At 35.6% G+C, this 115343-nt stretch carries 110 protein-coding genes, 10 pseudogenes and 2 riboswitches (1 of these 122 only partly in view); of the genes and pseudogenes, 80 read left to right on the top strand and 40 right to left on the bottom strand.

Features of this window, described 5'->3' with window-relative positions:
* Positions 1-434: the 3' portion of a DnaD domain-containing protein gene (locus DET63_RS10435; RefSeq protein WP_113936666.1), read on the top strand. Its footprint begins 427 nt before the window's first position; only the last 434 of its 861 coding nucleotides appear in the window; its start codon lies beyond the left edge, outside the window; the stop codon is at positions 432-434.
* A complete protein-coding gene (gene dnaB / locus DET63_RS10430; RefSeq protein ID WP_113936665.1) occupies positions 431-1717 on the top strand; it encodes a replicative DNA helicase in 1287 nt (428 codons plus the stop codon). Before DET63_RS10435 ends, dnaB begins: the two co-directional genes overlap by 4 nt.
* A gap of 527 nt (positions 1718-2244) precedes the next feature.
* On the opposite strand, the gene DET63_RS10425 is transcribed toward dnaB, so the two are convergent.
* Complete coding sequence (locus tag DET63_RS10425; RefSeq protein WP_113936664.1) at positions 2245-3030, bottom strand: TrmB family transcriptional regulator; 786 nt, start codon at positions 3028-3030, stop codon at positions 2245-2247.
* Between the two features lie 262 nt (positions 3031-3292).
* On the opposite strand from DET63_RS10425, the gene DET63_RS10420 reads away from it, so the two are divergent.
* Positions 3293-4060 carry a TSUP family transporter gene (locus tag DET63_RS10420; protein ID WP_113936663.1) on the top strand — a complete coding sequence of 256 codons (768 nt, stop codon included), beginning with the start codon at positions 3293-3295 and terminating at the stop codon, positions 4058-4060.
* 231 nt (positions 4061-4291) lie between these two features.
* Here the strand turns inward: DET63_RS10420 and DET63_RS10415 are convergent, their stop codons facing one another.
* Positions 4292-5179, bottom strand: a complete 888-nt coding sequence (locus DET63_RS10415) for a DMT family transporter (RefSeq protein ID WP_113936662.1) — start codon at positions 5177-5179, stop codon at positions 4292-4294.
* Between the two features lie 406 nt (positions 5180-5585).
* Between DET63_RS10415 and DET63_RS10410 the strand changes: the two genes are divergently transcribed.
* A complete protein-coding gene (locus DET63_RS10410; RefSeq protein ID WP_113936778.1) occupies positions 5586-6131 on the top strand; it encodes a hypothetical protein in 546 nt (181 codons plus the stop codon).
* Between the two features lie 2 nt (positions 6132-6133).
* Entirely contained in the window at positions 6134-6793 is a 660-nt protein-coding gene (locus DET63_RS10405) for a PspA/IM30 family protein (RefSeq protein WP_113936661.1), read from the top strand.
* A 454-nt stretch (positions 6794-7247) separates the two neighbouring features.
* On the opposite strand, the gene DET63_RS10400 is transcribed toward DET63_RS10405, so the two are convergent.
* A complete protein-coding gene (locus DET63_RS10400) occupies positions 7248-7823 on the bottom strand; it encodes a TetR/AcrR family transcriptional regulator (RefSeq protein WP_113936660.1) in 576 nt (191 codons plus the stop codon).
* Between the two features lie 142 nt (positions 7824-7965).
* Here DET63_RS10400 and DET63_RS10395 point away from each other — a divergent pair, with 142 nt between their 5' ends.
* Positions 7966-9441, top strand: a complete 1476-nt coding sequence (locus tag DET63_RS10395) for an MDR family MFS transporter (protein WP_113936659.1) — start codon at positions 7966-7968, stop codon at positions 9439-9441.
* A 42-nt stretch (positions 9442-9483) separates the two neighbouring features.
* Here the strand turns inward: DET63_RS10395 and DET63_RS10390 are convergent, their stop codons facing one another.
* From DET63_RS10390 to DET63_RS10375, 4 genes are all read right to left on the bottom strand, one after another.
* Positions 9484-10011 carry a permease gene (locus tag DET63_RS10390; RefSeq protein ID WP_113936658.1) on the bottom strand — a complete coding sequence of 176 codons (528 nt, stop codon included), beginning with the start codon at positions 10009-10011 and terminating at the stop codon, positions 9484-9486.
* A complete protein-coding gene (locus tag DET63_RS10385) occupies positions 10008-10490 on the bottom strand; it encodes a hypothetical protein (protein WP_113936657.1) in 483 nt (160 codons plus the stop codon). Before DET63_RS10385 ends, DET63_RS10390 begins: the two co-directional genes overlap by 4 nt.
* Positions 10483-10824, bottom strand: coding sequence for a PadR family transcriptional regulator (locus DET63_RS10380; RefSeq protein ID WP_113936656.1), 342 nt, complete (start codon positions 10822-10824; stop codon positions 10483-10485). Before DET63_RS10380 ends, DET63_RS10385 begins: the two co-directional genes overlap by 8 nt.
* A gap of 289 nt (positions 10825-11113) precedes the next feature.
* On the bottom strand, positions 11114-11260 hold the full coding sequence (locus DET63_RS10375; protein ID WP_000540380.1) for a YjcZ family sporulation protein: 147 nt from the start codon (positions 11258-11260) through the stop codon (positions 11114-11116).
* 199 nt (positions 11261-11459) lie between these two features.
* Between DET63_RS10375 and DET63_RS10370 the strand changes: the two genes are divergently transcribed.
* Entirely contained in the window at positions 11460-11696 is a 237-nt protein-coding gene (locus tag DET63_RS10370) for a preprotein translocase (RefSeq protein WP_113936655.1), read from the top strand.
* A gap of 126 nt (positions 11697-11822) precedes the next feature.
* Here the strand turns inward: DET63_RS10370 and DET63_RS10365 are convergent.
* Positions 11823-12137 (bottom strand): annotated as a pseudogene (locus DET63_RS10365) (DUF4352 domain-containing protein); the annotation flags it as partial.
* A gap of 189 nt (positions 12138-12326) precedes the next feature.
* Here DET63_RS10365 and tnpA point away from each other — a divergent pair.
* Together tnpA and DET63_RS10350 are read left to right on the top strand one after the other, a co-directional pair.
* Positions 12327-12596 (top strand): annotated as a pseudogene (gene tnpA / locus DET63_RS10355) (IS200/IS605 family transposase); the annotation flags it as partial.
* Positions 12597-12631: 35 nt separating this feature from the next.
* The gene (locus DET63_RS10350; protein WP_113936654.1) at positions 12632-13711 is read left to right on the top strand and encodes an RNA-guided endonuclease InsQ/TnpB family protein; all 1080 of its coding nucleotides are present in this window, start codon (positions 12632-12634) and stop codon (positions 13709-13711) included.
* A gap of 156 nt (positions 13712-13867) precedes the next feature.
* Here the strand turns inward: DET63_RS10350 and DET63_RS10345 are convergent.
* Positions 13868-14098, bottom strand: a pseudogene (locus DET63_RS10345) (DUF4352 domain-containing protein); the annotation flags it as partial.
* Between the two features lie 515 nt (positions 14099-14613).
* Between DET63_RS10345 and licT the strand changes: the two are divergent.
* The 7 genes from licT to DET63_RS10310 all read left to right on the top strand — a co-directional run bounded on the left by licT (position 14614) and on the right by DET63_RS10310 (position 21821).
* The gene (gene licT / locus DET63_RS10340) at positions 14614-15462 is read left to right on the top strand and encodes a BglG family transcription antiterminator LicT (RefSeq protein ID WP_113936652.1); all 849 of its coding nucleotides are present in this window, start codon (positions 14614-14616) and stop codon (positions 15460-15462) included.
* 143 nt (positions 15463-15605) lie between these two features.
* Positions 15606-17498, top strand: coding sequence for a beta-glucoside-specific PTS transporter subunit IIABC (locus DET63_RS10335; protein ID WP_113936651.1), 1893 nt, complete (start codon positions 15606-15608; stop codon positions 17496-17498).
* 95 nt (positions 17499-17593) lie between these two features.
* Positions 17594-19033, top strand: a complete 1440-nt coding sequence (locus tag DET63_RS10330) for a 6-phospho-beta-glucosidase (protein ID WP_113936650.1) — start codon at positions 17594-17596, stop codon at positions 19031-19033.
* Positions 19034-19449: 416 nt separating this feature from the next.
* Positions 19450-20010, top strand: a complete 561-nt coding sequence (locus DET63_RS10325; protein ID WP_113936649.1) for a GNAT family N-acetyltransferase — start codon at positions 19450-19452, stop codon at positions 20008-20010.
* 381 nt (positions 20011-20391) lie between these two features.
* On the top strand, positions 20392-20850 hold the full coding sequence (locus tag DET63_RS10320) for a MarR family winged helix-turn-helix transcriptional regulator (protein ID WP_113936648.1): 459 nt from the start codon (positions 20392-20394) through the stop codon (positions 20848-20850).
* Entirely contained in the window at positions 20843-21427 is a 585-nt protein-coding gene (gene pssA / locus DET63_RS10315) for a CDP-diacylglycerol--serine O-phosphatidyltransferase (RefSeq protein ID WP_113936647.1), read from the top strand. The genes DET63_RS10320 and pssA overlap by 8 nt, the downstream gene beginning before the upstream one ends.
* A gap of 22 nt (positions 21428-21449) precedes the next feature.
* Positions 21450-21821: an ATP synthase subunit I gene (locus tag DET63_RS10310; protein ID WP_098635075.1), complete on the top strand. Its 372-nt coding sequence runs from the start codon at positions 21450-21452 to the stop codon at positions 21819-21821.
* A 121-nt stretch (positions 21822-21942) separates the two neighbouring features.
* On the opposite strand, the gene DET63_RS10305 is transcribed toward DET63_RS10310, so the two are convergent.
* The 4 genes and pseudogenes from DET63_RS10305 to DET63_RS10290 form a co-directional block, all read right to left on the bottom strand.
* Positions 21943-22044 (bottom strand): YjcZ family sporulation protein, encoded by a 102-nt coding sequence (locus DET63_RS10305; RefSeq protein ID WP_000505688.1) that lies wholly within the window; start codon positions 22042-22044, stop codon positions 21943-21945.
* A 550-nt stretch (positions 22045-22594) separates the two neighbouring features.
* The gene (locus DET63_RS10300; RefSeq protein ID WP_113936646.1) at positions 22595-23770 is read right to left on the bottom strand and encodes an MFS transporter; all 1176 of its coding nucleotides are present in this window, start codon (positions 23768-23770) and stop codon (positions 22595-22597) included.
* Between the two features lie 288 nt (positions 23771-24058).
* On the bottom strand, positions 24059-24370 hold the full coding sequence (locus tag DET63_RS10295) for an ArsR/SmtB family transcription factor (RefSeq protein ID WP_002011018.1): 312 nt from the start codon (positions 24368-24370) through the stop codon (positions 24059-24061).
* Positions 24371-24564: 194 nt separating this feature from the next.
* Positions 24565-24666: pseudogene (locus tag DET63_RS10290) on the bottom strand (TetR family transcriptional regulator); the annotation flags it as partial.
* A gap of 244 nt (positions 24667-24910) precedes the next feature.
* Here DET63_RS10290 and DET63_RS10285 point away from each other — a divergent pair.
* Together DET63_RS10285 and DET63_RS10280 are read left to right on the top strand one after the other, a co-directional pair.
* A complete protein-coding gene (locus DET63_RS10285; protein WP_113936645.1) occupies positions 24911-25540 on the top strand; it encodes a VanZ family protein in 630 nt (209 codons plus the stop codon).
* Positions 25541-25677: 137 nt separating this feature from the next.
* Positions 25678-26313: pseudogene (locus DET63_RS10280) on the top strand (hypothetical protein).
* A 328-nt stretch (positions 26314-26641) separates the two neighbouring features.
* On the opposite strand, the gene DET63_RS10270 reads toward DET63_RS10280, so the two are convergent.
* From DET63_RS10270 to dhaS, 3 genes are all read right to left on the bottom strand, one after another.
* Complete coding sequence (locus DET63_RS10270) at positions 26642-26749, bottom strand: YjcZ family sporulation protein (RefSeq protein WP_000505673.1); 108 nt, start codon at positions 26747-26749, stop codon at positions 26642-26644.
* A gap of 294 nt (positions 26750-27043) precedes the next feature.
* The gene (gene dhaQ, locus DET63_RS10265) at positions 27044-28042 is read right to left on the bottom strand and encodes a DhaKLM operon coactivator DhaQ (RefSeq protein WP_113936644.1); all 999 of its coding nucleotides are present in this window, start codon (positions 28040-28042) and stop codon (positions 27044-27046) included.
* A 19-nt stretch (positions 28043-28061) separates the two neighbouring features.
* On the bottom strand, positions 28062-28628 hold the full coding sequence (gene dhaS, locus DET63_RS10260; protein ID WP_113936643.1) for a dihydroxyacetone kinase transcriptional activator DhaS: 567 nt from the start codon (positions 28626-28628) through the stop codon (positions 28062-28064).
* Between the two features lie 328 nt (positions 28629-28956).
* On the opposite strand from dhaS, the gene dhaK reads away from it, so the two are divergent.
* A complete protein-coding gene (gene dhaK, locus DET63_RS10250) occupies positions 28957-30708 on the top strand; it encodes a dihydroxyacetone kinase subunit DhaK (protein WP_113936642.1) in 1752 nt (583 codons plus the stop codon).
* Positions 30709-30764: 56 nt separating this feature from the next.
* Here dhaK and DET63_RS10245 read toward each other — a convergent pair whose 3' ends face one another.
* Positions 30765-31316, bottom strand: coding sequence for a DUF4352 domain-containing protein (locus DET63_RS10245; protein WP_113936641.1), 552 nt, complete (start codon positions 31314-31316; stop codon positions 30765-30767).
* A 222-nt stretch (positions 31317-31538) separates the two neighbouring features.
* On the bottom strand, positions 31539-31745 hold the full coding sequence (locus DET63_RS10240) for a hypothetical protein (protein ID WP_113936640.1): 207 nt from the start codon (positions 31743-31745) through the stop codon (positions 31539-31541).
* Between the two features lie 255 nt (positions 31746-32000).
* Positions 32001-32107, top strand: a riboswitch (SAM riboswitch).
* A 234-nt stretch (positions 32108-32341) separates the two neighbouring features.
* On the opposite strand from DET63_RS10240, the pseudogene DET63_RS10235 reads away from it, so the two are divergent.
* Positions 32342-33142: pseudogene (locus DET63_RS10235) on the top strand (LLM class flavin-dependent oxidoreductase); the annotation flags it as partial.
* A gap of 196 nt (positions 33143-33338) precedes the next feature.
* Here DET63_RS10235 and DET63_RS10230 read toward each other — a convergent pair.
* Both DET63_RS10230 and DET63_RS10225 read right to left on the bottom strand, forming a co-directional pair.
* Positions 33339-33722, bottom strand: coding sequence for a type II toxin-antitoxin system PemK/MazF family toxin (locus tag DET63_RS10230; protein ID WP_113936639.1), 384 nt, complete (start codon positions 33720-33722; stop codon positions 33339-33341).
* Positions 33722-34057 carry an AbrB/MazE/SpoVT family DNA-binding domain-containing protein gene (locus DET63_RS10225; RefSeq protein WP_061674074.1) on the bottom strand — a complete coding sequence of 112 codons (336 nt, stop codon included), beginning with the start codon at positions 34055-34057 and terminating at the stop codon, positions 33722-33724. Before DET63_RS10225 ends, DET63_RS10230 begins: the two co-directional genes overlap by 1 nt.
* Positions 34058-34278: 221 nt before the next feature.
* On the opposite strand from DET63_RS10225, the pseudogene DET63_RS10220 reads away from it, so the two are divergent.
* The 3 genes and pseudogenes from DET63_RS10220 to DET63_RS10215 all read left to right on the top strand — a co-directional run bounded on the left by DET63_RS10220 (position 34279) and on the right by DET63_RS10215 (position 38325).
* Positions 34279-35391: pseudogene (locus DET63_RS10220) on the top strand (response regulator aspartate phosphatase).
* Positions 35388-35522: a hypothetical protein gene (locus DET63_RS30610; protein WP_257475379.1), complete on the top strand. Its 135-nt coding sequence runs from the start codon at positions 35388-35390 to the stop codon at positions 35520-35522. Before DET63_RS10220 ends, DET63_RS30610 begins: the two are co-directional and overlap by 4 nt.
* Before the next feature lie 418 nt (positions 35523-35940).
* Entirely contained in the window at positions 35941-38325 is a 2385-nt protein-coding gene (locus tag DET63_RS10215) for an immune inhibitor A domain-containing protein (RefSeq protein WP_181777910.1), read from the top strand.
* Positions 38326-38961: 636 nt separating this feature from the next.
* Here the strand turns inward: DET63_RS10215 and DET63_RS10210 are convergent.
* Together DET63_RS10210 and DET63_RS30925 are read right to left on the bottom strand one after the other, a co-directional pair.
* Complete coding sequence (locus tag DET63_RS10210; RefSeq protein WP_113936637.1) at positions 38962-39792, bottom strand: VanW family protein; 831 nt, start codon at positions 39790-39792, stop codon at positions 38962-38964.
* A gap of 95 nt (positions 39793-39887) precedes the next feature.
* Positions 39888-40091, bottom strand: a pseudogene (locus tag DET63_RS30925) (hypothetical protein); the annotation flags it as partial.
* 682 nt (positions 40092-40773) lie between these two features.
* On the opposite strand from DET63_RS30925, the gene DET63_RS10200 reads away from it, so the two are divergent.
* From DET63_RS10200 to DET63_RS10170, 6 genes are all read left to right on the top strand, one after another.
* On the top strand, positions 40774-42513 hold the full coding sequence (locus tag DET63_RS10200) for an S-layer homology domain-containing protein (protein ID WP_113936635.1): 1740 nt from the start codon (positions 40774-40776) through the stop codon (positions 42511-42513).
* Between the two features lie 142 nt (positions 42514-42655).
* Positions 42656-42970, top strand: a complete 315-nt coding sequence (locus DET63_RS10195; RefSeq protein WP_001078071.1) for a PadR family transcriptional regulator — start codon at positions 42656-42658, stop codon at positions 42968-42970.
* Positions 42971-42986: 16 nt separating this feature from the next.
* Positions 42987-43598 carry a DUF2812 domain-containing protein gene (locus DET63_RS10190; RefSeq protein ID WP_113936634.1) on the top strand — a complete coding sequence of 204 codons (612 nt, stop codon included), beginning with the start codon at positions 42987-42989 and terminating at the stop codon, positions 43596-43598.
* A gap of 258 nt (positions 43599-43856) precedes the next feature.
* A complete protein-coding gene (locus tag DET63_RS10185) occupies positions 43857-44513 on the top strand; it encodes a uridine kinase family protein (protein ID WP_113936633.1) in 657 nt (218 codons plus the stop codon).
* A 75-nt stretch (positions 44514-44588) separates the two neighbouring features.
* Positions 44589-45026, top strand: a complete 438-nt coding sequence (locus tag DET63_RS10180; RefSeq protein ID WP_001202613.1) for an NUDIX hydrolase — start codon at positions 44589-44591, stop codon at positions 45024-45026.
* 461 nt (positions 45027-45487) lie between these two features.
* Entirely contained in the window at positions 45488-46339 is an 852-nt protein-coding gene (locus DET63_RS10170; protein ID WP_113936632.1) for a P-loop NTPase family protein, read from the top strand.
* Positions 46340-46502: 163 nt separating this feature from the next.
* Here the strand turns inward: DET63_RS10170 and DET63_RS10165 are convergent, their stop codons facing one another.
* Both DET63_RS10165 and DET63_RS10160 read right to left on the bottom strand, forming a co-directional pair.
* The gene (locus DET63_RS10165) at positions 46503-46619 is read right to left on the bottom strand and encodes a YjcZ family sporulation protein (RefSeq protein WP_002069235.1); all 117 of its coding nucleotides are present in this window, start codon (positions 46617-46619) and stop codon (positions 46503-46505) included.
* A gap of 268 nt (positions 46620-46887) precedes the next feature.
* Positions 46888-47358: a hypothetical protein gene (locus tag DET63_RS10160; RefSeq protein WP_113936631.1), complete on the bottom strand. Its 471-nt coding sequence runs from the start codon at positions 47356-47358 to the stop codon at positions 46888-46890.
* A gap of 203 nt (positions 47359-47561) precedes the next feature.
* On the opposite strand from DET63_RS10160, the gene DET63_RS10155 reads away from it, so the two are divergent.
* Positions 47562-47873 (top strand): YbjQ family protein, encoded by a 312-nt coding sequence (locus DET63_RS10155; RefSeq protein ID WP_000637510.1) that lies wholly within the window; start codon positions 47562-47564, stop codon positions 47871-47873.
* Between the two features lie 119 nt (positions 47874-47992).
* Here DET63_RS10155 and DET63_RS10150 read toward each other — a convergent pair whose 3' ends face one another.
* From DET63_RS10150 to DET63_RS10135, 4 genes are all read right to left on the bottom strand, one after another.
* Positions 47993-49180 carry an MFS transporter gene (locus tag DET63_RS10150; protein ID WP_113936630.1) on the bottom strand — a complete coding sequence of 396 codons (1188 nt, stop codon included), beginning with the start codon at positions 49178-49180 and terminating at the stop codon, positions 47993-47995.
* A gap of 70 nt (positions 49181-49250) precedes the next feature.
* Entirely contained in the window at positions 49251-49931 is a 681-nt protein-coding gene (locus tag DET63_RS10145) for a FadR/GntR family transcriptional regulator (protein WP_113936629.1), read from the bottom strand.
* Between the two features lie 175 nt (positions 49932-50106).
* Positions 50107-50412, bottom strand: a complete 306-nt coding sequence (locus DET63_RS10140; protein WP_113936628.1) for a hypothetical protein — start codon at positions 50410-50412, stop codon at positions 50107-50109.
* Positions 50413-50529: 117 nt separating this feature from the next.
* Positions 50530-51522, bottom strand: a complete 993-nt coding sequence (locus tag DET63_RS10135) for a zinc-dependent alcohol dehydrogenase family protein (RefSeq protein WP_113936627.1) — start codon at positions 51520-51522, stop codon at positions 50530-50532.
* 571 nt (positions 51523-52093) lie between these two features.
* Here DET63_RS10135 and DET63_RS10130 point away from each other — a divergent pair.
* The 4 genes from DET63_RS10130 (at position 52094) to DET63_RS10115 (ending at position 55042) form a co-directional block, all read left to right on the top strand.
* The gene (locus tag DET63_RS10130) at positions 52094-53311 is read left to right on the top strand and encodes a sensor histidine kinase (RefSeq protein WP_113936626.1); all 1218 of its coding nucleotides are present in this window, start codon (positions 52094-52096) and stop codon (positions 53309-53311) included.
* Positions 53301-53945, top strand: coding sequence for a response regulator (locus DET63_RS10125; RefSeq protein ID WP_113936625.1), 645 nt, complete (start codon positions 53301-53303; stop codon positions 53943-53945). The genes DET63_RS10130 and DET63_RS10125 overlap by 11 nt, the downstream gene beginning before the upstream one ends.
* 163 nt (positions 53946-54108) lie before the next feature.
* Positions 54109-54543 carry a hypothetical protein gene (locus DET63_RS10120; protein WP_113936624.1) on the top strand — a complete coding sequence of 145 codons (435 nt, stop codon included), beginning with the start codon at positions 54109-54111 and terminating at the stop codon, positions 54541-54543.
* Between the two features lie 100 nt (positions 54544-54643).
* On the top strand, positions 54644-55042 hold the full coding sequence (locus DET63_RS10115) for an Ig-like domain-containing protein (RefSeq protein WP_113936623.1): 399 nt from the start codon (positions 54644-54646) through the stop codon (positions 55040-55042).
* Between the two features lie 73 nt (positions 55043-55115).
* Here DET63_RS10115 and DET63_RS10110 read toward each other — a convergent pair whose 3' ends face one another.
* A complete protein-coding gene (locus DET63_RS10110; RefSeq protein WP_000273535.1) occupies positions 55116-55256 on the bottom strand; it encodes a YflJ family protein in 141 nt (46 codons plus the stop codon).
* Positions 55257-55410: 154 nt separating this feature from the next.
* Between DET63_RS10110 and DET63_RS10105 the strand changes: the two genes are divergently transcribed.
* Positions 55411-55773, top strand: coding sequence for a hypothetical protein (locus tag DET63_RS10105; protein WP_002011092.1), 363 nt, complete (start codon positions 55411-55413; stop codon positions 55771-55773).
* 27 nt (positions 55774-55800) lie between these two features.
* On the opposite strand, the gene DET63_RS10100 is transcribed toward DET63_RS10105, so the two are convergent.
* Positions 55801-55986, bottom strand: coding sequence for a YhzD family protein (locus tag DET63_RS10100; RefSeq protein ID WP_000539551.1), 186 nt, complete (start codon positions 55984-55986; stop codon positions 55801-55803).
* A gap of 253 nt (positions 55987-56239) precedes the next feature.
* On the opposite strand from DET63_RS10100, the gene DET63_RS10095 reads away from it, so the two are divergent.
* From DET63_RS10095 to DET63_RS10080, 4 genes are all read left to right on the top strand, one after another.
* The gene (locus tag DET63_RS10095; protein ID WP_113936622.1) at positions 56240-57481 is read left to right on the top strand and encodes a metallophosphoesterase family protein; all 1242 of its coding nucleotides are present in this window, start codon (positions 56240-56242) and stop codon (positions 57479-57481) included.
* Entirely contained in the window at positions 57478-60402 is a 2925-nt protein-coding gene (locus DET63_RS10090) for an ATP-binding protein (protein WP_113936621.1), read from the top strand. Before DET63_RS10095 ends, DET63_RS10090 begins: the two co-directional genes overlap by 4 nt.
* Positions 60403-60443: 41 nt before the next feature.
* Positions 60444-61388 carry a 3'-5' exoribonuclease YhaM gene (yhaM, locus tag DET63_RS10085; RefSeq protein ID WP_002011096.1) on the top strand — a complete coding sequence of 315 codons (945 nt, stop codon included), beginning with the start codon at positions 60444-60446 and terminating at the stop codon, positions 61386-61388.
* 413 nt (positions 61389-61801) lie between these two features.
* Positions 61802-63229: a serine hydrolase domain-containing protein gene (locus tag DET63_RS10080; protein ID WP_113936620.1), complete on the top strand. Its 1428-nt coding sequence runs from the start codon at positions 61802-61804 to the stop codon at positions 63227-63229.
* Between the two features lie 237 nt (positions 63230-63466).
* On the opposite strand, the gene DET63_RS10075 is transcribed toward DET63_RS10080, so the two are convergent.
* A complete protein-coding gene (locus DET63_RS10075; RefSeq protein WP_098189597.1) occupies positions 63467-63979 on the bottom strand; it encodes a hypothetical protein in 513 nt (170 codons plus the stop codon).
* 428 nt (positions 63980-64407) lie between these two features.
* On the opposite strand from DET63_RS10075, the gene DET63_RS10070 reads away from it, so the two are divergent.
* The 21 genes from DET63_RS10070 to DET63_RS09970 all read left to right on the top strand — a co-directional run bounded on the left by DET63_RS10070 (position 64408) and on the right by DET63_RS09970 (position 83179).
* The gene (locus DET63_RS10070) at positions 64408-65352 is read left to right on the top strand and encodes a ring-cleaving dioxygenase (protein WP_113936619.1); all 945 of its coding nucleotides are present in this window, start codon (positions 64408-64410) and stop codon (positions 65350-65352) included.
* A 45-nt stretch (positions 65353-65397) separates the two neighbouring features.
* Positions 65398-66375, top strand: a complete 978-nt coding sequence (locus DET63_RS10065) for a ring-cleaving dioxygenase (RefSeq protein WP_113936618.1) — start codon at positions 65398-65400, stop codon at positions 66373-66375.
* A gap of 256 nt (positions 66376-66631) precedes the next feature.
* Positions 66632-67726: a response regulator aspartate phosphatase gene (locus DET63_RS10060; RefSeq protein ID WP_113936617.1), complete on the top strand. Its 1095-nt coding sequence runs from the start codon at positions 66632-66634 to the stop codon at positions 67724-67726.
* Positions 67726-67965 carry a Phr family secreted Rap phosphatase inhibitor gene (locus tag DET63_RS10055; RefSeq protein ID WP_044444079.1) on the top strand — a complete coding sequence of 80 codons (240 nt, stop codon included), beginning with the start codon at positions 67726-67728 and terminating at the stop codon, positions 67963-67965. The genes DET63_RS10060 and DET63_RS10055 overlap by 1 nt, the downstream gene beginning before the upstream one ends.
* A gap of 239 nt (positions 67966-68204) precedes the next feature.
* Positions 68205-69077, top strand: a complete 873-nt coding sequence (locus DET63_RS10050; protein WP_113936616.1) for an alpha/beta fold hydrolase — start codon at positions 68205-68207, stop codon at positions 69075-69077.
* 77 nt (positions 69078-69154) lie between these two features.
* The gene (locus DET63_RS10045) at positions 69155-69355 is read left to right on the top strand and encodes a sporulation YhaL family protein (RefSeq protein ID WP_002087191.1); all 201 of its coding nucleotides are present in this window, start codon (positions 69155-69157) and stop codon (positions 69353-69355) included.
* Between the two features lie 212 nt (positions 69356-69567).
* Entirely contained in the window at positions 69568-70764 is a 1197-nt protein-coding gene (locus tag DET63_RS10040; RefSeq protein ID WP_002166205.1) for an oxalate decarboxylase family bicupin, read from the top strand.
* A 273-nt stretch (positions 70765-71037) separates the two neighbouring features.
* A complete protein-coding gene (locus tag DET63_RS10035) occupies positions 71038-71487 on the top strand; it encodes a helix-turn-helix domain-containing protein (protein ID WP_113936615.1) in 450 nt (149 codons plus the stop codon).
* A 712-nt stretch (positions 71488-72199) separates the two neighbouring features.
* Positions 72200-73330, top strand: coding sequence for an RNA-guided endonuclease InsQ/TnpB family protein (locus tag DET63_RS10030; protein ID WP_113936614.1), 1131 nt, complete (start codon positions 72200-72202; stop codon positions 73328-73330).
* A gap of 153 nt (positions 73331-73483) precedes the next feature.
* Positions 73484-74044 (top strand): glycerol uptake operon antiterminator GlpP, encoded by a 561-nt coding sequence (glpP, locus tag DET63_RS10025; RefSeq protein ID WP_000394293.1) that lies wholly within the window; start codon positions 73484-73486, stop codon positions 74042-74044.
* A gap of 227 nt (positions 74045-74271) precedes the next feature.
* Entirely contained in the window at positions 74272-75093 is an 822-nt protein-coding gene (gene glpF / locus DET63_RS10020) for a glycerol uptake facilitator protein GlpF (RefSeq protein ID WP_070141165.1), read from the top strand.
* A 12-nt stretch (positions 75094-75105) separates the two neighbouring features.
* Positions 75106-76596 carry a glycerol kinase GlpK gene (glpK, locus tag DET63_RS10015; protein WP_113936613.1) on the top strand — a complete coding sequence of 497 codons (1491 nt, stop codon included), beginning with the start codon at positions 75106-75108 and terminating at the stop codon, positions 76594-76596.
* A 133-nt stretch (positions 76597-76729) separates the two neighbouring features.
* Positions 76730-78412 carry an aerobic glycerol-3-phosphate dehydrogenase gene (gene glpD / locus DET63_RS10010; protein ID WP_002134793.1) on the top strand — a complete coding sequence of 561 codons (1683 nt, stop codon included), beginning with the start codon at positions 76730-76732 and terminating at the stop codon, positions 78410-78412.
* A gap of 114 nt (positions 78413-78526) precedes the next feature.
* Positions 78527-78859: a PadR family transcriptional regulator gene (locus DET63_RS10005; protein ID WP_061674045.1), complete on the top strand. Its 333-nt coding sequence runs from the start codon at positions 78527-78529 to the stop codon at positions 78857-78859.
* On the top strand, positions 78852-79625 hold the full coding sequence (locus DET63_RS10000; protein ID WP_113936612.1) for a VanZ family protein: 774 nt from the start codon (positions 78852-78854) through the stop codon (positions 79623-79625). Before DET63_RS10005 ends, DET63_RS10000 begins: the two co-directional genes overlap by 8 nt.
* Positions 79626-80161: 536 nt before the next feature.
* Entirely contained in the window at positions 80162-80497 is a 336-nt protein-coding gene (locus DET63_RS09995; protein WP_113936777.1) for a nucleotidyltransferase domain-containing protein, read from the top strand.
* Positions 80481-80660: a HEPN domain-containing protein gene (locus DET63_RS30605; protein WP_113936611.1), complete on the top strand. Its 180-nt coding sequence runs from the start codon at positions 80481-80483 to the stop codon at positions 80658-80660. Before DET63_RS09995 ends, DET63_RS30605 begins: the two co-directional genes overlap by 17 nt.
* A gap of 13 nt (positions 80661-80673) precedes the next feature.
* Positions 80674-80772, top strand: a complete 99-nt coding sequence (locus tag DET63_RS31030) for a hypothetical protein (RefSeq protein WP_181777909.1) — start codon at positions 80674-80676, stop codon at positions 80770-80772.
* Positions 80773-80969: 197 nt separating this feature from the next.
* Positions 80970-81503: a sigma-70 family RNA polymerase sigma factor gene (locus tag DET63_RS09980; RefSeq protein ID WP_113936610.1), complete on the top strand. Its 534-nt coding sequence runs from the start codon at positions 80970-80972 to the stop codon at positions 81501-81503.
* 4 nt (positions 81504-81507) lie between these two features.
* Complete coding sequence (locus tag DET63_RS09975) at positions 81508-81915, top strand: PadR family transcriptional regulator (protein WP_113936609.1); 408 nt, start codon at positions 81508-81510, stop codon at positions 81913-81915.
* A 7-nt stretch (positions 81916-81922) separates the two neighbouring features.
* Positions 81923-83179, top strand: a complete 1257-nt coding sequence (locus DET63_RS09970; protein ID WP_113936608.1) for an FtsW/RodA/SpoVE family cell cycle protein — start codon at positions 81923-81925, stop codon at positions 83177-83179.
* Positions 83180-83281: 102 nt separating this feature from the next.
* On the opposite strand, the pseudogene DET63_RS09965 reads toward DET63_RS09970, so the two are convergent.
* Positions 83282-83485 (bottom strand): annotated as a pseudogene (locus tag DET63_RS09965) (hypothetical protein); the annotation flags it as partial.
* Between the two features lie 90 nt (positions 83486-83575).
* On the opposite strand from DET63_RS09965, the pseudogene DET63_RS09960 reads away from it, so the two are divergent.
* Positions 83576-84460 (top strand): annotated as a pseudogene (locus DET63_RS09960) (Rpn family recombination-promoting nuclease/putative transposase).
* A 96-nt stretch (positions 84461-84556) separates the two neighbouring features.
* On the opposite strand, the gene helD reads toward DET63_RS09960, so the two are convergent.
* The 3 genes from helD to DET63_RS09945 all read right to left on the bottom strand — a co-directional run bounded on the left by helD (position 84557) and on the right by DET63_RS09945 (position 88697).
* Positions 84557-86893 carry an RNA polymerase recycling motor HelD gene (gene helD / locus DET63_RS09955; protein ID WP_113936606.1) on the bottom strand — a complete coding sequence of 779 codons (2337 nt, stop codon included), beginning with the start codon at positions 86891-86893 and terminating at the stop codon, positions 84557-84559.
* A 295-nt stretch (positions 86894-87188) separates the two neighbouring features.
* The gene (gene prsA / locus DET63_RS09950; RefSeq protein ID WP_113936605.1) at positions 87189-88055 is read right to left on the bottom strand and encodes a peptidylprolyl isomerase PrsA; all 867 of its coding nucleotides are present in this window, start codon (positions 88053-88055) and stop codon (positions 87189-87191) included.
* A gap of 447 nt (positions 88056-88502) precedes the next feature.
* Positions 88503-88697 carry a hypothetical protein gene (locus DET63_RS09945; protein WP_000172693.1) on the bottom strand — a complete coding sequence of 65 codons (195 nt, stop codon included), beginning with the start codon at positions 88695-88697 and terminating at the stop codon, positions 88503-88505.
* A gap of 118 nt (positions 88698-88815) precedes the next feature.
* Between DET63_RS09945 and DET63_RS09940 the strand changes: the two genes are divergently transcribed.
* Positions 88816-89151, top strand: a complete 336-nt coding sequence (locus tag DET63_RS09940; RefSeq protein WP_002134804.1) for a DUF1878 family protein — start codon at positions 88816-88818, stop codon at positions 89149-89151.
* A gap of 5 nt (positions 89152-89156) precedes the next feature.
* Here the strand turns inward: DET63_RS09940 and DET63_RS09935 are convergent, their stop codons facing one another.
* The 3 genes from DET63_RS09935 to DET63_RS09925 all read right to left on the bottom strand — a co-directional run bounded on the left by DET63_RS09935 (position 89157) and on the right by DET63_RS09925 (position 91019).
* Positions 89157-89714 carry an HTH-type transcriptional regulator Hpr gene (locus DET63_RS09935; protein ID WP_002134805.1) on the bottom strand — a complete coding sequence of 186 codons (558 nt, stop codon included), beginning with the start codon at positions 89712-89714 and terminating at the stop codon, positions 89157-89159.
* Positions 89715-90013: 299 nt separating this feature from the next.
* Positions 90014-90376 carry a YtxH domain-containing protein gene (locus DET63_RS09930; RefSeq protein WP_002011120.1) on the bottom strand — a complete coding sequence of 121 codons (363 nt, stop codon included), beginning with the start codon at positions 90374-90376 and terminating at the stop codon, positions 90014-90016.
* A gap of 208 nt (positions 90377-90584) precedes the next feature.
* Positions 90585-91019, bottom strand: coding sequence for an HIT family protein (locus DET63_RS09925; RefSeq protein ID WP_001016832.1), 435 nt, complete (start codon positions 91017-91019; stop codon positions 90585-90587).
* Between the two features lie 700 nt (positions 91020-91719).
* Here DET63_RS09925 and ecsA point away from each other — a divergent pair.
* The 9 genes from ecsA (at position 91720) to DET63_RS09875 (ending at position 101676) form a co-directional block, all read left to right on the top strand.
* The gene (gene ecsA / locus DET63_RS09920; RefSeq protein WP_061674035.1) at positions 91720-92463 is read left to right on the top strand and encodes an ABC transporter ATP-binding protein EcsA; all 744 of its coding nucleotides are present in this window, start codon (positions 91720-91722) and stop codon (positions 92461-92463) included.
* The gene (locus DET63_RS09915) at positions 92456-93667 is read left to right on the top strand and encodes an ABC transporter permease (protein WP_113936604.1); all 1212 of its coding nucleotides are present in this window, start codon (positions 92456-92458) and stop codon (positions 93665-93667) included. The genes ecsA and DET63_RS09915 overlap by 8 nt, the downstream gene beginning before the upstream one ends.
* A gap of 13 nt (positions 93668-93680) precedes the next feature.
* Positions 93681-94388 (top strand): ecs operon protein EcsC, encoded by a 708-nt coding sequence (ecsC, locus tag DET63_RS09910; protein WP_002011122.1) that lies wholly within the window; start codon positions 93681-93683, stop codon positions 94386-94388.
* 288 nt (positions 94389-94676) lie between these two features.
* Positions 94677-96044, top strand: a complete 1368-nt coding sequence (locus DET63_RS09905) for an APC family permease (protein WP_113936603.1) — start codon at positions 94677-94679, stop codon at positions 96042-96044.
* 12 nt (positions 96045-96056) lie between these two features.
* The gene (locus DET63_RS09900; protein ID WP_113936602.1) at positions 96057-97673 is read left to right on the top strand and encodes an amidohydrolase; all 1617 of its coding nucleotides are present in this window, start codon (positions 96057-96059) and stop codon (positions 97671-97673) included.
* A 16-nt stretch (positions 97674-97689) separates the two neighbouring features.
* Complete coding sequence (locus DET63_RS09895; protein ID WP_113936601.1) at positions 97690-98547, top strand: carbon-nitrogen hydrolase; 858 nt, start codon at positions 97690-97692, stop codon at positions 98545-98547.
* Between the two features lie 275 nt (positions 98548-98822).
* Complete coding sequence (locus tag DET63_RS09885) at positions 98823-99548, top strand: (Fe-S)-binding protein (RefSeq protein WP_113936600.1); 726 nt, start codon at positions 98823-98825, stop codon at positions 99546-99548.
* A 15-nt stretch (positions 99549-99563) separates the two neighbouring features.
* Complete coding sequence (locus DET63_RS09880; protein ID WP_113936599.1) at positions 99564-100994, top strand: LutB/LldF family L-lactate oxidation iron-sulfur protein; 1431 nt, start codon at positions 99564-99566, stop codon at positions 100992-100994.
* The gene (locus DET63_RS09875) at positions 100975-101676 is read left to right on the top strand and encodes a LutC/YkgG family protein (protein WP_113936598.1); all 702 of its coding nucleotides are present in this window, start codon (positions 100975-100977) and stop codon (positions 101674-101676) included. The genes DET63_RS09880 and DET63_RS09875 overlap by 20 nt, the downstream gene beginning before the upstream one ends.
* Before the next feature lie 213 nt (positions 101677-101889).
* On the opposite strand, the gene DET63_RS09870 is transcribed toward DET63_RS09875, so the two are convergent.
* Positions 101890-102030: a sporulation protein YjcZ gene (locus DET63_RS09870; RefSeq protein WP_113936597.1), complete on the bottom strand. Its 141-nt coding sequence runs from the start codon at positions 102028-102030 to the stop codon at positions 101890-101892.
* 156 nt (positions 102031-102186) lie between these two features.
* On the opposite strand from DET63_RS09870, the gene DET63_RS09865 reads away from it, so the two are divergent.
* The 7 genes from DET63_RS09865 (at position 102187) to DET63_RS09840 (ending at position 106849) form a co-directional block, all read left to right on the top strand.
* Positions 102187-102771 carry a TetR/AcrR family transcriptional regulator gene (locus DET63_RS09865; RefSeq protein WP_113936596.1) on the top strand — a complete coding sequence of 195 codons (585 nt, stop codon included), beginning with the start codon at positions 102187-102189 and terminating at the stop codon, positions 102769-102771.
* Positions 102772-102773: 2 nt separating this feature from the next.
* Positions 102774-102944, top strand: coding sequence for a hypothetical protein (locus tag DET63_RS30200; protein ID WP_002188645.1), 171 nt, complete (start codon positions 102774-102776; stop codon positions 102942-102944).
* An 83-nt stretch (positions 102945-103027) separates the two neighbouring features.
* Positions 103028-103504 (top strand): PH domain-containing protein, encoded by a 477-nt coding sequence (locus tag DET63_RS09860; RefSeq protein WP_113936595.1) that lies wholly within the window; start codon positions 103028-103030, stop codon positions 103502-103504.
* The gene (locus DET63_RS09855; protein WP_113936594.1) at positions 103497-104936 is read left to right on the top strand and encodes a PH domain-containing protein; all 1440 of its coding nucleotides are present in this window, start codon (positions 103497-103499) and stop codon (positions 104934-104936) included. The genes DET63_RS09860 and DET63_RS09855 overlap by 8 nt, the downstream gene beginning before the upstream one ends.
* Before the next feature lie 202 nt (positions 104937-105138).
* Positions 105139-105792 (top strand): DUF975 family protein, encoded by a 654-nt coding sequence (locus DET63_RS09850; RefSeq protein WP_113936593.1) that lies wholly within the window; start codon positions 105139-105141, stop codon positions 105790-105792.
* 193 nt (positions 105793-105985) lie between these two features.
* Positions 105986-106420 (top strand): hypothetical protein, encoded by a 435-nt coding sequence (locus tag DET63_RS09845; protein ID WP_113936592.1) that lies wholly within the window; start codon positions 105986-105988, stop codon positions 106418-106420.
* A gap of 183 nt (positions 106421-106603) precedes the next feature.
* Positions 106604-106849, top strand: a complete 246-nt coding sequence (locus DET63_RS09840; RefSeq protein WP_113936591.1) for a CPCC family cysteine-rich protein — start codon at positions 106604-106606, stop codon at positions 106847-106849.
* Positions 106850-106904: 55 nt separating this feature from the next.
* On the opposite strand, the gene DET63_RS09835 is transcribed toward DET63_RS09840, so the two are convergent.
* A complete protein-coding gene (locus tag DET63_RS09835; RefSeq protein ID WP_113936590.1) occupies positions 106905-107309 on the bottom strand; it encodes a hypothetical protein in 405 nt (134 codons plus the stop codon).
* 344 nt (positions 107310-107653) lie between these two features.
* Between DET63_RS09835 and DET63_RS09830 the strand changes: the two genes are divergently transcribed.
* The gene (locus tag DET63_RS09830; RefSeq protein WP_113936589.1) at positions 107654-108190 is read left to right on the top strand and encodes a TetR/AcrR family transcriptional regulator; all 537 of its coding nucleotides are present in this window, start codon (positions 107654-107656) and stop codon (positions 108188-108190) included.
* Positions 108191-108362: 172 nt separating this feature from the next.
* Positions 108363-108455: riboswitch (cyclic di-GMP riboswitch) on the top strand.
* A 58-nt stretch (positions 108456-108513) separates the two neighbouring features.
* Positions 108514-115343, top strand: a 6830-nt coding sequence (locus DET63_RS09825; protein WP_220182450.1) for a SpaA isopeptide-forming pilin-related protein, incomplete at its 3' end; no start/stop codon positions are given.

The raw sequence follows: 115343 nt of genomic DNA, 5'->3' as shown, positions 1-115343 counted from the left end.
TGACTGTGGATGATGTAGAGCCAGTTTGCGAGGAGACAGAGGAAGAAGAGGTTATAGAGGAAGAGACGGGAAGTCGCGTGTTTTCTTTTTATGAACAAAATTTCGGTAGTTTGTCTCCTCATACGGTAGAGGAACTGAGTGCGTGGATGGAAGATTTGTCAGAGGAGCTTGTGTTGAAGGCTCTTCAAATTGCGTTTGAGAATAATAAGCGGACGGTTGCTTATGTGAAGGGGATTTTGAGGGGGTGGCACGGGAAAGGGTTTACGAAAGTGTGTGAGGTTGAGGCGGATACGGCTCAGTTTAGGAAGAAGGAGTCGTCTGTAAGTACTGGGGAGACGGAGGAGTTTTTGACGAGGTGCGAGGAGTGGGAGAAGAATGCGCTGTCAGAGGAAGAGTTGCAGCGGTTTTTAGCGGAACGCGGGTGGCGGCCATGAGTATTCAAAATGTGGAGGCGGAAAAGACGGTGTTAGGTTCTCTTTTAATTGATGGAGAGCTTATTAAGGAGTGCCGTTTGACGGAGCACTATTTTTCTATGCCGGTGCATAAGTCTATATTTCGGTTAATGCGAAAAATTGAAGATGAAGGGCAACCAATTGATCTTGTGACGCTCGTTTCTCGGATGAATCCAAATTTTTTGGAGAATATTGGGGGGATGGAGTATTTTATAGCGTTAATAGAGGGTGTGCCTACAACTGCCAACTTCTCTTATTATGAGGGGCTTGTTCGAGGTGCTTGGAAAATGTATCAGGCCGGTGTTCTCGGGCACAAGATGGGAGAGCGTCTTATTGCGGAGAAGAATGAGAAAATTATTGGTGAGACGATTACGGAGCTTTGTGAGTTAGAGGAAAAGGACTATGTATGTGAGTTTGATTTGAAGGATGCGTTAGTTGGTTTGTATGAGGAGCTTCATCAAGATACGAAAGAGAATACTGGTATTGAGACTGGTTATACATCGTTAAATAAGATGACGTGCGGATTGCAGGAAGGTGATTTTGTCGTTCTTGGAGCGCGTCCTTCTATGGGGAAAACGGCGTTTGCGTTAAATATTGCACTGCATGCGGCGAAGTCTGGAGCGGCAGTTGGATTGTTTTCGTTAGAGATGAGTAGTAAGCAATTGCTAAAAAGGCTGGCGTCTTGCGCGGGCGAAGTGTCAGGAGGTAGGCTGAAAAATCCGAAGCATCGTTTTACGATAGAAGACTGGGAAAAGGTGAGTAAGGCTTTTGCGGAGATTGGTGAGTTACCGCTTGAGATTTATGATAAAGCCGGTGTTACGATGCAGGATATTTGGATGCAGACTCGTAAGTTAAAGCGGAAGCACGGTGATAAAAAGCTTTTAATTATTGTAGATTATTTGCAGCTTATTACGGGCGATCCGAAGCATAAGGGCAATCGATTTCAAGAGATTAGTGAAATTTCTCGTAAGCTTAAGTTGTTAGCGCGTGATTTAAATGTTTGTATAGTAGCATTGTCGCAATTGTCTCGTTCCGTAGAGTCACGTCAAGATAAGCGACCACTTTTATCTGATTTAAGAGAGACAGGGCAAATTGAGCAAGATGCGGATGTCATTATGCTTATGTATCGTGAAGATTATTATGATAAGGAAACGATGCAGAAAGAGATGACGGAGATCCATGTGGCGAAGCATCGGAATGGGCCTGTGGGTAGTTTTAAGCTAAGATTTTTGAAGGAGCTTGGGCGGTTTGTGGAGAGTGGATGATAAAATAGAAGAAGGCATATAAAAAGGTAAAGGAGTGGTTACGGTTGACAAAAGTAGGTCGTTTATCCCGAATTAACGGGCAGTAAAACTCCCACCTCAAAATTCGGCTGGAGCAAAGGAGTTAGGTGGGGGATCAACTGCCCGTAAACGCCCGATTGGTTCAACTAATAATCAGTGGGGGATGAACAAAACCCCCACTGATTAAAGTTTCACTTTATATGAGCAAGAGAAGCAAGAAGAAATAGATAAAGCACTTTCGGCAGCTGGAATGCTCTTTAAGGGAATGAGTATAGAGGAAGTGGCTAAGAAATTAGATGTAACAATTGAGAAGGTGAAAGAGTGGGAGAATCGTTTATCTCATTAATCGCTGGGTTAATGGGAATATTCCGCAAAGGGAAAATGGCAGCGTCTGTATAAATTTATATAAAAATAGCCGACTATTTACTATATAATAGTCAGCTATTTTTGTACGGAGAAGTTGTTAGGTTTAATACGCAAATTTTTCGATTTGCTCTTGAATATATTTCTTATTTTTCTATAAAGAAGGATTTTCTCTCTGTAGTAATCCATTGCTCCAAATCATCTTGGCTACGTTGTACAAGTCGATTCACTAAAACATCATGCCATACATAATCCTCTAATAGGTATATATGAACGGGATCATCTGTATAAAAAGCAATATTACGCTCCTCAAGTGATGGTCCATAAATCATCTCTTTAGAATCTATCGATAAAATAAACCAATGTTCTGTAGACAGGGTTTCTGTATAAGGTGTTATACGATGGGCTTCTAGATTTTTAATGGGATTTTCAACATGCAGGGTAATACCTTGTACTGTAACTTTATCAGCTACCTCAGATAGTTCCTCTTTTAACGCTTCATACATCTCATCCCACATTGAAATGACAATACGTTTTTGGGCTTTTTTTATTAATGCCTGACAGTAGCTAATTATTGTTTTATTGTCTTTTAAAGTAATCACTCGATTATCCGTTTTTTCCTCGAAAGTTTCTAATTTTTTTAATGAATCACTGATTACTTCATAAGTAGACTGCCATTCTGATTGCGCCTTTTGTAAAAAGATTTCAACAGGTAGAGGTGAATAGCGAGTGGTGTCATTTATTTCTTCCTTCATGACAATTCCTTTTTCTACAAGGTTACCCAAAATCTCATAAATTCGTGCTCTTGGGATACCCGAATCCTTACTCACTTGGTAGGCTGTGACAGGCCCCTGTTTAACAAGAGATACATAAGATTTAGCTTCATATTCATTAAAACCAATTTTTTTAAGCTGTTGCACTATGTAGTCCACTTTTTTCGTCCTCCGATGTTTGCTTTTATCCCGCTTTAATGGGCAGTAAGACCCCCACCTCAAAATTCAGCGAAAGCAAAGAAGTTAGGTGGGGGATCAACTGCCCATAAAAGTCCGATTGGTTCAACTAATAATCAGTGGGGGATGAAGAAAACCCCCACTGATTAAAGTTTCACTTTATATTTCAACGTTACAATAACTGTTTACATTTAGCAAATTATTAGTTACTATTCGGATAGTGACTAAAGGGGAGGTTAATAGTATGGATTTTTATTTAGACCCATCAGTATTAATTATTTTGATTGCTTTTGGATTTTTAGCTGCATTTATTGATTCAGTTGTAGGTGGTGGAGGACTGATTGCCTTACCCGCTTTATTATTTACAGGACTGAATCCAGCAAGTGCAGTAGCTACGAATAAACTAGCGTCGACAATGGGGTGTGCAACTAGTAATATTGTGTTTTATCGTTCTGGTAATCTTGATTTGAAATCGGCGTTTAAATTAGTTCCACTCACTTTCATAGGTTCCATAATAGGGGCATGGACCATTCATTTAATGAACCCAGAAGTACTGAAGCCATTGATGCTGATTATGCTTGGTGCGGTTGCTATTTATACGATATTCAAAAAGGATTGGGGTAGTATTTCCACTCATAAAAAATTGTCTGGTCGACACGTCATTATCTTTACTTTTTTTGTTTTTGCTATTGGTTTTTATGATGGATTTCTAGGTCCTGGCACAGGTTCGTTTTTAATGTTTTCTCTTTTATTTATTGGGTATGATTTTTTAAAAGCAGCAGGTAATGCGAAGCTTCTTAATTTAGGAAGTAATGTTGGTGCATTGTTGATGTTTATGTATGTAGGGCAAGTAAACTATGTGTATGGTTTTATAATGGGGATTGCTCAAATTGCTGGAGGGATTGTTGGCTCCAAATTTGCTATAAAAAAAGGAAGCGGGTATGTTCGTGCTCTTTTCATTACAGTAACTTGTTTATTGTTAGCGAAAAATCTGTATGACTATATTCAGTAAGTAATTTTGAACATCTTTACTTCAAAGAACGTAGAAAAGGTCAAATATGAAGGCTACATAAAATATAAGAAGATACTAGGGGCAAATTTATTTTAACATTTTTTAGATGCTACCTTATTCGAAGATAGCATCTAAAAAAGTCTCATTTAAAAGAAAATCTAAGTGAAGAGAATGAAAATAATATAAACTCATATTTTTTCTGGGGTATGTTTATTGATCATAGTGAAATGTTTACTCTATATTCTTCTTATAATTAGGCCGCAACAAACTCTTAAAATCCAGCTCAGCAATTAACACACTTACTAATATAAGCGTCGCCCCTAAGTACCCTTTTCCTGTGAGCGTTTCGCCTGTGAAAACGAAGGCAAATCCTGCCGAAAAGACAGGTTCTAATGAAAAGATAAGTCCCGTATGTGTGGGCGTCGTGTATTGCTGGGCGATAACTTGCACGATGAATGCGACTGCGGTACAAAATATGCTTAAGGCTAATATGATTAGCCATGAGTTGATCGTGCTAGGAAGTTTTGGGGTTTCCATCACTAATGAAAAAATAAGACTAAATAGGCCGACGAAACCGAGTTGTATGACCCCGAGCGCAATCGAGTTCACATGTTTTGTTACGTTTCCAGTAATGATGACATGAATGGCATAAAATAAGGCAGACAGTATGCAAAATATATCGCCGTTACCGATTTTGAATTCACTAGTTAATGTTAATAAGCCAATTCCTATTATCGTTAAAACAATTCCTAATATAACTTTCTTTTCAGGAATGTGTTTTAAAAATATAGCTGATAATATCGGAATGAAAATGACTGTGAGACATAGTAAGAAACCAGCATTAGACACACTTGTATACTTTGTACCGAATGTCGCAAAAATGTAAACGATAAATAAAACGGAAGCTAGTATAAAGGCATATTTTACAGTTTTAAAATCGACTTTGAATAAGTGTTTGTAAAATATTAAACCTGATAAAAGAAAGGCAATAATAAATCGTAATGCGATTAAATTATATTCTTCTATGCCATCAAGTCCAAGCTTTGTAAGTAGGATGGATGCACCCCAAAAAAATGTAACTAGTAGTAGCATTAAATCAGCTTTTAATTGAATTTTCATTTCTATTCCCTCGTTATGTATAATTTATGATTCCATACCCCTATCCCTATCCCTATCCCTATCGTTTATTTTAATATTAATTCTGAATATTTGGAACAAAAATTTATCGACGCTTTTTTCTCCATTCAATTATTGAGAGTTCGGATTTGAAGAAGATCGATATGTGAGTTTCTAAAGTGAATAGAAATAATGAAAAAAGAACCCAATTTCTCTATTTGATATGGAGAAGTTGGGTTCTTTCGTTTTGGAATAATTATGAGAAAATTTTTAGATATTTCTCATATATTCATCATGTTTCTTTCATGCTCTTCTCACGTCCAAGTTTTACACTCATATGTATCAAAGGTAAAGGGAGGTAATACATTTTTTACTTATCTCAAAACGAATGATAGATGGTGGTGAACAGATGAAAAAGAATAAACGTAAAAAATGGCGTTGGTTAAAATGGATTTTGATCCTGCCGTTACTTCTAGCATTACTATTGTTTGGATTACATAGTATGAAGTTTGAAAGGTGGGACCATGAGAAGCATAAGCAAGCGGCGTATACTGTTTCTCACGATAAAGAAAGGGAAGCTTTCGTTACACAAAAAGAAAAGTTTAATAACTTTGAGCGAAATCAGCATCATGAAAAACACCATGAAAAAGAGTTTGAAGGTTTATTCTTTATACCATTGCTGTTAGCGTTTGGATTTGTTCTTGTCGGCTGGTTAATCCTTCGTAAGTCTGAAGGGAATACGGTTAAAAAATGGACAGGCATATTGCTCCTAGTTATTGGTGTATTACCAGTTCTTCCGGTGCTTGCATTTGTTGCGATAATTGGTTGGGCATATAAAAAATTAAAAGAAAAAAGATTGGCAACTCATATAGATGTATACAGCGATTTTCAAGTGCACCAACAAGTAGATATTTTAGATCAATGGGAAAGAAGTATTCGTAAGGAGGAGAAGTAATAATGGGTATTTTAAAGCGTATTAAAAATATTGTAGTGGCGGATGTGCATCAAACGTTAGATAAGATAGAAAAACCTGTTAGCATGTTGAAGCAATATCTTCGCGAAACAGAACAGCAAATTACGAAGGCTGAAAAAGCACTTTCTCATCAATATTATTTAGAAAAAAAGTATGAAGTATTAATTTCAGAAACGGATGCTCTTATTGCAAGAAGAACTCGCCAAGCTGAGCTTGCCGTATCACGCGAAGAAGATCAAATGGCGCAGTTAGCCCTGCAAGAAAAAATTGTGAATGAGAAAAAGGCGGAACTATATCGTAAGCAGTACGAAATAACAAAAGAGCAAACAGCAACGATTTATGAACAAATTGACAAATTGCAAAGGAAATATGGAGAGTTGCAATATAAAGAGCTAGTTCTTGTTTCACGGTTAAATGCGGCGCAAGCAATCAAAGAAAGCAACAGAGCAATTGATTCGTTCCATACAGAAAGTACAGCGAAAGGCTTCGCACGCATTGAATCGTATGTGCAAAAGCTAGAAGCCGAAACAGCTGCTAGTAACTATTTTTCTAATTTAAAGTCTCCGAATCACCAAGAAGTGTTAGATCAAAATTTACAAGAAGAAGTACAGCGGGAGTTAGAGAAGCTAAAAGAGAATAAATAGTATGCAAAAAGCCCATTTTCATATGGGCTTTTTTCTATGTAAAATTTCATTTGTTTTGTTTACATAATATCTTTACAATCGTTTGGTAAAATATATTTAACTGCATATTGAGAGGGTGGATGGTTATCCCTTCTTTCTATTTGGAAGGAAAGGAGGTGATAATATGGAGTTTTTGTTCGATCTTGTAAAAGAATTTGTGAAAGCAACTTCCGGATAAGGACAACAAAAAAACCACTCCGCGCCGTAGCAAGCAAAAGGGTGGGTTCCGTAAAAAGAAATAACTTATAATAACTACCACCCTATACGGTAGCAGTTAAGGAAGAGATGTTAGCGCACCTCTTCTTTTTATTATATGCCATTTTATTCGATGTCACACTTATATAGTATTCTACGGAAAATATATCATATTCCTATTTTGTGGTCAATTTGATTACATGAGCGGAAATTTGTAACACTATTCCTTTTCAAACTGAAAAATATCCCGATTAATGAGTTGGTGGAAGTGCCTATCCATTTCTGCCGCAGAAACTGTTCTTTCATTTTGAAACCACCACGCACTTAATGATGTGATTACCCCTGAATAAAATTCAATGATTAAATCATTTGGCATCGTATGATTTTTGCATAGCTGATTTAACGCTTCCGTTTCTTGTTTTCTCGTTTCATGACTTAAATAATGTATACGGCTAATAAATTGTTCATCAGACATTTGCGCCTCTAATATTTTACCGATTTCTTCATGGTGCAGGAATTGTTCCATCACTTGAAATGGTTTACTTAATCGATCTAAAAGCGGTATTTCAGCAATCATCTCCCCATAGCGCTTAAATCCAAATGCTAATAAAGCATCTTTATCTTCAAAATGTTTATAAAAGGTTGTTCGGTGTACCATCGCAAGGTCACAAATTTGGTTAATCGTGATGGAACTATATTTTTGTTTTGATTGTGTCATTAATTCAAATAAGGAATCCCAAAGTAATTTATGTGTACGTCTAATACGTAAATCAAGTTGTTTTTCACTATCGTTCATCTACAATTCTCCTTTTGTGTAGATTAAATATACAATGGCTTTAAATTGATTCTCCCTTTTTAATCTACATATGTATATTATATTACATGTGTTCCGGTGTATTTAAAGCTTTTTAAGTAAAAAATAGGAGGAGAATCAATACATGAATATAACAACTAAGAGCCCCGCAAGTGGCAAAGTTGATACTTCTAATATGAAACATACCCCGATTTTAATTGCATTACTTTTAGGGGCAATGGTTGCATTATTAAACGAAACATTACTTGGTAATGCGTTAACTGTATTAATGAAAGAATTTGACGTAACAGCTTCAACTATTCAATGGCTTTCTACAGCTTACATGTTGGTGGTTGGGGTTTTAGTCCCGATTACAGCGTTACTTCAGCAATGGCTCACAACGAGGCAAATGTTTTTGATCGCTATGGTAACGTTTTTAGTCGGTACATTAATTGCGGGATTTGCACCGACATTTTCCGTTTTATTAGTCGGCCGTATCGTCCAAGCTGTAGCGACGGGGTTAATTTCACCGTTATTAATGAATACGATTTTAATTATTTGTCCACCTGAAAAGCGCGGTGCCACGATGGGATTAATCGCACTTGTGATGATGTCAGCTCCAGCAATTGGTCCTACATTATCAGGAGTAATTGTTGATTCATTAAATTGGCGCTGGTTATTCTACATTGTTATTCCTATCGTGATCATTTCAATTATGATTGGGATGAAGTACATTCAAAATGTTACAGAGTTAACAAGGCCAAAAGTAGATTATCCATCTATCCTTTTATCGACATTAGGATTTGGCGGGCTTGTGTATAGCTTTAGTGCATCCGGTGATTTAGGGTGGTCCGATCCGAAAGTGTATGGTGCCTTAATTGTTGGGCTTATATCACTATGTATTTTTGTCATTCGACAATTAAAAATCGAGAATCCAATTTTAGAATTACGTGCATTTAAAGTGCCGATGTTTACAATATCAGTTGGATTAATCGTCATTGTGATGATGTCGTTATTTTCAACAATGACTTTATTACCGATGTTCCTGCAAACAGTTTTACTCGTTACAGCCTTTAAATCAGGACTAATAATGCTTCCGGGAAGTATTATTAGCGCCATAATGGGACCAATCGCAGGTAAACTATTTGATAAATTTAGTCCGAAAGTTGTTATCGTTCCCGGTATTGTGTTAGTAGGGATTGCAATGTTCTTATTTAAAGGCATTACTCCTGACACATCAATGGTACAAATTATTGTCATGCATAGCGTATTAATGGTCGGACTCATGTTTGTAATGACAGCACAAACATATGGATTAAATCAATTAACACCAGATTTATATCCGCACGGAACAGCACTATTTAGTACGTTGCAACAAGTAGCTGGCGCAATTGGTACGGCTATCTTTATTTCGAAAATGTCTTCAGGAACAACTAAGTATATGGAAAGCTCAGCAAATCCAATGGACCCAGTAGAGAAGTTAAACGGTTTAACATCTGGATTCCAAGGCGCATTTACACTTGGATTAATCTTTATCGTTATTGCTTTTATCGTATCGTTGTTCTTAAAAGAAGAGAAAAAGGAAGTAAAGGCAGCGAGGGTTTTACAGAACGAGAATTAAGGTTCATAGTAAAAAGACATCTTTATGATTAAAGATGTCTTTTTACATTTCTTTCGTAATATCATACTGCAACAACTGCCCCTGATCATAAAACTTCTCAAAAATAAGCCCCATTACATAAAAGAACACTAAACCGAAACAAATATGAATGAGCGTAAAAGTAGCGCCAAATGAAGAAAATTCATACACCATAATCGGTAATTTCGCAGTTGTCCAAACGCCTAAGAAAAATACGATGTACCTAATGCTGGCGCCTTTTTTTAATAGTAGTGCTGCAATCGGAAAGGCAACATAGAGGGGACCAGCTGCAATGCCGCCTAATAATAGGGAGAATAATATTCCATATATGCCGGACTTTTCTCCCATGTATTTCATTAGCGTTTCTTTCTTCACCCAATGATCAAGTAACCCTACAAATACTAGGACAGGGGGAAGTAGAAACAACATATCTAAAATGCTATTCCCTGTTAATTGTAATGCGCTCCATCCTAAAGATTGGTTTATAAAAGTTAGTATGATAAGTCCAATCAGCAAAATGAAAAAGAAGCGATATCTTTTTAGTTCGTTCATACCATCACCACCCAAATGATATATGAGAATAGGAGTGACATGAGTAATGCAGATGCATTACGAGCGTAAGCAAAGCTTCGTCCGAATATCTTTTGTTCCATCGGCAAGGTTGTAATTCCTACTGACATTAGTGTAGACATGAGTGCCGCAACTTGAGGAAGACCTGAGCCGTGCTGTACTAACGTATTACCAAGAGGAAACACGACAAAGCTTGGGATAAGTGCCACAGATCCGAGTAGTGCTGAATAAATAATACCTAAAAATCCAGACTGTTCTCCAATGATGGAAGAGATGAAGGACGGCGTTAAGATAGAAAGTGATAGTCCAACGAAAAGCATAATGGAGAGCATGGCAGGGAGGAGGTTTTGAAATATTTTCCATGATTTTAATAGGGCAGCTTTCGTTTTATTCCGATCCTTCATAAAAGAAATCCCCGTAAGAATAATGGCCAAAGTGTAAAGGATAGCACCATTAATCATGATTAGATTCCTTTAAGTCTTTATATTTGTCTAAGAAAAATGATAAGTTTTTCATTTTTTCCTCAATATCCATTTGAAAATCCGCTAATTGTTCTTTTCCGGCTATAGTAATTTTGTACATCTTTCTCGGCTTATCTGGAACGGATGTACTTACATAAGATTCAATCGCACCTTCGTTTTCTAATTTCTTCAGCGTGCGGTAAAGGATGGCACTATCGATTGGATTGACCGGAAGTTCTTCCACGCATTTCTGAAGTAGCTGTCCGCCATAGTTATCACCTTCTGCTAAAAATAACAAAAGAAATGCACCTGTATGTCTTCCTGTATGTTTCATGAATATACCTCCTAGAATATATACTGTTAATGACAGTATACTGTTGTTAACAGTATATGGTTCATGAAGTGCTATGTCAATTTTAAAATGGTACGGAGGGGAAATGGCAATCCCTGTTTTAATCTTGTTAAATAACAAAATAAAAGCCTACTGTTTTCTTGTGACAGTGGCTTTCATAGTTGGTAAACTACTATATTACGCTTAGGGAATCTCGCACTTTGATAGTAACACATATATGTTAGCCCTATATTGAGAAATAAAAAAAAGACACTCTCAAGAGTGCCTCTTATTAGCAGCCGAATCCGCCGCCCCAACAGCTAGCTCCAACGATGATTAATAAGATAAAGAGCACAACAAGTAAGGCGAATCCACCGCCAAAACCACAGCCTCCACCACAACTACCACCATAGCCTCCACAACTACCACCATAGCCCATATTAACTCCTCCTTCCATAAAGTCCATATATTAATGGATTTATATCACTTTATGTTTTTACGGATAAACTTGAGCAGGTCCCTTTGAAAAATAAAAGTACTCGGTATTTTAAGAGAGTTGACGAGCGTATTTTTGTCACGAGTATTCCGCTTATTACATATGGTATTTTATTCTGTGCATTGGGGGAAAGGAGATCGTTATGGCTAATTCTGAGATGATATTACGTTTACTTACAGATTTAAAGATTGAGCAGCAAGCTTTAAAAGAACAGCTGGAGAAAATGCAAACAGCTTTGAGTATTCTTGAAGAAAAACCAACTATTCTTGAAGAGAAATCAACTACTCTTCAAGAGAAACCAGTTATTACAAAGCAACGTGGACATTCTGGGTTTCCAACATCTTTTCGTGATTGGAGAGCATCTTCTCAAAAGAACTAAGGAATCCTGTTATAGTGAGTTATACAAAATCACAAATGAAAAAGTACAGTCTACTGTAGTTAATACAGAGGCTGTACTTTTTGTTATGCTAGTAAAAGTGGTTTATCTATTTTATATTTTCTTTGACTATTCCACTTTTAACTCGATCCCTTTACCCAACATATCGCCACTCACTTTTAAAGTTAATCCTTGCGTATTTTTCGGTACATCGAATACAATGTTCCCTTCCGAATTTTCATTAGGATTAAGAACACCAAATTTAAATGTAGCAGTATTTGCAGCTTTAAGTACTAATTGAGATTCATTAGAAATGTGATATTCTCTTCCGGTTCCATCAATTAATTTAAAATTATTGCTATTTAGTGTAATGGGTTCCTCTTGACGATTATAAACTGCGACGTCTAATACTTTAAATACACCTTGTGCTTTAACTTCTCCATTACAGCCCTTTCCGAACGAGAAAGCCCATTGCCTTTAGGCATGGGATGAAAGTGAGGTTGGATACGGAGTACCACTAAAAATCGTAAGGTTCGTGGTACTTTAAGTATCCAAAGAATAGGTAGTTTCTTTGGGTCTGTTTGTTGTAATTTTTAGAAAATAAATGATACATTGTAACTATGATAAATGATTATAGAAGAATGTTTCAAAGTGTTGGTTGAAGAGATATGTAACGATCTTGATATTGTTAGTATCGCAATGGAATAGGATACCAAACACGTTCATTTGTTTTTAAATACACTGTCAACACTTAGTCCTGCTGATACAAGGGCAAAAATAAAAGGAGTGACATCAAAGTGTTTGAGAGAAGAATTCCCTCATCACAAGCACTTGCAAAGTTTATAGACGCGTTCCCATTTTGTTTCTACTGCTGGAAGTGTATCAAATGAGACAATAAAATAGTATGTTGAGAATCAAAAAACAAAGGGGTGAAACGTATGTCACAGACCCTAACAGTGAAAGTGAAATTGCTTCCCACAAAAGAACAAATTCGTTTATTGGAACAAAGTAGCCGAGAGTACATTAAACTCATAAATACACTTATATCTGAAATGGTTGAAACAAAGGAAAGTACGAAAAAAAGTACGAAAGATATTGAAGCGAATATACCAAGTGCCGTGAAGAATCAAGCAATTAAAGACGCGAAAGGCTTATTTGCTACAAAAGTAAAGAAAAGCAAGTATAAAATCATTCCGATTTTAAAGAGACCTGTTTGTGTATGGAACAATCAAAATTATTCATTTGACTCCACTCATATTTCAATCCCGTTTAAGGTAAAAGGAAAGTCAACTCGTTTAAAGGTCCGTGCTTTATTAATCGATAAAAAAAATCGCAATTTGGATTTGTTAAAACATAAGTTGGGTACACTTCGTATCACAAAGAAATCGAATAAGTGGATGGCCCAAATATCTGTCACACTTCCTACAAATGAAAGAGCAGGGACGAAAATTTTAGGAGTAGACCTAGGTCTCAAAGTCCCCGCGGTAGCAATCACAGACGATGACAAGGTTCGTTTCTTTGGGAATGGTAGGCAAAATAAATATAGGAAGCGTAAGTTTCGTAGTGTTCGTAAGAAGTTAGGAAAAGACAAAAAAGTGAATGCGATTCGGCGATTTGATGATAAAGAACAAAGATGGATGCAAGATAAAGATCATAAAATAAGTCGTGAAATCATTGATTTTGCAATTGCTAATCATATTTCTGTCATTCGTTTAGAGCAACTAACGAATATAAGACAGACGGCAAGAACAAGCCGTAAAAACGAAAAAAACCTACACGCTTGGTCATTCTATCGTTTGTCACGATTTATTGCGTATAAAGCAACATTAGTTGGTATTCAGGTTGAATATGTAAATCCGGCTTATACAAGTCAAAGCTGTCCGAAATGCGCTGAAAAGAATAAGGCACAAGACAGAAAATACAAGTGTTCATGTGGGTTTGGGACACATCGTGATATCGTTGGGGCGATGAATATTCGCTACGCAACTGTGATTGATGGTAACAGTCAATCAGCCTAAGCACCTATATGGTCTGGTTTAGGAGGGGCAATGAGATGCCCTCATCTTGAAGGCTGTTTAAAACAGAAATGGACTGCGAACGTTTAGTCATTCAAGAATCCCACCCGTAAATCCGTAAGGATTCGGGCTTGCGACTTTAGTCGTGGGAGTCTCAACTATAACATCTAATGAATCGGCAGAGCTTATTGATATGTATACATCAGAAGAATCTCCCTGGGTGGGAAGTTCTTTTTGAGGATCCTTGTTGCTAAGGTCATCATTCTTTGTTTCTTTAGAAGTCTCCTGTTCGTTTTTCGTGTTACTGCTAGATGTATCATGTGAACTGCAAGCTGATAATGCAAATAAGAATGTGCTACATAAGAATGATGTTAATAACTTTTTGTTCATAGTTTGTTCCTCCAAATAGAAGTACTTTCATGGGTGCCATAATGATTTAATAAATCTGTATTTTTCTTTATATGTATTAAATGTTACATTTTATTATATTTGTTTTGGGATAAAAAGGAAACTGGATACAAATAAACAAGACACTTTGCAGTGTCTTGTTTATTTAAGTTATGCGCATTACTTAATAAGACGCTAGTTTCTCATCCTGAACATGAGTAACTATGTAGGGTGTTTTAATTATAACATTTTAACCAGTAATGGGTCTATATGGAATTTGATGAGGAATTGAAAAATGATTAGGCATGTTTTCCTTTGTAAAAAAAATTTCAATAATTTATTATTGCAAACGCTTACCCCTTGTGTATAATAAAGGTAAGTTAATAATTACAAGGATTGTTACTGTTCGGCAGGCAAAACCTAAATTGATCCAAGGAGGCTACATATGTAGTTTTTTGGAATCAGTTTAGGTTTTTTTATTACCTTTTGTGATTTTAAGAAAAAGAAGGCGGAACAATATGAGAATCCATAAAATCTTAAATAACAATGTTATTTGTACGATGAAGGATAATGAGACAGAAGTTGTACTTATGGGCAGAGGTTTGGGGTTTCAGAAAAAAGTAGGCGATACAATTGATGAATCTAAAATAGAAAAAACCTTTGTTTTAGAAACAAAAGAATTATCAGAGAAACTTGCTAGATTGTTAACTGAAATTCCTGTGCAGAATTTAGAAATTACAGAGAGAATTATTCAGTTTGCTAAGACAGTTTTGCCAGGGGCTTTAAGTGATTATATTTATCTTACATTAACGGATCACTTAAGTTTCGCCTTAACGCGGCATAAAGAAGGAATGGATCTCAAAAATACTTTGCTTTGGGAGATTAAGAGGTTTTATCAGAAAGAGTTTGAAATTGGTCTACAAGCTTTGAATATGATTGAAGAAGAGACTGGGTTTAGACTTTCTGAAGATGAAGCAGGGTCAATTGCACTACATTTCGTTAATGCGCAGCAAGGAGAGCCGGCGATGCAGCAAACGGTGGCGATGACGAAAATCGTCCAAGATATTTTAAATATTGTAAAGTACCACTATAAGATGAACTTAGATGAAAATTCATTTAATTATAGTCGGTTTGTAACACATTTACGATATTTTGCCCAGCGTTTAATGCAGAAGGAATTGAATTCGGCCGAAGATGATTTTTTATATGAGCAAGTGAGAAGTAAGTATCATGAAGCATATAGTTGTACAGAAAAAATAGAAGCATACTTACGAAAAGCACATAATAGTCATCTTTCAAAAGATGAAAAAGTGTATGCAACGTTGCACATTCATCGTGTAACGAAGCGCAATGAACTATGTAATTGAATAGACGGGATTGTTACTGTTTGGCAGGCAAAACCTAAATTGACTTCTAATTGAGTGATTCGTATGTATCACGTTATTAGAGTTAGTTTAGGTTTTTTCTTTTATAAATGATAAATGGGATGATTGTAAGGAGGGGAACTACTATGAAGTATGAACAATTGGCAAAAGACATACTGAAAAATGTTGGCGGGAGAGAAAATATAGATAGCGTTGTACATTGTATAACTCGTTTACGGTTTCAGTTAAAAGATGAAGGTAAAGCGAATACGGAAATACTGAAGAGTATGGAAGATGTTGTAACTGTTATGAAAAGCGGTGGACAATATCAAGTTGTTATTGGTAACCATGTATCCGACGTGTATAAAGCGGTTATTGCTGCTGGAGGGTTTCAAGAAACAGAGGAAGAAAATGCGGGTGAGAAGAAAAAGAGTAGTCTTATAGATATTCTTTCTAGCATTTTCACTCCTATTTTAGGAGTACTAGCTGCAACAGGGATGATTAAAGGATTTAATGCACTATTTGTAGCATTAGGTTGGTTAAGTACGCAGTCAGGAACGTATCAAATATTAAACGGGGTTGGGGATTCGTTATTTTATTTCTTCCCAATCTTCCTAGGATATACAGCAAGTAAGAAATTTGGAGGATCGCCTTTCATTGGTATGGCAATTGGGGGAGCTTTAGTTTATCCAGCTTTATCAGGTTTAAAAGCAAGTGAGCCATTATATACGCTATTTGCTGGAACGATGTTTGAATCACCAATTCATATTACGTTTTTAGGAATACCAGTTATTTTAATGAATTATGCGTCATCTGTTATTCCAATTATTCTCGCTACTTATTTTGGATCGAAAGTAGAAAAGTCTTTAAAGAAAGTCATTCCGGATGTTGTGAAAACATTTTTAGTACCATTTTTCACATTACTTATCGTTGTACCAGTTACATTTCTTGTGATTGGCCCGATTGCGACGTGGGCAGGTCAATTTTTAGGACAGGCTACACTTTGGGTTTATAATTTAAGTCCATTAGTAGCAGGGATAGTACTTGGTGCTTTCTGGCAAGTGCTCGTTATTTTCGGACTTCATTGGGGAATTGTCCCGATTGGCTATAATAATTTAGCAGTGCATGGTATTGATCCTATATTAGCGCTTATATTCGCTACTTCATTTGCTCAAATTGGGGCTGTTCTTGGAGTTTGGATGAAAACGAAAGACCAGAAAATAAAAACGCTCAGTATTCCAGCTTTTATTTCAGGTATTTTCGGAGTTACAGAGCCGGCGATTTATGGTATTACACTTCCTCTTAAAAAGCCGTTTATTATGAGCTGTATTGCGGGAGGAATTGGCGGCGGAATACTTGGCGTATTCGGTACGCAAGCTTATATGACAGGTGGTCTTGGGATATTTGCGCTTCCAACATTTATTAGTCCGAAAGAAGGTATCACAGCTGGATTTTGGGGCGCAATTATTGCGATGGTTGTTCCCTTAATATTAGGTTTTATTCTTACTTACTTATTTGGTTTTACTAAAAAGCAAACATCTACAAAAACAGCTGAAACAATTGGTAAAATTGCTGCATCAAACGATGATGAAATAATCTTTAGTCCTTTTCATGGTGTAGTTAAGCCACTCCAACATATTGATGATGCTGCATTTGCATCAGGTGCGTTAGGTGAAGGGGTTGCAATTGAGCCTTCAGAAGGAAAGTTATTTTCACCAGTTTCAGGTACGATTTCTGCACTTTTCCCAACAAATCATGCAGTAGGAATTACGGCGGATTCAGGTGCTGAAATTTTAATCCATATTGGTATGGATACTGTGAAATTAAATGGCGAATTTTTCTCTTCTCATATTGAACAAGGAGTAAGAGTAGAAAAAGGGCAATTACTTATTGAATTTAATATAGCTGAAATTCAAAAGGCGGGTTATATTGTGACAACACCAGTTGTTGTTACAAATTATGATAAATATAGCATTAAAAAAACTGAAGTAGAAAAGATTCAAGCAGGAGATTCTTTACTAGAGTTAGCAGTTAAATAGTAGTTACATTTCATACAGGTTCAAACGAAGAAAGGTATTCTTTAAAACTTGCAATGCCTTTCCTCGTTAATTCTTATATAAAGGAGTTTTTCTATATGTCTAAAGTTATTTTTCCTAAAGGATTTTTATGGGGTGGAGCAATCGCAGCCAATCAAGCGGAAGGCGCATATTTAGAAGACGGGAAAGGGTTAACGACGGTGGATCTATTACCAACTGGTGAAAACCGTTGGGACATTATGAAAGGAAACATTCATTCATTTACACCGGTAGAAGGGGAGTTTTATCCATCACATGAAGCAATTGATTTTTATCATCGTTATAAAGAAGATATTGCGCTGTTTGCAGAAATGGGATTTAAAGCGTTACGCGTATCTATTGCATGGACACGTATTTTCCCAAATGGTGATGATGAAAAGCCAAATGAAGCAGGATTAAAGTTTTATGATAATTTGTTTGATGAACTGTTGAAGTATGGCATTGAACCAGTCGTTACGATGGCTCACTTTGATGTTCCTGTTCATTTAGTAGAAACGTATGGAAGCTGGAGAAGTAGAAAGCTTGTCAATTTCTTTGAGACGTATGCAAAAACGATTTTTAATAGATATAAAGATAAAGTGAAATATTGGATGACATTTAATGAAATTAATATGCTTTTGCATTTACCTTTCATGGGAGCAGGGCTAGCATTTAAAGAAGGTGAGAACAAAAAACAAATTCAATATCAAGCAGCGCATCACCAACTTGTCGCAAGTGCTTTAGCTGTGAAAGCATGTCATGAAATTATTCCAGATGCGAAGATTGGTTGTATGCTTGCTGCAGGTGCGACGTATCCATATACATGTAATCCAGATGATGTTCTACGCGCGATGGAGCAAGACCGTGAATCATTCTTCTTCATTGATGTACAAGCAAGAGGGGCATATCCGGGATACGCAAAACGCTTCTTTAAAGATAACAATTTAACAATTGAGATGGAAAAAGAAGACGAGGAAATTTTAAAAGAGCATACAGTTGATTATATCGGATTTAGCTACTATTCAAGCCGAGCAACAAGTACGGATCCCGAAGTGTTAAAAAGTATAACGAGCGGAAATGTATTTGGTTCTGTTGAAAACCCATATCTTGAAAAATCAGAGTGGGGATGGACAATTGATCCGAAAGGCTTCCGTATTACAGCGAACCAGCTTTACGATCGTTACCAAAAACCTTTATTTGTCGTTGAAAATGGTCTTGGTGCAATTGATCAATTAAATGGTGAAGACGAAGTGAATGATGAATACCGTATTGATTACTTGCAAAAACATATGACGGAAATGTCAGAAGCAATCCAAGACGGGGTAGATATTATCGGATATACAAGCTGGGGACCGATTGATCTTGTAAGTGCCTCTACTGGAGAAATGAAAAAACGTTACGGATATATATACGTTGATAAAGATAATGAAGGAAAAGGTTCATTAAAAAGATCGAAAAAGAACAGTTTCAATTGGTATAAAGAAGTAATTAAGACGAATGGTGAGAGCTTGGAGTCTTAAGTATAATGTGGTATGAACATAAGTTTGCCGAAACGGCAAGCTTATGTTTTTTGGTTGCGGCAAACTTATGCTTCTAGGATTTGAAGAATATTTTTAATGCCGCTTTTAAATAAAGTCACGGTGTTTATAAAAAAGACGTGATGTTTTGTCCTTTTGAATCTGTTTATCTAAAGAGATGTTTTTATAGTGAAAAGAAGGTCTGGACTGAAAGGCGGATTAAGGAACTGTTGAGTAGCAATAAAGTTACTCCACTAAAGGGCCATATAATGGAATGGATTCTTGTCAAAATTGAAAATATTTGAAATAATTGTTATTAGGTTGAAGGAGATCGATTGCAGAAAAAGGTGATACGACTTTCTCTTACTTAAGAATTCTGGAATAGTTAAAAAATCCGATTAATTATATTCCGAAAGGGTGTGTGTAATATATTATCAACTAACATTTTTACTTATAAATCTAAAGATGGAAAAACAGTAACAATTAGAGAAGCTAAAGAACAGGATGCAGAAAGAATGCTAGATTCTGCTTCAAAAGCTTTAATAAAAGCTCCATACATGCTAAGTACGGTTGAGGATGTAAAAAAGATGAGTGTTGATGCTATTCAAAAAACGTTAAAAGCTTATTATGAAAATCCAAATTATGTAAAATTTATTGCTGAAGTTGATGGTAAGTTAGTCGGTGCAATCGATTTTAAGAACGGAAACAAAGAAAAAATTAGTCATCAAGGGGCTTTTGCGATGACCATACTACCTGAATATCGAAATTATGGTATTGGAAGAGCTCTTCTAGAAACGCTAATCAATTGGGCTAAAAATAACAGTAAGATTGAAAAAATTTCTCTTGAGGTAATGGAAGATAATTTAGGGGCAATCCAGTTATATAAGAATCTAGGCTTTTTTGAAGAGGGTAGAAAAGCAAAGGGTGTAAAATTGGATGGCGACTATCAAGATTTAATATTAATGGCTTTATTTGTTTGAAATTGAACCTTATTCAACAATAGGGCGAGATTGTTGGGCAAACACAGATAGAAAAAGGAGTAAACTTTTAAAAAAAATTATTCACAAACAATAAATAACCCAAGCATTTTAATCAAACTTTATTACAAACCAACAGCATTCACGGCAAGCTTATGGGTTAATAACTAATCCACGGCAAAGATATGCTTTCTTTAGTGGCAACTTTGTGGGTAAAGTCACATGTAAAAAGAAGACATCAATTAAGATGTCTTCTTTTTGGTAAAATGGTAAGTGAAGGATGGAGCGATATTTCCCTTTACACGAACATAAAGGTATAATGTAGTTTAGTTAAGTTAACTAAACTATATAGCGAAATAACAGCATGACTGGAGGAAGAATGCTATGACTAGATCGTATAAAGAAGTAATTAATGAAATGAATCGAGCCTACAATGACTTCTACATTTTACTATTTCAGGAGTTAAAGGATGAGTTCGGTCTTACAGGGCAGCAAGAGAGCATGCTATTTTATATCAATTTAAATGAAAACACGACAGCAAATAACATTGCGAGTACTTTTAATATATCGAAAAGTGCTGTGAGCCAAGTTTTATCGAAATTGGAAAAACAGAAGATGATTTCGAAACAAGTAAACCCTAATAATAAACGGGAGTATTTCCTTACACTTGGTCCAAACGGTAGTAAGTATATAGAGCGGTTGTCTGAGTTAGATGACGTATTAATTGAGAAATACTTTTCTAAAATCGATATAAATGCTTTAGAGCAAATGACTGATACGTTAACGAAAATAAATAAAGTTATATTGGAAGAAAAACAGAAGGCTATTGATTCTAATGAGTAAGACCCGAGATGAAGCAATTAGTAGAAAGGAGGAGAAGCGTGTTATGAGTTACATACCAAATATGATTACGATAGCAAATTTTGTATGTGGGCTTTTGGCTATTTATGCTGTTTTCGTTCACGATATGTATTTGGGGGCAGTTTTTATTATTACAGGAATGTTATTTGATTTTTTTGATGGTATGGTTGCTCGGAAACTAGATTCTGTTTCGGAAATGGGCGGAGAACTAGATTCATTTGCGGATTTAGTTACTTTTGGTGTAGCACCGTCTATTCTTGCATATAGTGTCGCTTTAAAAGATTTGCAGTCCATCGGGATGTTATGTGCGCTTGCTTACAGTGTTTGTGGCATGCTTCGACTTGCGAGATTTAACACGCAACAAAGCAAACTCCCAACATTCATCGGAATGCTCATTCCATTTGCGGCAATGTGTCTCCTTATTTTATGCCTCCTAAATAACCCAGTTTCCGTGGCATTTGGCACATGCGTACTCGCTTATTTAATGGTGAGTAAAATAAAATTCCCTCATTTTAAAAAAGATATATCGGAAAGCTTGAAGTCCGAGAGATGGGATTAATGAGAAAGATAAGGAGCATAACATGATTCGTATGGCATTAAGATCATTCAACATACAAATATATTGTTTGCTAGGCGTGATGTTACTGGGATGGTTGATGACACCTTTTCGAGCCCAGTTTGTAGGGATAAGCATCGGCCTTTTAGTTAGTATGTACTGCGCCTGGATTTTAGGAAGGCGTATTGAAAAGTTCGGAAATAGCATCGTAAAAAAAGAAAAAGCACCAATGCTTGGCATGATGAATCGGTTTGCAGCCGCAATACTCGGAGCGATTATTATGTATGAAATTGAACACCATGAATTCATGTGGACATTTGCTGCTGGAATTATGGCTGGGTATTTCTTAATTATTATTAATTTAGGGTATTACAGTATGAGAGATGTGGAGGAATAAAGAGCTGTGTAAATAACTAATTTGAATGTAAAAGCCTAAAAATATAAAAACCTTCTTTTATAGAAAGCTTTTTATTACAAAGAAAAGACACCCATATAAGAGTGTCTTTTCCGATAGTTTTTTAGCAGAAGCAAGAAGCTCCAACAATGATCAATAAAATAAACAATACAACTAGTAAAGCAAAGCCGCCGCCACAACTACTACAACTACCACCAAATCCCATAATAGTTCCTCCTTTAATAAGAGGGGAAACAAGGGGTCACTCATGTATTTTAACGGATTCAATTTACTTTATGTTTTTTACGCAATAATTGAGCAGGTCCTTTTGAAAATAAAGAAAAGACACCCTAAGGTGCCTTTCTCCGACTTGAACCATCTTAATTTTAATAATATTGGACTCCCGTCCAAATATTATTTTACCATGTTAATTTGTTTTTGGAAATATTCCATATCGATAATTACAATACACGTTTTAGTTTTTGAATTATTTATTTGTTTAAAAGTTGAAATTAATAAGAACCCCATAAATGATAAACCATTCCACTAACGAAAAACACTAATCCTAAAAACAACACAATTAAAGCAAGTACTCCATTTTGATTATGTTCCATAAAACTAGCTCCTTTTAGATTTATAGTTGTTTATTCTTTCATACAAAAAAGCCTTTAGTCGTAATTATGGCTAAAGGCTTTGATCATTATACTTTTCACTTTATAAAATCTTATGAGAAGAATTTATAATGTTTTTTTATCAAATTTGAAACTGAAAATGTACTAGCTTGATAATGAAGCCTGGCTATTAGAATTGAAAAATTTTAGTTTTATTATAATTAATAGAAATGAGAGTAGTGTGAATATAAATCCGCTCCAAATAAGCTGGTGAATACCTAAGTTTGAAATGAACCAGCCTCCAATAGTTGTTCCTAAAGTAATTCCGAGGTTTGAGAACGAAACGAATAGACTATTACCGAATTCAGGCGCTTCTTTTGCTTCGCTTATTAACCATGTTTGACCAACAATTAATCCACCAGCATGTACGATTCCCCAAATGAATACGATAAAAATCATTGGAACAAGGTAGGAACCTAAATAATAAACCAATATGTAAACAATAGAGTATAGGATAGGGAATAATATTACTGTATTTACTATACTTTTTTGCAGGAGACTACCAAATAAATGATTACCTAAAATCATAACTATACCAAATATGAATAGCATGATACTGATGAGAGATCCATTCATGGAAGTTACTTTTGCAAGGTACTCAGCGAAGTAGCTGTATACGGAAAACATGGCTGCAAAAAGGAATGTGACGGTTAAAATATTTAACCATAATCCTGGTTTGCCGAGTATACGAATTTGTTTGCCGAAAGACATTTTTTCTTTAACAGGCATAGAAGGAAGTAGGATTAGTATTCCAATGAATGCAAGAGCGTTAACAAGCGCTCCGAATAAGAAAGCAATTTCGAGTGAAAATTGATCTGCAAGGTAAGAGGTTAGTGGTACACCTAAAGCAAAGCCAACAGTAATTCCCATGAAAACTTTTGTAACCGCTTGACCGCTCTTTTCTGGAGGGACAAGTTTAGCAGCTGTTACAAGAGCGATTGAAAAGAAGAGTGGGTGAAGTGCTGCCGGTAAAATACGAAAAATAAGCATGATTTCAAATTGTGTTGTATAAGCGTAGATTATATTTGAAATAACAAATATGAAAATTGCTGATAATAAAATTATTTTGCGATTCATACTAGAGACGAGCAGAATTAAAAACGGACCAGAAATAGCAACGACTAGTGCAAATATACTTACTAAAAATCCAGCTTGTGTAGTTGAAATTCCGAATTTTTGAGTGATTTGTGGTAATACGCCGACAATACCCATCTCGGTAGTAATAATTCCGAACACACCTATTGCGAGTGTCAGAATAAGTAAAGGATTTACTTTTTTCATTTATAAACCTCTCCATTCGTATCAGTATTTTGAAAGTAAATTCATTAACAAATAAGCATTATTACAAGCATGATTGGATGCCAATATTATCAGGATTATGTAATTCGAAATACAATAACAGATATCTAAATAACTAGATATGATATATTAAAAAATTTTCTCCTTTCTATGTTTCTTGCTTTTATAGGTAGTGCAATCTTATAAAAAAGTAATTGGGTACCTGTAAAAAAGCAGAATGTGTGAAAGCTAATAATCAATTGATATGCAGATTGATTATTAGCTTTCATTTTATAATTCGTTTTGAACGTATTCAGAAAACTCTCGTATTGTTTTTTCATTTCGGCGATAGTAGGTCCATTTTCCAATTCGGTCAGAGTCTAGTAGTCCTGCTTTTTTCATAGTTAATAAATAACTAGAAATAACCGATTGGGCTAAGCCAGTTTTAAGCTGGATATCTCCTACGCACACTCCAACTTGAAAGTTAAGGCCTTGCTCTAGATAAGGTTTTTCATCGAAATGGTTTTCTGGATTTTTCAACCATGATAAAATTTGACATCTTGTTTCATTTGACAATGCTTTATAAATTAATAAAGGTTCCATAAGGATATTATATCTGCTTTTATAGATTTGTAAATGGATTTTGGTGATTTTAAGGGGAGAAGGTATATGTGATCCCCTTAAATAGGAATGAGGTGCTCTTAATCTGTACCCTTTGTAAAGGACATTCTAAAAAAAGTTAGGCAACCTAAAAAAGATGATTTCGGTATGCAAACAGGAGTCATCTTCTTTAAATTCTATTGATAGCAAGAGTGATTATAGTACGTCATATATTTCTTAATTTCATGTTTTAACTGAACAAACGATTCACATGATTTTATATATGCTTCATCGGTTAAAGTACTACGAGGATTACGGGCAAAAATGATAATATTGTTAGGTTTAAGCATGTTGTTGCCTAGCTATCAATGGCGGATTCCTAAGAAGAGTAATAATAAAACCCAACTGAAGATTTAAGAAAAATTTTATGTTTACCCCACTTTTTATTTCAAAAGTTTCTCCTATCCTATAAATGAGTTACATCAAGAAGGATACTAAAAACGACAAAGTCATAGATGAAAATGTAAAGTTAGGGGATTCTACATGCATACAGGAGTTTTGATGAGTTATTTGTATACTTATTTTTTTACTATTATTTTTTGTGTAGTGTTTCAAATTGGATTGTATTCTAAAGCGAAAGGAAATGTATCTATTCGGCATTTTCTATGGGTATATATTTTTCTGTTCTATCTTTCGCTAGTGTATAAGGTGACTCAGATCGCGACTGTATGGGATATAAGTCGATATGAAACGTGGATTCGTGTAAATCAAATTAATTTGACTCTATTTGATACGGCAGGTAGTACGACGTATCTTTTGAATATTGTACTGTTTATGCCGTTCGGTTTTTTATTACCTACTATTTGGCCGCAGTTTAGAAAAATGAAAAACACCGTATGTGCGGGATTCTTTTTTTCATTGGCAATTGAGTTAAATCAATTACTAAATAATAGAATTACAGATATTGATGATTTATTTACGAATACCCTCGGGGCGATTGTTGGGTATGTATTATATAAAGTATTATATACAGCATTATTTAAAATGATATTAAAAAGAGAGGAAAAAAAGCTTGATACGAACTCTTCTCTAGTCATAAAATACGAGGCTATTTTTTGTTTAGTGTGTTCATTTGTAGGTGCGATGTTCATTTATTATCCTGGAGACTTGTAATCCTTCAATGAGATACGATCTCGTTTATAAAATGATTCTAGTTCTCCTCGCTTAAACACGGTAAAATGTGAATGATTCATCCCTTTTTCTAACTTAATAGATACAGTTTATGTATTACATGATAGGTGGGTGTAAATGTGTTAAATGTTCAATTATCTCAATACTTACTAAAAGAGTCTCAAACAGCTCTTCATACAGATGGAAAACGAGTGTATATGTAAAAAGATGAAGGGTTATCACCTTATCCTATCTATTTAAATCACCGTATTATGATGGGTGTGGGAACGAATTGGAATCAGCATAAAGGATTTGAAGAAATCATTAAAGGATTTATAGGCTTAATTAACAAATTTCCTATGTATATGGTATTTGAAACTTATTTGCGCGGTGACTTTATTGAAAGGTTTTTAGAAGAGAATAAATTCACGTTTGAGCTAGTTTTTACTAATAAGAAAAAGGATACGAACTTTTTTAAAGTGTGCATTACCAATAGTGATGATATAACTACACTTATGAAGTATTTCTTCCAATCAGCACAAGATTCTCTCTATACGTTATTAAGCTATTCAGCAGAATGTAAGATGATTAGTAATCATACTGGTGAGATTGAAATAAAAGCGGACAGTTTCTATCCAAGCTTCTCATTTATGTATGATGCGCAAGAATTATTTATTATTGGCGGGGAAGAAAAATGGTCACATATCCATTATATAAAAAGATTTTTTCATCTTGAGCAGATTACAGATGAGCTAACTATTGATGTAAGAAAATGAATTTAATGATGATGTGTTAAAGTTTTTACCAAGTAGAGAAGTTGATAAACGTATATTAATATTTTCTGATTTAAGAATAGGTGTATTAATTGGTGCTGAGTGTTTTAATTATATAAGTTTTGAATCTAAGGAATTAAAGTTAGTTGAGCAATTTTGTGTAGGGGAAGGATTATTTATATGTCACACTAAAGACCGAAAGTGATAAGGTGCTGTATAAATAACTAATTTGGATGACTTGAATGTATAAACTAAAAAACTTTCCTTTATGGAGAGTTTTTTATTACAAAGAAAAGACACCCATATAAGAGTGTCTTTTCCGATAGTTTGTTTAGCAGAAGCAAGAAGCTCCAACTATGATTAATAAAATAAACAATACTACTAATAAAGCAAAGCCGCCAGAAAATCCACAGCCGCCACAACTACCACCAAATCCCATAATAGTTCCTCCTTTAATAAGAGGGGAAAACAAGGGGTCACTCATGTATTTTAACGGATTCAATTTACTTTATGTTTTTTACGCAATAATTGAGCAGGTCCTTTTGAAAATAAAAAAAAGACACATTAAGGTGCCTTTCTCCGACTGGATAACCGCATTTCGAAACTGGTGGATAACTTGCAAATAGTATGTATGCTTCGATTTATTTACAGATACCTAAGATTTATACATTCTTCATATAAGTCAGTACTTTTGATTACTAAACGTTCAATCATCATAAGGTTTAGTTTATTGTTACCAACCACTCGCTCTAACATCCGCCTTCAACCACTTCACCCAATCCAAATCTTCTACCTTAAGCAAACTAAGCGAAACACCTTTCATATCTAAAGAAGTTAGAAGGGTACCAACCTTTACGAACTTCACATGTAAGCCTTCCAGCTCACATAAACGGCGAATATCGTTTGCGAAAATGTATTGTTCCATTAATGGTGTCGCACCGAGTCCGTTAATGAGGATGGCGAAGTTGTCACCTTTTCTCCAGCGATAAATGCTTTTTAGTTTGTTCATAAGTTCGATCGCTAATATTTCAGAAGAGGATAGCGCTTCTTTACGGTATCCTTTTTCTCCGTGAATGCCGACGCCGTAAAAGACTTCATCGTCGTTTAATGTGAAGGAAGCTTTTCCTTGTACTGGGTCATTCGCAGGTGAAAGGGCGACTCCTAATGTATGTAAGTTTTTGATGACAGATTGGCCAAGTGTTGTTAGTTCTTCTAAAGAATAACCGCTCTCAGCGGCCGCGCCTACTATTTTTTGAATGAAAACAGTGCCAGCAACGCCGCGTCTTCTTTTGTTAAAAGAAACATCATCTTCAATTGAAACGTCGTCATTTACGATGATGTGGTCAATTTGTCTTCCTTCTTCTTTTGCGATTTGTTCTGCTGCTAAAAAATTCGCTACGTCATCTTTAAAGTTTTTGATGATGAATAGAATGCCCTTATCTTTTGGTATGAGGCGGGTTGCTGCAATAATTTGTTCTACTCTTGGCGGAGTGAAGATGCTTCCGTTTACTGCCGCCGTAAGCATTCCTTTTCCTACATAACCAATATCAGCTGGTTCGTGTCCGCTACCACCGCCGCTTATAATGACAACGTTTTGCTCCATTTCTGCGATATCTTTTACATAAATGATGTTATGTGTTTCGTCGTAATTTACTTTGTCGTTATGTTCAAAATAAAAGCCATGCATCATATCTTGAACAATATTTTCTACATCATTCATAATCTTTTTCATTGCTTTTGCCACCCTTTGATTACTTTGCTGATTGCTCCAGTAATAGTAGTAATTGATTGTTTATCATATTTTTCATGAGAGAAGACATAATGGAAGGATCTACTTCGCATTTGCTTTCAATCCAATCTTTAATCGTTCCAACGAAGCCGTGACTATAAAAGGAGGCAATCGTATTTTTTGTCTCATCAGAAAGGCTGAATCCACAGCTCGCAGATAATTCATCAATAATTTTCATATATAAGTTTTTCGTATGCTCAAATAAATAGTGATTAAACGAGTTTTGTTCAATGACTTTAAAAGCATTTCGGTAAAATTTTTGATTTTCATAAAAGTAATCAAATAATAAATCGAAAATGTTTTCCCACGTTTCATAGTCGAGAAAGTCGATAATGTTTTCTTTCGTTTCTTCTCTATAAATCCAGCTTAATAGTTCAAATTTATCTTTAAAATGATAATAAAAAGTTTGCCTACGCATTTGACAGTGTAACATAATATCGCTCACTGATATTTTATGAAACGACTCTGTTTCCATTAAATACTTCAATGAATTCGCGATTATCTTTTTAGAAATTATAGAAGAGGTCATCTGAATCATCCCTAGAATGTAGTAATATGAAAATCCTATCTATACAGTGAAACTTTAATCAGTGGGGAGGTTCATCCCCCCACTGATTATTAGCCTTCACCAATCGGGCATTTACGGGCAGTTGATCTCCCACCTAACTTCTTTGCTTTCACTGCATTTTGAGGTGGGGGTCTTACTGCCCGTTAATGCGGGATAAATGAGAGCGGTGTCTTTAGACAGATTGTCCATTTTGTCCGTTTACTATAAAACGCTTTCATTTTAACATGAGTAGTAAGAAGAAGATTTCAAATATATCACAATATATTAAAGGAATTGAGGGAGAATCACAATGAAAAAGATTATAAACAAACCAGAAACATTAGTAATGGAAATGTGCAACGGAATGGTTATGGCTCACCCAGAGCTTGAGCTTTTGAAAAAATATAAAGTTATTAAGAAGAAAGAAATGAACGAAAATAAAGTAACGTTAATTAGTGGCGGCGGTAGTGGTCATGAGCCAGCGCATGCAGGTCTAGTCGGAAAAGGAATGTTAGATGCGGCAGTGTGCGGAGATGTGTTTGCTTCTCCTTCGCAAATTCAGGTCTATCAAGCAATTAAAGAAACAGCTAGTAAAAAAGGTACGTTATTAATTATTAAAAATTATAGCGGCGATATTATGAATTTCAAAAACGGTGCACATTTAGCGACTGAAGATGGAATTGAAGTCGACTACGTAAAAGTAGACGATGATATTGCGGTAGAAGATAGCCTGTATACAGTAGGACGCCGCGGTGTTGCGGGAGTTATTTTAGTGCATAAAATTGCCGGCGCAGCAGCGGAAGAAGGAATGGATTTAGGAGCGGTGAAAGCTGTAGCGGAAAAAGCAGCGGCTAACGTGCGTACAATCGGTTTAGCGTTAACTTCTTGTACAGTACCAGCGAGCGGATCACCTACTTTCACACTTGCGGAAGATGAAATGGAATACGGCGTAGGTATTCACGGTGAACCAGGTATTAAACGTGAAAAAACGCTGTCAGCAGATGAATTAGCTAACCGTATGACAAATGATTTAATAAAAGATTTAGGAGTAAAAGATGGTGAGGAAATCGCACTTCTAGTAAATGGTTTTGGCGGCACACCACTGCAAGAACTTTACCTATTTAACAATGCAGTTACGAGAGAATTAGCTGCTAGAAACATTAAAATTAATAGAGTATTCGTCGGTAACTATATGACGAGTATCGATATGGCTGGTATGTCTTTAACAGTGATGAAGTTAGATGACGAGTTAAAAACGTTGTTATCGAAAGAGTGTAATACACCAGCGTTTAAAGTAGATGGACCAGTTGAGAGTGTAGAGTACGTGAATGTGCTTGAAGATGTAGAAGAGAAGGAAGTTTCCTTTGAAATAGAAACAGCGGAAGAGCACGCTGTTATTAAAGATAATGTCATTACATTAAATAACATGATCTATCTAGTTGATAAAATGAGCGACATTATTATTAAAAATGAAGTACCGTTCTGCGAGTTAGATACACATGCAGGTGACGGCGACTTCGGAATGAGTGTGGCAAAAGGATTTAAGCAATTAAAGCGTGAGTGGCATTCTATTTTAGGACAAGAGAATGTAACGATCGGATCATTCCTTGACGGTTGTTCAATGATTATTATGGAACATTGCGGCGGCGCTTCTGGTCCAATTTGGGGCGGAGCATTCCGCGCAGCTAGTAAAGAAGCAGGCGAGAAGCGTGAGCTAACAGTGAAAGAATTCGCTGAAATGTTACAAGCAGCACTGCAAGGTATACAATCTATCGGTGAAAGATCGTTCGGTAGAGGAGCGGTAGTTGGTGATAAAACACTTGTTGATGCACTTGCTCCATGTGTAGACTCTTGGTTAGCTAGCGCTTCAAACGAAGTAGACGTGAAAACTGTCTTTGAAAAAGGAGCAGAAGCAGCGGTTAAAGGAGCAGAGTATACGAAAGAAATCGTCGCTCGCATGGGCCGCGCCGGTACAGTTGGTGAAAGAAGCTTAGGATATCCTGATGCAGGTGCGCATGCGCTTGGAGTTATCTTTACGGAGATTGCGGGTAGTTTGAAATAGGAATTAGAAAGTCCCTCTGCCTTAAGGTGGAGGGACTTTTATATTGTATTTTAGATTTAGTTTTTTTGTGATTGCAGCTTATCGATTTTCCAGTGTGCTCCTAGAGGATCTACAGAGCTTTCAATATAAAACATATATTCATCTGCGGTACTTGGTACTTCAAAAGCTATTTTTAATTCTACCGTTTCATTTGGTTTAACTTGTATATCAGAAGGGTTTTGATCAAGCACCTTTCCTTCATAGGCCTTTCCGTCTTTTTCATCTTTTAAGTTATATTTTAATTCTGATAGTCCAATCGTTTGACCTCGTACATTTTTTACAGAGACATTAACAACGACGGAATCGTTACTAGCATTTAAATATGCATTTTGAACGGCGGTCAAGTAATAGCCTCCCTTAACACTCTCACCAACTAATAAAATACCTTGTTCCAAGCGGCTCATATCTTCTTTTTCTTCAAAATTTATTAATTCTTCATTTTCATTTTTTGCGGTTGGTTCTTCTATTGGACCATTTTCAACGGCACTATCTTTTTTATCTTGTGTGCAAGCAGCCGTAACACTGGCTAATACTAGAATTAAAGTAAGTAATATGAATAATTTCCTCATAAAATTTATCTGTCTCCTTAAGTTTCTCAATTTTGTGCAACTATACATATTATAAAGAGATTCTATTAAGATTAACATAATGTCTCATTATTGGCTCAAAATAGGGGGTCTTTTAGACACTTTATTCTTGTTTTTTATTAATATGATTGGTGTATTTACTCTAGTTGTAGCGAAATCGTCCGTTGTTATCATTCCTACTGTAAATATGTAATTAGTATTATTTTATTCTTTAAATATCTCCGGCTTCTCCACTCTAAATGATTTCACCTCACCGCACTCTAAACAAAATGTAGTTAATAGTTTGGAACGTTTCCCCACTGAAAAAAGCCTACTAGAATCATCCTCACAAACATATGCATGATAAGCAAATCCAACTCTTCCTTCTTTAAATGTAGTAGAACCACAATTCTCGCATCGTTTATTTTTCATGTTACTAACACCTCATTTGATTGATATTTATTTTTCTGTGTTTTTAAGATAGAAGTAAAGCAACTTGGTTATAAATGATGTTTTCGACATGATACAACATACCCCTTTATATATCCGCAAGTAAAACAACATAATACCCCTATAAACCTCTATAACGATATGATGTTTCATATATCATTTAATGTTTATCGGAAAAATAAGTATTAAAGTATTGAGTTTTATTATTCTGATGATTATAATAAAAAAAACAAACAATTCTTATGTTGAGAAGTGGAGGGACGGGCCCTATGAAACTTCGGCAACCTCGTTTTAGACGAAAGGTGCCAAATCCTGCAGGTGAAAAAACACCTGAAAGATAAGAGCGGTTCACGTAGTCAAGAAGGCTATTCTTATTTCGATAAGAGTAGCTTTTTTTATCCCGCATTAACGGGCAGTAAGACCCCCACCTCAAAATTCAGCGGAAGCAAAGAAGTTAGGTGGGGGATCAACTGCCCGTAAAAGCCCGATTGGTTCAACTAATAATCAGTGGGGGATGAACAAAATCCCCACTGATTAAAGTTTCACTTTATGGCTAAAAGATAAAGGGGGAATAGGTAGTGGAGTATGGTTTTTGGTTACCGATTTTGGGGGGATGGCTTCGAAATGTAGATGATGAATCTATGCCGCCTACGTTTGAGTATGCAAAACAAACAGCGCAAGTAGCAGAACAATTAGGCTGTTCAACAACACTTATTGCGGAATTAAATTTAAATGATATAAAAGGTGTTTCAGCACCAAGTTTAGAAGCATGGACAACTGCGGCAGCACTTGCAGCAGTAACTAATCGATTAGAGATTATGACAGCTGTAAGACCTGGCTTCCATAATCCAGCAGTTACAGCGAAAATGGCAGCAGATATTGATCAATTAAGTAATGGTCGTTTTACATTGAATGTAGTTTCAGCATGGTGGGAAGAAGAAGCGAGGCAGTACGGCGGAGTATTTACCGCACATGATGAAAGGTATGATCGCACAGAGGAATTTGTAACAGTTTTGAAAGGGCTTTGGAAAGAAGAAGAGTTTTCTTATAAAGGGAACTTTTATGAGCTTCATCATACACATTTAAGTCCAAAACCTGTACAGAAACAAGGCATTAAGATCTATGCAGGTGGTGAGAGTGAGCGAGGAAAAGAAGTAATTGTAAATCACGCGGATGCATATGTAATGCATGGGGGAACAGTGGAAGAAGTATTTGTGAAAATAGAAGATATGAAGAATCGTAGAAAGAAAGTCACAGAGGAGCTATTGCAGTCATTCGGGCTCGCGGCTTACGTCATTTGTCGTGATACAGAAGAAGAGGCGTTAGAGGAATGGAGACGCATAACGGATGTGAAAGAGGATGCTTTAGGTTACGCGGGTAACATATAAAACTATTATATTTTATTATAACAAAATACAGCAAAGACATTTGGAATGAAAAAAATAAAGTAATTGCACTCCTACTTGCTACAGGCTTTACAATTAGTGCAGGTGGGTTTAGGGGTGGTTACTAGCCACAAATAGCGATTTTGATAAAAAAGCATTTTGATATATTTATCAAAATGCCTTTTTGTTGCTATGCTAGCATTGCTCTTACATATGTTACGACTTTTTTATAGAAATCAGAGTTTGAGTCAATATGACCAACAACAGTTGCGTTTCTTGCAGCTAAATCTAATGACTTCACATGATCTGTTAATGCTACACCTGAGAGATTCGTATATGGCGTTCCTACTAAAGCGCCGTTCATTGGTATACCTGAAGGAACGGGAACTTCGAAAGCGTAGCCTTTTACTTTTGAAGTTGTGGGAACGATAATACCTAAACTAGAGATTGTATCATCGATAAGCCCGTCTGATATAACGATTGCAGGGCGATATCCCGCTTGTTCATTTCCGGCTTTCGGATACAGATTAAGCCAAACGATACTCCCGCGAACTACATTTCCTGAAATAGCCATTAAATTTCTTCATCTCCTATTGGCTCATAAAGTTCTTCTTCATGACTACGTACACCTGGCTTAGAAGATCCACGCAAGGATAGGAACAATTTTCTTAGACCTTCTTGATCATCGGCTTCAGGATATGATGCAGGGCGTAAAACGATTTCTCCGTTATCTGAAACGTGGAAATCAATTTTAACTCCATCCTTAAACTTAGCCATTTTAACGACTTCCGATGGGATTCGAACAGCGAGGCTATTCCCCCAAGTTCGGATAGTTCCTTTTGCGATAGCTTCAGCAACTACTGTCACATGAATCATCCCTTTGCTATTATTTGTATTACTATGGTTCAATTGTATCACCTCCTGCTAAAAAATGTATATACTTATGTATATACAAAAAACGAAAGAATGATACATGATTTTTGAAAATCATGAAGAGAAAATCAATGTGGTCTTATAATTGTGTGATAAATGTTGAGAAAGTTTTAATAACGGATTATGAGGAGAAATAAATTAGAATTTTCTGTTATTATTAAGGTAGTGAGTATTTTGACTGTGAATAAGAGGGGGATATGGTTGTCGCTAATACGAAAGAGAAAGTATTAGAATTGCTAAATGAATGGTACATAGAAATCAGATCAAGACGTATTCCAGAAGCGGAACGCTTGAAAAAGGAAATTGACTTTAAAATATCTCAACTAAAGAAGGAGGCAGAAGTAGAGGCGCAGGATTAAAGTCTATTTCTATATCATTCCTTACTAGAGTTTAGATACAATTATTTAATTAATAATTTAGGGGTTTCTGAAGATAGTTTTAATGAAATAGATGCATTTGGGAAGCCTACGGATAATCCTTTAACGTATTATTATTACTTCTTTAAGGGGATTCACGCAAATGAACTTGGTAATTTGCATTTAGCAAAAGAGTATTATGATCAAGCTGAAGAGTATTTGAGATATATTTCCGATCCGTTAGAACAGGCTGAATTTTATTTTAAAATGGCTACATTCCACTATGATATACAGCAAGGATTAAAGGCTTTTGAATATGGGAAAAAAGCGAAAGAAATGTATTCTGAAGAAAGTGGCTACGAAATTAACGTGGCGTTCTGTGAGAATATTTTGGGATTGGCTTGTATTCATTTGAGGGAATGGGGATTAGCTGAAGAATATTTCACAGCAGCATTGGACCAATTCAAAAGGGTTGGAGAAGAAAAGTTTATATTGATGGTGCGCCATAACTTAGGTTGGATGTATTCAAATCAAAACCTATCGCCTTTAGCGATTCGCTATCTTTCTGAAGTAGTAGAAAAGAATCCAAATCATTATAAGGCAATTTTTGCAAAAGCATTAGAACATTATAAATTAGAAGAGGTAGAACTAGCGAATGAACTTATTGAAAATGGTTTAAAAGTTGTAGAGGAAATCAAGCAAGAGGAATTTTATCACCGCTTTATAATTCTAAAAGGATTAAATAATAATTACCCCGCAACGGAATTTGAAAAAATAGTGTTAGAAGGAATTCGCTATTTTGAGAGGGAAGAATTATATGAAAATGTCCAAGAATACTATGAGGCACTTGGGGTGAGATTTTTAGAGGAAGAAAAGCACATGGAATCTAGTAAGTATTTTTACTTGGGTACAAAATTTAGAAAGAAAGCACAAGACAAGGGGGCATTAAAATGAAAAAAGTATTGATCAGTGTGATGGGGATCGTTACAATCTTTTCGTTTTCATTAGGATTAGTAGGACAGAAAGATGTGAAACAGCATAAAAATGTGATTCAAAGTATGTCAGTAGGAGATTATGGTGGTTGATGCCAAATATAAAGAGCGCTATCCGAATTAGGGTGGCGCTCTTTTAATATAAAGGAATTAGGAAAGGAACTCTGTAAATTGGCTTGAAATGTAATCGTTCATTATGGAAAGTATTCATTCAAATAACAAACAGCCCGAGTTCCAATGAGGAACTTGGGCTGTTTGTTATTTCTTTGCCTTTCCTAGCACTATTCTATCGCCATCAAAACAAAAGAACGAGTGACCCCACTTTATGGTTATGTGCAAAACATAAACTAGTAGAAGTTTTGTATTTTCTTATCCTACGCATTCCACCCTGCACAAAAAATATTTCTCAATATTTAATTGTTGAAAAACATTGAATATTCTCTATAAAGAGAATATTATGTTGCTATCGGCAAAAAAAACGATAATTCGCAGACACTGGGGAGGAAATGCATTGAAAAAGAATAAGAAGTTAAAACCATTATCAGTTTTAGCAACAGCGGCAGTACTAAGTAGTAGTTTTGCTTTTGGAAGTCATGCGGCGTATGCTGATTCGCCATCATCTCTACCAATAGATGAGCATTTAATACCGGAGGAGCGTTTGGCAGAAGCGCTAAAACAACGGGGCGTAATTGATCAATCTGCATCACAAGCTGAGACGTCAAAGGCTGTCGAAAAATATGTTGAGAAAAAGAAAGGGGAAAACCCTGGTAAAGAAATCTTGACAGGAGATAGTCTTACGCAAGAAGCTTCGGATTTTATGAAAAAAGTAAAAGATGCAAAAATGAAGGAAAATGAACAGGCGCAGCAGCCAACAGTAGGGCCAGTAGCTGGACAAGGTGCAGGATTGAATTCTAGTAAATTAAATGGAAAAGTCCCTACTGCACCAGCGAAGCAAGAAGAGTACAACGGTGCTGTTCGAAAAGATAAAGTGCTTGTTTTACTTGTAGAATTTAGCGATTTTAAGCATAACAATATTGATCAAGAGCCAGGATACATGTATTCTAAGGACTTTAATCGTGAACATTATCAAAAAATGTTATTTGGTGATGAACCATTTACGTTATTTGATGGATCGAAGATTAATACATTTAAACAATATTATGAAGAACAATCTGGCGGCAGCTACACAGTTGATGGAACTGTAACGGAATGGCTTACTGTTCCAGGGAAAGCTTCAGATTATGGTGCGGATGCGGGCACTGGTCATGATAACAAAGGTCCTTTAGGGCCGCGCGATCTTGTGAAAGAAGCATTAAAAGCAGCGGTAGCAAAAGGAATTAACTTAGCTGATTATGACCAATATGATCAATACGATCAAAATGGTGATGGAAATAAAAACGAGCCAGATGGCATTATTGACCATTTAATGGTTGTACATGCTGGCGTTGGTCAAGAAGCTGGCGGCGGTAAATTGAAAGATGATGCGATTTGGTCTCATCGTTCAAAACTTGGATCAAAACCATATGCGATTGATGGCACAAAATCTTCTGTTTCGAATTGGGGCGGAAAGATGGCTGCATACGATTATACAATCGAGCCTGAAGATGGAGCAGTTGGTGTGTTTGCGCATGAGTATGGTCATGATTTAGGCTTACCAGATGAGTACGATACGAAGTACTCAGGACAAGGTGAACCTATTGAGTCATGGTCTATTATGAGTGGTGGTAGCTGGGCTGGAAAAATTGCAGGAACAGAGCCAACAAGTTTCTCACCACAAAATAAAGAGTTTTTCCAAAAGAATATGAATGGCAACTGGGCGAATATCGTTGAGGTAGATTATGATAAACTTCGCACGGGAGTCGGTGTTGCAACATATTTAGATCAAAGTGTTACAAAATCAAAACGACCAGGAATCGTTCGTGTTAACTTGCCAGACAAAGATATTAAAAATATCGAAGCGGCATTTGGTAAGAAGTTTTATTACAGCACAAAAGGAAATGACATTCATACAACACTTGAGACACCAGTATTTGACTTAACAAATGCAACGAATGCTAAGTTCGATTATAAGGCATTCTACGAACTTGAAGCGAAGTATGATTTCCTTGACGTATATGCGATTGCAGAAGATGGAACGAAGACACGTATTGATAGAATGGGCGAAAAAGATGTAAAAGACGGCGTGGATACAACTAATGGTAAGTGGGTTGATAAATCATACGATTTAAGCCAATTTAAAGGGAAAAAAGTAAAACTGCAATTTGAGTATTTAACAGATATTGCAGTAGCTTATAAAGGATTTGCGTTAGATAATGCTGCATTAACTGTAGATGGAAAAGTTGTTTTCTCAGATGATGCAGAAGGTCAACCAGCAATGACATTAAAAGGATTTACTGTATCTAACGGATTGGAACAGAAAAAAAATAATTACTATGTAGAGTGGAGAAATTACGCTGGTTCTGACACGGCGTTACAACATGCGCGTGGTCCAGTCTTTAATACAGGAATGGTTGTATGGTATGCGGATCAAAGCTTTACAGATAACTGGGTAGGTGTTCATCCAGGTGAAGGATTCTTAGGAGTAGTAGATTCTCATCCAGAGGCAATCGTAGGTACATTAAACGGACAACCGACTGTGAAGAGCAGTACGCGTTATCAAATCGCCGATGCGGCATTCTCATTTGATCAAACGCCAGCATGGAGAGTAGATTCGCCAACTCGCGGTATCTTTGACTATAAAGGATTACCAGGGGTTGCAAAATTTGATGACTCTAAGCAGTACATCAACAGTGCAATTCCAGATGCAGGACGTAAGTTGCCGAAACTAGGATTGAAGTTTGAAGTAGTAGGTCAAGCTGAAGACAAATCTGCAGGTGCAGTTTGGATTCATCGATAGAATAAGGTGAAACTAAGAGGAGCTGTTCATAAGTTGGTGAAACTGACTTATGGACAGCTCTTTTCTTATTCTAGAAACGTGGCGCAGTTTAGTTTAGGAACCAGTTCATTGGAAAGGAAGATATAAAATTCATTTTCAATAAAAACGAGAAATGATATCGTCAGATAATTTCCTTTTCCTTCCACATGAAAGATGTAAAACAAAGGGAGAAAGTCAGTAGTGGTCCTGTTATATTCTGCATAGCAGCGATTTATATGTCGAGAAATCAAAATAGATTTATGTAGCATGATTCAAATTAATTGAAATGCATGAGCAAAAATACATTCTCATACGAGATTTTTATTAAATTACAAAATACTTATCAGACTTGATTGTAAGAAATGATAAGTATAATTGTATTGTTATTATCCTTAAGACCATTTAAAGAAGAATTTGATAATTGATTTTTTATGATGTACAGAAAAAATTAATTATCACATCCTTTTATTTTCACACTAGAACCTAAAAAGAGGTTCTGTTACAAAGTTTTTTAACAAGAAAAAGTTATGTTGCAAAAAGGGTTGTGACTATTAATTATATGAAGAGAGGCATGTAGTGTGTTACTAGACAAAAATACTTGATACACCAAGGTTACCTTCACTTACCCTCCTCATTATTATAAGCTAATAATGGTTCGTACATCATTATAGCGTGATTCTCCGTTACATATTGGTCTTCTATAAACTGTTTCTGTTGATTATATACTTTACGTTGAATAACATTATGTCGTATATAACCACCCCAGTATGCAGATTGGATTGAGTGTTCTTTTTCATATACTTCATATTGATAAAGCTGCGGATGGGCAATTCTCCACTCACCGACTAAATGCTTATCTGTAATATAAAGGTGAAGTTGATACGATTGGTCCGTTTCATTTTTGATTTGTAAATCCAAATAATTATAAGAACAAGTCGCTCCACTTCCAAATGGTTGGGTCCGCTTGGAATCAGGAAAGACATCAAAACTATGACGATATCGCTCTGTTACTGTCAATGGTGTATGTAAGGTCATCCAATATATTAAATTTGAAAGCTGACAAAGCCCTCCTCCAATGCCTGCTTGAAAAGATCCATAGTGTAGTATCATGCCCTCTACATACCCTTTTCTCCTCGTAGGCTTACCTATTAAACGCCAGTAAGAGAATGTTTCTCCCGGTCTAATGACGATACCATTTAGTTGTTTAATAGCAATCTTCAAATTAACAACTTTATTCTGTTGATACCACATATCTACATCTTTGAGCTTACGAAGTAGTATCGTTCGGTGCCGAATCGCTGTATAGGGTAACTTTTCTTGTTGAAATGTTTTTGCATATGTTTTTCCATCTGCTAACCACTGAATGTACCTCTTTGTAGAGTAATACCATGTCCCTAGTAGAATGCGATACTTAGACCGCTGTTTAGGACGTAAGTTCACTAAATTCATTTTATTTCCTCTCTCCTCTCTCCATCGTTTTCATATGTTACCATTTCCGTAATTACGATCCCAATCAATTTCCGTATTAATGCCTTTGAATTTACCCAAGTTTTCCCGCACAGAACTGTAATATTAATTGTCGCATTCTCTCGTTTTTTAACTACATTCTTATATGTATAGCCATCAATAAATTGTACTTTTCTTAGCTGCATAGTAATTAATATAAATAGATAAAAGACGCAAAAAAACAGTATAATTAATCTAATGGGGACCTTGTTTTTTTCATTTTTCGAATTGCTTATAGTCATGTGAAACTCTGCCTCAATATGATAAATTCAAATAAACACATTATAAATATAAAGGATAACCTTAAATAAAAAATAATGAAAATTAAATAAATTCTAAAGAAATAATATATTTTTACTAAATATTGATTGATAATAAGTTGTTTTTTGAGACTTTGCTAGGTTCTGTTGCAAAGTTTCTTAGCAAATAAAAAGTTAAGTTAATTACAATGAATCATGTTAAAAGGTATGTTCTCAGGATTATATTGTGATTTTAATGGAGATAGCATTGTTTTTTAGGCTACATTTTAGCGAAATAAAAGCTCAAAAAGCGATATGTATATTTACGATGTTACATTAGTGTTTTTCTTTTTATTTATCCCGCTATTTGTGGGCAGTAAAACTCACACCTTAAAATGCGGCTGGAGCAAAGAAGTTAGGTGGGAGCCCTGCTGTCCGTAAACGCCCGGTTGGTGCGGGCTAATAATCAGTGGGGGATGAACAAAACCCCCACTGATTAAAGTTTCACTTTATATATTTGCAACATAATATTAGTACGAATTACTATAGTAATATGAGTTTTTGCATATTTTAAAATTTAATATATCCTCCGAAAAGTTTTAATTGTATAATGTTTCTTGTCATAGTTTTTTAGATTTTTCGACAAAAAATAACACAAATAGAGAAAATATTGGGAGAATGCATTATGTACACAAAACTATTAAAATCAATTACGTCATTAACGCTTATTGGTAGCGCTTTATTATATACAAATATTGGTGAGATGAAAGCTGCTGAAGCGGGTACTTTTTCCGATGTACCTACATCGCACTGGTCCTATCCTGCGATTAAAGACTTAGCGAGCAAAAATATTATTTCAGGTTATGGAAATGGGATGTTTGGTTTTGGTGATGTTGCGACGAGGGAGCAAGTTGCAGCTTTAATTTATCGTGTGTTAGTACCAAATAAGCAAGGTGGTACGTTTAGTAATAATGCTGCTCGTTATGTATTACAAGATGGGTCTACTTTAAATAATCCGTATGGAGATATTCGCTCAGGTTCTACAATGTTTCCGGAAGAGGTTTTAACGTTAACGAAATTGGGGATTTTTAAAGGTGATGGAAATGGCGGTTTTAGACCGAAAGATTCTGTTAGCCGCGCAGAAATGGCGCAAATTATTAAAAATGCGTTCCAAGTTTCAGCTAAACAAAAACATACATTTAATGATGTTCCAAATGGATTTTGGGCAGAAAATGCGATTAGTGCCGTGCAGTCAAACGGGATTGCATCTGGTACAGGAGACGGGAAATTTGAACCAGCTAAAACGGTAACGCGTGAACAGTATGCACAGTTTTTATATAATGCATTGAAATATAAAAAGCCTGAGGTTGCGGTGCAAGATACAGGAGATGCGGCATTATTAGCAGCATTCAAAAATGAAGTGCAAACACGTATTAATACGTATGAAACGAATATTACACTTCCATATAAAACGAAAAATAGTAATACAGAAGAAGTGATGAATACACTTTTTAACGCGTATAAAGAAGTCGCAAGTAAAAATGAGTATACAAATTATAATAGGTCGAATGTTTCATATGGACTTTCTGGATCCCCTGGAAATTATACATTTACGTTAAAGATTACATATCGTGAAACGAAAGAACAAACAGAATATGTGATGAAACAAGCGAAAGCGATCGTTTCTTCTATTATTCAAACGGGAATGGATGATCATGAAAAAGTGAAGGCAATTCATGATTATGTTGTAAAACATGTTTCTTACGATACGTCTTATAAAGCGTATACAGCATATGAGGCACTCGCGAATCGTTCTGCCGTTTGCCAAGGTTACACACTATTAACCTATCAATTATTAAAAGAAGCTGGAATTGAGAATCATTTTGTAGTAGGAACTGGAGACGGTCAGCCTCATGCTTGGAACTTGGTGAAAATCGAAAACAAATGGTATCACCTTGATACAACATTCGATGATCCGGTGCCAGATGAACAAGGCCGCGTAACATATTCTTATTTCAACTTATCAGATGAGCAAATTGCAAGAAATCATGAGTGGAACCGCGGGGACTATCCGCAAGCTACAACAAACTATTATAGTACATTAACAAATAAAATTGCGACAGGTGGTACGAAAACACCTGCATATCAGCAAATATTAAAAGATACAAAGTTAAATTATTTAGGAAATGAATATATCGCAAATAACTATAATGAATTCAAAAATAAAATGCAGCAACGTTATAGCACAAAGTCAGCAAAGATTGAAATTCTTTATAAACAATCAATGGATGGCGCATTGCAAGATGTGAAAAAAGTAATTGGAGAAATCGGTTATCCGCAAGGAGCGAACCGTGTTTCTTATAAAGCTGAGCCGTATAATGCAAAAGAAGGGTATTCTTTAGTGACGATTACGTTTATGTATTAAAAATAACCTAGATCCATTTAAGGGATCTAGGTTATTTTTTTTATACCTTAATTTGACATATACAGTCTAACTGTATAAAATAAAACTATACAGTTGAACTATATAGTTTGGCTATATATTTATCGTTACACTGGAGGTCTTTATGAATAGAGATAAAAATTTACCATTAACGGAAACAACGTATTACGTTCTTTTAGCTTTATTAGAGCCAGCACACGGATATTTAATTATGCAAAAGGTGGAGGAACTTAGTAATCATCAAGTGAAAATCGCGGCGGGTACATTATATGGTGCGGTTGAAAATTTATTAAAGCAACAATTAATAGAATCCGTAAAAAGTGAAGATAAACGAAGAAAAGTGTATGTCATTACTGAGCGGGGGAAAGAAGTATTACATTTAGACTTTATGAGAATGCAGCACATTATTGGGGTTACAAAAAGCTTATTAAATGTATAGTTAGGGGGAAGTGAAGATGTGGAGATTGAAATTCTTTTTAGACTTTGAGAAAGAGGAAAAATGGTTAGAAGAGATGGCTTGGAAAGGCTATCAACTAAAAAGTAATGCATTCGGTTATAGATTTAAAATCGCAGAACCGGAAGATACGAAAATTAAAATAGATCATAGAGTATTTAATAGACGAAGTGATTTTATTAATTATTGTACGTTATTTGAAGATAGTGGCTGGAAGCATATAGCCGGTAAATGGTGGTCTGGTACGCAATATTTTAAAAAGGTAGATGTAGAAAGTGAAGATGACATTTTTTCAGATCAAATGTCACGAGCAGGGAAGTACAAGCGTCTATCTAAGACATTTTTAGAATTGGCGATATGTTATTTGCCGCTGTTAATCCTATTTATGTTTAATAAAACAATTAATCTAGGAGCGATTTTAAATCCGAAAGACCTATACTATACACCAGGATTATGGGATATGCACGGCGCAGCATTTTTAGGATCATTATTATTTGAAACACCATTTGCATTAATGAGGGGCATTTCATGGTTCTTTATCCCAGCTGCGATTGGTATGTTTTTCTTTTTCTCATATAAAGCAAATCGATTGTATGAAGAGAGAAAATACTAGGAGGACCCCCTTAAAGCTGATGCTTTGAGGGGGATTCTTTTGAATTTGTAAATGGTGTACTTGGTTAGCTTGATGGCGGATATGGTACTACCCCAAATAACAATAAAATCCTTTGAAAATTAATATAGTTTTTTAAAAATAGAGATGATATGATGGATAATCATACCATTTTTTTGCTTCATGTATGATTTTACAGTAGGATAACTCTATATTAAGATGAATTAAATAAGGGGATGTATTAGTAACAGGGGGAGAATAATGAAAAAGTTATTACAAGAAATTATAAATTGGATCAGTATGACCAATGAACAGATTGTTATTGGCATTTCAGGACACGGTACTGCCGGAAAAACAACGTTCGCCAATAAGCTCATAAACCAATTAAATCAAAATAAAGTGAGTTATATTAATACAGATCCATACATTATTAGTTCAAATGTACGAAAGTATACAAATATCCACTATACATATCAGAATGAAAATCATTATGATAAAATGACAGCTTGTCATCCATCAGCCCATCATTTGTCTGCGTTAGAAAGAGATGTTCAAATGGTAAGAGCGGGTTTAGATTTTTATACAATGGATACACATTATATGAAAAGTGAGTTAATTTCTTCGAAAAATAAGGTGACGATTGTAGAAGGAATGAGTGTCGCATTTATTAATCCAAATTTATTTGATTTGAAAATTTACTTCTATACAGATGGAGAAACAGAATTAATGAGAAGGTCTAGCCGTGATATTATTGAAAGAGGAGCCGATATTAATTACTTAAGGAAGTCTCATGAAGAACGTCGGATTCAGTATGAAGTGTTTATGCATCAGTATAGTCAACGTTTTGATATTATTATCAAAAATTCCAATGAAACAATATGTTTAGAAAAAAATACATTTGAGTTTTATAAAGTTTAAATGCAAATACTTTATTTACTAAAATAGCAAGTTATTGAATAAATTGTTCATATTTTTTCGAGAGGAGGTTAAGCAATGAGAGCACCGTATCAAGTATTGATATTTCCTTATATAAAAACTGATGATTCCATTCAATATGCCATTTTTAATCGAAGTGATTATGGTTATTGGCAAGGAATAGCTGGTGGTGGAGAAGATGGTGAGACTCCTATTGAATCAGCAAAACGAGAAGCGTTTGAAGAGGCTGGTATTACAAGAGAAAGTCCATATATAAAACTGGATTCTGTGTCTTCACTACCAGTAGAGGATGTAGTTGGTGAATTTCTTTGGGGCGAAGATGTTTATGTAATAAAAGAATTTTCTTTTGGAGTTAAAGTTCCTACAAAAAATATTAAATTATCTAAAGAACACTTCAATTATAAATGGCTGTGCTTTGAGGAAGCCGTAACGCTTTTAAAATGGGATAGTAACAAAACGGCTTTGTGGGAATTAAACAAAAGGCTGTTAAAATAATTAAAGTGTTAGTTAAAGCCGATCGTGGAGCGAGAATTAAACAACTTAAAAAAGCTTTGCTACATTACCTATGTAGCAAGGCTTTTTTCTTAGCGTACGAAATCGTGTTTTGTTGGCGGTACCCCGCTAAGAGCATGCAAGATTTTATACAGTTTTTCGGCTAATCCAATAACAAACGAGAACCCTAAAACCGCGCCAGGATAGGAATGTATAAAAAAATGCATAGATCCATAGAACAAAAAAAGGAGATTTACTTGTGAGATTAGGGTTCCTCCTTATTATTGCTACCAATAATGAGACGTTATGTCAACCGATTATGTATACGATATACAAGAAAAACTTCTTTACTACCGCATTATTCAGATGGTAAAATTTAGAAAAAAGAGGTGAGGATGAGTTCAGTGGACAATTTATTTTTAATTTAAAACTTTTTATTTTGTCTTAGAAAGGTGTAGATTTTTTTGAATACAAAATTAATCATAGTAGAAGGGCTTCCTGGCTTTGGGAAATCCACCACTGCAAACTTGCTTTACGATATTCTAATTGAAAAAAATATTGACGTTGAGTTATTTCTTGAAGGGAATCCAGACCACCCTGCTGATTATGATGGGGTATCTTGTTTTGATAAAAGTGAATTCGAAAGTTTGTTAGTGAATAGTGGTAATTTTAGGGGAGTAATTAGTGATAGAGTCACGAAGCGAGGAAACAATTATTTATTGCCATATAAAAAAATTAAAAATGAATACGGCTCTAATTTTCCTGAAAGTTTATTAAATACCATTTTCAAAAATGATATATATGAATTACCGCTAGAGAGGAATATTGAATTAATAACTGAAAAATGGAGGGATTTTGTTGAAATAGCCAACAACGAAAATAAAACTTATATTTTTGAATGTTGCTTCATACAAAATCCATTAACAATCGGAATGGTTAAATATGGTGAAAAAAAAGAGGAAGTTATAAGTTATATTAATGCATTAGCGAAAATCATAGAGAAATTAAATCCAGTATTGTTTTATATAGAACAAGATGATTTGGAATTCTCATTCAGAAAGGTATTTAATGAAAGGGCAAAAGAATGGTCTGCTGGATTTATTGAGTATTATACAAATCAAGGGTATGCGAAAATGAAAGGCTATCACGGTTTAGACGGAACAATTAAAGTTTTAGAAGCAAGAAGAGATATTGAAAGAGAAATATTTGATATGTTAAATATAAAAAAGACAAAAATTGATAATTCACAGTATGAAGCTATCAAATATAAGTCAATGATAATTGAAAAATTGAAATTACTTGAATTTCTAGATTAATGTAGTGCTTTAATTGAGCAAGAAACTAAGAATTTTTAACTTCCGCTAACGATAATTATATAAATAAGCTGTCCATATGGGCAGCTTATTTTATTTTTTGTTTAGCACGGGGATTTTTTCATGAAGAAAAGACACTCACATGAGTGTCTTTTCCGATAGTTTTTTAGCAGAAGCAGCTAGCTCCAACTATGATTAATAAAATAAATAATACAACTAATAAAGCAAATCCTCCAGCGAAGCCGCCGCCGCCGCAACTACCACAACTACCACCAAAGCCCATAATAGTTCCTCCTTTAGATAAGAGGATAAAACAAGGGGTCACTCATGTATTTTAACGGGTTCACTTTACTTTATGTTTTTAAGCATGAATTGAGCAGGTCCTTTTGAAAATAAAGAAAAGACACCTTATAAGGTGTCTTCCTTCGATTTGAAACATTTTAAGTTTAATAATATATGGTCTCGCCACAGACCTATTAGGCTGGAATTTTATAGTGTTTCTGAACAAAATTTTGTGCTGATTTTGAATCCTTAAGTTGATGGGGATCCTTTTACGTTTTATCATTTTTAAAAAAATCCTTCATTATCTTAGCGTCTTTAATACTCACCGTAACACCTTCAACTTTATCTTTCTTCTCATCTTTAGCAATCGTAATTTGTTCCTTATTATCAACCCACACAAGAAACTCTTCTTTTGAGTCATCTTTATATGTAACGGTTATAGTAGAATGCGCAGATACCCTCTTTTTTTGATCTAGTGTGATTGTTTTTGGTGTTCCTTTTTGGACTGCTGAAGCGATTGATTGTATCATTTCCTCGTTATCTGTTTGAGATTTGGAACTAGTATTACTTGTTGTTCTAAACATCTCAATGTTGGTAATGTCTGCAGAGTTTAATTGAATGGCATTTTTCGTATTTTCTTGCTTAGTTGCTGGAGTATTATTTGTAGTAGAAGTGCTTGTACAACCTATTAAAGTGAAAGATAGAACACTTAGAGCACATATGTAAGTGATTTTTTTCATTTTATCTCCTCCTCTAATTCAATTATAACAATATTCCGTCAACTTAGGTGGTTATTGTAAGGAAAAGGTAGAATAATATTTCATCCTTACAAAATTGTCACACTCCTGTAAGGTAATTCAATAGATTAGATACTTTTTCCATGTCATAATAAAGACATAAGAAAGCACATTAAAAACTACAACTTATTAGGAGAGTGTCAGTCATGATTGTAACAACAACGTCTGGAATCCAAGGTAAAGAAATTATTGAGTATATTGATATTGTAAATGGTGAAGCTATTATGGGTGCAAATATTGTTCGTGATTTATTTGCTTCAGTTCGTGATGTTGTCGGTGGCCGCGCTGGTTCTTATGAAAGCAAGCTAAAAGAAGCTCGTGATATCGCGATGGATGAAATGAAAGAACTTGCAAAACAAAAAGGTGCGAACGCTATCGTTGGTATTGACGTAGATTATGAAGTTGTTCGTGATGGAATGTTAATGGTTGCTGTAAGTGGTACAGCTGTACGTATATAATTAAATAAAAAACAGGCTCACCCCTTGAAGCGTATGCTTTGAGGGGCTTTTTTTGTTTTCAAGTAGTAGAAGTAAAAAGAATGAGCTTGATCCTTTAGGAAAAAGCTCATTCTTTTTATTTAAGCTATAAGATCTTTTGCTTCTACTTTCTTTTTGTTCATGACTAAAGTTAAAATGAACAAAATTAAGCTTAAAAGTGCCATTATAATAAAAACTTGCGTATAACCATCAAAATAGTCACGAGCGATTCCTGCTAGGACAGGAATGAATCCGCCCATAATATATCCTCCTGACTGCATCATAGCAGTCCATGCACTCGCATCTTCTGAAGTTTTTGTTTCATATAGCGGTAGCATGAGAGCGAGTGGGAATACGCCGCCGAGCCCGATGCCTAGTAAAATAGAAGGGATCCATGGTGTAGTTAGTGGGTAAATCATAAGCGATAAACCTACGAGTACGAAGCATATACTCCCTAATAACCAAAGTGCTCGGTTTTTATAAATATCCGCTAATGTTGGAATTAAAAAGCTACATATCATTTGAATAACTGTAAATACAGTTATGAGAGTACCAGCTTGTTCGCTACTGACACCCATATTTTGATTTGCGGGCGCAAGCCAAGTTGTAATGGAGTAAAAGATTCCTGATTGTAGTCCGAAAAAGATTGTGAACAACCATGCTTTTTTATTTCTTAAAGGTAAACTATTATTCTTTTTATCTTGTGTACTCGTATTCTTTTTTCGTTTCATAACCGGATACCAAAATATAATAGCGATAATAGTAAGTACACCCCAAAAAGCGAGTGCCATATTCCAATCTTCTTTTAATACATGTTGTAAAGGGATCGTTAACCCTGCACTTAAAGAAGCACCAGTTCCCATACCTACTGAATATATGCCAATCATTAAGCCGATTTTCGTAGGGAATTTTTCTTTAATAAAACCTGATAGTAACGGACCTGCAAGTGCAATTCCGATGCCGATAAATAAAGAGCTCGCGAATAATGTGGAAATGGAAGAGGTAAAAGCCCTCATACATGTAGCAAAGCCAATTAAAATAAGACAAGCCATAATTGCTTTTTCTGCTCCGAATTTTTTAATTACCTTCCCAGTCAGTAAGGCGAATGTCCCCATACAAAAAACAGGAATAGCTGTTAAAAAACTAACGGAAAAATTGCTTATATTTAAGTCTTGTCGGATTGTTTCTAATAAAGGTGAAATAGATGTAATTCCGATACGTAAATTAATGGAAACAAAAAATAGTGCTAGTATATACAAATAAGTTCGTTCTTGATGTTTCAATTTCATTTTTTCCTCTCATAAACATCAGATGTTATTGAGTATATCATCTGATGTTTTAGTGTAATATATAAGGAGCTTATTTCAGCTCCAAATTTTGAACAGCGTATGTTCGAGCCTCTTCGGCATTTTGTTTTAAAATAGCTTGGAATAATTTTTCATGAATGTCAGAGTTATCTTCATAGTTCGCTGTATTTAATATTAATTGGCTTAAAATGTGGCGAAGGGCAGGTACGAAAGATTGATACAAATCAAGTAGAACTTCGTTTTTGCTCGCCTTTGCAACTGCTAGATGAAACTGAATGTCTGCATCTATGTATGCTACATAATTTCCTTCTTGAAGGGCATTTTTTCTTTTATTCAAATGTCCTTTTAAATATAAAAGATCCTCTTCGCTTCGGCGCTGTGCCGCTAACATCGCTACTTCTTTATCTAACATATTTCTTGCTTCATACACATGATTAATATTAGCTGCTTGCAATCGTTTTTCAAATGAATCTTGTGTTGTATTTAGTGAGACAATACGAGTACCTTGTCCTTGTCGAACTTCTAAGATGCCGGCATGTACTAATATCTTTATGCTTTCTCGCAGCGTCGAACGCCCTACACCTAGCTCTTCCATTAATTGCGGCTCTGTAGGGAGGCGATCACCAACTTCATACTCGCCAGAAAAGATTTTTTCTTGTAGACATTCCAACACTTCATCGACTAATTTCCGTCGAGAAACTTTTGAAAAAGATTTCTTTTCGTTTATATTCATCTGCTCATCTCCTGTTATATTCATTTTTATGATAACCAATTTAAGTTCTGTTGACAATGTTATTTTTTAGGTAGTGGAAGGGGATAACGTTGATGAATAAATGAAAAGCCAGTACATATTTTATATGACTAATATGTACTGGCCTCGCTTATTCTACAATTTTGTCTGTTTTTGATTATGAAAAATCGTTTCCTGTCTTGCTATAAATTTCATAGGCAAAAAATCCGAATAAATAGCCTATTCCAGCCCCTAAACCAACTGTAAACAGTGAATAACCCGGGAAAAATATGTCGACAATTATACCGATTAAACACCCTAAAAGCATTCCTATAGGTATTAAACTATCTAATAATTGTTGAGCACCTTTTGATTTTTTCTTACCTAATTTGCCTTCGTTATATTTATGTTTCATTCTTTCAATTACATATAATACAATTCCTCCGACTATTACAACAGGCGCAATTACCGTAATTAACCACATGTTAGAATCTCCTTTCGCCTTTTAATAGAATTATACCAGATACTTACAATTCCATGCTCCTAAATGTATTATCTAATCTATTTAAAAGGCCGATCCAAAAGACTTCTTCAATTGTATTTAATCACTCGTCAAAAACACTTTACCTTTTGTTTTCTCAGCAGACTGAACGACATCAACCGCACTTTTTACATCTGCTAAGTCATACGTAGAATGGACTGTCATGAAACGTAATTGTTTATTTTCTACTAAGCGAATTAAGTGACGAAACGTTTCTTGCCATTTATATGGTGATACTTCTTTATTCCAATGTCGTAAATGAAATATATTCGCGTGCACCTTTGCTTTCGTGACAATCTCTGCCCAGTTTACTTGTATACCTGATAGAAGGCCGATAGTTAAAAAGCGCCCATTTGGACGTAAGGAGAAAGCTAATTCATTTCCATCAGGTCCCCCGATAGAATCAATCGCAGCATCTGCACCAAGCCCGTTTGTTAACTCCATAACTGTTTCATAAAGCGGGACAGTGGAAGTATCAATTACATATTCGGCACCAAGCTGAAGTAATTCTTCTGTATGTTTACTATTTCTTGTCACTGCAATTAATCGGAAGTTTAAAATTTGTGATAATTGAGCAAAAAGATGACCAATAGCGGACCCACAAGCATTTACTAATAAAACGTCATTCTGTTGTAAATTTAGCGTTTCTGTACATGTAACCCAGGCTGTAAGGGGGTTAATATACATTTGTGCCGCTGTAAAATCATCGATTGAATCAGGAATAGGGACTACAAAATCAGCTGATGTTGTAACGAACTCTTGCCAAGTACCATCTCCGCGTAAAGGTAAAACGCGTTTACCGATAAGATCTCTAGTAACTCCCGCGCCTACATCTTCTACAATACCAACACCTTCATAACCCGGTATGTTAGGTAAAGGGATTCTATGTGAGTATGCTCCACTTACTGGAATTAAGTCAGATGGATTAATCGGTCTAACTAACATACGAACTAAAACTTCATTATCTTTTAATGGTTCTATATTTTTATATTCAACTTGTAATACATCTTTTGGGTTACCAAACTTATGAAATTGAATGTATTTTCCGTGCAAGATAGTTGTTCCCCCTTAGTTTGATTGGGTTAATTATAGCATTTTCAGTTTAAATGATTATTTCATTAGCACTAAATAAAAGGGAACAGAAAGTCGTCGTTTATACTTTGAGGAGATTTTGATTGTGCAAATGTTAAAATATACATTAATTATGTAGCATTGTAGAATCGATTTTCTGAACAAGTTATTAGGTATATAGTAATATAAAAAAAGACGCCCTTGTGAGCGTCTTTTTCCAACTTGAGATAGATGTACCATTATTGTTCTGCTAGGGTACATAATTCTCGTTTGAAGTTTTCTCAATTTCTCACACAAATGATCTGTGTATCAATTTGTTTTTGATGTACAGATCATTTATGTGAGAATTCTTGTAGATAATTGCTGAATAATAATCTTACATAAACATCAATGTATTTTAATATAAAATACATTGATGTTTATATTTGGTAATGAGGATGAAGAGGAATCAGTGACTTATCCCGCTATTTGTGGGAGTCGGGCTGTATGTAAAAGCCTTCACTTTATCAAAATGTAAGTTGCATCTTGTATAATGTAATAGTGGAGGTCAGATATGAAAAAAATAAGTTTAAATATAGATTTGGATACAAATGTATTGGAAGTGGTATTTATTCCAAGAAGGTTTATTATTTTATGGGTTACACTCGTATATATAGCTTCAATGCTTTTAGAATTTCGTAATAATATTTTCTCTATGGATAGTTTTTTCTTTACAATAGTCATTGTTATTCATACTATTTTTCATTGGTATGCGAGTTCATTAAAGAATAGGCAATTGTTGTACTTCTTTTTTGTACAACTTTTCATTGTGTTTTTGGCTGCATTTATTGCAACAAATGCTTCGATAGCGATTTTTGTTGGATTAACTCCTATTTTAATCGCCCAAAGCTTATATGTTTATAACAATATATTTAAAGTAATGACAGTTTTTACTCTTATGTATGCAATATTTTGTGCTGCAATTAGTATCAATTATGGTGTGAATAAATTAGCTATTCTTATCTCTATGTTTCTTTTAGTGTTAGCAATTATTATTCCTTTTTCTTATATTAATAAGCAGCAATTTGATGCACGTAATCGTATACAGAGCTATATTCAAGAGTTAGAGTCTGCATATATGAGAGTGGAAGAATTGACATTAGCTAATGAAAGGCAGCGTATGGCAAGAGATTTACATGATACGTTAGCGCAAGGTTTAGCAAGCTTGATTATGCAATTGGAAGCGATAGATGCCCATATGCAAAAAGGGAATACAGGACGATCTCAAGAGATTATGAAACAAACTATGATAAGAGCGAGACAAACTTTACATGATGCAAGGTTGGTTATTGATGATTTGCGTCATACTACTAATTCATTTAATGGAGCAGTAAAAGAAGAGGTTCAACGTTTTTCTGAAGCTACGTCTATACATGTGAGATTTACTATCCAAAGTCCACCGTATATTTCAAGCGTAGTAAAAGAGCACTGCTTATATGTAATTAGTGAATGTTTAACGAATATCGCAAAACATTCACAGGCAACAGATGTAAATTTAAAAGTTGAATATATCGATGACCTTGAAAAGCTTACTATTGAAGTTGAAGATAATGGAATTGGTTTTGACACTGGATATATCGGTAAGAATCCTGGACATTATGGTTTAATTGGCTTAAATGAGCGTGTTCGATTGATTAAGGGAGAAATACATATATTGAGTGAAAAGATGAAAGGTACGAAAGTGTATATTCAAGTGCCTATAAATAAAGAAGGAGATAGCCATGAAGCATAACGTATTAATTGTAGACGATCATTTCGTTGTGAGAGAGGGTCTGAAATTAATAATAGAAACGAGTGATTCATTTCAAATTATAGGTGAGGCTGCAAACGGAGAAGAAGCTCTTTCTTTCATAGAAAAAAAGAAACCTGATGTCATTTTAATGGATTTAAATATGCCTAAAATGAGTGGCTTAGAAACAATTGAGGCTTTAAATAAAAAACAAAATCATACGCCGATTATTATATTAACTACTTATAACGAAGATGAATTAATGTTAAAGGGAATTGAGTTAGGGGCAAAAGGATATTTGCTAAAAGATACGGATCGTGAGAATTTGTTTCGAACATTGGAAGCGGCTATTCGAGGTGAGATTTTACTACAACCAAATATTATGGAAAAGATAGTGAAGTATAAAAGGAAAGAAGTACATGCTGATAAGGTTGCAAAAAATAACTTAACGGTTAAAGAATTGTTTGTGCTGAAAGCTATTGCGCGCGGATATAAGAATAAAGAAATTGCATTTGATATGGGAATAGCTGAGCGAACGGTAAAAGCATATTTAACAAATATATACAATAAATTAGGTGTTAATTCACGGTCAGAAGCAGTAGCTGTATCTATTGAAAGGAAGTTAATTCATTTTTAAAACATTATATATGCCCAATCGTACATTATAGGCTTGCCCTTTTGTACGATTTTTTTATTTCTTTCTCATGTTATGCTTCAGAAAGTATGAGAGATTTAAGAACAATCTAATTGCATTACAATTATAGACGTTTCTAATGTAGGAAAGGAAGAAGAATAATTAAATGGAAACTTTGCTTTTAATTCCTGTATTAATTTTCTTTATTTGGCTGCAAAGCAAACAAAGAAAATTAAACTGGATAGATATTATAACTTTTCTCATGATGATAGGGATTATTACTTATATGGCGCCGCAACCAATGACTAGGGATTTACAAGCAGAGTTACTGGCAGTTACGCTTATTTCTTTCGCTATTGGTGTTTGGCAAGGTGGGGGAATTACAGTCTGTTATGAGGATGAAATTTTATATATTACAAATGGAAAACAGTATTTCATTTCATGGATTCTCTTAATAATTGGTAACATAATTATTATTAATATATTTGAAGGTGGATTTACATTTAATGGACCGTGGTTTCTTTTGTGTAGTGTTGTCATTACATCTGGGGTGAAAACCAGTATTCTATGTGTTCTGTACAAATTAACAGTGCGAAATTGAATGGAAAATCAAAGCTGTTTTCTTTTATCCCAACATAAAACGTATTGCTGTAAATTCATTCAAAGATTGCAGTTGATAAGAAATGGGGGAGTTAACACAGATGTTTCTACCTATTACTACATTTTATAGGTTTAGTTGGCTGGGGAGTTTTGCTTTCTCTTCAGAAAAGGTTAGCAGGAATAGAGCGTTTTCGAGGACCGAAGAACTAAATGCTAATTTGTATGAAAAGAAATGTATAGATTCAGTTAGTAATATTTATGAGAAAATAACGATAGATTTTGTGAAATATGGTGATAATTATGTATCGGGCCATGCGGAACCTTATGCAACAATTGTCATAACGAGCGGCGATATGCTTGTTGGAAGTGGACGGGTTAATGAGTATGGAGAATTTAAAATATATACGAATAATCATCTGGAAGAGTATTTGATAATAAAGGTTCAGTTGATATTAGGTGGTTTTTATCAAGATAGTATAATAGTAAAGGTAGATTGTTAATTTATAATGATTCCAGTTTTTATTTACTAAATAAAAGTAAAAGGAAGCAACAATTTGTTGCTTCCTACATCTATTAAGCCGAAGCTTTCTTCATTCTCTCAAGTAAACTAGATAAAATATGCGTACGATAAGATTCTAGTTTTTTACCTTCGTAAGTACGAATCCCTAATTTTTTAAGTTCTTTTACATACCAACCTTTGCTTCCGAAATACATGAAATCGCTCCCCTTCAACTTTGTTTTTAGTAGTTCTGATTGTACTTGGAGGTACAGGTAATATAATGAAGGAAATGAATTTCGCGCGAAAATGGTTAACTTTGTTGCAAAAGACATATATACTAAGGATAGTATATAACGAGGTGGGCAAGACGTGATTATAGAGAAGCACGAAATTCAAATTGACCAAATTACGAGCGGTAAAGTGAATATCTTTACTTTCTATAGAAATAGAAAGCAAGTTGATGATCATTTTTTACGATTGCAAGAACCATCGCTTACAGCAAACTACTTCTTCCATTTTCATTTTGATGCAGAGAGCTTGCATCTTCTGCAGGAAGAATTTCCAGGTGTATATCCGTACGACCGTAGTGACACGATTCACGACTGGACGGAAAAGATGAAAGCGGAATTGCAACATCAGATCCAAACAGGAAAATGGAATAAGCGCGTACGTATCGGTAATCGTATTCTAGATGTGGCGTTTACGTGGTGTGACGAAGATATAGTAGAGTGAAAAAGAAGCGGATGACGCTTCTTTTTTTTAGCGCTGGAATAAAACGAGCTTACCTGCAGAAGATGTGCAGCGATGTGTTTTTTCATACAAACCTTTTTCTTGTAAAATAGATTCACCTTTTGCTTTCGCTTCTTTTTCAGTTGCCGCCTCGAATGATTCATCTAATGCTTTTGAACCATCTTTTTCAAAGACTGTTAGAACGTATACTCCCATGAAAATTCCCTCCAATAATAAAAATCAGAATCTTATAACTATTTTGGCATAAATCACTAGAATATGCAAAGAAATATATGACATTGCGTGTTACAATAAGGTGAAACTTTAATAAGCAGGGGAGTTTTTTCATCCCCTGCTTATTATTAGTTGAACTAATCGGGGAGCCTTTTTATCTCCGACGATTATTAGTTTTTAGCAATTTTAATGTTGATAAGATGAAACTTTTGAACTATAGAAAGGATCGTTATTTGTGAAACAAGTGAAGTTTATACATGCGGCTGATTTGCATTTGGATAGTCCGTTTAAAGGGATGGAGATGAATGTTGCGCAGTCTGTTTGGGAGAGAATGAAGCAAAGTACGTTTGAATCGTTCGAACGTATTGTTGATAAAGCGATTCAAGAGCGCGTTGATTTCGTATTACTAGCCGGGGATTTGTATGATGCGGAGACGAGAAGTTTGAGAGCGCAAGTGTTTGTGCGCGAGCAAATGAAGAGACTGTCGCAGTATGATATCCCTGTTTTTATTATTCACGGTAACCATGATCATTTAGGGGGAAGCTGGGCAGCGATTGAGTTTCCGGAAAATGTTCATGTGTTTACGGAGCCTTATGTGGAAGAGAAATCATTTTATAAAAATGGTGAGCTATTAGCTTCTATTTACGGGTTTAGTTATTTGCAGCAAGCGGTAACGGATAATATGACAGCGCAGTATACGAAAATGAGTGATGCGCCTTTTCATATTGGCATGCTTCACGGAAGTGTGGAAGGGGATGCAGAGCATAATCGCTATGCACCGTTTCAAATTCGTGAGCTAAAAGAAAAGCAGTTTGATTATTGGGCTCTTGGCCATATACATAAACGTGAAATTTTATCAGAAGAGCCGTATATTATTTATCCAGGTAATATACAAGGACGTCATCGTAAGGAAACAGGAGAAAAGGGTGCGTACCTGATTGAACTCACGAAACAAGGAACGCAATGTTCATTTTTCCATACGGCGGATGTTGTATGGGATGAGATAGAAGTGAATATTGATGGACTGGAAACTGTTGATGACCTTATGACGAGCGCGTCAAGTGCGATGAATGAATGCAGAAGAGAAGAGGAAGGTACGCTTTTAACTGTCGTATTTACAGGACAGGGACCACTTTCTCCTTATTTGCGTGAAGACAAGCGCGTGGAAGAGATTTTTCATATTTTAGCAGCGGGAGAAGAGCGAAAAGACTTTGTATATGCGATGAAGTGGAAAAACGAGACGGTTTCTTTTGCAGAAATTGAACGTTTGAAAGAGGAAAATCATTTCGTCGGTAGCGTGCTAAAAGAGTTAGAAGCTTTCACAAATATGGACGGAGTGTTGCGCACCATTTGGACATCTCCTGTAGTGCGTAATAGCATTGAATCTTTTACGGAAGAAGAGAAGAAAGAGATTCAAAAGGAAGCGGAAAATATTATTTTAGAGCAATTATTCCAGCAAGAGAGGGATAAAAAATGAGAATTGAAAAACTCCATATTTATGGGTACGGAAAATTAGAAAATGTGGAAATGGATCTGTCAATGCTGACGGTACTGTACGGTGAAAATGAAGCGGGGAAATCGACAATTCGCTCGTTTATGAAAAGTATTTTATTCGGTTTTCCAACGAGAGGACAGCGCCGCTATGAGCCGAAAGAAGGCGGGAAGTATGGCGGAGCAGTTACTGTTCAAACAGAAAAGTACGGCCGTTTGAAAATTGAACGATTGCCAAAGACGGCAGTTGGTGAGGTGACCGTTTATTTTGAAGACGGGAAAACTGGTGGCGAAGATATTTTAAACGATATATTAAGCGGTGTGAATGAAAGCTTATTTGATTCTGTTTTTTCATTTGATATGCATGGTTTGCAAAATATTCATCAGCTCGGCGAAGCGGATATCGGTAATTATTTATTTTCGGCAAGTGCAGTCGGAAGCGATGCGTTATTGCAGTTAGATAAAAAATTAGAAAAAGAAATGAATCAGCGCTTTAAGCCGAGTGGTCGTAATCCTGAAATTAATGTGTCACTGCAAGAGATGAAGAAACTTGAAGAGAAGATGAAAGAGTGGCAAGGGAAAATTGGCACGTATGAAAAACAGGTCGAGCAGTTAAAAGAAAGTGAAGAGAAGCTTGCTTCTGTTCGTGCGGAAAAAGAGTCAGCCGAAAGACGAAAGCAAGACTATGAAATATTAGCGGCGCTTGAGCCTCTCGTTATTGAAAAGAGTGCACACGAGAAAGTGTTGAAAAGCGAGAACGGGCAGTTTCCTGTAAACGGAATTGCGCGCTATGAGGCGGTAAAGGCAAAGATAGAACCGCTGCAAGTACAAGTAGATTCACTTCAAAAAAAGATAGAAACAGTGCAATCAGAAATTGATTCCACAGAAATAGATGAAGCATTTTTACAAAAGGAAAGTTATGTAGAAGAACTTCGTATGCAGCATATGTCTTATGAAAATGCACGCCAAGAAATGCGTGATATGGCGGGAAGTATTGCGAATATAAAAGAAGAAATCGCAGAACTACAGCAACAAATTGGCGCTACTTTTGAACAAGAGACTGTTCTTTCATTTGATATAAGTTTAGCGACGAAAGAATTAATTACACAAACGGTGCAAAAGGCGCGCGAATTAGAAACGCAAAAAGTACAGCTTGATGATCGTTTTAAAACGGCTCAAGAGCAATTAGAAGAGCAAGAAGAAAATATAAGACAAATCAGCCAGCAAATGTTAGCTGATGAAGAACGAAATACGTTAGTTGAGAAAGAAAAATCATTTCAGGATGCGGCATTTTTAGGTATGGGCGCAGAGAGAATGAAGCGTAAGTATGAAGAGAAAGCAGGGGCAGCTCAGCAAAAGAAAAAACAGTGGCAAAGAGTTTGTCTTCTTTTACTTCTTATTAACACGCTTGTTTTATTCACGAGTCTATTTATAGATAACCGCGTGCTGTTATTTATTAGTGTCATTGTTTTTGTAGGGATTGTCCTTGCCCTTGTTTTATATAAAGATCCGTCAAGTGGATTACAAGAAGAGCTTCTTACTCTTCAGCAAAGTGCTGGCGGGCGTCAAAGTGAAGAGGCGATGTCCGTTCGTTATCAGTTAGAAAAGGATGAAGAGATTCGAAAGTTATTTGAGCGAGAGTCTTATAAATTACAACAAATGGAACGTGCTTATGATAAAGTCGTTTCATCTTATGAAGAATGGGAGAGAGAAACTTTCCAAATAGGAGAACAAGTAGATGCGTATAAAACGCGCTATATGTTCCCTCAATTTTTTACATATGCGCACATGTTGCCAGCGTTTGAGCGTATTGAAAAAATGCAGCAATTATATCGTGAGCTAGATAAACAAGGCGAGCGGAAATCTTCATTATATGAAATGATTTCGCACTTTGAGCATAAACTAGAAACGGTTATCGGTAGTAAAGAGTATAGTAATTTGCATGAGGCGCAAAGTCGTATGCAAAATGAGAAAGAGAAGCGCCAAACTTGTAAGCAGCTAAAAGAGAAGCTGGAGGAATGGCAAGAAGAATATGAGTTCATGCAAGAGCAATTAAAACAACTATTAGTAGAGCGAGATGGGTTATGGCATATCGCAGAATCTACAGATGAAGAGATGTTTTTAGAAGCAGGAAAATGGGCAGAAAAACGTGAAGATGCGGAGAAGCAAGTAGGGCGTTTATTACCGCAAATTGATTTGTTAGAACAGCGCTTAACGAGTTTGTCATTAGCTGAGCATTATGAGGCTGACGGTTATGATGAAAAATTAAAGCAAGAAATTACAGCCGCGCAAAGCTGTCTGGCGCAAGAAAAAGAACTGACAGAGCGTATTGCGAAGCATCGAATAGAAATTGCGAATTTAGAAGAAGGCAGTACGTACGGTGATTTACTACATGAGTGGGAAATGAAAAAATCACAAGTGCGTGAACAAGTGAAGAAGTGGGCTGCATATGCGGCCGCAAAGACGGTGTTAACGAAAACGAAGCAATATTATCATGAAGTGCATTTACCGCGCATTTTACAAAAATCTGAAGAGTATTTCGTGTATTTAACAGGCGGAAGATATAGTAAAATATTCTCACCGTCAGAAGCGGAACCTTTCATTGTCGAACGTAACGATGGTATGCGTTTTTACAGTCATGAACTAAGCCAAGCGACAGCGGAGCAGTTATATTTATCGTTACGATTTGCGCTAGCGAAAACGTTTGAGCATGATTATCCATTTATTATTGATGATAGCTTCGTACATTTTGACGCGGTAAGGACGAATCGAACGATTGAACTTATAAAGGAAATTGCGAAAGATAGACAAGTTATCTTCTTTACATGCCATGCGCATTTACTAACGTATTTTACAGAAAAACAGATTATAAAATTAGTGCGTCAGCGTAAAGAAAATGAGTTGTAGTATGCTATACTAAAAGTAACTGATTTGGTGGAGGAATTCGAATGAAAAAGAAAATTGTAGAATATGAAGTTGGTGAACAAGTCGATGTTTTCTTGTTAATTAAAACAGCGACAAAAGGTCTCGCAAGCAATGGTAAGCCGTTTTTAACAGTAATCTTACAAGATCCAAGTGGAGATATTGAAGCGAAGCTATGGGATGTATCACCAGAAGTTGAGAAACAATATGTAGCGGAAACAATCGTTAAAGTAGCTGGAGATATTCTAAACTATAAAGGACGTATTCAATTACGTGTGAAACAAATTCGTGTTGCGAATGAAAATGAAGTAACAGATATCTCGGATTTCGTAGAAAAAGCTCCAATAAAAAAAGAAGATATGGTTGAGAAAATTACGCAATACATATTTGAAATGAGAAACCCGAACATACAGCGTCTAACAAGACATTTATTAAATAAGCACCAAAACGAATTTTTAGAATATCCAGCAGCGACAAAGAACCATCACGAGTTCGTATCTGGACTAGCTTACCATGTTGTATCAATGTTAGATTTAGCGAAAGCTATATCAGCTCTATACCCATCGTTAGATAAAGACTTACTATATGCGGGCGTTATTTTACACGACCTTGGTAAAGTATTCGAACTATCTGGCCCAATTTCTACGACGTATACGTTAGAAGGAAATTTACTAGGCCATATTTCTATCATGGTGAACGAAATTGGTAAAGCAGCAGACGAACTACAAATCGATGCAGAGGAAGTATTAATCCTTCAGCACATCGTCCTTTCTCATCACGGAAAAGCAGAATGGGGTAGTCCAAAACCACCATTAGTAAAAGAAGCAGAAATTCTGCACTACATCGATAACTTAGATGCAAAAATGAACATGATGGACCGCGCATTAGGACGCACAAAACCAGGCGAATACACAGAACGTGTCTTTGCACTTGATAATCGTTCGTTCTATAAGCCAACTTTCCATAATTAAGATTGTGAATAGAATGGCCTCATTAAGTGTTAATAAGCTTAGTGGGGCTGTTGTATTATGATAATAAAGTTATTGAATTTTGATTATTAAAAACTAAGAGCCTTACTACATTCTACGTAGCAAGGCTCTTTAAAGTTGTTTCAAATTACATCCATCTGTTCGTTCAAGTGTAACTATTCGTAATTATTTGATATTATACAGGTGAATAGAAAGATACATTAAAATTTAGTTTCGTAGTTGTAAAAGGAGGTTATTTATCCAACATTAACGGGCAGTAAAACTCCCACCTCAAAATTTGGCTGGAGTAAAGAAGTTAGGTGGGGGGCGGGCTGCCCGTAAACGTCCGATTGGTGAGGGCTGATTATAGGTTCACTTTATATTATTCTCTTATAATTTTCCAAAAAGGAGAGTTTATGAAAAAGATTATTGTTTTTGTATTAACGATATTTATATTATTCTCAGGATTTGCAACACAAAGTTATGCGTTGTCAGATTCGCAATCTGCGGCAATACAAGCGTTGCTAGATGATGCCTGTCGTATATCAGGTGTGCCGGGAATGTCAATCTCAATACTTGCTGATGATGAAGTGTTCTACTTTTCTTCAGGGTATGCAGACCGTGAAAAGGGGTTGTCTGCAAGTGAAAATACACTCTATGAGTTAGCCTCGGTCAGCAAAGCTTTTACCGGTATGGGTATTATGCTATTGGAAGAGCAAGGGCTGCTTTCAATGACTGACCCTGTCCAAAAATATTTACCTTGGTTTACATTAAAGTATCAAGGGAAACCTGTTGATATGCAAAGTCTTACACTAAATAACTTTCTTCACCATACCAGTGGTCTAACAAATATTAGGCATACTCAAAATATTCCACAAGGCAATACGCCGGATATGTTGCAAAAGACTGTGGAAATGCTCGTGGATGCTGAATTGGCGTTCCCTCCCGGTGAACAGTATAACTATGGAACCGTCAATTATGACGTATTGGGTTTGGTTATTGAGATTGTGTCGCGACAAAGCTATGAAGACTTTATGAAGGAACAGGTATTTCAGCCGTTAGGTCTTCACCAGACGTATGTTTATAAAGAAGATGCTCAAGCCACTGGACAGTTGGCACAGGGCTACCGTTCTTCCTTTTTTATGACAACTCCATTTAAAGCTCCGGATTATGCTGGGAATAAACCCGCAGGCTACATCATTTCTAATACAAAAGATATGGCGCGTTGGATGGGCATACAGATGGGTATCGTGCAGGACATACCCGAAATATTTCACACGGTTATCGAAAAATCACATAGGGGTGATATGTCTGTTTCGGCTGTCAACGGTATGTATTATGCGGCAGGTTGGTCCGTAAATGCCGAACAAACGATTATAGAACACACTGGGGGCAATCCAAATTTCAGAACCGAAGTAGTCATACTGCCAAATGAACGAACAGCCGTCTCCTTGCTGAGCAACGGCACAAATACCAATACAAACATGGTACTAAAAGTTAAAGATATATTAGAAGGCAATCTAACTCAGTCATATGAAATAAGCGGCACACAGCTTTTGGATATCATTTTGTCGTCTATCACAATTATTTTTTGCCTATTGTCCGTTTTGCTATTTCTCTTAGGATTACGCAGAAGGAGAACGAATGAGCGACAGCCAATGACAAAAAAGAGAATAACCGTAACAGTTATTTTCCTGACCGCTACGATTGCCCTGGGTATACTGTGCTGTGCTTTCGATTGGTCAACAATACTTATGTGGCAAACATATAGTGTTCTTACAGCTTTGATTTCGTCAGCATTATTAACAGCAAGCATTACATGGTTTGTATACACTCACCGATAAAATACCTCGCTCCTAAGATAAGCATAATGTTAAGTCATTAAAGTCCGATTGGTGAGGGCTGATTAAAGTTTCACTTTATTAAAAATGAAATAAAATAGTTAAGAAGTACGCATGGGTGTAACGAAGAACTAATAAAACATATCTTGCCACTAGAATGGGGGCATATCAACTTTTAAATTGAGTACCGCCAGCATTTCAGAAAAAATACAATAAGCTGTCCATATGGGCAGCTTATTGTTATTCTACATTGTTCTTAAATAAACTTAATATTTGTTGAGCATCTGTATCCCTTATTATGTAATGTTCTAGATTTTTTTGTTCTTCATTATCTTGACGAGCAATTATAACTTTTTTATCCTCTAGCCAAATTAAATATGTTTCATTGGAACGATCTTGGTAATTTACATTCATTTGATAATCAATATTTGCTTTAGCCTCATCATCTAGCAAAAGAGGAATAACTCTTTCTCGATCCTTATCTATTCCTGTATGTTCCATGGATTTAATAATTTGATCAAACTCTAGATTTATAACTGCTTTTGTATTTTTTACCTTAGTGGATATAAGCTCAATTTTCTTTATTTCCTTTCCTTGAAAGAAAATAGGTTTACGATTTTCCTCTTGTTGTATTGAGGCAGTTTTTACTTTTGGTTGTTCAGTAGTAGATGTACTACCAGTGTTTGTCTCAGTCGAACAAGCGGATAGATATAGGAATAATGATAAGGTCAGTAATGATATATTTTTATTCATAAATTAACCCCTTTCTTTTATGGATAATATTCCTTTTCACCATGTAATAAACCTTTTTAAAGGGGAGAAGTTGTCTACTCTTCGTATGAATACTTTATCCCGCGTTAATGGACAGTAAAACCCCACTGATTATTAGCCTTCACTTTATCATTCTCCAGTTCAAAATGTTATCCAATAAAAAAATATCTCGAATTTGAGATAAATTACTTGCTTTTTAATCACTTGAGTTGTAAAGTGATAGTAACGAAAGCGATTGAGTCATATGAAAAACATATACTCAGTTGCTTTCGATTAAAAAAACGAAGTAACTTATTCAGTAAAAACTAAGATGAATTTACAAAAACATAATGAGAATAAATTGAAAAGCTAAGAAGCATATTATTTTTTAGGTATCACTTGACTAGTAAAATGAAACGGAGGAATTATCAATGTATGAAATTAAAGGGCATCATCACATTTCAATGGTTACAAAAAACGGAAGTGAGAATAACCATTTTTATAAAAACGTGCTAGGTTTACGTCGTGTGAAAATGACGGTAAACCAAGATGATCCGTCCATGTATCATTTATTTTACGGAGATAAAACAGGAAGTCCAGGTACAGAATTATCATTTTTTGAAATGCCTTTAGTAGGAAAAACGTACCGTGGTACGAATGCAATTACGCGAATTGGATTACTCGTTCCTTCAGAGGAAAGCTTACATTACTGGAAAGAACGGTTTGAGGGATTTGGTGTAAAACATAGTGAAATAACAACATATGCAAATCGTCCTGCTTTGCAATTTGAGGATGCGGAAGGCCTACGTCTCGTACTACTCGTTTCAAACGGCGAAAAAGTGGAGCACTGGGAAACTTGGGAGAAATCAGAAGTTCCTGCACAGCATCAAATTCAAGGAATGGGTTCTGTGGAAATGACAGTGCGTAGACTGGATAAACTGGCAAGTACACTAACAGACATATTTGGTTATACAGAAGTTAGCCGAAATGATGAAGAAGCGATTTTCCAGTCTATAAAAGGAGAAGCCTTTGGAGAAATCGTTGTGAAATATTTAGATGGTCCTACTGAAAAGCCGGGCCGTGGTAGCATTCACCATTTAGCAATTCGTGTAAAAAACGATGCAGAGCTTGCTTATTGGGAAGAACAGGTAATAAAAAAAGGTTTCCATTCTTCAGGCATTATCGACCGTTTCTATTTTAAAAGCTTATACTTCCGTGAATCAAACGGAATCCTATTTGAAATTGCGACAGATGGACCAGGATTTACAGTTGATGGCGATGTAGAACATTTAGGAGAAAAACTTGATTTACCGCCGTTCTTAGAAGATCAGCGAGCAGAAATTGAAGCGAAATTAGCACCTATTGAAGAGAAATAATAGAAGAGAAAATATACAATTTAAAAACCATTGGAGGAATATATAATGAACCAATTAAAAGGAATACACCACGTTACAGCGATTACAAGTAGTGCAGAAAAGAACTATGAATTTTTCACTTATGTGTTAGGAATGCGTTTAGTTAAAAAAACAGTAAACCAAGATGATATTCAAACGTATCATTTATTCTTTGCAGATGATAAAGGTAGTGCAGGAACAGATATGACATTCTTTGACTTCCCAGGTGTTCCAAAAGGTGTACACGGTACAAATGAAATTTCAAAAACTTCATTCCGCGTTCCAACTGATGCAGCACTAGAGTATTGGGTGAAACGTTTTGATCGTCTTGAAGTAGAACATACAGGAATTAATGAGCAATTTGGTAAGAAAACTCTTTCTTTCGCTGATTTTGATGATCAACACTATCAATTAATCTCAGATGAATTTGATAAAGGGGTGGAATCAGGTACACCTTGGCAAGACGGGCCAGTTCCATTAGAATATGCAATTACTGGCTTAGGACCTGTATTTGTCCGTATCGCGAATTTCAGCTATTTCAAAGAAGTACTAGAAAAAGTTCTATTATTTAAAGAGATTGCTCAAGAAGGAGAATTCTACTTATTTGAAGTAAACGAAGGTGGAAATGGTGCCTCAGTCATTGTAGAACATAATACGGTTCTTCCTGAAGCACAACAAGGTTTTGGTACAGTGCATCATGCAGCGTTCCGTGTAGAGGATCGCGCTGTATTAGAAGAGTGGATTGAGCGACTAAGTCGAGTTGGACTCCCTTCATCTGGTTATGTAAATCGTCACTTCTTTGAGTCATTATACGCAAGAGTTGCGCCGCAAATTTTATTCGAGTTTGCAACAGACGGCCCAGGGTTTATGGGAGATGAGCCTTATGAAACGCTTGGAGAGAAATTATCTTTACCTCCGTTCTTAGAGCCAAAGCGTGAAGAAATCGAAAAATTAGTTCGTCCAATTGATACAGTGAGAAGTACGAAGGAATTTATTAAAGAGTAAAAATAGAAATAATAAGTAGAAGAGCAAGTAGTTTTAGCGAATCGCTGGAATTGCTTGCTTTTTTATTTGGTCTATAAAATTTTCTGAAAAATGTTTCTCAAGTTTTTTAAATAGAAATATTTGGTATAATTCATTTAAATTATAAATTTTCTGACAATTATTTTTCAATACATAGAAAAGGGGTGATAATATACAATTTGAATAATTGTATAAATATCCTAATTTTGTAATTTTGGAGAAAAGGGGATGCGAAGGTATGGGAACAGATGTAGTAACGAAGGAGCAAATGAAACATTCTTTAGATAATTGGTATCGTGTAATGTTGCAGCAAAACATAGAGAAAGCTACGGAGATGAAAGAGGAGATTGATAGTAAGATTAGTGGTTTGGAAATGGATCAGGAATTATCTTTGTATTTTACATTATTAGATTTTAGATATAAGATGCTGACGGATTGGTTGAATATAAAAGAAAATAGTTTTGAGAGAATAGAATCTTTTGAAATCCCAACTGAAGGATTTTTAGCATATTATTATCATTTCTTTAAAGGGATATATTGTACTTCAATGTCTAAATATGGAGATGCAAAGGAAAATTATGAAAAGGCAAATGAATTACTGAAATATGTCTCGCACCCTTTAGAGAATGCTGAATTTGATTATCGTATGGGTAATTTTTACTATCAGACGTACCAACAAGTTAATGCAATTGAGTATTTGAGAAAAGCGAAAGAGGAATTTAAAAAACATATAGGTTGTGAAATAAATATAGCGCTAGATGAAAATGTTTTTGGCCTGTGTTGTGTAGATTTAAAAAATTACGAACTCGCTGAAGAAAGCTTTAATACTGCTATGGATATTTTCCAAAAAGTAAATTATGAAAAATATATTTTAATGGTGCGTCATAATTTAGCTTTTTTATATGCTAGCCAAGATTTATCGGAACTCGCAATTCGTCATGCATCCGAAGTTACAAAAAAACAGCCGAAATTTTTTAAAGCGCTATTTGTTGAAGCGGGTGAATATTATAAATTAGGACAATATCAATTGGCGGCAGATTTGATAGAAAAAGGTTTGGATATTTGTAAAGAATTAAATAAGGAAGAGTTTCAATACCGTTTTATGATTTTGAAAAGTGTAAACGAAAAATCACCTACATTAAGCTTAGAGGAAGTAGTTTTAGAAGGTATTTCTTATTTTGAGAAAGAAGAGTTATGGGAGTGTATACAAGAATACGCTGGAATGTTAGCTTTAAGGTTTTATGAAGAAGAGAATCACAATAAGGCAAGTCATTATTTTTACATGAGTCATAAAGCTCAAAAAAAATTATTGAAAAAAGGGGCGCTGAAATAATGAAAAAGATTCACTTTGGAATGTTGGGGATTGCGTTAGTAGGTGCGTTATCGATTGGAGCTAATAGTTTATTTACAAATCAAGCATTAAATATAGGAGAGACAGGAGGAGCACCAGCAAGACCAGACTATGTTAGTTTTAATAAGGGAGATGGTGGCGGAGCGCCAGCTAACTTCAATAAAGGCGATGGTGGAGCACCAGCAGATAATAGAGGAGACGGCGGAGTAAGCCAACTATAATAACAAAGAAAGGGACTTCAACATGAAGTCCCTTTCTTTGTTATTAGGACATGTAGAGAAAAGAATTGACTTACTTTAAATGTGTAACTATAATAGTTACAAAGTAACCGTTAATAATGGCAGTGAGTAATATTTTTTTAATATAATTGTAACTACTTTGGTTACAATTAAAATTAATCATAAAACAACCAAATAATGTAAAAACTTTAAATAGCAGCATGAGAAAGGAGACGGGAATTTTGAAACGTTTTAAGTTTTATATGATTAGCGGTATTGTACTCGTTTTGTTAATAGTATGTAACTTCGTTGATAAGCCGATTGCGAAGGTTGAAGAAGTGAAAGATACTGTTATGATGAAGATAAATACGAAAGAGAGTATGGCGCAGATTGATGGACAGACGATTTATTTTAAGCAAATTGGTGAGGGGAAACCGCCTTTACTTATGCTTCACGGGTTCGGTGGTTCTTCAGATGGGTTTAATGATATTTATCCGGAACTTGTAAAGGACCATACGATTATTGCGGTTGATATTTTAGGGTTTGGGCGTTCTTCTAAGCCGATTGATTTTCAGTATTCGTTTCCCACGCAAGTGAATTTATATTATAAGTTAATGAAGAAACTCGGATACGATCAATTCGCAGTACTTGGTCATTCGATGGGCGGAGAGATGTCTCTAAATTTAGCGTATTTATATCCGGATGCAGTAACGCATCTCGTTTTAGCGGATTCTACAGGGATAGAGTCTTTCCAGCAAAAAGAAAGTTATGAAGTGCCGCCACTATCGACAAACTTACAAACTGTAACAGAGATTACGGATTATAATAAAAATGAAGTGAAAAATAGTCGCGATGATAAAGAGCATTACGATCAGCTTACGAAAATGAGAGAGCGCCGCATTGCGATGGAAGCAGATAAAATTAAGGTACCGACTTTAATTATATGGGGACGACACGATAAGAGTGTTTCTTGGAAAAATGGTGAACTGTATCATGAGCTATTTGCAAATAGTACGTTCCATATCATTGAAAAAGGATACCACGCACCGTTTCGCCAGGAACCAATAGAGTTTATGGAATATGTACAAGCGTTCTTCGCGAAGAATCCACAATAAAATTTTAAGCATAAAACCACTTCTTTCCTCATAAAGTGAAACTAATAAGGCTTGTCTAAGGAAAGGGATGAATGAAAGTGGAAACTTTACCATGGTGGATTTATCTTGTAATCATTGGGATTGTACTAAGTGGCTACATGGTTTTATATACTTCGAAAAAAGAGCAAGAGATGGATAATGATTTTATCGAAAAAGAAGGCGAAGTATATATGAAGCGCTTAGAAGAAGAACGAGAGAAACGGAATCAGGATAGTGATAAAGATTCGGTATTACTTTAATAGAAACTTTTGAAGAAGAGAAAAGGATTTCTCTTCTTTTTTATATGTTAGTTTGTTGGATACTCCCTTTTAAATTAAGATCGCATCAAGATTTAGTGGATTGTTAAGGCAGAACCCCTTGTATCCATAGTCACAGTAACCATCCAAATCCCAATTCATACACTATGATGGAGGCTTTTTACTTAATAATCGGATGAAAAAGGAGTGTAATGATGAAAAAACGTACTGTTAATGAAGCGGGAGGGAGTATACCACAACCAATCCGTAGCGATGGAGCTGGTGCGATAGATTCTGGACCTCGTAATGTTATGCGGGATATTCAAAATCCGAATATGCTCGTTCCGCCTATAACTGATGCTGGCTTAGTTCCTAACTTGAAATTTTCATTTTCAGACACTTCTATGATTTTAAAACACGGTGGGTGGTCCAGGGAGATTACTGTTAGAGAACTTCCGGTTTCGACTACGATTGCTGGGGTAAATATGAGTTTAACGGCCGGTGGGGTGCGTGAACTTCATTGGCATAAACAAGCAGAATGGGCATATATGCTTTTAGGAAAGGCGCGCATAACTGCGGTTGATCAAAATGGACGGAATTTTATTGCTGATGTTGGTCCAGGTGATCTTTGGTACTTTCCTCCTGGCATTCCGCATTCTATTCAAGGATTGGAACATTGTGAATTTCTACTCGTATTCGATGATGGACACTTTTCTGATTTATCTACTTTAGCTATTTCTGATTGGTTTGCACATACGCCAAAAGAAGTTCTATCGGCTAACTTCGGAGTGCCGGAGAGTGCTTTTCGCTCTATTCCTTCAGATCAAGTTTATATTTATCAAGGAGAGGTACCGGGTTCGCTTGAGAGTCAGGAAGTCCAGTCGCCAGAAGGAGAAGTTCCTTTAACATTTAAACACGAACTGTTAAAACAAAAACCGATTAAGACACCTGGTGGTAGCGTTCGAATTGTAGATTCTACGAACTTTCCAATTTCAAAAGCAATCGCAGCAGCGCTCGTTGAGGTTGAGCCCGGTGGAATGAGAGAGCTTCACTGGCACCCGAATAATGATGAGTGGCAATATTATCTTACCGGGCAAGCGAGAATGACGGTGTTTCTTGGAAATGGTACAGCTCGTACATTTGATTATAGAGCTGGTGATGTTGGATATGTACCGTTTGCGACTGGACACTATATTCAAAACACAGGCAATGAAACATTATGGTTTTTAGAGATGTTTAAAAGTAACCGTTTTGAAGATGTATCGTTAAATCAATGGATGGCACTGACTCCTAAAGAAATAGTGGAAAGTAATGTACATGTTGGCCCGCAATTGATGGATTCTTTACGTAAAGAAAAGTGGCCTGTTGTGAAATATCCGGGTTTTTCTTATAAACCGAAAACGGATGAGTAAACATGGATATATGCGTTATTCTTTCTGGAGAACTATAGGAAGGAATGGCGTATTTTTTATGTCTAGTCCTGTCTTTACTAGTATTCGTTATTTGTATTATTGTTCGGGAAATTATTATAGAAGAAAAACATATGAAATCTGCATGACATAGAGTATGAAATGGCGCCATTTTAAAGTGTAACGCACAAGTTGCACAGGTTACGCAACGATAACTAGCTTTACTCTTCATCAGTTATTTGCCCATACTAGACGTAGAGAGGTGATAAACACAGTATGATTTTTAGCGAACGTTTAAAAGAAGAGCGAGAGAAACGAAATTGGTCGCAAAATGATTTGGCTGAAAAAATTCATGTAAGTAGACAATCTGTTTCGAAATGGGAGACGGGAAAGAACTATCCGAGCATTGAAATTATTATTCATTTAAGCGATCTGTTCGGTATTACGATTGATGAACTGCTAAGGAGTGACGAAGAGTTGACGCAGAAGGTAATTGAGGATAGTAAGCAGTTGGCGTATCCAAAATGGAAGGTATTTTTTGATAGTCTATTCATGCTGGGAGTATTTTTGTTTATTACGAAAATCGTTGTATGGATGTTAAATAAGTTTGCAGGAGTAAGCATTACACTTGTAGCAGATGCACCGTATGTAATGAATTTTTTACCCCTCATATTAATGGTCATAGGTGGCACTGCTTCTGATAAGTTGAAGAAAATATATAGATAGAGGAAATAATTTTCCCGCACTAGCTGTTCTTTCTACTCAAATTGTGTACTATAAAGGATAGATAGGAAGGGTAACTAACTGTTACGATTTATTTAACCAATTATAACCAAAGTTAATTAAATATATCAGTAAGCCCTGCTAGTCAAGTGATTGGCTAGTAGTGAGGGGTAACTGCGGGCAATCCCTAAAGCTGATTGAACTACAACGTGGCTAGAAATAGCGAGCGTGAATGTTGCGAAAGCAGAAAAAATCAATCAGATCGTGCAAGGTTAAATCCTAAACACTAGAACAATGGGTCTTCCGCCTCGAATCATCTAAGTCAAAATGGATAAGATGAACGTTCAACGACTATCTCGTATAACTGACGAGAGTACACCACAAGCCTATGGTGGTGGAAAAATCCTCTATCTCTAAGTAGATAAACATATAGTCTGCGCTCATGTGAAAACATGAGAAGTTCATAAGAGAACTGGCTAAGGAATTGCGCCCTTAGTTGAACAAGATAAATTTTATTGAATCTATCAAACTTTATTGAATTTATCGAACGTACGTGCTATGTTTGGTTCAATGAGGTGAGAATAATAATGAAATTTTCACGAGTTAGTCAAGTATCGGAATTAACAGGTTTGTATCCTGGTAGTCTCAGGAGAATGCTGGTGGAACACGCTACTATTCAGAAGAACAAATCTTTCATTAAAGAAGTTAAATTCTGATGATATTAGCGAAGAAAGTCAGACTGATTCCAACGCCTGAACAAGAAAAAGTGCTTAGAAACCATGCTGGAGCTGCAAGATTTGCTTATAACTATTGTAAAAGGATGAGTGATAGATACTATAAGCTATTTGGAAAATCTGTTTCACAGTTAGCTTTACAGAAACGATTTACAAAGATCAAGAAGCGAAAGCAATATGAGTGGTTAAAAAATATCAACGCACAAGTTCCCAAACAGGCTTCAAAAGATTTTGACAAGGCGCGAAAAAATTCGTTCGAAAAGTACAAAAATGGTTATCACACTTCTTATAAATCCAAAAAAGATTTAATCCAAGGATTTTATGCCAATTATGAAAGACTGATTATAGGAAAGAAAGTAGTTGATATTCAGTCTATTGGAGAAGTGAAAACAAGCCAACAACTACCAAGAAACAAAAAACCATCAAATCCAAGAGTTACCTTTGATGGTCGTCACTGGTGGATTAGTGTAGGATTCCAAGAAGACTTTGAATTACAAGAACTAACCGATGAGTCGATTGGTGTGGATGTTGGTTTAAAAGAGCTGTTTGTAGCTTCTAATGGTATGAAAGAACGAAATATAAACAAAGATGCTAAGGTTAAAAAACTTTTGAAAAGGAAAAAGTCAGCGCAAAGAGATATGTCTAGGAGATTTAAAAAAGGTGTAAAAATTCAATCTGCCGGATATGAAAAAGCTAAAGCGGAGCACCTGCGGTTATCTAGGAAAATTACGAATATCCGAAATAACCATATCCATCAAGCAACAGCAAAATTGGTGAAAACCAAACCAATGAAAATTGTTGTGGAAGACTTACCTATCTCAAACCTGTTAAAAAACAAAAAACTATCGAAAGCATTTTCATTTCAAAAATTAAACTTCTTCTTTCAATGTTTGTCATACAAGTGCGAGAAGTATGGCATTGAGTATGTAAAAGCTGATAAATGGTTCGCCTCAAGCAAGATTTGTTCATGTTGTGGAGTTAAATACGACCATTCAGTTCAACCAGAAGGACAGTGGAGTTTAAAAATACGTGAGTGGTGTTGTGTTTCATGCAATAGCCACCACGATAGAGATTTAAATGCGTCGATAAATTTATCAAGATGGGTAAAATAAATGCTTGATAATAGGAGGTAACGATACTGCCTCGTGTGGAGTGTTATACCCCTCGTCCCTTCGGGGTTGCGAGAACACGATGAAGCACTAACTCGTGTAAATTTGATTGAATTGTATAGATTTAGTTAAGTTTATCGTATCGGGACGTTTAGAATGGAATTTCATGAGCAGAAGATTTTGCCGGCAGTGAGGCAAATTAAAGATTTGGAGAAGCTATTACATAGTTCGTATGAGTATATTGTTATTTTAGATATTCATGTCGGTCAATTGAAGAGTGTTGTGTCGCTTGCGAAGCAGCATAATAAAAAAGTATTTTTACATGTTGATTTGATCCATGGATTACAAAGTGATGGGCATGCGACGGAGTTTTTATGCCAAGAATATAAACCGTACGGGTTATTATCGACAAAGGCGAGCGTAATTATGAAGGCGAAGCAAAAAGGTGTCGTCTCCATTCAACGCATCTTTTTAATTGATTCTAGCGCAATGGAAAAGAGCTGTAATTTGCTAGAAAAGACGAAGCCGGATTATATAGAAGTGCTTCCTGGTGCGTTAACAGGTGTCATTGCTGAGGTGAAAGAGCGTACAGGTGTACCGATTTTAGCAGGTGGTTTTATTCGAACTGTCGAGGATGTTGAAAGGGCGTTAAATGCTGGTGCGACAGCAATTACGACATCGAAAAAAGAATTATGGAAACATTACCAAAAAAAGTGACGAAAATGTGAAAAAATTCTGTTGACACCGCTTTCATTAGAGGTTAACATTATAGACAAGTTAATAAACGTGACGGAGAAAAGAAGAGATCCACATTTTATTGTTTCTATATATATTATATAGAAGCATGTAAGCTGTGGATCTTTTTCTTTTGAAAAAAACGAATGGCCATTCATTTTACCTCTATCACTTTTCGAAAGCATTTAAATTGATTGTGGAGGGATTTTATGTCAGCATTTTTAGGGGAATTAATAGGGACTGCGTTGTTAATCTTACTTGGTGGCGGTGTTTGCGCTGGTGTAAGTTTAAAGAAATCGTTTGCGAAAGATTCTGGTTGGATTGTAATTACAATGGGTTGGGGTCTAGCGGTTGCTATGGCAGCGTATGCAGTTGGATCAATTAGTGGGGCACATTTGAATCCGGCTTTAACGATAGGACTTGCGTTTAAGGGAGCGTTCCCATGGAGTGACGTACCTATGTATATCGCAGCACAAATGATTGGGGCAATTATCGGGGCAGTTCTTGTATATTTACATTACTTACCACACTGGAAAGAAACAGAAGATCCAGGAACAAAGTTAGGTGTATTTGCAACAGGTCCAGCAATTCCGAACACATTTACAAACCTTTTAAGTGAAATGATTGGAACATTCGTTTTAGTATTTGGTATATTAGCAATTGGAGCAAATAAATTTGCAGATGGTTTAAATCCATTTATCGTAGGTTTCTTAATTGTAAGTATTGGTTTATCATTAGGTGGAACAACAGGATACGCAATCAACCCGGCTCGTGATTTAGGTCCGCGTATTGCACACTTCTTCCTTCCGATTGCAGGAAAAGGCGGTTCAAATTGGAAGTATGCATGGATTCCAGTAGTTGGTCCAATTTTAGGTGGATCACTTGCAGGATTATTCCATCAAGTTGTATTTGAAGGAAAACAAAATTCAGCACTTATTTATGTAATTATTGCAACTGTGATTGTACTAGCAATCTCTTATATGACAAGTAAAAAAAGTGGAGCTACTACAAATAGTAGAAAAGTAGCATAGGGGGAAACTGATATGAAAAAATATATTCTTTCATTAGACCAAGGAACAACAAGCTCACGCGCAATTCTTTTCAATAAAGAAGGAAAAATCGTTCATTCAGCTCAAAAAGAGTTTACACAACATTTTCCAAAGCCAGGCTGGGTTGAGCATAATGCACAAGAAATTTGGGGATCTATTTTAGCAGTTATCGCAACTTGCTTAAGTGAAGCAGATGTGAAGCCAGAACAAATCGCTGGTATCGGTATTACGAACCAACGTGAAACAGCGGTTGTATGGGATAAAACGACTGGAAAACCAATTTATAACGCAATCGTATGGCAATCTCGTCAAACAGTTGAAATTTGTGATGAGTTAAAAGAAAAAGGTTATAGCGAGATGGTTCGCGAAAAAACAGGTCTTTTAATTGATGCATACTTCTCTGGTACGAAAGTAAAATGGATTTTAGATAACGTTGAAGGTGCAAGAGAAAAAGCAGAAAACGGCGAGTTATTATTCGGAACAATTGATACATGGCTTGTATGGAAATTGTCTGGCGGTAAAGCGCACATAACAGACTACTCAAATGCATCACGCACATTAATGTTTAACATTCACGACTTACAGTGGGATGATGAGCTTCTAGACATGTTAACAGTACCAAAGAGCATGCTTCCAGAAGTACGTCAATCATCTGAAATATATGGAGAAACAATTGATTATCACTTCTTCGGTCAAAATGTACCGATTGCAGGTGTAGCTGGTGATCAGCAAGCAGCGTTATTTGGACAAGCTTGTTTCGGTGAAGGTATGGCGAAGAACACGTACGGAACTGGTTGTTTCATGTTAATGAACACAGGTGAAAAAGCAGTAGCTTCTGAGCACGGTCTATTAACAACAATTGCATGGGGTTTAGATGGTAAAGTAAACTACGCATTAGAAGGAAGTATTTTCGTAGCAGGTTCTGCAATTCAGTGGTTACGTGACGGAATGCGCATGTTTAAAGATGCGAGTGAGAGCGAAGTGTACGCTAGCCGTGTTGAATCAACTGAAGGTGTATACATAGTACCAGCATTCGTTGGACTAGGCACACCATACTGGGATAGTGAAGTACGCGGCGCTATGTTTGGTGTAACGCGCGGTACGACGAAAGAGCATTTCATTCGTGCAACGCTAGAATCTTTAGCATACCAAACGAAAGATGTACTATGCGCTATGGAAGCAGATTCAGGTATTGAACTGAATACATTACGTGTTGATGGCGGAGCAGTTAAGAATAACTTCTTAATGCAGTTCCAAAGCGATATGTTAGACGTTCCTGTAGAGCGTCCAGTGATCAATGAAACGACAGCTTTAGGTGCAGCATACTTAGCTGGTCTTGCGGTTGGATACTGGAAAAACCAAGATGAAATTAAAGCACAGTGGCATATGGACAAACGCTTTGAACCAACGATGGAAGCGGAAACAAGCGAAGAGCTATATGCTGGATGGAAAAAAGCAATTGAAGCAACTAAAGCTTTCAAATAATCATAAACAGTGTTATAATGATGACAAGTTAATAATTCGGTAGGAGATTTGGAGAGACCACAACACGCTATAGAGGCGAAATCTATAGCGGAGCTTGTGGTCTCTTTTTTCGTTATCAAAGGGAGGAATTACCATGAAATTTTCAAGTAAACAACGTAAAGACGTATTAAACGGAGTAAATAAACAAGAGTTAGATGTGATCGTAATTGGTGGAGGTATTACTGGTTCTGGTATTGCATTAGATGGGGCAACACGCGGTTTATCAACAATTGTGTTTGAAATGCAGGACTTTGCAGCAGGTACATCAAGTCGTTCAACGAAACTTGTACACGGCGGTTTACGTTATTTAAAACAACTTGAAGTGAAAATGGTAGCAGAGGTGGGGAAAGAGCGTGCGATCGTATATGAGAACGGTCCCCATGTAACAACACCGGAGTGGATGTTACTTCCGTTCCATACAGGCGGCACGTTCGGGTCATTCAGTACATCAATTGGTCTTCGTGTATACGACTTCTTAGCAGGTGTAAAACGAAGTGAGCGCAGAAAGATGTTTAACCGTGAAGAAACGCTAAATAAAGAGCCTCTTGTAAAACAAGAAGGATTAAAAGGCGGCGGTTACTACGTAGAATATCGTACAGACGATGCGCGTCTTACAATTGAAGTAATGAAAGAAGCGATTGAGCATGGTGCGAAAGCTGTTAACTACGCAAAAGTAGACAGTTTCTTATATAAAGATGGAAAAGTATGCGGTGTACGTGTAATCGATTTACTAGACGGAGAAGTATATGAAGTTTACGGTAAGAAAATTGTAAACGCAGCTGGTCCTTGGGTAGATACACTTCGTGAAAAAGATAACTCGAAAAAAGGTAAAGTACTTCAGTTATCAAAAGGTGTTCACTTAGTAATTGATCAAAAACGTTTCCCATTAGGGCAAGCAATTTACTTTGATACACCAGATAAACGTATGGTGTTCGCGATTCCTCGCGAAGGAAAAACGTACGTAGGTACAACAGATACGTTCTATGATAAAGACGCAGCTGTACCGCACATGACAACAGAAGATCGCACATATATCATTAATGCGATTAACTACATGTTCCCAAGTGTAAAAATTACAGAAAAAGATGTGGAATCAAGCTGGGCTGGTGTACGTCCGCTAATTTATGAAGAAGGTAAGAATGCATCTGAAATTTCTCGTAAAGATGAAATTTGGACTTCTGAATCTGGTTTAATTACAATCGCGGGCGGTAAATTAACAGGATACCGCAAAATGGCTGAAATGGTAGTAGACTACGTAACGAATCTATTACAAAAAGAAGGCCATAGCGCATATAAGAAGAGCGATACGAAACATATGCCAATCTCTGGTGGTCATGTAAGTGGTTCACACGGATTCCCGGCATTTGTTGCGAAAAAAGCAGGCGAAGGTACGAAATATGGTTTAACGACAGCACAAGCGGAAAAATTCGCGAAATTCTACGGCTCTAACGTTGACGTACTGTTTGACTTAGCGAAAAAACATAAAGACGAAGCGAAAGAATACAACATGCCGCTAGACGTTCTAATCCCACTTGTATACGCAATGGATTACGAAATGACAGCGAAACCAGTTGACTTCTTCGTACGCCGCAGAGGCGCTGTATTCTTCAACATCCACTGGGTATACGAGTGGAAAGAAGCAGTAATCAACTACATGGCTGCGAAACTAGGCTGGAGCAAAGAAGAGCAAATGAAATACACAGCTGAATTAGAAAAAGCATTAACAGACGCTGTAATTCCTGTAGATCAACAAGAGCAGGCGGCTGCGTTAGCGTAAAATAGAGAACCACCTGAAGGGGAGCCTTTAGGTGGTTTTTTTATGGGGTATTATTTCAATTGTGTTGCATAACGACATATGTTGTTATACGATGTATATAAGGAGGTGGTATTGTTGGACAAAGAAATCTTGAAGGGAAGTATAGATATTTTATTACTTTCTATCATTGCAAAACGTGATACATATGGATATGAAATAGCCCAAAGTTTAAAGGATGCAAGTGAAGATTTGTATAGTATGGGGCAGGGAACTTTGTATCCAGCTTTAAAGCGATTAGAAAAAAAGGAATTTCTTGAATCTTATTGGAATCAATCTGAGAATGGGATGAAAAGGAAATTTTATACTATTACAAGTAAAGGAAAAAAAGAATTGCAGAAGAAAGTGAACTCTTGGGAGCGTGTAACATCATTAATTCAAACTTGTCAGAAAGGAGTTATTTATGAGTGAATTTGATGAGTATATTAAGTCCATTTTAGCTTATTCAGAACTTAGAAATATTGAACAGGATGAGCTATTTCTAGAAATATATGATCACTTGAACAGCTTGAAAGAAGAATATATGGAACAAGGTATGAATGAAAAAGAAGCGGTGTATAAAGCGATTCAAACTTTTGGCGAATCAAAAGTTATTGGTTTAGAGATTAATCAATCGGTATACGAAGTTCCTAGGCCATTAAAGGTAGTATCAAAAATTTTATGTATTCCTTATATAATCATTTGTTTTATTGTCTTTTTAGGAGGATTTATTTCAAATTCTACATTTGACTCTGTTCGTAGTTTGACAGGTGGAACTGTCTATCATCCTATTGAATTTTGGCAGCAATTTTTACATATATCTGATTTAGAAACGCTGTTACAACTTTTTGGAATAACACTTTGGCAAATTAAAGATTTTATTGCACATCCAGGTCCTTGGGGGAACTCAACGTATTGGTTAACTGTTTTGCAACATATAATATTGGTAGTTCCATTTGGATTTTTCGTTCCAGTGTTGATCAATAAAGTGACGAACTATAAGAAAGCTTGTAAGTGGTATGTTATGACCTTTCTTGTTTGGGAGTTATTACATTTACTAACTTTATCTGATGTTTTTGATGTGTGGCGGATTGCTATAAATATGCTCGGTGCATCGATAGGATATCTTTTATTTATAAGCATGATACAAATGGATAATAAATTTAGGGTTATGCGCAAGAAGATATTTGAAAATTAACTTGCTATCATGTAGTTAAAATTATATACATTTAGTTCGGTGGTAATAGAGTATCACTGAAAACATAGGTATTATGTAGTGAGCCGATTTTTTATACTCGTAATAGGTGTTTTTAGTTGTTTATTTATTCATACTGTTATGAAACTGTTTCGTAATCTGTCTTTATTGGCACCATAAATGATGATAGCATTGGAATGAAATACACAGCTGAATTAGAAAAAGCGTTAAGAGACGCTGTAATTCCTGTAGATCAACAAGAACAGGCAGCTGCGTTAGTTTAAAAATAAACCGCGTGAGGGAGAGTCCTCATGCGGTTTTTTGTTTTATTATATTTGTACAGAGTGTACTGAAATTAGCTGAGTGTAGATTTTTGTTGCTTAACAGGATATGAATACGAAAGGTATAATAAGTATTATTATACCGTTTGAATAACTTAACAATTGTAGTAGTGTATTGGAGTTGAAATGAATCAATTTATTGATTTGCTTCTACAGCTAGGATTTATTGAGAAGGATTAATTTAAAGCGGTGAATGGAATGAATACTAATGTTCCAAAAGAGTTAAATCAATTAGTAGATAAAATGACTTCCTCTCTTTCTGATGTTAATAAAATTATTTTATTTGGGTCTCATGCTTACGGTATGCCTAATGAGGATAGTGATTTTGATTTGTGTGTAGTGGTTGATGGTATTGGTAAGAGGAAAAGAGAAGCCTTAAAGAAATTGAATTTAAGTATATTCGATGTAATGAAAACACCAGTCGATTTACTTGTTTACGGTTCTGAAGAATTTAATGAGCGTTCTGGTAATCCTGTAACAATGGAATACAAGATTGCTGAAGAAGGTAAGGTATTGTATGAAAAATTTCAGTGAGGCAAATTTATGGTTTGAAATTGCAGATTCAGATCTTAGAGTTTCTAATCATTTATTGTCTTTAATGCCTATTCCTTTTGCAATTATCTGTTATCATTGTCAACAGTGTGCTGAGAAATATCTAAAGGGGTATTTAACGTTTAAAAGAACTTCATCCGCCTAAAACGCATAATTTAATGCTGTTAGTAAAGGAATGTGCTGAATTTAATATGGAGTTCAATGATTTAATAGATGATTGTGCAGAGTTAAATAGTTATGCGATCGAAGTCAGATAGCCTTATTTTGAAGAACTTAATAAAACAGACGTATCGCAAGCTATAAAAGTGCGGGGAATATTAAAAGTTTTGTTTTAGAAAAAATTAAATAGTAGAGGATGAGCAAAACGGTATGGAAATTTCCAACCGTTTTTTTATGAATTTATAAAACTTTTCCATAGGGTGCGTCGTCTAATATATGGGAAGGAGGAAATGATGTGGATGAATTAACGGTAGAAGCGTTTGAAATAGAAGATAAGGAACTCCTTATCGATGAAATAATGAACAAATATGGACAAGAAGTCTTACAGCTTGTGTATTCATATGTGAACAATAAAGAAGTCGCTGAGGATGTAACGCAAGATATATTTGTGAAATGTTATAAATCTCTTCATACATACAAAGGGAAATCGAATGTGAAAACGTGGTTGTGGAGAATTGCGATTAATCAATGTAAGGACTACATAAAAAGTTGGTATAACAAAAAGGTGATCGTGACAGAGGATGAAGCTGCTTATATGGGGGTTCAAAATGATAGTGTCGAACAAACTGTCATTCAAAATGCGAAGGACCGTGAATTGGCTTCTGCAGTAATGAATTTACCGATAAAATACCGAGAGGTCATTTATCTATTTTATTATGAAGAACTATCAATTAAAGAGATTGCTATTGTAATAGAAGTGAAAGAAAATACGATAAAAACGAGAATGAAAAAAGCGAAGGAGCTTTTGAAGAAAGGATTGGAGGAATAATCAAATGGAAGATCGATTAAAAGGCCTGCGAAAATCAATGGAGAATACAACGTTTAAACATTTGAGTTTTTCTGATCAACATCGAAAGCAGGTGCGCGAAAAAATCAATGCGTCAAACGAAAAGGAAGAGGACATCTCTTTAGCGATTTTACAACTCCTCAGTAATGAAAAAACAGGATACGAATTGTCACAGTTACTACGAGGGAGAGGGATTCGGAAATTCGAAGGAAATGAAGGGTTTTTATATACCGTATTACATCGTCTAGAACAGAATCGTTTTATCCAATCAAGCTGGGATCATGAAGGAGCGAAATATTATCAATTAAACGATAAAGGAAGAAAGATGCTGCGAAAGGCAGAAAAAGATTCTACGAAGGCACGGTTTATATTAAAAGGATTAGTACAGGAGTGAGATAAAATTGAACAAAAAAGGGGAGCGTTTTGTAAGCGAAGTTACGAATCATATTAAATCAAAAGAAGCAAAGAGCTTTGTAGCAACTGAACTAGAGTTTCACTTAAAACAGGCGAAGAACACATGGATAGAAAAAGGGTTAAGTGAGGAAGTTGCTGAAAATAAAGCGGTAGAACAAATGGGAAGTCCGATTAAACTAGGGCAAGAACTTAATAAACTTCATAAGCCAAAGGTGGATTGGTTCTTACTTATTTTATTAGTGGCTGCTATGGGATTAGGGTTTTTGCCAATAATAGCTCTTGGGCATACGAATGATTTATTAATGAACAAAGTGATTTTTGTTATTCTCGGCATTGCAACAGCTGTTGGGATAATGCTACTTGATTATCGAAAGTTAGAGAGGCTCGGGTGGCTGTTTTATACAATCGGAGTACTTATCTTGTTAATGATAAAATGTTTTCCGACTGATTACGTGATTGGGGAAGCAATAATAAAAATTGGCCCCATCAAAATTGATTGTTTAATGACGATGCCATTCTTCTTTCTAGCTTGGGCTTCTTTTTTCAATAATAGTAGGTTAAAGTTTATGCATCTTCTCATGTTGTACGTATTTTCTTTATATCTATTTTCGACTATATCAATTCTTTTACCAATTTTCATCTACATTACGATGGTATTTGTTATGCTTTGGTGGAGTAAGTTAGGAAAGAAAACGGCATGGCTCATTACAATATTGCCTATTTTACCATTGATTATTAGGGATCTATTTTCCTGGTCTGCTGTAAAAGAATACCGGATAGCTAGAATTTTAGGATTTATAAACCCAGCGCATGATCAATGGGATTTACGTTTACAAGAGGCGATGTCTTCAGCAGGCTGGTTTGGTACATATGGAAATATAAAGTCTATCCCTGCTGCCCATACTGATTTTGTATTCGCGAGTTTGACTTACTATTATGGATATGTACTTGCGCTAGTTCTTGTCATTATTCTTTCTCTTTTTGCAGTAAGAATAATGAACATAGCTTATAAAATAAATGATGGTTATGGTAAATTGCTTCTCGTTGGCGGAGTGACTCTTTTTGTAATCCATTTTATTTGTAACGTTGGCATGATCCTCGGGATATTACCACGTTTTTCTATATCATTACCTTTTATTAGTTACGGATGGATACCAACTCTATTTCATGCATTTATAATGGGGATCGTGCTGAGTGTATATCGGCGTAAAGATATGTCGTTTAGAATGAGAAAAACACCTTGATACTTATATAAGTTGCATATAAAAGAATGCATTATTATGATTAAGTACAAACGTAAATAGATAGTAGAAGAGGGTTATGATAAATAACCCTCTTTTTCGTGTCTAAATAAGCGCACTTTCTTTAATAGAAATACATAATTCAGAACGACAGATTGATTCAGTTAGTTGTTGTAAATAGAAGTATTCTTCCGCATCTTTTTCGGAAGTGTTAGGATCTAATAAAGGTGAAGATAGAAGTACATCAATTGTAAGTATGTCTGCATCATGAGAAGTGATGTTATAACCTGCAAATACAGGTCGTTTTAAGAAATTTAAGTAAGTGCTTGTTTGCATGCGTATCACTATTTTATCTACAATAAAAGAAAAGCCTTTTATGAGATGGGGAGAGGAAAACTCATGTCTAGCCAACAATTAGTGAATTTACGCATTGATTTTGCTTTTAAACAATTATTTGGCACAAGTGGAAATGAAGATATTTTAAGTGCTTTTTTAAATGCGATGTTACAGGATTCTTTAGAATCGCCCATTGTTTCGTTACAATTAGCAGATTCACATTTACACAGGGAACATGAAGAAGATAAGTTATCTATTTTAGATATTTCAGCTATATTAGACACAGGAACAAAAGTCAACGTAGAAATACAGCTCAATAATAATCATCATATGATTAAACGCAGTTTATATTATTGGGGAAGGCTATACACATCTCAACTTCAAAAAGGAATGCCATACAGCTCTGTTCATAAAACAATTACAATCAATTTGTTAAATTTCGTTATGTTTCCTGAATACGAGGCATTCCATACAACAGGAGTCTTATGGAATCGACAACAACATAAAATATTGAGTAGTGATATCGAAGTTCACATCGTAGAGATTCCGAAACTTATGCAACAGTGGCGGAATGAACAAGTAAATCCCTGGGAAGATTTGTTTGTTCGTTGGTTATTATTACTTCCGGCAAACGAGGATGAACAACTAACCAAAACATTGGAGGACATTGCGATGAACCAAGACCCGATTTTACAATAAGCGATGAATAAATGGGAGCGTATGAGTCAAGATTCTTCTTTCCGACAAGCATATGAAGCAAGAGAAAAAGCTTTGATGGATGAAGCCGCAAAGTTCGCTCATGCTCGTAATGAAGGAAAGAAAGAGGGGATTGAAGAAGGTAAGATTCAATTAATTCGTGGAATGCATAAAAATGGAATGCCAATCGAAGATATTGCAAGGTTTACAAATTTACGCTTAGAAGAAATACGAAGCATTTTACAAGTCTAAATGATAAAAAAACACCTCCATTGAATTTGCATACTTAGTATGCGAATTCAGGAGGTGTTTTGATATGTGTCCCGTTTTCGGGGTTCACTTCAATCATCAAGGTGTTTTCGTTACAAGCTCAAAACTCTCCGAAGCAGCCCCTGTTACAAAAGGACTAACCTCACCAACGCTATAAAGCTGCAATTCATGCATTGCGCGCGTACAAGCAGTGTAGAACAATCTACGTAGGCTCTCATCGCTGTACACATCTTTAGAAGCATCGTAAATAATAACAGCATCAAATTCGATACCCTTCGCTAAATAAGCAGGGATAACGACGATGCCTTGCTCATACTCGGCTGAGTTACTTTTCACAAGTTTAATATTCTCGATATGACTGAGTGCCTCGTATGCAGCGGCACTTTCAGCCGCGGATTTACATATAATTGCGATCGTATTGTGCTGTAGTTTTTGTAGTTCAGCAACTTTGGAAGTGATACGCTCATGCAGCTCACTGTAATCCGAAACTTTAGTTACTGTAGGCTTTTCACCGTCACGTTCAAATGCATTAATGTTCTTTCCTTCAGGTACGAGGTCCCGTGTAAATTCAATTATCGGTTTTGTTGAACGATAGCTACGAGTTAAGTTGATGCCGTTCGTTTCATCTGATCCGTATAAGCTAGTAAGTGTATTGAAATTAACTGTCTCACTCGCATGAGCAAATATCGCTTGGTTAAAGTCTCCGAGTACTGTCATTTTTGCGGCAGGGAAGAGACGTTTTAAAAACTCGAACTGAAATGGAGAATAATCTTGTGCTTCGTCTACAAGTACGTGTTTAATCGATCTGTTCGTTTGGAAGCCTTCAATTAATTCTTTTAAAAGTAAAAATGGAGTCGCATCCTCGTAATGTAGCTTTCCTTCATCAAGCATGTTCACAGTTAATGAGCAAATGTCGTCCCATTCTTTAGGTTTTTCCCCAGCAACCCATGATGCATCTGTGAAGAGTTGTTTATATATGCCTGTGAAGTTGATGAAGCGCAATGTTTGAACACCTTTACGAAGCGGCTTCAATTTTTTACGGACAATCATACGTCCAAGTACTTTCGTTTCTTTCTCAAAATCATTAAAGGAGTTGTCGTCAAACTCGCCTTTTTTCTGTAAATATTTATAAGCCTTTTGGTATTCATCTTTACTAAGTAGTTCAATTTCTTCTTCTACCCAAGGCTTTTTCAGTTCTGTTTTTTCAATTGTGTCTATTTGTTTGTTTAGCCAATCCGTTAACTTCTCAATTCGATTATGGAAGCGGAGGGAGGAATCAGTATTATAAAATTGCTCTGTAATTTCTTTAGCAGAGGCAATCAGTGTTCCTCTAAATTTCATTCCTCTAAATAGCATGCCTGAAGATTCAAGAGATTGTCTGTACGCTCTAATCATCTCGAAAAATTGAGTAGATGCTTTAAATCGAATGCTCGCATTTCGAGTTTTATAATTTGCGCTATTCGTTTCAGTTAACATATATTCTAATTGCTCGTAAGGATCCTCAACGTCAAATGACTTACTGAGTCTATGGTTTAAATATTCTTGGAATGTAACTTGCTGCATATTTTCTTCGCCGAGTTCTGGCAGTACGTTAGATACGTAGCTGTTGAACATGGAGTTAGGGGAGAAGAGAATGATTTGATCTGCTTTTAGCCATTCACGATATTTATATAGTAAGTAGGCGATTCGCTGCAGGGCAGCTGATGTTTTACCACTACCAGCAGCTCCTTGAACGATAAGTAGTCGCCCTTCATCGTGACGGATAATTTCATTTTGCTCGCGCTGAATCGTAGCAACGATACTTTGCATATGTTTGTTTGTTCCTTTTCCGAGCGCTTGTTGCAGAATTTCATCTCCAATTGTGAGGCTCGTATCGAACATTGAATCAATCTCGCCATTTTGAATAATATATTGTAATTTTTTCTCTACATTACCGCAGATTACGCCTCCTGGTGTGCTGTATTCAGCCGGTCCTGGTGGATAATCGTAGTAAACACTTGAAATAGGTGCGCGCCAATCGTATATAAGAAAGTTTTCTCCACTTGCATCTGTAAGTGTAGCCACCCCGATATAAATTTGTTCTGCGCCAGATTCGCCTTCTTCTTTGAAATCAATTCGTCCGAAGTAAGGTGCTTTATGCATACGGCGTAGTGCGGCAAGTCGATTAAAGGTGTGCTTATGGGTAATTTGTGTTACGGCTAGTGACTGAGCTTGTTGTCTTAAGTTGATAACTGTTTCAAGATAATCGTCAAAAGTATCAGTGTTAACTTTAACATCATCCCAGAAGTGTTTACGAATGTTGATTACTTCTGCTCGGCGTCTGCCAGTGTCGCTTTCCAGTTTATCAATTTGCTCCGTAATCGTTTCTATTACGGTATCCAATCGTTTTTGCTCTTGATCAAGTTTTTTGTTCATACGTAAGCACTCCTTTAAAAGTGAAAAATAGAGGTTGACTGAAGATGTGTTTTGGTGTACAATTAAGATACGGATAAATACATTCTTTTATTTTTAGTGAATGCGTTTCTGTACTAATTTAACATAGTTTTTTAATTTAATCAATGATAATAAGATAAACCTTGGTTTCGTGTTGCACGAAACCAAGGTTTTTTTGTGTTGAATGGAGTAAGGTGAGGGAGTATATCGATTTATCGGCAAAAAAACTACTACAAAATAAAAAAGCTTGGGGGCTACCCAAGCTTTTTTCACTTCATTATTTCTTTTCGTCTTTTTTAGCGTCAGCTTTTGGTTCTTCGAAAAGATCTTTCAAATCTTTGTCGTCAACTTTTACGTCAGCTTTTTTGATTTCTTTCATCATAAGATCGTTCATAAATTGAGCATCTTGTGTTTTCTTCGCAACTAACTCTTTTTTCAGGTCAGCTTTTGATTGCTCAAATGATTTTTCTGGTTCTTTAATGTCTGTTACTTTAATGATATGGTAACCAAATTGTGTTTTTACAGGCTCGCTTACTTCATCTTTTTTCAGTTTATAAGCAGCATCTTCGAATTCTTTAACCATTTTACCATGTTCGAAGAATCCTAAGTCGCCACCTTTTTCTTTTGAAGCAGTATCTTCAGAGTATTGTTTCGCTAACTCTTCGAAAGATTTACCTTGTCCAAGTTCTTCTTTAACCTTTTTAGCAGTCGCTTCATCTTTTACAAGAATGTGGCTTGCCTTAACTTGAGGCTTGTAGTTATCTTTTAATTCTTTATCAGTGATTGTTTTCTCGATAGCTTGTTCTTGAGCTAATGAAGCGCGAACGCCATTTTTAACTGTTTCTTCTTTAAGGCCTTGTTGTTTCATTAGTGTATCGAATTGGTCACCGACTTGCTTTTTCATTTCATCGAACTTTTTGTCTACTTCTTTGTCATCGACTTTGTAGTTTTTAATAAGTACTTTTTCCATAACCATGTTATTTAGTACTTGTTTACCAGCTTGTGTCTTCATTTGATTGTAGAACTCTTCTTTAGTGATGTCACCAGCTTTAGATGTAACAATTTTGTCTGATGATGATGATGTTCCACATGCTGATAATGCGATTACACTTGTTGCGGCTAAGGCAAGCATAGCTTTCTTCATTCAATAAACACTCCTACTATTATGTATTTTTAATTTATCCCATACGAATGAAGAAACGCCTTATGATAGGTTATTTTCGTTCATAAGAACCTGATTAAGTCTCACTGATGTCTTTGCTTTTTTTATATGTAAAAGCACGCTTAACAGGGCTTACCGAGGCTTTAGGATAAAGTTTAGATGCGTGTCGTTTGTTTCATAGTATAAGCAATATGTACAAAATTTAATATATCATATTTCGACGGGTTTTCCTATTGATAAAGAAATTTTAACCAGTTTGTGTCAGATTTTGAAAGGGTACCATATTGGGCGCATGTCGCATATACAGAAAAGAGGAGGGGATGGGGGATGAATTCAAAACTTATTTTATTACTTGTACTGTTTATTTTATTAGTTATAGTAGGTATAATTTGCTTATAGAGGAAAAAAATGAGGAAGGGGCTTCCTTCCTCACTTTCCATGAAATATAATTTCTACATAACTAGAAATTAATAGAATGGTAATACATACATTAATAACTCGAAAGACACCGGGCTGGCGGCTCGCAGATATTTGTTTTCGCTCACACAGTGTATGTGTCATGAAATTCGTGTAAAATATAACAAGAAGTGCGAATGCAACAAAAACAACGGTTATAAGAGTCATGAGGCGAGACCTCCTTTTGGCTAAAATACATATACTTTATATATTGTATCATACGATATTTTATTCGTGTTACAAAATTCAGAAATAGAAGACTTTGTGTTAGGAAGCGAGGGAGAAAATGGACGTTGTAAGAAGACTAGAACAAGCTGAATACTACGTAGACCTACTATTTAAAATGATTGATGAAGAAAAGTGTCCATTTTATTCTTTAATCATAAAGAAAAAAGCTCGTAAAAAAGACATTGAACGTATACTAAAACTTTGTGAAAAACTGAACGAACAATATGTAGTGGAGAAAGCAGAAGGCCTTCTATTGTTTGATGCGCTATTAGATCAATTTGAAAAAGCGCTTCCACATCAGCTCGAAGTACACGAAACTGCGGAAGCGCTAGCAAAACAAGGTTTATTTAAGCCGCTTATGAATGAATTCTTAAGCATGATTGCGAAAAAATAAATAGATTATTTCTTAACTAACTTTTGATCGGATTCCGTAAAGTTCTCCTCAATATCTTCTAATGATTTCTCAAAAATATCGATGAAGTCTTGTCCGTAAATATTACGCAGGATTGCAATCAGTTCGATATTTTCTGGGAACTTACCATAAAAATTACGAAGTTCAAGTGCTCCATTAAAAACAGAATTATTTTCAGGATCATACTCCTCCATTAAGCGAAGTAGTAATTCTTCCCCTTTGTCTGTAATTTCAATGTACGTATTTCGTTTATCATCTTCTTTTTTTGAGAATATAAGATAGCCGCGTTCTTCAAGCTTTTTAGAGAAGTTAAACGCCGTTGATACGTGCATAACTCCAAACTTAGCAATCTCAGAAATAGAAGCCCCTTTTAAATGATAAGCGATGGTTAAAATGTGATGCTCATTAATGTTTAAATCGTAAGGTTTAATCCATTGTTGCCAATCTTTCTCTACGCATTTCCATAACGCTTTCGATAATTGAGCAATACGTTGGCTGAAAATCATCGCTTCTTTTACCGAGTAATTTTTTTCTCCACTTTTCATTTACTCACCCACTTTAACATTCTTTTTTCATTATTATCTATTATGCCAGTAAAATAAAAATTAATAAAGTCTTTTTGTGAGAATTGTGAAAATTTTTCGGAAAAATAACATTCTATACAAATCATGCATAACTATGGAAGCGTTTTATGAGTCGAGAATACATGTGTTGTCTTTACATGTTAAGGGATAACATATATTGTAAATGCATAAAAACACGGCATATCTATGTGATATGCCGTGTTAAGGTCAATTCGTATGAAAAATATTTGTTATATGCAAAAAACTAAGCAGGAATATGTTTACGCTTTTTCTGGAACGGCTTCTTGTAGTTTCTCAATTGACTTTTGAATGTCTAAAATTTCTTTTTCAATATGTCGTTTGTTTTGAGAAATATCTTGTTTCCAGTTAGAAAGCGTGTCATGCATATCGTCTTTTAGTTCTTGGAATACTTCTTTACCCTCTGAAGCAGTTTCAACGATTTGACGCTTTAATAACTTCGTATCAGCTGTAATATCAGCTAATGTTTTTTTAATATCAGTTCCTTTTTCTTTCAGCTTACCGCGCATAGCTTTACCAGAAGAAGGAGTTGAGAAAAGAACGGCTAGCCCAGCAACTGCTCCGCCGCAAAGTACACCTGTAATAAAGGATTTAGCTTTTGACATAAAAGGAAACCTCCTTATTTTTCGTTCGTATTCATGATGTATAAAAGTGTGCATATCTTTAAGACAAGGGGAAGAAAAGTGAGCTTTTCTCTCTTGTACATGCTATGCACAAAAAATCATATCCCCGGCATTTTTTGTGAAGAAAGAAGCCGTACAATAAATGCCAGAGGAATCGGCTTATTATGTATTACTTCTTATTATAGTGGCACTATTTCACACTATTTGCAATTGTACTTGCGATGTTTTGTAAATTTTCCATTGTATATTCATTTTGGTGTGATTTCCAAACAGCACCGAAACCATCGTTTTCACCGTAGCGTGGAATTAAATGAAGGTGGAAGTGGAATACAGTTTGTCCAGCTTTCTCGCCGTTATTGTTAAGTAGGTTGAAGCCAACTGGATTAAATTCTGCTTTCATTGCATTTGCGATTTTTGGAACGACAGCAAAAATATGTGATGCGATTTCTGGCGTTAACGCAAAAATGTCTTGTTTGTGAACTTTCGGAATAACAAGAGTATGTCCTTTTGTTACTTGACTAATATCTAAAAATGCAAGTACATGTTCATCTTCGTATACTTTTGAGCAAGGGATTTGCCCGTCAATGATTTTACAAAAAATACAATTGTCCGCTGTATGATTCATCGATCTCATCCTTTCAAATGGTCTTAGCCGTATTTTACCATAATTACATAGGAGAACAAACACGAAAAACAGGAAGCTGACTCAGCTTCCTGTTTTCTGAAGAGGGATTGAAAAAGCATTTTTTATAATTTACGGTTCGCAGACACCTCATTTATATAAGAAATACATGGTAAATCGGCTGAAATATCTACCGTAGACACCCCATTTTCAAGTGAAATGAATTGCAATCTTGTATTAAATGAAATTGTTAGTGTTTAAAACAGTATATGCTCTTTCACAGACACCTCATTTATTTAAGAAATGCACGGTAAATCGGCTAAAGTCTCTGCCGTAGACACCCCATTTTCAAGTGAAATGAATTGCAATCTTGTATTAAATGAAATTGTTTATTTTTTAAAACAGTATATGCTCTTTCGGAGACACCCCGTTTCGAAAATGAAACAAATTATCTGGTTATGTGTAAATTTCATTGTCCAACTTGGACACCCCATTTCATGATGACTTCACTATGTTGTTGTACTCATCAATTGGTGGTTGCTTTTTCAAGTGTGTTCCTTCTTCCTTAATTATGATGTCCGCTTTCGTAAAAATATATGCGAAGAAATTTTAATTTTTTTTGGAGACATCGATACTATGTAGTACAGCACAATTTTTGGTAAGATGAATATAGAATGAATACTAATGAAGAAAGTGGTGTCGTATGAGCGAGTTATTGCGTGTAGAAAATGTTACAGGAGGATATACGAAACGACCTGTACTGCAAAATGTTTCGTTCTCTGTTAATAAAGGCGAACTTGTCGGCTTGATCGGTTTAAATGGGGCTGGGAAAAGTACGACAATTAAACATATCATCGGTTTAATGGAGCCGAAAAAAGGAACTGTCACAATTAACGGGAAAACAATTCGTGATGATATGACAGCGTACCGTTCTAGTTTCTCCTTCATTCCAGAAACGCCAGTATTATATGATGAGTTAACGTTAGAAGAGCATTTGAAATTAACAGCGATGGCGTACGGTGTAGATGAAAAACAATATGAAGAACGCGTAGGACAATTATTACATGAATTTCGCATGAAAAATCGCTTAAAATGGTTTCCGTCTCATTTCTCAAAGGGGATGAAACAAAAAGTGATGATTATGAGTGCATTTTTAGTTGAGCCATCACTTTACATTGTGGACGAACCTTTCGTTGGACTTGATCCGTTAGCGATTCAATCACTTCTTCAAATGATGGATCAAATGAAAAAGAGTGGTGCGGGCATCTTAATGAGTACACATATTTTAGCGACAGCAGAGCGCTATTGTGATTCATTCATTATTTTGCATCAAGGTGAAGTGAGAGCGATGGGAACATTATCAGAACTTCAATCCGGGTTTAATATGCCTGGTGCAACGCTTGATGATATTTATATTGCGTTAACGAAGGAAGAAGATTATGAATAGCACAGCGTTATGGAAAGAACGATTTCGGCACTTTCTAAAAGAAGTTCGTACATATAGTAAATACGTATTTAATGATCATTTGAAATTTATTTTCGTATTTATCATCGGTGCAGGAGCGTATTATTACCAGCAATGGTTACAAACGTTAACACCTTCGTTTGAGGCGGCGCTTGTTATGGCAGTCTTACTTGGCCTCGTATTAACAGCTGGGTCAGTCCAAACGTTATTAAAAGAAGCAGACCTCGTGTATTTGCTGCCAGTTGAAGAAAAGTTAAAGCCTTACTTTACGAAGGCATTTCTTTTTACGTTTATGATTCAGTTATACATAATCGCAATGGTAGCAGCTGCGCTTGCCCCGTTATACTTCCAGCAAATGAAACAAACAGGTGCAAATTACATATGGATTGTAATTGCGTTTGTCATTGTAAAAGCGTGGAATTTATTCGTAGCGTGGGAAAAATCATTTTTAACAGATCAAAATGTACAAAGAGCGGATTGGTTTATTCGTTTTATTTTAAACGGCTTATTTGTGTACGTCCTTGTAGAACGTACTTCAGTCATTTTTACCGGTGTGATTGTCTTTTTAATGGCGCTATACCTTGCTGTTATGCATCAAAAGGTGAAAGGAAAGCCGCTAAACTGGGAGTATTTAATTTCTGAAGAGGGTAAAAAAATGATGCTGCTGTACCGCATTGCGAATATGTTCGTTGATGTACCAGCGTTAAAAGAGAGAGTATCACGTAGGAAATGGCTTGATTTCATTCTTTCGATGATTGGTGAGAAACGTACATATTTATACTTATATACGAGAACATTTTTAAGATCGGGTAACTATTTCGGATTATATATGCGTTTACTCGTTCTTGGTGGAGTCATTCTTTACTTCATCCCATTTTTATATGGACGTTTTATCGTAAGCATTGTTTTCTTATACTTAATCGGCTACCAGCTCTTAACCCTTTGGAAACATCACCGTATGAAAGTTTGGCTTGATTTATATCCGGTAGGGGGAGACGAGAAGAAGAGAGATTTCCTTACTTTATTAAATGCGATTCTTATCATTGGTAGCGTTGTATTTACAATTATATTTGCACTTGCGACGAAAGATTTCATAATGACCGGCATTTTATTTGTCGTAAGCATATTATTTAGTATTGGTTTCGTTTATCAATACGGGGCGAAACGAATTGAGCGTTTAAACTGAAAGGAATGAACCTATGATTACATATGAAGAGAAGGTTATAAAAGAATTGGAGCAGTGGAAAGCTACATTCATGAAAGATTCTTCTATGATGACACGGTTCTCTAAAAAAGTGCAGGTGAAAGTGCAACAACTAGTACCCGCGAAAGTACAAAAGGTACTAACAGAAACGATTCGGATGATGGTACAAACAATTAGTGCTGGATCAAACTTCATAAAACCGAAGCTAAAAGAAACGAACTGGTCACTGCAAAGACGAGACGATGAAGTACGTAAAAAAATGGACGAATATAAAAAAGTCGCAGCGGCAGAAGGAGCAGGAACGGGAGCAGGTGGTATTCTCCTCGGTCTTGCTGATTTTCCGCTTCTACTTACCATTAAAATAAAATTTTTATTTGATGCAGCAACATTGTACGGATTTGATACGAGTAAAAAAGAAGAACGCCTTTTTATTCTTCACGTTTTCCAGCTTGCTTTTTCAAGTGACGATTACCGAAAAGAAGTATGGAAAGCGATTGAAACGTGGGATACAGAAGAAGAAAATCATATGGACTGGGAAAAGTTCCAAACAGAATACCGAGACTATATCGATTTAGCAAAAATGCTCCAGCTCGTCCCGATCATCGGTGCCCCGGTCGGAGCGTACGCAAATTATCAATTATTGCAAAGGCTTGGGGAAGTAACGATGAATTGTTATCGTATGCGATTGCTTAATAGAAATTGATTTGTTTTACAAAAAGCATCCTAAATGTGTAATTTAGGATGCTTTTTTTATTTATATTTATTATTTCCTAACGGTTTAAGGAATTGGTATTTTTTTCTTTTTTAAAAATTTTTGGCGTACGGAAAGTATGCAAGTATTCATAACTTATGCAGAAACGGATATTTTCCCGTGGGGAATTTATCCGTTTTTTTTTGCTTTATAGCATGAGAAAATAATGATTTTCCCATATGGTAACAAAATGGAACAAAAATTGCATGGATAAGTTGCAAAGATGAAGGGGGTTGAAAAGTGAAAAATGACATTCAGTTGAAGCGTTCGTTGACTTTTTTTCAACTTGTATTGCTAGGTTTGGCCTATATGGCACCATTAACGGTATTTACTACGTTTGGCGTAGTGGAATCTTTATCAAAAGGAGTGATACCAACAGCCTATATACTTGCGCTATGTGCGATGTTATTTACAGCATATAGTTATGGACAAATGACAAAAGCGTACCCAATTTCGGGATCAGCTTATACGTATACACAAAAGTCATTAAGTCCAGGATTAGGTTTCATGGTTGGTTGGGTAATTCTAATGGATTATTTGTTTATCCCTATGATTAACTTCCTCATTATTTCACTCTATTTATCGGAATATCTCCCTTCTGTTCCTTCTAGTATATGGATTATTACGATGATTATAATTGTGACAGTAATTAATGTTGTAGGGACAAAAGTAACGATTACAATGAATATGATTTTTTTAGGGTTCCAATATATCGTATTGATAGTTTTTTGTGCTCTATGTATTCATTCACTTCTTAATGGAACAGGAGAGGGAACATTATTTTCATTAAAACCGTTTATGAATCCAGATTCTTCAATAATTGCAGCATTTTCAGGGGCATCTGTACTTTGTTTATCATTTTTAGGGTTTGATGCTTTAACAACTTTTGCAGAGGAAACAATTCAACCAAAAAGGACTATTCCAAAAGCGATTTTCTTTGTCATTTGCTTTTCTGGAATGTGCTATATTATCGTCTCATATCTAGCACATTTAATACATCCAGACTATTTGGCATATAAAAGTTTAGATACGGCAGCCGCTGAAATCGCTAGAATGATAGGCGGGAATTTATTTAATGCTTTGTTTCTTGCAGGAATGGTTGTAACTTCATTCACATCCGCCTTAGCTTCTCATGCTAGTGTTTCGCGTATTTTATATGCAATGGGGAGGGACTCTGTACTACCAAAATCATTTTTTGCCTATATACATCCGCGTTTTCAAACACCTATCAAAAATATTATTTTAGTGAGTATTTTTGCTTTGGTGTCACTATTTACTGATCTTGTTACAATTACATCTTTTATTAACTTCGGTGCATTGATTGCTTTTACATTTGTGAATATTTCCGTCATTGCACATTATTTTATTAAGGGGGGACAAAGGTCATTAAAATCTACGATTCTCTATTTGTTAATACCGCTAATTGGTGCATGTATAACAATTAAATTGTGGAGTGATTTAGACAAGATGTCTCTCATATTGGGAGGAATATGGACCATTATGGGTATTGTGTATCTTCTATATATAACAAAATTCTTCCGTGTTCAACCACCACAGATGAATTTTGATGAATTGCCAAAAGAAGATGGACAAGAAGTATCTATTTAGAGGGGGAGAATTATGAGAAAAAAAGCGGATATGATTTTAAGTAGTCATGCTGTATTTACAGGTATAGGAGAAAAACCTATCTCGGCATCAATTATTGTTAAGGATGATAAGATTATTGCTCTTGTTCCGAAAGAAGATATTCACGGTTATGTAGATGCTGACACAATTGTACATGATTTTGGAAATCAGCTTATTATGCCTGGATTTCATGATTTCCATATTCATTTAATGTTAGGAAGTTTAGTAAGTGAGGGAGTACAGTTAATTCATGCGCGTTCAGCTAGAGAAGTTGGAAAGTTTGTAAAGGAATTTGCTGAACGAAATAAAGAGATAAACTGTGTAATTGGAAGCAGTTGGGAACAGAATTTGTGGGGAATTCATGAAGAGCCACATCGGATGATATTGGATGAGTATGTTGCAGATCGACCAGTGTTTTTATACCATGCTGAATTTCATAGTGTTTGGTTAAATAGTAAAGCACTTGAAATGGCAGGGATTAATAAAGAAACTAAGAGTCCACCATATGGAGAAATCGTTAGGGATCAAAATGGTGAGCCAACAGGAGTCTTAAAGGAAAATGCAGTGGGATTAGTAACTAGCGTATTGCAGTTTAACTCTAAACGAAATAGGATATTGCTTCAAAATTTTTTAATAGAAGCTGCGAAATATGGAGTAACCTCTGTGCATGATTTATTGAGGATACCAGAAATGGGCGTGGAAGAAGCGGAGTTATATGATGAATTTGAAAAGATAGGAAAGTTAACAACAAGAATTCATTTTGTTGCGCCGCTAAATGGAGATTTAAACTTAGCAAAATCCTTAAAGGAAAAATACAAATCTAGTATGGTTCAATTTTGCGGGTTTAAACAATTTATTGATGGAGTAACAACTAGTTATACGGCATATTTACTTGAATCATATAATGAAGAAACGACAAGAGGTCATACTACATATCCACCAGAAATCATAAAAAAATGGACAGTAGAGGCTGATAAGGAGGGCTTTCGCGTAAGATTTCATGCAATAGGAGATGGAGCTGTACGTTTAGCATTAGATGCTTTTGAAGAGGCTGAAATACAGAATGGAAAAAGAGATGCAAGGCACGCAATTGAGCATGTCGAAATGATTCATTCCAATGATATTGAGAGGTTTCAAAAATTAGGGGTGTTGGCGTCTATTCAGCCTGAACATATTAATCTTACAAGTCGAGAAGTATATAGAAGGTTAATTGGATCAGAAAGAATGCAATACAATTACTTGATGAAAACATTAATGGATGCAGGAACAAAGCTTGTATTTGGCAGTGATTATCCTGTTGTTACAATAAACCCGTTACCAGAAATTTACCGAGCTGTAACAAGGCTAGATGATGAAGGTGTGGAATGGAATTCGCAAGAGAAAATATCATTAGCGGAAGCGTTACGAGCATACACGTATACTCCTGCATATGCCTCATTTCGCGAAAATGAACTAGGCATAATAGAAGAAGGGAAGCTAGCTGACATAGTTGTGCTAGATCGGAATTTGTTTACTGTACCGGTGGAAGAAATTAAAGATTCTAAGGTTATTTTTACAGTGGTAAATGGCAATATAGTTTTTCGGAATGAAAAAGAAAGCATTAAGAATTAATGGGGGGAAGAAGAGAATGAATGAAGTGACAATTGGGCTAGTTCAATTAGCGTGTAATGAAAATATCAAGGGGAATATAGAAAGAACAATAGCAAAGGTAAGAGAATCAGCAAAAAAGGGAGCCAAGATTATTTGTTTACAAGAGTTATATCATGCTGAATACTTCGCTCAAAGCGTTTCAGTTCGTAATTATGAACTGGCAATTTCTTTTGAACATGAAGCATTACAAGCGATGCAAAGGTTAGCGGAAGAACTTCATGTTGTTTTAATTGTTCCTTTTTATGAATGGGTAGCACAAGGGATTTATTTTAACAGTGCAGCAGTGTTTGATGCTGACGGTAAATATTTAGGAACAACACGTAAAAATCATATTCCAGATGGACCGAGTTACCATGAAAAATATTATTTCACACCAGGAAATACAGGGTATCCAGTATATAGTACAAAGTATGGGAAAATAGGAATCGGGATCTGCTGGGATGAATGGTTCCCTGAAGTAGCACGAATTTTGACACTAAAAGGAGCAGAAATATTATTTTATCCTTCCGCAATTGGCTCTGAACCAGATTATCCAGAATTATCAACAAAACCAATTTGGACAAAAGCTATTTCAGCTCATAGTATTCATAACGGTGTATTTGTTGCAGCTGTAAATCGAGTCGGGAAAGAAAAGGGCATGTGTTTCTATGGAGGAAGTTTTATCAGTAATCCAATGGGAGAAATTGTTTGTTCTTTGGGAGAGGAGGAAGGAATACTCATCCAAAAAATTGATACAAAGGAAATTAATGAAGCACGTAATCTACTGCAATTTTTAAGAGATCGTCGTACGGACACATATTCCCTAATTTTAGAAAAAGAAGTTCTAAGCATATAAAAAAGACTCTCAAATTTGAGAGTCTTTTTTTGTTTGGAATAAAGTTTATATTTTGGTAGCTGCTGGCGTGTCGATGGTAAGTTCCATTATTACATTTGTTTTAGGGTTTGCGATTGTATCGTATTTTAGTAAGAAAAAGTGATTGAGATGGATCTCAATCACTTTTTTGTTATTTCTATTCATATTTTTAAAATTATTACCAATAATATACAGATAAAGGATGTTTGGTTATAAAGTTACTTGAGCTTACTTTACTGTATTTAGGGGTGCAAAATATGAAAGTATCAATATTTATTACTTGTGTTGCAGATGTTTTTTATCCAGAAGTAGGGAAAGATGTTGTGGAAATTCTTGAAGATTTAGGGTGTGAAGTTGATTTTCCAAAAACTCAAACTTGCTGCGGACAACCTGCTTATAATAGCGGGTATGTGAAAGAAACAAAAACAGCTGCAAAACATATGATTGAAGCCTTTTCTAGTTCAGAATATGTTGTGGCACCATCGGGCTCTTGCGCTATGATGGTTCACGAGTTTTCTAGCTTGTTTTCTGAAAGTGAAGCGGATTGGAAGAAAAAAGCTACTGAACTTGGAAATAAAACATACGAATTCACACAATTTATTGTGGAAGTATTAGGGAAAGAAGACTTAGGTGCAGAGCTTCATAAAAAAGCAACGGTTCATACATCTTGTCATATGAGCCGATTAATGGGGATTAAGGAACCACCGCAAAAACTATTAAAGTGTGTAAAGGGACTGGAAGTTGTTTCATTGCCGCATAATTATGATTGTTGCGGATTTGGAGGGACATTCTCGGTGAAAATGCCAGAAATCTCTGAGCAAATGGTTGAGGAAAAAGTAAAGCATATTATGGAAACCGGTGCGGAATTGTTAATTGGGATGGATTGTAGCTGCTTAATGAATATAAAAGGACGTTTAACACGTAATGGTTATCAGATTGATGTAAAACATATTGCTCAAGTATTAAATGAAGATCGAAAATAAGAGGGGGATATAGAGATGGGAATGAGAATAGGGAACGATCCCTTTCATAAGCGTACTGAAACAGGCATTGGGGATCAATTTATGCGACAGGCTGTCAGGAAAGCGCAAGACGGTCTTAGAGTTAAGAAATTAAAAGCTACTGAGAGTCTTGGGAATTGGGAGGAATGGCGAGCTTTAGGAGAAGAAATTCGAAAGCATACATTAGAAAACCTTGATTATTATTTATATGAGCTGAGTGAAAATATTGAGAAAAACGGTGGTTTCGTTTATTTCGCAAAGACTGCAGAAGACGCAAGGGAATATGTAAAAGAGATTGTAAAAAAGAAAAACGCGAAAAAAATTGTGAAATCAAAATCGATGGTAACGGAAGAGATTAGTTTAAATGAAGCGATTGAAGAAGCTGGAGCGGAAGTGTTAGAAACAGATCTTGCTGAATTTATTCTACAAGTGAACGACCACGATCCTCCATCACATATTGTTGTTCCGTGTCTTCACAAAGATAAAGAACACATTTGTGAAATATTTAAAACAAAGTTAAATTACACTGGAACATCTGATCCTACGGAAATGGCGAGGTTTGTAAGATCGTATTTACGTGATGATTTTTTTGCAGCGGATATAGGGGTGACTGGATGTAACTTTGCTGTTGCAGAGTCGGGATCAATTTCTATCGTAGCAAACGAAGGAAATGCAAGACTTACTACGACACTTCCGAAAACGTTGATTACAGTTATGGGGATGGAGCGTATTGTTCCGACATGGGAAGAGCTTGATGTTTTAGTAACACTTCTATGCCGAAGTTCTGTAGGACAAAAGTTAACAAGTTATATTACAGGGTTAACTGAGCCTGGTGGGGAAGATGGACCTGAGGAATTTCATTTAGTCATTGTTGATAATGGTCGTTCCGATATTGTAGGAACAGAATTCCAAAGTGTCCTTCAGTGCATTCGTTGCGCGGCATGTATTAATGTGTGTCCTGTATACAGGCATATTGGTGGACATGCATATGGCTCTATTTATCCAGGACCAATTGGAGCTGTGTTGACACCGCTTTTAGGGGGATATGATGAATATAAGGATTTACCTTACGCATCTAGCCTTTGTGGTGCTTGTACAGAAGCGTGTCCAGTGAAAATCCCGTTACATGACTTATTAATTAAACATCGCAGCCGCATTGTAGAAGAAAAACGATCACCTGTAGCTTGGAACGTGGCTATGAAAGGTTTTGAAAAAGCGGTGAAGAGTCCTAGACTATTTTCTTTTGCAGCGAAGAGCGCTCCGTATGCATTAAAACCTCTTGCAAAAGGGGATAAGATCGAGCGTGGAATTGGGCCGTTAAAAGCTTGGACGGATGCGAGAGATTTTCCAGTTCCGAAAAAACAACCGTTTCGAGAGTGGTTTGAAAAACACGAAAAGGAGAACAATGATGGCCATCCAAAATCGTGAGGAATTTTTACTCCAGTTATCAGAAAAGCTTGGTAGGAAACGTCCAGAAGCAGTGGAAAAACCGAAATGGTCTTTTTCCCCGCAGTGGATTGTTTTTGACGGACTGGCGCAAGACGAACTTGTACTAAAGTTAATAGAGCACTGCGAAGTCATTCATACAGAAGTAAAGCGAACAACAAAGGAAAATCTTGTTGAAACATTGGGGTCTTTTATAAAAGATTGGAATATCGAATCTGTTATATGTTCGAATGATGAGCGCTTTAATGAGTATGGTCTTACACCATGTTTCAGCAATGAAGGAACAACACATTTTCGTACATGGGGATTAGATCATAAAGAAGAGGACATAGCATTTGCGAAAGCTGCTGACCTTGGCATTACGTTCAGTGATATGACTTTGGCAGAATCAGGAACCGTTGTACTATTTAATGACGGGTTAAAAGGAAGACATGTGAGTCTTCTTCCGGAGTCATATATTGCAATCGTTCCGAAAAGTACGATTGTACCAAGATTAACCCAAGCTACAAAACTGATTCATGATCAAAATAAAGCGGGAGAAAACTTGCCAGCTTGTGTGAACTTCGTTTCTGGTCCGTCAAATAGCGCAGATATTGAAATGAACCTTGTCGTAGGTGTACACGGGCCAATTAGAACAGCGTATATTATTGTGGATGATCAATAATGATTTACGTGTGCGACAGAGCGCCCGCGCATACGAGTTGGAAATATAAATGAAACATTATAAGAGTACTGAAAATAGAAAGCGCTGGCTGTTAAATATAACCGGGGCTTTTTATTTTGCGTGCCCTTACTGGTGAAGAAACCTTAAGAAGGAAAATTTTAATCTCTGTTTCAGTTTTCTACGCTACTATAACTAACTGAATTGTGTCTTTTCTTAGAAGCTAAACACACTATAACTAGCTCCAATTATAATGAATACGATAAAGAGCAGAATGATTAATAAAAGCCCACTACTACCGCTCTTACCATCTTTGCCATCTTCACCGCCGCTACCACCCTTACCGCCAGATCCCATATGAAAACCCTCCTTATCGTTATACATTGTTTTTACTTTATATTTTTCTAGGTTCATCAAGAAGTTCCTTTTAAAACTCTAATTAACTTGCAAATCATTCATTTTCATTTTACAATTCACTTACCGACCGGTAAGTAAAAATAAGTGAGGTATAGTATGACAAAGAATTTACAAACATCGCAGCACATTGTAGAGGCATCATTTAAACTAATGGCAGAGCATGGCATTGAGAAGATGAGTCTTTCAATGATTGCGAAAGAAGTAGGTATATCAAAGCCAGCTATTTATTATCATTTTCCGTCTAAAGAAGCGCTAGTTGATTTTTTATTTGAAGAGATTTTTTCTGGATATTATTTCGTGGGTTACTTCGATAAAGAACAATATACGAAAGAAAACTTTGCAGAAAAGTTAATCGCAGATGGTTTACATATGTTGTCTGAGTATAGAGGCCAAGAAGGCATATTACGCGTTATAAATGAATTCATCGTAACTGCGACGCGAAATGAAAAGTACCAGAAACGCTTATTTGAAATACAAGAAGAGTTTTTAAATGGATTCCACGATTTATTAAAGAAAGGTGTGGAACTTGGTGTTGTGTCACGACATGCAACTGAAGAAAACGCCCATACGTTAGCGCTCGTTATTGATAATATGAGTAATTACATATTAATAGGATTCCAGTTAAAGTATAAAGAAATTTGGATTCAAAATGTGAAAAACGTAATGAAGGAGGGAGAATAAAAATGAAAATGCAGAAAAACTGGTGGCTCGGTTTTCTGGGGTTAATTGGAATTTATAAAATCCCAGGTATGATTGAAGCTTTCCAAGCGGATAAAGGTTGGTTCGCGTTAATTAGTTTAGTTTGGCTGCTTTGGTTCGGATATTTTATTCCTGAGAAAAAAGAGGATAAATAATAAATTTTCAATTTTATGTAAAGTTATGTAAAATATAGATTGAGACAATTCATATATTAGATTAATAGATTTGGAGTGGTTACATGGATCCATTGAAAAATGAAATTCATCCTGACATGATCAAGGTGTGGAAAGTTCGTGCTGTAATTGAGGAAGGGATCGGTATTCTCGTCATTTTAGTTTACCTGTTCCTTATGATAAAGTTTGATTGGTGGGCGTGGATTTTGTATGTGCTGATCGGGTTAACAGTTGCACTAGCACCATTTGAGTACTTCCTATTCCCGAAACTGCGTCAGCGTTATTATAGCTATCAATTAAATGAAGAAGAGCTTGAAATTCAGCACGGTCTTTTCGTCGTAAAGCGCGTATTAGTACCGATGATTCGTGTACAGCACGTTACGATTGAACAAGGGCCAATTATGAGAAAACATGGATTAGCAGAATTACATATTTCAACAGCGGCAACTTCTCACAGCATTCCAGGCTTAACGATGTATGAAGCGGAAATGTTAAAAACGAGAATTGCAGAATTAGCGAAAGTGAGTGATGAGGATGTATAAGAGGCAGCATCCCATTACGATGTTATTAGAATTAAAAATAACAGACTTTATACCATTACTTATTTTCATGTTTAGTTTAAATGGAAAGTTTCCATTTTGGTATTTAATTCCCGCTGGATTCGGTTTACTCACCGTTTTTTCAGCGTTTGAGAAATGGTATTACACAACATACTGGGTTGAAAATAACGTATTACATGTTAAACAAGGGCTCTTTGTGAAGAAGGAGAGCTACTTAAATAAAGAACGTGTCCAAACGATTAATACAAGTTCAAACGTGTTATATCAAATGCTCGGTTTAAAGAAAATTCAAATCGAAACAGCTGGCGGAGGCGATGATGCCGAAGTAAGCCTAGCTGGTATTACAGAAGATGAGGCGAAGGAGCTTATTTTCTTACTAAATGAGCCAACTCCAGAAGTAAAAGCAGAAGAAACATCAGAAGAAGTAGTAGAAAAAGAAGTTATGACAGAGGAAAAGCAAGCGACAGAGTACAAATTAACTTTGAAAGAAATTTTATTAGCATCTGTTACATCTGGTCAGTTTGGACTATTATTCTCATTAATCTTTTTCGTGTATCACCAAGTAGATGAGTACATTCCGAAGTGGATAAAAAATAGCGTAGAGTCGTATGTAATGGATCATGATATATACGGCTGGATTTACATGGTAGCTATTTTACTCGTCCTTTCGTGGATTATATCTACAATTGGTTACGCGTTAAAACACGGAAACTTCACAGTAAATCGAAAAAACGATGAAGTTCGTATTTCTCAAGGTTTGCTTGAAAAGAAAGAACTTGTACTAAAATTGCACCGTATTCAAGGTATTACGATAAAAGAAAGTATTTTACGTCAGCCATTCGGTTATTGTGCTGTGCAAGTAGAAGTCATTCAAAGTAAAGGACTGGGTGACGAAAAAGAAAAAGTTACACTGCATCCTATCATTCGAAAAGATCGCGTACAACAGTTACTTGCACATTTACAATTACCATACGAACTGAATACAAACATTATTTCATTACCAAAAGCAGCCTTGCGCCGTTATTTAATTGATAGTTTCATTTTCTTCGCAATGCTAGCAATCCCGCTTATTGGAATAAGTATATACTTTGAAAAGCACTTCATCATGTGGGCATTAATTCCGCTCGCAACCCTCATCTTTACACTTGGATACGCAACATTTAAAACAAATGGTTACGGTGTAAACGGAGAACAAATTACGATTATACATCGTAGTATTGGGAAACATACAGGACTTGTAAGAAGAAGACACGTCCAATCAATTGAAAAAACACAATCATATTTCCAGCGCCGAGCGGATTTATGTACGTATACGTTTTCTAGTGCATCATCGAATTATAAACTAGAGCATACGAGAGTAGAAGATGCGGAGAGAATGCAGGATTGGTATAAGAAGAGAATATGTGAGGATTAAATGAAATGGCTTGCCTAGTATGAAAGGCAGGCTTTTTTGTTATGGAGAAATGAGTAGTTTGATTCATATATGGGTGCAAATACAGCTCACATTTCTCAATACGTATCAGAAAAAAAGGTAGTATACTTCTATTTCAGGAAAATCTGTGGAATTTTTGATATAAATGGTATACTAATATAGAAAAAGTATTAGGAGGCTATATATGATAAGTCAGTTGAAAAGAGAAGCACTTGATGCATTAAAAGGAAAATGGGGATTAGCGGTAGGGGCAACCTTATTACTTGGAATCCTTATTGGAGCTGTTGAACTTCTAATTACAGGTGTTTTTTCGATGTTTTGGGGTTGGGAAGAAGCAAGTGATTCGCTTACAGTAAGTATTATTGCAATGCTTGTTATCGGTCCGTTAACAATAGGCGCCTACTATCTTGTTTTAAATGTAATCCGTGAGACTAGTGCTCGCATTGGTGATTTATTTAGATGGTTTAGCGATGGAAGTAAGATTATGAAGTCGTTTTTAACATATTTACTAATGTATGTATACTTGATGCTATGGACATTACTTCTTATTATTCCGGGTATTATTAAATCATTTTCTTATTCTATGACGTATTTTATTTTGAATGATCGTCCAGAATACACAGCGAATCAAGCGATTACCGAAAGTCGCCATATGATGAATGGACATAAAATGGATTACTTTTTACTATGCTTAAGTTTCCTTGGCTGGTTCATTTTAAGTATTCTTACTTTAGGAATCGGTTTCTTATGGTCTGCACCTTATTTCTACGCGACATCGGCAGCATTTTATGAAGAGATTTCAAAAGAATATTATAAAAAAGAAGGTACTACTTTCTAATAAACCACCTAAACCACTTGTCCCCTAAAGAATATAGGGAACAGACGGTTTAGGTGTTTTGATATGTGTTCTGTTTTCGGGTTCACTTCAAAGCTCTTCCCTCTATGTTTTATCATAGAGGGTTATTTTTTTATGTAAAAATGATAGAAAATAATGAATAATATATGTGAAGGGAAAAGTGAGGTGAATGAGATTGAGCAAATTTTTAATTCCGTATTCCCATTCTTTATTAAGCTTATTTATTTCAATGACGATAGTTCAAATATACGATGAGAAGGGGATTTTTGAAGGAGGGCTATTTTCTATTTTTACGAATCTTTTTATTGCTATGGCCAACATGTTGGCTGCTACTTTGATAATTGGAATCCCTGTTGTTTTAGTTGGCTGTCTTCTTGGGGAGATATTGTTTAGGTGTGTTATTTTACCTGTAAAGCTACATTTTATTCCATCCTTAATTTTATATATTCTCTTAGCTATAAGTATTGTTTTTGGTTATGAAGTTATATCTGACGGGTTCCCTACAATATATGAAAATACGCGTATTGTTGTAATGATGTACTTTATGGGACTAACTGTCATTTGCTCTATTACATTTTTAGTAAGCAGGACTACATATGAAGAGAAATAAGGTGATTATATGAAATACACTTGTCCATGCTGCGGATATAAAGTGAAACTTTAATCAGTGGGGATTCTGTTCATTCCCCACTGATTATTAGCCTTCACCAATCGGGCTTTTATGGGCAGTTGATCTCCCACCTAACTCCTTTGCACTAGCTGAATTTTGAGGTGGGAGTTTTACTGCCCGTTAATGCGGGATAAAACGTTAGAAGAAGAACAACCAGGTACATATGAAATTTGTAACATATGTTATTGGGAAGATGATCCTGTTCAGTTTAACGATCATGACTTTGAAGGCGGAGCAAATGAACCCTCGTTAAGACAAGCACAGAGAAATTTCATTGTATTGGGTGCTTGCGAGGAATGCTTTGTTGAATCAGTTAGAAAACCGACTAACGAAGATATAAAGGATGCTAGTTGGAAGCCAGTTTGTTAAGTAGTTTTTAAATGAAAATGTTATTACTCAATTTAATAAGAGTAATAACATTTTTTTATGTAGCGAATAAAGAATTAACGCACCGTCTTACAAAATAAAAAACTAAAGATGATAAAGTAATAGGAAGGCCAGTTTCCAGAAAGGCATTTAAATTAAAGGATAAAAACTCTCTGTCGTTAAACCACGTAAAGAGTAAATGATTGTAAGAAATACCTAACAATATAAATAAAGGAACTCCGATCTTTAATTCATGACTTCTTTTTATTTTTTTATAACAAAATTCACCTAATAAACAACCGATAAGAACGGGGATACTGCCAAGAATAATATACATAATGATTGATACCCAAATTGGTCCCCATGAATCTGCAAAATTGGGAACTTGTGTATACTGTAAAACATTTACAATGACAGAGGAAACTAGTAAGCATGTTAAATAGCTAATAGAAAATTTTTTCAATGGAATCATCCTTATAAAATTTTGATTGCCTCAGTTAGGTATTTTTTGAAAATATAAATTCTTTTAAATTATAGATTAAATGTACGAGGAGAATCAACTTGTTAAAAGGTTATTTCATATTAATGGATATATTAGGAATGAACATAAAAGTATAGATGTATAGTCAACGTTGCGTATTTGATGTTATCATATTGTGATATGGAAATTTTTAATAGAAGAAGCAACTAACAATTCAAAGATAATGAAGCCTATATTGAATAAAAAAATACCTAGTAGTACTGAACAATATTAAAAATAAAATACGTATTTAGATAGAATTAGTAGAAATGAGGGTTTAAAAGGGAATGAACACGAGCATAACACGGCAAAGGATTTTAGCCGCCGCTTCTCAAATTGTTCAATTTAAAGGAGTAGCTAAGTTAACTTTAGAAGCAGTAGCAAAAGAGGCAGGTGTAAGTAAAGGTGGATTATTGTATCACTTTTCAAATAAAGAAGCTTTAATAGAAGGCATGATACTTAAAGGGACAGAGGAGTATCATGGTGCTATTTATAATAAGGTAACGGAAGACACAGAGAAGAAAGGAAGGTGGGTTCGTTCGTTTATAGAGGAAAGATTAAGTAATGAGAAAAGAACAGAAGAGTTGTGTAGTAGTATGATGGCAGCATTAATGCTAAAACCTGAATTGCTTGAGCCATTACAACAAGCATTTCAGCAATTGCAAACTAAAATAGAAAATGATGAAATGGATTCTGTTTGTGCCACAATTATTAGATTAGCAGCTGATGGATTATGGTATTCGGAATATTTAGGGGTCGGAAGACTAAGCCCTGAATTAAGAGAAAAAGTGATTCAAGCCCTTATTAACGCTTCCTATAAATAGAATATATAAACTATAGAATGAAAAATAATTCCCCATTGGTGTATTTAATCCGGCGGGGAATTATTTTTTTTATTAGAATAATAGAACAATTGTATAGGGTGTTGAATTATAACCGTCCAGACGGTATAGTAATATTTGGTTCAAAAGGAAAATGAAACAAAAAAATAATAGAAAATATTTTTAGCACACTATTCGAAAGGATAGGCCGCAAAGCTTAGAGTCTACGGTAATATATATTGGTTACTAAGATCGTCTGGTTGCACTTTTTGATGCAATCGGACGATCTTTTTTATTATATAAATATAATATTCAAGGAGGAAAATATGCAAGCGAAAAGTACTAAAAGGCACATTTCAATGGTTTCATTAGTTTTTCTAGTATTATTTTCAGTGCTGAATGTGTGGGCTCCAGTTATTCAAGCTGCTGTGATGAAAAGTCCAGTGGATGATATTAGCATTTCCCGTACTGATGGCACGACATCTGAACCATATCAGGCCTCAGATGGTATGAAAGTAGAAGTGAAGTGGTCAGCTAAAGAACAGATAAAAAGTGGAGATCAATTCACAATTGATATGCCAAAAGAATTTCGAAAAGATCTTATGAATATGAGTTTTCCTTTAAAAGATGCTGAAGGAAAAACAGTTGGTACATGTGAGATGAAAAAGGGTCTATTGACGTGTACTATGGGTGATTATGTAGAAGGAAAGAATAACATTAAAGGTTCTTTATTCGTAGAATTCTATTTTGCTCTAGAAGCATATGATGGTGTTCAAAAAATCCCATTAGAATTTAACGTTGATGGTCAAATCGTAAATAAAGAAGTAAGTGTAAATAATACGACAGAGAGACCGAAGCCACAGCCCAATACAGATAATCTATTGAAATGGGGTTCTTATAATCAGGAAGATCCTTCAATTGCAGACTGGACGGTATATGTAAATGCAACTGGAACAGAAATGCAAGATCTTAAATTAACAGACACATTAGGACCTGGGCATGAGTTAATTACAGACAGTATCGTTTTAGAAGAGGCTGTATTTGAAGATGGCTATGCAGCAACAAATATTAAGCCAGCAGATTTATCTAAAATTAAAATCAATACAACGAAGACTGGATTTACAATTGAATTTCCAGACAGCTCAAAAGGTTATATTTTAAGATATAAAACAAAAATTACAAATCCTGCTGCAAAGCCTCATAAAAATACAGTGAAATTAGAAGGCCAAAATATTGAAACTGAAGAAAAAGTAGGACAAGTATTTGTAAGTGGTGGGGGAGGAACCGGTTCAGGTGACAATAATCCACCTAGCATTGAAAAAAATATAGTTGATGAGAATGGTAAGCTGGTAGAGAATCAGCAGTTAACACAAATGGATCAAACTATTCAATATCAAGTTGGTACGCATATACCACAAGATCCGCCTAATTATACATCGATGGTAATTAGTGATGATTTAGAAGATGTTTTAGAAGTATTAGAGGCAAAAGTATATGATCAAAATGGCCAAGATATTACTTCTAAAGGAACACTAACGATAGATAAACAAAAAAGTGAAGTAACATTTACGTTCGGTGAGAGCTTTGACTATAAGTCGTATGAAGACCAGATAATTAACTTGAATATTAAGACGAAAATTAAAGCTGATGCAGACTTATCTTCTTATGTAGATAAGAAGGTTCCTAATAAAGCAGAGTTACATTATGATGATAAGAAATTAACATCGAATGAAGTAACGGTTACGCCGCCGGAACCTCCAAAAGAAGGTACAGTAGCTATTCATAAAATAGATGCTGAGGATCCGAATAAAGAGTTAACAGGTGCCGAATTTGAAGTTCGAAATAGTGAGGATAAGGTTGTTGCAGTACTGAAAACAGGCGAAAAAGGTTTTTCAGCCCCTCAAACTTTAGCACCTGGAACGTATAAAATTTATGAAAAAGTAGCACCTGAAGGATATCAAAAATTAACAAGTCCGGTAGAGGTTACACTTCAAGCTGGAGAAACAAAAACAATTGAAATTAAAAATACCATGCAAAAGGGTCAAATTGAATTAAAGAAAATTGATTCGGAAAATGGTGGTAAAGCATTAGCAAATGCAGAGTTTGATGTAGTAAAAGACGGTGTAGTAGTTGAACATATTGTTACAGATAAAGACGGTAAGGCAATTTCTAAACCGTTAGCACCAGGAAAATATATTTTAAAAGAAACGAAAGCGCCCGAAGGATACCAATTAAAAGAAACAGAGTTCGAAGTAAATGTAACAGGGGACGGCATATTCCCAATAACAGTAGAAAATGCAATGGTAGACAAAGGTAATGTAGAAATTACAAAAGTGGACAAAGAAAGCGGCGCAGTATTAGCGGGTGTCGAATTTGAAGTCCAAGATGAGAAAGATAAAGTGGTAAGAAAAGTAGTAACAGATAAAGATGGAAAAGCAAACGTTTCAGATCTATCAGTAGGAAAGTACAAATTAGTAGAGACGAAAAGCTTACCAGGTTACAAGAAACTAACAGAATCAGTATCATTTGAAATTAAAAAAGGTATGACGACAGTCCTATCACTGAAAGTAGAAAATGAGCAGTTAGACAAAGGCTCATTAGAAATTACAAAAGTAGATAAAGACAGTCAAAAAGTATTAGAAGGCGTAGTCTTCGAAGTGCAAGATGAAAAAGGAAAAGTGGTAAAAAAAGTAACGACAGATAAAGATGGAAAAGCGAATGTCTCAGACTTATCAGTAGGAAAATACAAATTAGTAGAGACGGCAAGCTTACCAGGTTACAAAAAATTAACAGAGCCAGTATCATTCGAAATTACAAAAGGTATGACAGAAGTCTTATCACTGAAAGTAGAAAATGAGCAGTTAGATAAAGGCTCAGTAGAAATTATAAAAGTAGATAAAGACAGCCAAAAAGCATTAGAAGGTGTAGTCTTCGAAGTGCAAGATGAAGCTGGAAAAGTAATAAAGAAAGTAACAACAGATAAAAATGGGAAAGCAAAAATTGCAGACCTATCAGTAGGGAAATACAAACTAGTAGAAGTTGAAAGTTTACCAGACTATAAGAAACTAACAGGGCCAGTATCATTTGAAATCAAAAAAGGCATGACCGAGGTACTATCATTAAAAGTAGAAAATGAAATGGTAGATACGGGAAACGTAGAGATAACGAAGATAGATAAAGATAATAAGGCGCCGTTAGCGGGAGTAACGTTTGTTGTCCAAGATGAGAAGGGCAATGAGGTGAAAAAAGTAACGACAGATAAAGATGGAAAAGCAAATGTTTCAGATTTACCTGTAGGAAAGTATGAATTAGTAGAGGTAGAAAGTTTACCTGGTTATAAAAAGTTAGAAAAACCAGTATCATTTGAAATTACAAAAGGTATGACGAAGTCTTTAACATTTACTGTAGAAAACGAAATGGTGGATACGGGGAATGTTGAAATCACGAAAATAGACAAAGATAGTAAAGCACCATTAGAAGGTGTTGTGTTTGAAGTACGTGATTCAAAAGGGAAAGTAGTAACAAAAGTAAAAACGGATAAAGATGGAAAAGCAAATGTTTCAGATTTATCTATTGGAAAGTATGAGTTGGTAGAAGTAGAAACACCAGCAGGATACAAACCGCTAGAAAAACCAATTTCATTCGAAATTGAAAAAGGTAGAGTAACAGCATTACAATTAACTGTCGAAAATGAATTAGTGGATACAGGAAATGTAGAAATTACAAAAGTAGACAAAGAAAATAAAGATGCTTTAGCTGATGCCGTATTTGAGATTCAAGACGAAGCAGGACAAGTAGTCGCTAAAATAACGACAGATAAAAAAGGACACGCACAAGTTACTAATTTATCAGTTGGAACATACAAGTTGGTAGAAGTAAAAGCACCAAGAGGATATAAGCAATTAGTAGATCCGATTACTTTCCAAATTGAAAAAGGTATGACAAAATCTCTTACTTTAACAGTAGAAAACGAAATGTTAGACAAGGGAAATGTAGAAATTACAAAAGTAGATAAAGAGAGCCAAAAAGCATTAGCAGGCGTAGTCTTTGAAGTACAAGATGAAGCAGGCAAAGTAGTAACAGAAGTAACGACAGATAAAGATGGAAAAGCAAAAGTCTCAGACTTATCTGTAGGCAAGTACAAATTAGTAGAAAAAGCAGGCTTACCGGGATACAAAAAACTAACAGAGCCAGTATCGTTCGAAATTAAAAAAGGTATGACGAAAGTTTTATCATTGAAAGTAGAGAACGAACTGTTAGATAAAGGTTCAGTAGAAATTACAAAAGTGGACAAAGAAAGTGGCGCAGTATTAGCGGGCGTAACCTTCGAAGTGCAAGATGAAAAAGATAAAGTAGTAACAGAAGTAACAACAGATAAAGATGGAAAAGCAACAATTTCAGATTTATCAGTAGGGAAATATAAGCTAGTAGAGGTAGAAAGCTTACCAGGATACAAAAAACTAGCGAAACCAGTATCGTTCGAAATTAAAAAAGGTATGACAGAAGTCCTATCATTGAAAGTAGAGAACGAAAAGTTAGATAAAGGTTCAGTAGAAATTACAAAAGTAGATAAAGACAGTCAAAAAGTATTAGAAGGCGTAGTCTTCGAAGTACAAGATGAGCAAGGCAAAGTAGTAACAGAAGTAACGACAGATAAAGAAGGAAAAGCAAAAATCTCAGACTTATCTGTAGGCAAGTACAAATTAGTAGAAAAAGCAGGCTTACCAGGATACAAAAAATTAACAGAACCAGTATCATTCGAAATTACAAAAGGTATGACGACATTCCTATCACTGAAAGTAGAAAATGAGCAGTTAGATAAAGGCTCAGTAGAAATTACAAAAGTAGATAAAGACAGCCAAAAAGTATTAGCGGGCGTAGTCTTTGAAGTTCAAGATGAAGCAGGCAAAGTAGTAACAGAAGTAACGACAGATAAAGATGGAAAAGCAAAAGTCTCAGACTTATCTGTAGGCAAGTACAAATTAGTAGAAAAAGCAGGCTTACCGGGATACAAAAAACTAACAGAGCCAGTATCGTTCGAAATTAAAAAAGGTATGACAGAAGTCCTATCATTGAAAGTAGAGAACGAACAGTTAGATAAAGGTTCAGTAGAAATTACAAAAGTGGACAAAGAAAGTGGCGCAGTATTAGCGGGCGTAACTTTCGAAGTGCAAGATGAAAAAGATAAAGTAGTAACAAAAGTAACAACAGATAAAGATGGAAAAGCAACAATTTCAGATTTATCAGTAGGGAAATATAAGCTAGTAGAGGTAGAAAGCTTACCAGGATACAAAAAACTAGCGAAACCAGTATCGTTCGAAATTAAAAAAGGTATGACAGAAGTCCTATCATTGAAAGTAGAGAACGAAAAGTTAGATAAAGGTTCAGTAGAAATTACAAAAGTAGATAAAGACAGTCAAAAAGTATTAGAAGGCGTAGTCTTCGAAGTACAAGATGAGCAAGGAAAAGTAGTAACAGAAGTAACGACAGATAAAGAAGGAAAAGCAAAAATCTCAGACTTATCTGTAGGCAAGTACAAATTAGTAGAAAAAGCAGGCTTACCAGGATACAAAGAATTAACAGAACCAGTATCATTCGAAATTACAAAAGGTATGACGACATTCCTATCACTGAAAGTAGAAAATGAGCAGTTAGATAAAGGCTCAGTAGAAATTACAAAAGTAGATAAAGACAGCCAAAAAGTATTAGCAGGCGTAGTTTTTGAAGTGCAAGATGAGCAAGGCAAAGTAGTAACAGAAGTAACGACAGATAAAGAAGGAAAAGCAACAATTTCAGATTTATCTGTAGGAAAGTACAAATTAGTAGAGAAAGAAAGCTTACCAGGTTACAAAAAGTTAGCAGAACCAGTATCATTTGAAATTAAAAAAGGTATGACAGAAGTTCTATCATTAAAAATAGAAAATGAAATGGTAGATACGGGAAATGTAGAGATAACGAAGATAGATAAAGATAATAAGGTATCGTTAGCAGGTGTAGTCTTCGAAGTTCAAGACGAAACTGGCAAAGTAGTAACAAAAGTAACAACAGATAAGGAAGGAAAAGCAAACGTTTCAGACTTATCTGTAGGAAAGTACAAGCTGGTAGAAGTAGAGAGCTTACCAGGATACAAAAAATTAGAAAAGCCGGTACCATTTGAAATTACAAAAGGTATGACAAAATCTCTAGCGTTCACTGTAGAAAACGAAATGGTGGATACGGGGAATGTTGAAATCACGAAAATAGACAAAGATAGTAAAGCACCATTAGAAGGTGTTGTATTTGAAGTACGTGATTCAAAAGGGAAAGTAGTAACAAAAGTAAAAACGGATAAAGATGGAAAGGCAAACGTTTCAGATTTATCTATTGGAAAGTATGAGTTGGTGGAGGTAGAAACACCAGCTGGATACAAACCGCTAGAAAAACCAATTTCATTCGAAATTGAAAAAGGTAGAGTAACAGCATTACAATTAACTGTCGAAAATGAATTAGTGGATACAGGAAATGTAGAAATTACAAAAGTAGACAAAGAAAATAAAGATGCTTTAGCTGATGCAGTATTTGAGATTCAAGACGAAGCAGGACAAGTAGTCGCTAAAATAACGACAGATAAAAAAGGACACACACAAGTTACTAATTTATCAGTTGGAACATACAAGTTGGTAGAAGTAAAAGCACCAAAAGGATATAAGCAATTAGTAGATCCGATTACTTTCCAAATTGAAAAAGGCATGACAAAATCTCTTACTTTAACAGTAGAAAACGAAATGTTAGACAAGGGTAACGTAGAAATTACAAAAGTAGATAAAGAGAACCAAAAAGCATTAGAAGGCGTAGTCTTCGAAGTGCAAGATGAGCAAGGAAAAGTAGTAACAGAAGTAACGACAGATAAAGAAGGAAAAGCAACAATTTCAGATTTATCTGTAGGTAAGTACAAATTAGTAGAGAAAGAAAGCTTACCAGGTTACAAAGAACTAACAGAACCAGTATCATTCGAAATTACAAAAGGTATGACGAAAGTTTTATCATTGAAAGTAGAGAATGAACTATTAGACAAAGGTTCAGTAGAAATTACAAAAGTAGATAAAGAGAACCAAAAAGCATTAGAAGGCGTAGTCTTCGAAGTGCAAGATGAGCAAGGAAAAGTAGTAACAGAAGT

Origin of the sequence: Bacillus sp. DB-2 (genome assembly GCF_003315125.1) — a bacterium.
In the GTDB taxonomy this organism is placed as follows: domain Bacteria; phylum Bacillota; class Bacilli; order Bacillales; family Bacillaceae_G; genus Bacillus_A; species Bacillus_A mycoides.
This window is presented reverse-complemented; position numbering and strand designations above follow the sequence as displayed.

What these genes read in the sequence shown, in the direction of transcription:
- dnaB (WP_113936665.1), top strand. Translation starts at nt 431, where the DNA reads ATGAGTATTCAAAATGTGGAGGCGGAAAAGACGGTGTTAGGTTCTCTT.
- DET63_RS10420 (WP_113936663.1), top strand. Translation starts at nt 3,293, where the DNA reads ATGGATTTTTATTTAGACCCATCAGTATTAATTATTTTGATTGCTTTT.
- DET63_RS10415 (WP_113936662.1), bottom strand. Translation starts at nt 5,179, where the DNA reads ATGAAAATTCAATTAAAAGCTGATTTAATGCTACTACTAGTTACATTT.
- DET63_RS10410 (WP_113936778.1), top strand. Translation starts at nt 5,586, where the DNA reads ATGAAAAAGAATAAACGTAAAAAATGGCGTTGGTTAAAATGGATTTTG.
- DET63_RS10405 (WP_113936661.1), top strand. Translation starts at nt 6,134, where the DNA reads ATGGGTATTTTAAAGCGTATTAAAAATATTGTAGTGGCGGATGTGCAT.
- DET63_RS10400 (WP_113936660.1), bottom strand. Translation starts at nt 7,823, where the DNA reads ATGAACGATAGTGAAAAACAACTTGATTTACGTATTAGACGTACACAT.
- DET63_RS10395 (WP_113936659.1), top strand. Translation starts at nt 7,966, where the DNA reads ATGAATATAACAACTAAGAGCCCCGCAAGTGGCAAAGTTGATACTTCT.
- DET63_RS10390 (WP_113936658.1), bottom strand. Translation starts at nt 10,011, where the DNA reads ATGAACGAACTAAAAAGATATCGCTTCTTTTTCATTTTGCTGATTGGA.
- DET63_RS10385 (WP_113936657.1), bottom strand. Translation starts at nt 10,490, where the DNA reads ATGATTAATGGTGCTATCCTTTACACTTTGGCCATTATTCTTACGGGG.
- DET63_RS10380 (WP_113936656.1), bottom strand. Translation starts at nt 10,824, where the DNA reads ATGAAACATACAGGAAGACATACAGGTGCATTTCTTTTGTTATTTTTA.
- DET63_RS10375 (WP_000540380.1), bottom strand. Translation starts at nt 11,260, where the DNA reads ATGGGCTATGGTGGTAGTTGTGGAGGCTATGGTGGTAGTTGTGGTGGA.
- DET63_RS10370 (WP_113936655.1), top strand. Translation starts at nt 11,460, where the DNA reads ATGGCTAATTCTGAGATGATATTACGTTTACTTACAGATTTAAAGATT.
- DET63_RS10350 (WP_113936654.1), top strand. Translation starts at nt 12,632, where the DNA reads ATGTCACAGACCCTAACAGTGAAAGTGAAATTGCTTCCCACAAAAGAA.
- licT (WP_113936652.1), top strand. Translation starts at nt 14,614, where the DNA reads ATGAGAATCCATAAAATCTTAAATAACAATGTTATTTGTACGATGAAG.
- DET63_RS10335 (WP_113936651.1), top strand. Translation starts at nt 15,606, where the DNA reads ATGAAGTATGAACAATTGGCAAAAGACATACTGAAAAATGTTGGCGGG.
- DET63_RS10330 (WP_113936650.1), top strand. Translation starts at nt 17,594, where the DNA reads ATGTCTAAAGTTATTTTTCCTAAAGGATTTTTATGGGGTGGAGCAATC.
- DET63_RS10320 (WP_113936648.1), top strand. Translation starts at nt 20,392, where the DNA reads ATGACTAGATCGTATAAAGAAGTAATTAATGAAATGAATCGAGCCTAC.
- pssA (WP_113936647.1), top strand. Translation starts at nt 20,843, where the DNA reads ATGAGTAAGACCCGAGATGAAGCAATTAGTAGAAAGGAGGAGAAGCGT.
- DET63_RS10310 (WP_098635075.1), top strand. Translation starts at nt 21,450, where the DNA reads ATGATTCGTATGGCATTAAGATCATTCAACATACAAATATATTGTTTG.
- DET63_RS10305 (WP_000505688.1), bottom strand. Translation starts at nt 22,044, where the DNA reads ATGGGATTTGGTGGTAGTTGTAGTAGTTGTGGCGGCGGCTTTGCTTTA.
- DET63_RS10300 (WP_113936646.1), bottom strand. Translation starts at nt 23,770, where the DNA reads ATGAAAAAAGTAAATCCTTTACTTATTCTGACACTCGCAATAGGTGTG.
- DET63_RS10295 (WP_002011018.1), bottom strand. Translation starts at nt 24,370, where the DNA reads ATGGAACCTTTATTAATTTATAAAGCATTGTCAAATGAAACAAGATGT.
- DET63_RS10285 (WP_113936645.1), top strand. Translation starts at nt 24,911, where the DNA reads ATGCATACAGGAGTTTTGATGAGTTATTTGTATACTTATTTTTTTACT.
- DET63_RS10270 (WP_000505673.1), bottom strand. Translation starts at nt 26,749, where the DNA reads ATGGGATTTGGTGGTAGTTGTGGCGGCTGTGGATTTTCTGGCGGCTTT.
- dhaQ (WP_113936644.1), bottom strand. Translation starts at nt 28,042, where the DNA reads ATGAAAAAGATTATGAATGATGTAGAAAATATTGTTCAAGATATGATG.
- dhaS (WP_113936643.1), bottom strand. Translation starts at nt 28,628, where the DNA reads ATGACCTCTTCTATAATTTCTAAAAAGATAATCGCGAATTCATTGAAG.
- dhaK (WP_113936642.1), top strand. Translation starts at nt 28,957, where the DNA reads ATGAAAAAGATTATAAACAAACCAGAAACATTAGTAATGGAAATGTGC.
- DET63_RS10245 (WP_113936641.1), bottom strand. Translation starts at nt 31,316, where the DNA reads ATGAGGAAATTATTCATATTACTTACTTTAATTCTAGTATTAGCCAGT.
- DET63_RS10240 (WP_113936640.1), bottom strand. Translation starts at nt 31,745, where the DNA reads ATGAAAAATAAACGATGCGAGAATTGTGGTTCTACTACATTTAAAGAA.
- DET63_RS10230 (WP_113936639.1), bottom strand. Translation starts at nt 33,722, where the DNA reads ATGGCTATTTCAGGAAATGTAGTTCGCGGGAGTATCGTTTGGCTTAAT.
- DET63_RS30610 (WP_257475379.1), top strand. Translation starts at nt 35,388, where the DNA reads ATGAAAAAAGTATTGATCAGTGTGATGGGGATCGTTACAATCTTTTCG.
- DET63_RS10210 (WP_113936637.1), bottom strand. Translation starts at nt 39,792, where the DNA reads ATGAATTTAGTGAACTTACGTCCTAAACAGCGGTCTAAGTATCGCATT.
- DET63_RS10200 (WP_113936635.1), top strand. Translation starts at nt 40,774, where the DNA reads ATGTACACAAAACTATTAAAATCAATTACGTCATTAACGCTTATTGGT.
- DET63_RS10195 (WP_001078071.1), top strand. Translation starts at nt 42,656, where the DNA reads ATGAATAGAGATAAAAATTTACCATTAACGGAAACAACGTATTACGTT.
- DET63_RS10190 (WP_113936634.1), top strand. Translation starts at nt 42,987, where the DNA reads ATGTGGAGATTGAAATTCTTTTTAGACTTTGAGAAAGAGGAAAAATGG.
- DET63_RS10185 (WP_113936633.1), top strand. Translation starts at nt 43,857, where the DNA reads ATGAAAAAGTTATTACAAGAAATTATAAATTGGATCAGTATGACCAAT.
- DET63_RS10180 (WP_001202613.1), top strand. Translation starts at nt 44,589, where the DNA reads ATGAGAGCACCGTATCAAGTATTGATATTTCCTTATATAAAAACTGAT.
- DET63_RS10165 (WP_002069235.1), bottom strand. Translation starts at nt 46,619, where the DNA reads ATGGGCTTTGGTGGTAGTTGTGGTAGTTGCGGCGGCGGCGGCTTCGCT.
- DET63_RS10160 (WP_113936631.1), bottom strand. Translation starts at nt 47,358, where the DNA reads ATGAAAAAAATCACTTACATATGTGCTCTAAGTGTTCTATCTTTCACT.
- DET63_RS10155 (WP_000637510.1), top strand. Translation starts at nt 47,562, where the DNA reads ATGATTGTAACAACAACGTCTGGAATCCAAGGTAAAGAAATTATTGAG.
- DET63_RS10150 (WP_113936630.1), bottom strand. Translation starts at nt 49,180, where the DNA reads ATGAAATTGAAACATCAAGAACGAACTTATTTGTATATACTAGCACTA.
- DET63_RS10145 (WP_113936629.1), bottom strand. Translation starts at nt 49,931, where the DNA reads ATGAATATAAACGAAAAGAAATCTTTTTCAAAAGTTTCTCGACGGAAA.
- DET63_RS10140 (WP_113936628.1), bottom strand. Translation starts at nt 50,412, where the DNA reads ATGTGGTTAATTACGGTAATTGCGCCTGTTGTAATAGTCGGAGGAATT.
- DET63_RS10130 (WP_113936626.1), top strand. Translation starts at nt 52,094, where the DNA reads ATGAAAAAAATAAGTTTAAATATAGATTTGGATACAAATGTATTGGAA.
- DET63_RS10125 (WP_113936625.1), top strand. Translation starts at nt 53,301, where the DNA reads ATGAAGCATAACGTATTAATTGTAGACGATCATTTCGTTGTGAGAGAG.
- DET63_RS10120 (WP_113936624.1), top strand. Translation starts at nt 54,109, where the DNA reads ATGGAAACTTTGCTTTTAATTCCTGTATTAATTTTCTTTATTTGGCTG.
- DET63_RS10115 (WP_113936623.1), top strand. Translation starts at nt 54,644, where the DNA reads ATGTTTCTACCTATTACTACATTTTATAGGTTTAGTTGGCTGGGGAGT.
- DET63_RS10110 (WP_000273535.1), bottom strand. Translation starts at nt 55,256, where the DNA reads ATGTATTTCGGAAGCAAAGGTTGGTATGTAAAAGAACTTAAAAAATTA.
- DET63_RS10100 (WP_000539551.1), bottom strand. Translation starts at nt 55,986, where the DNA reads ATGGGAGTATACGTTCTAACAGTCTTTGAAAAAGATGGTTCAAAAGCA.
- DET63_RS10090 (WP_113936621.1), top strand. Translation starts at nt 57,478, where the DNA reads ATGAGAATTGAAAAACTCCATATTTATGGGTACGGAAAATTAGAAAAT.
- yhaM (WP_002011096.1), top strand. Translation starts at nt 60,444, where the DNA reads ATGAAAAAGAAAATTGTAGAATATGAAGTTGGTGAACAAGTCGATGTT.
- DET63_RS10080 (WP_113936620.1), top strand. Translation starts at nt 61,802, where the DNA reads ATGAAAAAGATTATTGTTTTTGTATTAACGATATTTATATTATTCTCA.
- DET63_RS10075 (WP_098189597.1), bottom strand. Translation starts at nt 63,979, where the DNA reads ATGAATAAAAATATATCATTACTGACCTTATCATTATTCCTATATCTA.
- DET63_RS10070 (WP_113936619.1), top strand. Translation starts at nt 64,408, where the DNA reads ATGTATGAAATTAAAGGGCATCATCACATTTCAATGGTTACAAAAAAC.
- DET63_RS10065 (WP_113936618.1), top strand. Translation starts at nt 65,398, where the DNA reads ATGAACCAATTAAAAGGAATACACCACGTTACAGCGATTACAAGTAGT.
- DET63_RS10060 (WP_113936617.1), top strand. Translation starts at nt 66,632, where the DNA reads ATGGGAACAGATGTAGTAACGAAGGAGCAAATGAAACATTCTTTAGAT.
- DET63_RS10055 (WP_044444079.1), top strand. Translation starts at nt 67,726, where the DNA reads ATGAAAAAGATTCACTTTGGAATGTTGGGGATTGCGTTAGTAGGTGCG.
- DET63_RS10040 (WP_002166205.1), top strand. Translation starts at nt 69,568, where the DNA reads ATGAAAAAACGTACTGTTAATGAAGCGGGAGGGAGTATACCACAACCA.
- DET63_RS10035 (WP_113936615.1), top strand. Translation starts at nt 71,038, where the DNA reads ATGATTTTTAGCGAACGTTTAAAAGAAGAGCGAGAGAAACGAAATTGG.
- DET63_RS10030 (WP_113936614.1), top strand. Translation starts at nt 72,200, where the DNA reads ATGATATTAGCGAAGAAAGTCAGACTGATTCCAACGCCTGAACAAGAA.
- glpP (WP_000394293.1), top strand. Translation starts at nt 73,484, where the DNA reads ATGGAATTTCATGAGCAGAAGATTTTGCCGGCAGTGAGGCAAATTAAA.
- glpF (WP_070141165.1), top strand. Translation starts at nt 74,272, where the DNA reads ATGTCAGCATTTTTAGGGGAATTAATAGGGACTGCGTTGTTAATCTTA.
- glpK (WP_113936613.1), top strand. Translation starts at nt 75,106, where the DNA reads ATGAAAAAATATATTCTTTCATTAGACCAAGGAACAACAAGCTCACGC.
- glpD (WP_002134793.1), top strand. Translation starts at nt 76,730, where the DNA reads ATGAAATTTTCAAGTAAACAACGTAAAGACGTATTAAACGGAGTAAAT.
- DET63_RS10000 (WP_113936612.1), top strand. Translation starts at nt 78,852, where the DNA reads ATGAGTGAATTTGATGAGTATATTAAGTCCATTTTAGCTTATTCAGAA.
- DET63_RS09995 (WP_113936777.1), top strand. Translation starts at nt 80,162, where the DNA reads ATGAATACTAATGTTCCAAAAGAGTTAAATCAATTAGTAGATAAAATG.
- DET63_RS30605 (WP_113936611.1), top strand. Translation starts at nt 80,481, where the DNA reads ATGAAAAATTTCAGTGAGGCAAATTTATGGTTTGAAATTGCAGATTCA.
- DET63_RS31030 (WP_181777909.1), top strand. Translation starts at nt 80,674, where the DNA reads ATGCTGTTAGTAAAGGAATGTGCTGAATTTAATATGGAGTTCAATGAT.
- DET63_RS09975 (WP_113936609.1), top strand. Translation starts at nt 81,508, where the DNA reads ATGGAAGATCGATTAAAAGGCCTGCGAAAATCAATGGAGAATACAACG.
- helD (WP_113936606.1), bottom strand. Translation starts at nt 86,893, where the DNA reads ATGAACAAAAAACTTGATCAAGAGCAAAAACGATTGGATACCGTAATA.
- prsA (WP_113936605.1), bottom strand. Translation starts at nt 88,055, where the DNA reads ATGAAGAAAGCTATGCTTGCCTTAGCCGCAACAAGTGTAATCGCATTA.
- DET63_RS09945 (WP_000172693.1), bottom strand. Translation starts at nt 88,697, where the DNA reads ATGACTCTTATAACCGTTGTTTTTGTTGCATTCGCACTTCTTGTTATA.
- DET63_RS09940 (WP_002134804.1), top strand. Translation starts at nt 88,816, where the DNA reads ATGGACGTTGTAAGAAGACTAGAACAAGCTGAATACTACGTAGACCTA.
- DET63_RS09935 (WP_002134805.1), bottom strand. Translation starts at nt 89,714, where the DNA reads ATGAAAAGTGGAGAAAAAAATTACTCGGTAAAAGAAGCGATGATTTTC.
- DET63_RS09930 (WP_002011120.1), bottom strand. Translation starts at nt 90,376, where the DNA reads ATGTCAAAAGCTAAATCCTTTATTACAGGTGTACTTTGCGGCGGAGCA.
- DET63_RS09925 (WP_001016832.1), bottom strand. Translation starts at nt 91,019, where the DNA reads ATGAATCATACAGCGGACAATTGTATTTTTTGTAAAATCATTGACGGG.
- ecsA (WP_061674035.1), top strand. Translation starts at nt 91,720, where the DNA reads ATGAGCGAGTTATTGCGTGTAGAAAATGTTACAGGAGGATATACGAAA.
- DET63_RS09915 (WP_113936604.1), top strand. Translation starts at nt 92,456, where the DNA reads ATGAATAGCACAGCGTTATGGAAAGAACGATTTCGGCACTTTCTAAAA.
- ecsC (WP_002011122.1), top strand. Translation starts at nt 93,681, where the DNA reads ATGATTACATATGAAGAGAAGGTTATAAAAGAATTGGAGCAGTGGAAA.
- DET63_RS09900 (WP_113936602.1), top strand. Translation starts at nt 96,057, where the DNA reads ATGAGAAAAAAAGCGGATATGATTTTAAGTAGTCATGCTGTATTTACA.
- DET63_RS09895 (WP_113936601.1), top strand. Translation starts at nt 97,690, where the DNA reads ATGAATGAAGTGACAATTGGGCTAGTTCAATTAGCGTGTAATGAAAAT.
- DET63_RS09885 (WP_113936600.1), top strand. Translation starts at nt 98,823, where the DNA reads ATGAAAGTATCAATATTTATTACTTGTGTTGCAGATGTTTTTTATCCA.
- DET63_RS09880 (WP_113936599.1), top strand. Translation starts at nt 99,564, where the DNA reads ATGGGAATGAGAATAGGGAACGATCCCTTTCATAAGCGTACTGAAACA.
- DET63_RS09875 (WP_113936598.1), top strand. Translation starts at nt 100,975, where the DNA reads ATGGCCATCCAAAATCGTGAGGAATTTTTACTCCAGTTATCAGAAAAG.
- DET63_RS09870 (WP_113936597.1), bottom strand. Translation starts at nt 102,030, where the DNA reads ATGGGATCTGGCGGTAAGGGTGGTAGCGGCGGTGAAGATGGCAAAGAT.
- DET63_RS09865 (WP_113936596.1), top strand. Translation starts at nt 102,187, where the DNA reads ATGACAAAGAATTTACAAACATCGCAGCACATTGTAGAGGCATCATTT.
- DET63_RS30200 (WP_002188645.1), top strand. Translation starts at nt 102,774, where the DNA reads ATGAAAATGCAGAAAAACTGGTGGCTCGGTTTTCTGGGGTTAATTGGA.
- DET63_RS09860 (WP_113936595.1), top strand. Translation starts at nt 103,028, where the DNA reads ATGGATCCATTGAAAAATGAAATTCATCCTGACATGATCAAGGTGTGG.
- DET63_RS09855 (WP_113936594.1), top strand. Translation starts at nt 103,497, where the DNA reads ATGTATAAGAGGCAGCATCCCATTACGATGTTATTAGAATTAAAAATA.
- DET63_RS09850 (WP_113936593.1), top strand. Translation starts at nt 105,139, where the DNA reads ATGATAAGTCAGTTGAAAAGAGAAGCACTTGATGCATTAAAAGGAAAA.
- DET63_RS09840 (WP_113936591.1), top strand. Translation starts at nt 106,604, where the DNA reads ATGCGGGATAAAACGTTAGAAGAAGAACAACCAGGTACATATGAAATT.
- DET63_RS09830 (WP_113936589.1), top strand. Translation starts at nt 107,654, where the DNA reads ATGAACACGAGCATAACACGGCAAAGGATTTTAGCCGCCGCTTCTCAA.